The organism is Ruegeria sp. TASC047 (genome assembly GCF_059612445.1).
Map to the genome: position 1 here is coordinate 1 of NZ_JBXWQP010000053.1, position 112,349 is coordinate 112,349.

110 protein-coding genes and 4 pseudogenes (1 of these 114 running past the window's edge) are annotated in these 112,349 nt (G+C 56.2%); 63 read left to right on the forward strand and 51 right to left on the reverse strand.

Annotation, left to right across the window (positions count from 1 at the left end; genetic code table 11):
• Nucleotides 1-81: 81 nt before the first annotated feature.
• The 3 genes from AC2FLO_RS18285 to AC2FLO_RS18295 are packed head-to-tail and all read right to left on the reverse strand — an operon-like array spanning nt 82 to nt 2,654.
• The gene (locus AC2FLO_RS18285) at nt 82-1,464 is read right to left on the reverse strand and encodes an MATE family efflux transporter (RefSeq protein ID WP_480587998.1); all 1,383 of its coding nucleotides are present in this window, start codon (nt 1,462-1,464) and stop codon (nt 82-84) included.
• Between the two features lie 12 nt (nt 1,465-1,476).
• Nucleotides 1,477-2,064, reverse strand: coding sequence for a helix-turn-helix domain-containing protein (locus AC2FLO_RS18290; RefSeq protein WP_496753379.1), 588 nt, complete (start codon nt 2,062-2,064; stop codon nt 1,477-1,479).
• 11 nt (nt 2,065-2,075) lie between these two features.
• Nucleotides 2,076-2,654: a carboxymuconolactone decarboxylase family protein gene (locus AC2FLO_RS18295; protein ID WP_496753378.1), complete on the reverse strand. Its 579-nt coding sequence runs from the start codon at nt 2,652-2,654 to the stop codon at nt 2,076-2,078.
• A gap of 300 nt (nt 2,655-2,954) precedes the next feature.
• On the opposite strand from AC2FLO_RS18295, the gene AC2FLO_RS18300 reads away from it, so the two are divergent.
• The 6 genes from AC2FLO_RS18300 (at nt 2,955) to AC2FLO_RS18325 (ending at nt 6,974) form a co-directional block, all read left to right on the forward strand.
• Nucleotides 2,955-3,701: an amino acid ABC transporter ATP-binding protein gene (locus tag AC2FLO_RS18300; RefSeq protein ID WP_480588004.1), complete on the forward strand. Its 747-nt coding sequence runs from the start codon at nt 2,955-2,957 to the stop codon at nt 3,699-3,701.
• A gap of 2 nt (nt 3,702-3,703) precedes the next feature.
• Nucleotides 3,704-4,546: an amino acid ABC transporter permease gene (locus tag AC2FLO_RS18305; RefSeq protein WP_496811738.1), complete on the forward strand. Its 843-nt coding sequence runs from the start codon at nt 3,704-3,706 to the stop codon at nt 4,544-4,546.
• A gap of 36 nt (nt 4,547-4,582) precedes the next feature.
• A complete protein-coding gene (locus tag AC2FLO_RS18310) occupies nt 4,583-5,416 on the forward strand; it encodes a transporter substrate-binding domain-containing protein (protein ID WP_480478031.1) in 834 nt (277 codons plus the stop codon).
• Between the two features lie 55 nt (nt 5,417-5,471).
• A complete protein-coding gene (locus tag AC2FLO_RS18315; protein WP_480588008.1) occupies nt 5,472-6,353 on the forward strand; it encodes an amino acid ABC transporter permease in 882 nt (293 codons plus the stop codon).
• Nucleotides 6,354-6,366: 13 nt separating this feature from the next.
• Entirely contained in the window at nt 6,367-6,654 is a 288-nt protein-coding gene (locus AC2FLO_RS18320; RefSeq protein WP_496753376.1) for a glutathione S-transferase family protein, read from the forward strand.
• A gap of 119 nt (nt 6,655-6,773) precedes the next feature.
• A complete protein-coding gene (locus AC2FLO_RS18325; protein WP_496753375.1) occupies nt 6,774-6,974 on the forward strand; it encodes a glutathione binding-like protein in 201 nt (66 codons plus the stop codon).
• A 12-nt stretch (nt 6,975-6,986) separates the two neighbouring features.
• Here AC2FLO_RS18325 and AC2FLO_RS18330 read toward each other — a convergent pair whose 3' ends face one another.
• The 3 genes from AC2FLO_RS18330 to AC2FLO_RS18340 all read right to left on the reverse strand — a co-directional run bounded on the left by AC2FLO_RS18330 (nt 6,987) and on the right by AC2FLO_RS18340 (nt 9,488).
• The gene (locus tag AC2FLO_RS18330) at nt 6,987-7,304 is read right to left on the reverse strand and encodes a non-heme iron oxygenase ferredoxin subunit (protein WP_480588014.1); all 318 of its coding nucleotides are present in this window, start codon (nt 7,302-7,304) and stop codon (nt 6,987-6,989) included.
• A 3-nt stretch (nt 7,305-7,307) separates the two neighbouring features.
• Complete coding sequence (locus AC2FLO_RS18335) at nt 7,308-8,249, reverse strand: fatty acid desaturase family protein (protein ID WP_496753374.1); 942 nt, start codon at nt 8,247-8,249, stop codon at nt 7,308-7,310.
• Between the two features lie 153 nt (nt 8,250-8,402).
• The gene (locus tag AC2FLO_RS18340) at nt 8,403-9,488 is read right to left on the reverse strand and encodes a hypothetical protein (protein ID WP_496753373.1); all 1,086 of its coding nucleotides are present in this window, start codon (nt 9,486-9,488) and stop codon (nt 8,403-8,405) included.
• A 96-nt stretch (nt 9,489-9,584) separates the two neighbouring features.
• Between AC2FLO_RS18340 and AC2FLO_RS18345 the strand changes: the two genes are divergently transcribed.
• Both AC2FLO_RS18345 and AC2FLO_RS18350 read left to right on the forward strand, forming a co-directional pair.
• Nucleotides 9,585-10,508 carry a LysR substrate-binding domain-containing protein gene (locus tag AC2FLO_RS18345; RefSeq protein ID WP_480588020.1) on the forward strand — a complete coding sequence of 308 codons (924 nt, stop codon included), beginning with the start codon at nt 9,585-9,587 and terminating at the stop codon, nt 10,506-10,508.
• Between the two features lie 102 nt (nt 10,509-10,610).
• On the forward strand, nt 10,611-11,657 hold the full coding sequence (locus AC2FLO_RS18350; RefSeq protein ID WP_496753372.1) for an aromatic ring-hydroxylating dioxygenase subunit alpha: 1,047 nt from the start codon (nt 10,611-10,613) through the stop codon (nt 11,655-11,657).
• Nucleotides 11,658-11,683: 26 nt separating this feature from the next.
• Here the strand turns inward: AC2FLO_RS18350 and AC2FLO_RS18355 are convergent, their stop codons facing one another.
• The 3 genes from AC2FLO_RS18355 to AC2FLO_RS18365 all read right to left on the reverse strand — a co-directional run bounded on the left by AC2FLO_RS18355 (nt 11,684) and on the right by AC2FLO_RS18365 (nt 13,268).
• A complete protein-coding gene (locus tag AC2FLO_RS18355; protein ID WP_496753371.1) occupies nt 11,684-12,160 on the reverse strand; it encodes a GNAT family N-acetyltransferase in 477 nt (158 codons plus the stop codon).
• Nucleotides 12,161-12,357: 197 nt separating this feature from the next.
• Nucleotides 12,358-13,146: a phytanoyl-CoA dioxygenase family protein gene (locus AC2FLO_RS18360; protein WP_496753370.1), complete on the reverse strand. Its 789-nt coding sequence runs from the start codon at nt 13,144-13,146 to the stop codon at nt 12,358-12,360.
• A complete protein-coding gene (locus AC2FLO_RS18365; protein WP_496753369.1) occupies nt 13,143-13,268 on the reverse strand; it encodes a hypothetical protein in 126 nt (41 codons plus the stop codon). The genes AC2FLO_RS18360 and AC2FLO_RS18365 overlap by 4 nt, the downstream gene beginning before the upstream one ends.
• 159 nt (nt 13,269-13,427) lie before the next feature.
• Between AC2FLO_RS18365 and AC2FLO_RS18370 the strand changes: the two genes are divergently transcribed.
• Genes AC2FLO_RS18370 through AC2FLO_RS18390 form a run of 5 tightly spaced genes read left to right on the forward strand, consistent with a single transcriptional unit; the run spans nt 13,428 to nt 19,319 of the window.
• Nucleotides 13,428-14,699, forward strand: coding sequence for an FAD-dependent oxidoreductase (locus tag AC2FLO_RS18370; RefSeq protein WP_496806641.1), 1,272 nt, complete (start codon nt 13,428-13,430; stop codon nt 14,697-14,699).
• A 13-nt stretch (nt 14,700-14,712) separates the two neighbouring features.
• Nucleotides 14,713-14,970, forward strand: coding sequence for a sarcosine oxidase subunit delta (locus AC2FLO_RS18375; protein WP_480588032.1), 258 nt, complete (start codon nt 14,713-14,715; stop codon nt 14,968-14,970).
• Nucleotides 14,957-17,827, forward strand: coding sequence for a 2Fe-2S iron-sulfur cluster-binding protein (locus AC2FLO_RS18380; protein ID WP_496753367.1), 2,871 nt, complete (start codon nt 14,957-14,959; stop codon nt 17,825-17,827). The genes AC2FLO_RS18375 and AC2FLO_RS18380 overlap by 14 nt, the downstream gene beginning before the upstream one ends.
• Nucleotide 17,828: 1 nt before the next feature.
• The gene (locus AC2FLO_RS18385; protein WP_496753366.1) at nt 17,829-18,326 is read left to right on the forward strand and encodes a sarcosine oxidase subunit gamma; all 498 of its coding nucleotides are present in this window, start codon (nt 17,829-17,831) and stop codon (nt 18,324-18,326) included.
• Nucleotides 18,327-18,386: 60 nt separating this feature from the next.
• The gene (locus tag AC2FLO_RS18390; protein ID WP_480588038.1) at nt 18,387-19,319 is read left to right on the forward strand and encodes an AEC family transporter; all 933 of its coding nucleotides are present in this window, start codon (nt 18,387-18,389) and stop codon (nt 19,317-19,319) included.
• Between the two features lie 4 nt (nt 19,320-19,323).
• Here the strand turns inward: AC2FLO_RS18390 and AC2FLO_RS18395 are convergent, their stop codons facing one another.
• The 7 genes and pseudogenes from AC2FLO_RS18395 to AC2FLO_RS18425 all read right to left on the reverse strand — a co-directional run bounded on the left by AC2FLO_RS18395 (nt 19,324) and on the right by AC2FLO_RS18425 (nt 26,926).
• Nucleotides 19,324-20,607, reverse strand: a complete 1,284-nt coding sequence (locus tag AC2FLO_RS18395; RefSeq protein WP_496753365.1) for an amidase — start codon at nt 20,605-20,607, stop codon at nt 19,324-19,326.
• Nucleotides 20,604-21,821: pseudogene (locus AC2FLO_RS18400) on the reverse strand (YlbE family protein). Before AC2FLO_RS18400 ends, AC2FLO_RS18395 begins: the two are co-directional and overlap by 4 nt.
• A complete protein-coding gene (locus AC2FLO_RS18405) occupies nt 21,794-22,420 on the reverse strand; it encodes a hypothetical protein (RefSeq protein ID WP_496753364.1) in 627 nt (208 codons plus the stop codon). Before AC2FLO_RS18405 ends, AC2FLO_RS18400 begins: the two are co-directional and overlap by 28 nt.
• Entirely contained in the window at nt 22,420-23,052 is a 633-nt protein-coding gene (locus tag AC2FLO_RS18410; RefSeq protein ID WP_496753363.1) for a hypothetical protein, read from the reverse strand. Before AC2FLO_RS18410 ends, AC2FLO_RS18405 begins: the two co-directional genes overlap by 1 nt.
• Nucleotides 23,049-24,419 carry a Rieske 2Fe-2S domain-containing protein gene (locus tag AC2FLO_RS18415; RefSeq protein ID WP_496753362.1) on the reverse strand — a complete coding sequence of 457 codons (1,371 nt, stop codon included), beginning with the start codon at nt 24,417-24,419 and terminating at the stop codon, nt 23,049-23,051. The genes AC2FLO_RS18410 and AC2FLO_RS18415 overlap by 4 nt, the downstream gene beginning before the upstream one ends.
• A 24-nt stretch (nt 24,420-24,443) precedes the next feature.
• The gene (locus tag AC2FLO_RS18420; RefSeq protein ID WP_496753361.1) at nt 24,444-25,904 is read right to left on the reverse strand and encodes an aldehyde dehydrogenase family protein; all 1,461 of its coding nucleotides are present in this window, start codon (nt 25,902-25,904) and stop codon (nt 24,444-24,446) included.
• Nucleotides 25,901-26,926 (reverse strand): succinylglutamate desuccinylase/aspartoacylase family protein, encoded by a 1,026-nt coding sequence (locus tag AC2FLO_RS18425; RefSeq protein WP_496753360.1) that lies wholly within the window; start codon nt 26,924-26,926, stop codon nt 25,901-25,903. The genes AC2FLO_RS18420 and AC2FLO_RS18425 overlap by 4 nt, the downstream gene beginning before the upstream one ends.
• Nucleotides 26,927-27,055: 129 nt before the next feature.
• Here AC2FLO_RS18425 and AC2FLO_RS18430 point away from each other — a divergent pair, with 129 nt between their 5' ends.
• The 3 genes from AC2FLO_RS18430 to AC2FLO_RS18440 are packed head-to-tail and all read left to right on the forward strand — an operon-like array spanning nt 27,056 to nt 29,267.
• Nucleotides 27,056-28,150, forward strand: a complete 1,095-nt coding sequence (locus AC2FLO_RS18430; RefSeq protein WP_496753359.1) for a pyridoxal phosphate-dependent aminotransferase — start codon at nt 27,056-27,058, stop codon at nt 28,148-28,150.
• The gene (locus AC2FLO_RS18435; protein WP_480588056.1) at nt 28,150-28,698 is read left to right on the forward strand and encodes a decarboxylase; all 549 of its coding nucleotides are present in this window, start codon (nt 28,150-28,152) and stop codon (nt 28,696-28,698) included. The genes AC2FLO_RS18430 and AC2FLO_RS18435 overlap by 1 nt, the downstream gene beginning before the upstream one ends.
• Nucleotides 28,695-29,267: a thiamine pyrophosphate-dependent enzyme gene (locus AC2FLO_RS18440; RefSeq protein WP_480588058.1), complete on the forward strand. Its 573-nt coding sequence runs from the start codon at nt 28,695-28,697 to the stop codon at nt 29,265-29,267. The genes AC2FLO_RS18435 and AC2FLO_RS18440 overlap by 4 nt, the downstream gene beginning before the upstream one ends.
• Here AC2FLO_RS18440 and AC2FLO_RS18445 read toward each other — a convergent pair.
• The 8 genes from AC2FLO_RS18445 to AC2FLO_RS18480 form a co-directional block, all read right to left on the reverse strand.
• Complete coding sequence (locus AC2FLO_RS18445; protein WP_480588060.1) at nt 29,254-30,144, reverse strand: LysR substrate-binding domain-containing protein; 891 nt, start codon at nt 30,142-30,144, stop codon at nt 29,254-29,256. The genes AC2FLO_RS18440 and AC2FLO_RS18445 overlap by 14 nt on opposite strands.
• Nucleotides 30,145-30,262: 118 nt before the next feature.
• Entirely contained in the window at nt 30,263-30,850 is a 588-nt protein-coding gene (locus tag AC2FLO_RS18450) for a helix-turn-helix domain-containing protein (RefSeq protein WP_480588062.1), read from the reverse strand.
• A 265-nt stretch (nt 30,851-31,115) separates the two neighbouring features.
• Nucleotides 31,116-31,739, reverse strand: coding sequence for a class I SAM-dependent methyltransferase (locus AC2FLO_RS18455; protein WP_496753358.1), 624 nt, complete (start codon nt 31,737-31,739; stop codon nt 31,116-31,118).
• 9 nt (nt 31,740-31,748) lie between these two features.
• Nucleotides 31,749-32,495 carry a CDP-diacylglycerol--serine O-phosphatidyltransferase gene (gene pssA / locus AC2FLO_RS18460; RefSeq protein WP_480588066.1) on the reverse strand — a complete coding sequence of 249 codons (747 nt, stop codon included), beginning with the start codon at nt 32,493-32,495 and terminating at the stop codon, nt 31,749-31,751.
• 12 nt (nt 32,496-32,507) lie between these two features.
• On the reverse strand, nt 32,508-33,182 hold the full coding sequence (locus AC2FLO_RS18465; protein WP_480588068.1) for a phosphatidylserine decarboxylase: 675 nt from the start codon (nt 33,180-33,182) through the stop codon (nt 32,508-32,510).
• 250 nt (nt 33,183-33,432) lie between these two features.
• Complete coding sequence (locus tag AC2FLO_RS18470; protein WP_496753357.1) at nt 33,433-34,143, reverse strand: IS6 family transposase; 711 nt, start codon at nt 34,141-34,143, stop codon at nt 33,433-33,435.
• A gap of 129 nt (nt 34,144-34,272) precedes the next feature.
• A complete protein-coding gene (locus AC2FLO_RS18475; RefSeq protein ID WP_496753356.1) occupies nt 34,273-35,604 on the reverse strand; it encodes a GH1 family beta-glucosidase in 1,332 nt (443 codons plus the stop codon).
• Nucleotides 35,605-35,606: 2 nt separating this feature from the next.
• Entirely contained in the window at nt 35,607-36,638 is a 1,032-nt protein-coding gene (locus tag AC2FLO_RS18480; protein WP_496753355.1) for a LacI family DNA-binding transcriptional regulator, read from the reverse strand.
• 209 nt (nt 36,639-36,847) lie between these two features.
• Here AC2FLO_RS18480 and AC2FLO_RS18485 point away from each other — a divergent pair, with 209 nt between their 5' ends.
• The 6 genes and pseudogenes from AC2FLO_RS18485 to AC2FLO_RS18510 all read left to right on the forward strand — a co-directional run.
• Entirely contained in the window at nt 36,848-38,116 is a 1,269-nt protein-coding gene (locus tag AC2FLO_RS18485) for an ABC transporter substrate-binding protein (RefSeq protein ID WP_496753354.1), read from the forward strand.
• A gap of 66 nt (nt 38,117-38,182) precedes the next feature.
• Entirely contained in the window at nt 38,183-39,190 is a 1,008-nt protein-coding gene (locus tag AC2FLO_RS18490) for a carbohydrate ABC transporter permease (protein WP_496753353.1), read from the forward strand.
• A gap of 3 nt (nt 39,191-39,193) precedes the next feature.
• Complete coding sequence (locus AC2FLO_RS18495) at nt 39,194-40,342, forward strand: carbohydrate ABC transporter permease (RefSeq protein ID WP_496753352.1); 1,149 nt, start codon at nt 39,194-39,196, stop codon at nt 40,340-40,342.
• Between the two features lie 9 nt (nt 40,343-40,351).
• Nucleotides 40,352-42,007, forward strand: a complete 1,656-nt coding sequence (locus AC2FLO_RS18500) for an alpha-amylase family glycosyl hydrolase (protein WP_496753351.1) — start codon at nt 40,352-40,354, stop codon at nt 42,005-42,007.
• A 3-nt stretch (nt 42,008-42,010) separates the two neighbouring features.
• Complete coding sequence (locus AC2FLO_RS18505; RefSeq protein ID WP_480588082.1) at nt 42,011-43,093, forward strand: ABC transporter ATP-binding protein; 1,083 nt, start codon at nt 42,011-42,013, stop codon at nt 43,091-43,093.
• 136 nt (nt 43,094-43,229) lie between these two features.
• Nucleotides 43,230-43,616 (forward strand): annotated as a pseudogene (locus AC2FLO_RS18510) (IS6 family transposase); the annotation flags it as partial.
• Between the two features lie 35 nt (nt 43,617-43,651).
• Here the strand turns inward: AC2FLO_RS18510 and AC2FLO_RS18515 are convergent.
• The 3 genes from AC2FLO_RS18515 to AC2FLO_RS18525 all read right to left on the reverse strand — a co-directional run bounded on the left by AC2FLO_RS18515 (nt 43,652) and on the right by AC2FLO_RS18525 (nt 48,007).
• Complete coding sequence (locus AC2FLO_RS18515) at nt 43,652-45,679, reverse strand: oxidoreductase (RefSeq protein WP_496753350.1); 2,028 nt, start codon at nt 45,677-45,679, stop codon at nt 43,652-43,654.
• A gap of 266 nt (nt 45,680-45,945) precedes the next feature.
• On the reverse strand, nt 45,946-46,893 hold the full coding sequence (locus AC2FLO_RS18520; RefSeq protein ID WP_480588086.1) for a DMT family transporter: 948 nt from the start codon (nt 46,891-46,893) through the stop codon (nt 45,946-45,948).
• A gap of 163 nt (nt 46,894-47,056) precedes the next feature.
• A complete protein-coding gene (locus AC2FLO_RS18525) occupies nt 47,057-48,007 on the reverse strand; it encodes a LysR family transcriptional regulator (protein WP_496753349.1) in 951 nt (316 codons plus the stop codon).
• A 90-nt stretch (nt 48,008-48,097) separates the two neighbouring features.
• On the opposite strand from AC2FLO_RS18525, the gene AC2FLO_RS18530 reads away from it, so the two are divergent.
• The 4 genes from AC2FLO_RS18530 to AC2FLO_RS18545 all read left to right on the forward strand — a co-directional run bounded on the left by AC2FLO_RS18530 (nt 48,098) and on the right by AC2FLO_RS18545 (nt 52,015).
• Nucleotides 48,098-48,934, forward strand: coding sequence for a TauD/TfdA dioxygenase family protein (locus AC2FLO_RS18530; RefSeq protein WP_496753348.1), 837 nt, complete (start codon nt 48,098-48,100; stop codon nt 48,932-48,934).
• Nucleotides 48,935-48,953: 19 nt separating this feature from the next.
• Entirely contained in the window at nt 48,954-50,528 is a 1,575-nt protein-coding gene (locus tag AC2FLO_RS18535; RefSeq protein ID WP_496811739.1) for an arylsulfatase, read from the forward strand.
• A gap of 306 nt (nt 50,529-50,834) precedes the next feature.
• On the forward strand, nt 50,835-51,167 hold the full coding sequence (locus tag AC2FLO_RS18540) for a YegP family protein (protein ID WP_496753346.1): 333 nt from the start codon (nt 50,835-50,837) through the stop codon (nt 51,165-51,167).
• Between the two features lie 614 nt (nt 51,168-51,781).
• Nucleotides 51,782-52,015 (forward strand): hypothetical protein, encoded by a 234-nt coding sequence (locus AC2FLO_RS18545; protein ID WP_496753345.1) that lies wholly within the window; start codon nt 51,782-51,784, stop codon nt 52,013-52,015.
• Nucleotides 52,016-52,070: 55 nt separating this feature from the next.
• On the opposite strand, the gene AC2FLO_RS18550 is transcribed toward AC2FLO_RS18545, so the two are convergent.
• The 4 genes from AC2FLO_RS18550 to AC2FLO_RS18565 form a co-directional block, all read right to left on the reverse strand.
• The gene (locus AC2FLO_RS18550) at nt 52,071-52,817 is read right to left on the reverse strand and encodes an anti-sigma factor family protein (RefSeq protein ID WP_480588098.1); all 747 of its coding nucleotides are present in this window, start codon (nt 52,815-52,817) and stop codon (nt 52,071-52,073) included.
• Nucleotides 52,814-53,359, reverse strand: a complete 546-nt coding sequence (locus AC2FLO_RS18555; RefSeq protein ID WP_496753380.1) for an RNA polymerase sigma factor — start codon at nt 53,357-53,359, stop codon at nt 52,814-52,816. Before AC2FLO_RS18555 ends, AC2FLO_RS18550 begins: the two co-directional genes overlap by 4 nt.
• Nucleotides 53,360-53,365: 6 nt before the next feature.
• Nucleotides 53,366-53,911: a COG4315 family predicted lipoprotein gene (locus AC2FLO_RS18560; protein ID WP_496753344.1), complete on the reverse strand. Its 546-nt coding sequence runs from the start codon at nt 53,909-53,911 to the stop codon at nt 53,366-53,368.
• 254 nt (nt 53,912-54,165) lie between these two features.
• Entirely contained in the window at nt 54,166-54,804 is a 639-nt protein-coding gene (locus AC2FLO_RS18565; protein ID WP_496753343.1) for a TetR family transcriptional regulator C-terminal domain-containing protein, read from the reverse strand.
• Between the two features lie 130 nt (nt 54,805-54,934).
• Here AC2FLO_RS18565 and AC2FLO_RS18570 point away from each other — a divergent pair, with 130 nt between their 5' ends.
• From AC2FLO_RS18570 to AC2FLO_RS18600, 7 genes are read left to right on the forward strand one after another with little or no spacing between them, the layout of a single operon-like run.
• Nucleotides 54,935-55,792 carry an ABC transporter permease gene (locus tag AC2FLO_RS18570; RefSeq protein ID WP_496753342.1) on the forward strand — a complete coding sequence of 286 codons (858 nt, stop codon included), beginning with the start codon at nt 54,935-54,937 and terminating at the stop codon, nt 55,790-55,792.
• Nucleotides 55,789-56,577 carry an ABC transporter permease gene (locus tag AC2FLO_RS18575; RefSeq protein WP_480588105.1) on the forward strand — a complete coding sequence of 263 codons (789 nt, stop codon included), beginning with the start codon at nt 55,789-55,791 and terminating at the stop codon, nt 56,575-56,577. Before AC2FLO_RS18570 ends, AC2FLO_RS18575 begins: the two co-directional genes overlap by 4 nt.
• Nucleotides 56,574-57,671, forward strand: coding sequence for an ABC transporter ATP-binding protein (locus AC2FLO_RS18580; RefSeq protein ID WP_496753341.1), 1,098 nt, complete (start codon nt 56,574-56,576; stop codon nt 57,669-57,671). The genes AC2FLO_RS18575 and AC2FLO_RS18580 overlap by 4 nt, the downstream gene beginning before the upstream one ends.
• Nucleotides 57,672-57,688: 17 nt before the next feature.
• The gene (locus tag AC2FLO_RS18585; RefSeq protein WP_267366085.1) at nt 57,689-58,750 is read left to right on the forward strand and encodes an extracellular solute-binding protein; all 1,062 of its coding nucleotides are present in this window, start codon (nt 57,689-57,691) and stop codon (nt 58,748-58,750) included.
• A gap of 60 nt (nt 58,751-58,810) precedes the next feature.
• Entirely contained in the window at nt 58,811-60,877 is a 2,067-nt protein-coding gene (locus AC2FLO_RS18590; RefSeq protein ID WP_496753340.1) for an FAD-dependent oxidoreductase, read from the forward strand.
• Nucleotides 60,874-62,448: a trimethylamine methyltransferase family protein gene (locus AC2FLO_RS18595; RefSeq protein ID WP_496753339.1), complete on the forward strand. Its 1,575-nt coding sequence runs from the start codon at nt 60,874-60,876 to the stop codon at nt 62,446-62,448. The genes AC2FLO_RS18590 and AC2FLO_RS18595 overlap by 4 nt, the downstream gene beginning before the upstream one ends.
• The gene (locus tag AC2FLO_RS18600) at nt 62,441-63,805 is read left to right on the forward strand and encodes an aminotransferase (protein WP_496753338.1); all 1,365 of its coding nucleotides are present in this window, start codon (nt 62,441-62,443) and stop codon (nt 63,803-63,805) included. Before AC2FLO_RS18595 ends, AC2FLO_RS18600 begins: the two co-directional genes overlap by 8 nt.
• A gap of 292 nt (nt 63,806-64,097) precedes the next feature.
• Here the strand turns inward: AC2FLO_RS18600 and AC2FLO_RS18605 are convergent, their stop codons facing one another.
• From AC2FLO_RS18605 to AC2FLO_RS18620, 4 genes and pseudogenes are all read right to left on the reverse strand, one after another.
• The gene (locus AC2FLO_RS18605; protein ID WP_480588114.1) at nt 64,098-64,967 is read right to left on the reverse strand and encodes an EamA family transporter; all 870 of its coding nucleotides are present in this window, start codon (nt 64,965-64,967) and stop codon (nt 64,098-64,100) included.
• 3 nt (nt 64,968-64,970) lie between these two features.
• On the reverse strand, nt 64,971-65,756 hold the full coding sequence (locus tag AC2FLO_RS18610) for a phosphodiesterase (RefSeq protein ID WP_496753337.1): 786 nt from the start codon (nt 65,754-65,756) through the stop codon (nt 64,971-64,973).
• A gap of 315 nt (nt 65,757-66,071) precedes the next feature.
• The gene (locus AC2FLO_RS18615; protein ID WP_480588118.1) at nt 66,072-66,623 is read right to left on the reverse strand and encodes a redoxin domain-containing protein; all 552 of its coding nucleotides are present in this window, start codon (nt 66,621-66,623) and stop codon (nt 66,072-66,074) included.
• Between the two features lie 56 nt (nt 66,624-66,679).
• Nucleotides 66,680-67,429, reverse strand: a pseudogene (locus AC2FLO_RS18620) (hypothetical protein).
• Between AC2FLO_RS18620 and AC2FLO_RS18625 the strand changes: the two are divergent.
• Together AC2FLO_RS18625 and AC2FLO_RS18630 are read left to right on the forward strand one after the other, a co-directional pair.
• Nucleotides 67,423-68,058 carry a MarR family winged helix-turn-helix transcriptional regulator gene (locus AC2FLO_RS18625; protein WP_496806637.1) on the forward strand — a complete coding sequence of 212 codons (636 nt, stop codon included), beginning with the start codon at nt 67,423-67,425 and terminating at the stop codon, nt 68,056-68,058. The pseudogene AC2FLO_RS18620 and the gene AC2FLO_RS18625 overlap by 7 nt on opposite strands.
• A complete protein-coding gene (locus tag AC2FLO_RS18630; RefSeq protein ID WP_496753335.1) occupies nt 68,059-68,769 on the forward strand; it encodes an MOSC domain-containing protein in 711 nt (236 codons plus the stop codon). It abuts the gene before it with no gap.
• 261 nt (nt 68,770-69,030) lie between these two features.
• Here the strand turns inward: AC2FLO_RS18630 and AC2FLO_RS18635 are convergent, their stop codons facing one another.
• Together AC2FLO_RS18635 and AC2FLO_RS18640 are read right to left on the reverse strand one after the other, a co-directional pair.
• A complete protein-coding gene (locus tag AC2FLO_RS18635) occupies nt 69,031-69,786 on the reverse strand; it encodes a LysR substrate-binding domain-containing protein (RefSeq protein ID WP_496753334.1) in 756 nt (251 codons plus the stop codon).
• Nucleotides 69,787-69,792: 6 nt separating this feature from the next.
• Nucleotides 69,793-69,840 (reverse strand): annotated as a pseudogene (locus tag AC2FLO_RS18640) (hypothetical protein); the annotation flags it as partial.
• Between AC2FLO_RS18640 and AC2FLO_RS18645 the strand changes: the two are divergent.
• Nucleotides 69,830-70,114 carry a VOC family protein gene (locus AC2FLO_RS18645; RefSeq protein WP_496753333.1) on the forward strand — a complete coding sequence of 95 codons (285 nt, stop codon included), beginning with the start codon at nt 69,830-69,832 and terminating at the stop codon, nt 70,112-70,114. The pseudogene AC2FLO_RS18640 and the gene AC2FLO_RS18645 sit on opposite strands and share 11 nt — an antisense overlap.
• 66 nt (nt 70,115-70,180) lie before the next feature.
• Nucleotides 70,181-70,735, forward strand: coding sequence for a VOC family protein (locus AC2FLO_RS18650; RefSeq protein WP_496804077.1), 555 nt, complete (start codon nt 70,181-70,183; stop codon nt 70,733-70,735).
• A gap of 135 nt (nt 70,736-70,870) precedes the next feature.
• On the opposite strand, the gene AC2FLO_RS18655 is transcribed toward AC2FLO_RS18650, so the two are convergent.
• Complete coding sequence (locus AC2FLO_RS18655) at nt 70,871-72,232, reverse strand: diaminopropionate ammonia-lyase (protein WP_496804078.1); 1,362 nt, start codon at nt 72,230-72,232, stop codon at nt 70,871-70,873.
• Between the two features lie 4 nt (nt 72,233-72,236).
• Between AC2FLO_RS18655 and AC2FLO_RS18660 the strand changes: the two genes are divergently transcribed.
• Nucleotides 72,237-72,638, forward strand: a complete 402-nt coding sequence (locus AC2FLO_RS18660; protein WP_496804079.1) for an Lrp/AsnC family transcriptional regulator — start codon at nt 72,237-72,239, stop codon at nt 72,636-72,638.
• 225 nt (nt 72,639-72,863) lie between these two features.
• Here AC2FLO_RS18660 and AC2FLO_RS18665 read toward each other — a convergent pair whose 3' ends face one another.
• The 5 genes from AC2FLO_RS18665 to AC2FLO_RS18685 form a co-directional block, all read right to left on the reverse strand.
• A complete protein-coding gene (locus AC2FLO_RS18665; RefSeq protein ID WP_496753329.1) occupies nt 72,864-75,308 on the reverse strand; it encodes a GcvT family protein in 2,445 nt (814 codons plus the stop codon).
• 8 nt (nt 75,309-75,316) lie between these two features.
• Entirely contained in the window at nt 75,317-76,198 is an 882-nt protein-coding gene (locus tag AC2FLO_RS18670) for a phosphotransferase (protein WP_496753328.1), read from the reverse strand.
• Between the two features lies 1 nt (nt 76,199).
• Complete coding sequence (locus tag AC2FLO_RS18675) at nt 76,200-78,191, reverse strand: ABC transporter permease (protein WP_496753327.1); 1,992 nt, start codon at nt 78,189-78,191, stop codon at nt 76,200-76,202.
• Nucleotides 78,188-79,210 (reverse strand): quaternary amine ABC transporter ATP-binding protein, encoded by a 1,023-nt coding sequence (locus AC2FLO_RS18680; RefSeq protein ID WP_480546022.1) that lies wholly within the window; start codon nt 79,208-79,210, stop codon nt 78,188-78,190. Before AC2FLO_RS18680 ends, AC2FLO_RS18675 begins: the two co-directional genes overlap by 4 nt.
• Before the next feature lie 76 nt (nt 79,211-79,286).
• Nucleotides 79,287-80,234, reverse strand: coding sequence for an ABC transporter substrate-binding protein (locus AC2FLO_RS18685; protein WP_496753326.1), 948 nt, complete (start codon nt 80,232-80,234; stop codon nt 79,287-79,289).
• Between the two features lie 203 nt (nt 80,235-80,437).
• On the opposite strand from AC2FLO_RS18685, the gene AC2FLO_RS18690 reads away from it, so the two are divergent.
• On the forward strand, nt 80,438-81,223 hold the full coding sequence (locus AC2FLO_RS18690; protein ID WP_480588139.1) for a DeoR/GlpR family DNA-binding transcription regulator: 786 nt from the start codon (nt 80,438-80,440) through the stop codon (nt 81,221-81,223).
• A gap of 303 nt (nt 81,224-81,526) precedes the next feature.
• On the opposite strand, the gene AC2FLO_RS18695 is transcribed toward AC2FLO_RS18690, so the two are convergent.
• The gene (locus tag AC2FLO_RS18695; protein WP_480588141.1) at nt 81,527-82,555 is read right to left on the reverse strand and encodes a LacI family DNA-binding transcriptional regulator; all 1,029 of its coding nucleotides are present in this window, start codon (nt 82,553-82,555) and stop codon (nt 81,527-81,529) included.
• 112 nt (nt 82,556-82,667) lie between these two features.
• Between AC2FLO_RS18695 and AC2FLO_RS18700 the strand changes: the two genes are divergently transcribed.
• From AC2FLO_RS18700 to AC2FLO_RS18720, 5 genes are read left to right on the forward strand one after another with little or no spacing between them, the layout of a single operon-like run.
• Nucleotides 82,668-84,179, forward strand: coding sequence for a tripartite tricarboxylate transporter permease (locus tag AC2FLO_RS18700; RefSeq protein WP_480488014.1), 1,512 nt, complete (start codon nt 82,668-82,670; stop codon nt 84,177-84,179).
• Complete coding sequence (locus tag AC2FLO_RS18705) at nt 84,176-84,631, forward strand: tripartite tricarboxylate transporter TctB family protein (protein WP_496753325.1); 456 nt, start codon at nt 84,176-84,178, stop codon at nt 84,629-84,631. Before AC2FLO_RS18700 ends, AC2FLO_RS18705 begins: the two co-directional genes overlap by 4 nt.
• 42 nt (nt 84,632-84,673) lie before the next feature.
• Nucleotides 84,674-85,633, forward strand: a complete 960-nt coding sequence (locus tag AC2FLO_RS18710) for a Bug family tripartite tricarboxylate transporter substrate binding protein (RefSeq protein ID WP_496753324.1) — start codon at nt 84,674-84,676, stop codon at nt 85,631-85,633.
• Nucleotides 85,634-85,692: 59 nt separating this feature from the next.
• Complete coding sequence (gene sauS, locus AC2FLO_RS18715; RefSeq protein ID WP_496753323.1) at nt 85,693-87,114, forward strand: acylating sulfoacetaldehyde dehydrogenase; 1,422 nt, start codon at nt 85,693-85,695, stop codon at nt 87,112-87,114.
• Nucleotides 87,111-88,622: a class I adenylate-forming enzyme family protein gene (locus AC2FLO_RS18720; RefSeq protein WP_496753322.1), complete on the forward strand. Its 1,512-nt coding sequence runs from the start codon at nt 87,111-87,113 to the stop codon at nt 88,620-88,622. Before sauS ends, AC2FLO_RS18720 begins: the two co-directional genes overlap by 4 nt.
• A 195-nt stretch (nt 88,623-88,817) precedes the next feature.
• Here the strand turns inward: AC2FLO_RS18720 and AC2FLO_RS18725 are convergent, their stop codons facing one another.
• On the reverse strand, nt 88,818-88,982 hold the full coding sequence (locus AC2FLO_RS18725) for a hypothetical protein (protein ID WP_496806636.1): 165 nt from the start codon (nt 88,980-88,982) through the stop codon (nt 88,818-88,820).
• A 343-nt stretch (nt 88,983-89,325) separates the two neighbouring features.
• On the opposite strand from AC2FLO_RS18725, the gene AC2FLO_RS18730 reads away from it, so the two are divergent.
• From AC2FLO_RS18730 to AC2FLO_RS18750, 5 genes are all read left to right on the forward strand, one after another.
• Nucleotides 89,326-89,628, forward strand: coding sequence for a hypothetical protein (locus AC2FLO_RS18730; protein ID WP_496753321.1), 303 nt, complete (start codon nt 89,326-89,328; stop codon nt 89,626-89,628).
• 239 nt (nt 89,629-89,867) lie between these two features.
• Nucleotides 89,868-91,496, forward strand: a complete 1,629-nt coding sequence (locus tag AC2FLO_RS18735) for a peptide ABC transporter substrate-binding protein (protein ID WP_496753320.1) — start codon at nt 89,868-89,870, stop codon at nt 91,494-91,496.
• Nucleotides 91,497-91,562: 66 nt separating this feature from the next.
• A complete protein-coding gene (gene oppB, locus AC2FLO_RS18740; RefSeq protein ID WP_209507493.1) occupies nt 91,563-92,486 on the forward strand; it encodes an oligopeptide ABC transporter permease OppB in 924 nt (307 codons plus the stop codon).
• 10 nt (nt 92,487-92,496) lie between these two features.
• A complete protein-coding gene (locus tag AC2FLO_RS18745; RefSeq protein WP_209507494.1) occupies nt 92,497-93,426 on the forward strand; it encodes an ABC transporter permease subunit in 930 nt (309 codons plus the stop codon).
• Between the two features lies 1 nt (nt 93,427).
• Complete coding sequence (locus AC2FLO_RS18750; RefSeq protein WP_496753319.1) at nt 93,428-95,233, forward strand: ABC transporter ATP-binding protein; 1,806 nt, start codon at nt 93,428-93,430, stop codon at nt 95,231-95,233.
• 92 nt (nt 95,234-95,325) lie between these two features.
• On the opposite strand, the gene AC2FLO_RS18755 is transcribed toward AC2FLO_RS18750, so the two are convergent.
• The 3 genes from AC2FLO_RS18755 to AC2FLO_RS18765 form a co-directional block, all read right to left on the reverse strand.
• Entirely contained in the window at nt 95,326-96,387 is a 1,062-nt protein-coding gene (locus tag AC2FLO_RS18755; RefSeq protein ID WP_496753318.1) for a YeeE/YedE family protein, read from the reverse strand.
• A gap of 42 nt (nt 96,388-96,429) precedes the next feature.
• A complete protein-coding gene (locus AC2FLO_RS18760) occupies nt 96,430-96,738 on the reverse strand; it encodes a metalloregulator ArsR/SmtB family transcription factor (protein WP_480514552.1) in 309 nt (102 codons plus the stop codon).
• A gap of 100 nt (nt 96,739-96,838) precedes the next feature.
• Nucleotides 96,839-97,213 (reverse strand): hypothetical protein, encoded by a 375-nt coding sequence (locus AC2FLO_RS18765; RefSeq protein WP_496753317.1) that lies wholly within the window; start codon nt 97,211-97,213, stop codon nt 96,839-96,841.
• An 80-nt stretch (nt 97,214-97,293) separates the two neighbouring features.
• On the opposite strand from AC2FLO_RS18765, the gene AC2FLO_RS18770 reads away from it, so the two are divergent.
• The 14 genes from AC2FLO_RS18770 to AC2FLO_RS18835 all read left to right on the forward strand — a co-directional run bounded on the left by AC2FLO_RS18770 (nt 97,294) and on the right by AC2FLO_RS18835 (nt 109,971).
• Nucleotides 97,294-98,034: a cytochrome c biogenesis CcdA family protein gene (locus tag AC2FLO_RS18770; protein WP_496753316.1), complete on the forward strand. Its 741-nt coding sequence runs from the start codon at nt 97,294-97,296 to the stop codon at nt 98,032-98,034.
• A gap of 14 nt (nt 98,035-98,048) precedes the next feature.
• The gene (locus tag AC2FLO_RS18775; RefSeq protein WP_496753315.1) at nt 98,049-98,627 is read left to right on the forward strand and encodes a thioredoxin family protein; all 579 of its coding nucleotides are present in this window, start codon (nt 98,049-98,051) and stop codon (nt 98,625-98,627) included.
• Nucleotides 98,628-98,758: 131 nt separating this feature from the next.
• The gene (soxX, locus tag AC2FLO_RS18780; RefSeq protein ID WP_480555208.1) at nt 98,759-99,235 is read left to right on the forward strand and encodes a sulfur oxidation c-type cytochrome SoxX; all 477 of its coding nucleotides are present in this window, start codon (nt 98,759-98,761) and stop codon (nt 99,233-99,235) included.
• Between the two features lie 46 nt (nt 99,236-99,281).
• Nucleotides 99,282-99,698 (forward strand): thiosulfate oxidation carrier protein SoxY, encoded by a 417-nt coding sequence (gene soxY, locus AC2FLO_RS18785; protein ID WP_496753314.1) that lies wholly within the window; start codon nt 99,282-99,284, stop codon nt 99,696-99,698.
• 34 nt (nt 99,699-99,732) lie between these two features.
• Nucleotides 99,733-100,062: a thiosulfate oxidation carrier complex protein SoxZ gene (gene soxZ / locus AC2FLO_RS18790; protein WP_496753313.1), complete on the forward strand. Its 330-nt coding sequence runs from the start codon at nt 99,733-99,735 to the stop codon at nt 100,060-100,062.
• A 70-nt stretch (nt 100,063-100,132) separates the two neighbouring features.
• On the forward strand, nt 100,133-100,978 hold the full coding sequence (gene soxA, locus AC2FLO_RS18795; RefSeq protein WP_496753312.1) for a sulfur oxidation c-type cytochrome SoxA: 846 nt from the start codon (nt 100,133-100,135) through the stop codon (nt 100,976-100,978).
• Between the two features lie 86 nt (nt 100,979-101,064).
• Nucleotides 101,065-102,762: a thiosulfohydrolase SoxB gene (soxB, locus tag AC2FLO_RS18800; RefSeq protein WP_496753311.1), complete on the forward strand. Its 1,698-nt coding sequence runs from the start codon at nt 101,065-101,067 to the stop codon at nt 102,760-102,762.
• 65 nt (nt 102,763-102,827) lie between these two features.
• Nucleotides 102,828-104,099, forward strand: a complete 1,272-nt coding sequence (soxC, locus tag AC2FLO_RS18805) for a sulfite dehydrogenase (protein WP_480588166.1) — start codon at nt 102,828-102,830, stop codon at nt 104,097-104,099.
• A complete protein-coding gene (locus AC2FLO_RS18810; protein ID WP_496753310.1) occupies nt 104,083-105,123 on the forward strand; it encodes a c-type cytochrome in 1,041 nt (346 codons plus the stop codon). Before soxC ends, AC2FLO_RS18810 begins: the two co-directional genes overlap by 17 nt.
• A 29-nt stretch (nt 105,124-105,152) precedes the next feature.
• A complete protein-coding gene (locus tag AC2FLO_RS18815; protein WP_496806635.1) occupies nt 105,153-105,833 on the forward strand; it encodes a c-type cytochrome in 681 nt (226 codons plus the stop codon).
• Nucleotides 105,834-105,857: 24 nt separating this feature from the next.
• Nucleotides 105,858-107,120, forward strand: coding sequence for an FCSD flavin-binding domain-containing protein (locus AC2FLO_RS18820; RefSeq protein WP_480773811.1), 1,263 nt, complete (start codon nt 105,858-105,860; stop codon nt 107,118-107,120).
• Between the two features lie 80 nt (nt 107,121-107,200).
• A complete protein-coding gene (locus AC2FLO_RS18825) occupies nt 107,201-107,635 on the forward strand; it encodes a DUF302 domain-containing protein (RefSeq protein WP_496753308.1) in 435 nt (144 codons plus the stop codon).
• Nucleotide 107,636: 1 nt separating this feature from the next.
• Nucleotides 107,637-108,860, forward strand: a complete 1,224-nt coding sequence (hemA, locus tag AC2FLO_RS18830) for a 5-aminolevulinate synthase (RefSeq protein ID WP_496753307.1) — start codon at nt 107,637-107,639, stop codon at nt 108,858-108,860.
• Nucleotides 108,861-108,912: 52 nt separating this feature from the next.
• Nucleotides 108,913-109,971, forward strand: a complete 1,059-nt coding sequence (locus AC2FLO_RS18835) for a YeeE/YedE family protein (protein WP_496753306.1) — start codon at nt 108,913-108,915, stop codon at nt 109,969-109,971.
• A gap of 1 nt (nt 109,972) precedes the next feature.
• Here AC2FLO_RS18835 and AC2FLO_RS18840 read toward each other — a convergent pair whose 3' ends face one another.
• The 3 genes from AC2FLO_RS18840 to AC2FLO_RS18850 all read right to left on the reverse strand — a co-directional run.
• Nucleotides 109,973-110,917 (reverse strand): MBL fold metallo-hydrolase, encoded by a 945-nt coding sequence (locus tag AC2FLO_RS18840; protein ID WP_496753305.1) that lies wholly within the window; start codon nt 110,915-110,917, stop codon nt 109,973-109,975.
• Nucleotides 110,914-111,843, reverse strand: a complete 930-nt coding sequence (locus AC2FLO_RS18845) for an MBL fold metallo-hydrolase (RefSeq protein ID WP_496753304.1) — start codon at nt 111,841-111,843, stop codon at nt 110,914-110,916. The genes AC2FLO_RS18840 and AC2FLO_RS18845 overlap by 4 nt, the downstream gene beginning before the upstream one ends.
• Before the next feature lie 300 nt (nt 111,844-112,143).
• Nucleotides 112,144-112,349 carry the 3' end of a LysR family transcriptional regulator gene (locus AC2FLO_RS18850; RefSeq protein WP_496753303.1) on the reverse strand. 640 nt of this gene lie beyond the right edge of the window, so only the last 206 of its 846 coding nucleotides appear in the window; its start codon lies beyond the right edge, outside the window — the gene reads right to left on this strand; its stop codon occupies nt 112,144-112,146.

Consider the following 112,349-nt stretch of genomic DNA (forward strand, 5'->3'; position numbering starts at 1 on the left):
TGACGAACTTGTCCCATAATGCTTCCTTCCATTCCTGAGAAAGGATCGCACCATCAAACCATGGGATCAAACACCTAATATTCATGAACAAGAGGTGGGTATCCACAATCCATTGATCTCAGTCCGCGCGATGCGTGCGGTCAAGACCATTGCGATGCCCCAGCCGGTCAGAACAGCAACTGCAGTTCCCAACCACACTCCTATTTCATTGAACCCCAGAAGGCCAATGAACACCCAGACAAAAAATGCGACTCCAAAGCCCTGACGATAAAGGCTGATCCAAACTGTCCAGATTGGTTTTTTAAAGGCTTGCAGCAGCGAATTGATCGAAAACAGCATCATGTAGAAGGGCAGTATCAAGCTGTCGACGCGCAGGTAGCTGACGCCGACGCGAGTTACTTCGGGATCGTCCGTGAACAGGCGCATGAGCAGAGGGCCTCCGAACCAAAGGATTGGGATCGCGATCAGGGACATGACACAGCCCACACGCCAGCAATAAAACAGCGAGACCCGCACTCTCTGACTGTCACGTGCGCCAAAATTCTGGGACGCAATCGGCAGCAGCGCCCCAGTGACGCCCAAGATGGGCAGCAACAAGACCTGTTCAAGGCGGATGGCGATTGCATAGCCTGCAATGGCATGCTCCCCAAACAGCTTCAGCGCAAACTGAATTACAAAGACCGAAATGAGCATCACCGAAAAAGATACAGCCGTGGGTAGAACCTGCAGAGAAATCTCGGCAAACCGTTTGAGACGTGGTTTGAAATAGGCGGCGCGCATGCGTTTCATCCGCCGTCGCCGCAGAACCTGCCGAACTAGAAAAACCATCACACCGGTCTGGCTGATCACGGTGGAGAGCGCCAGACCGTCAAAGCCGATGCCTGGGATCACGCCGGGGATACCATAGATCAGAAGCGGATTCAGAATGATGTTGGCCGCAAAAGCCACAACAAGTGCCCGCTGCATGGAAACTGCATCGCCATGGGCCTGAAGGATACCGTTACAGCCATGGGCCAGTAGGAAACCGGGCATTGCTAGAAGCAACCAGTAGAAATAGCGCAATCCGGCATCCCGATACACGCCAGGTTCAGAGACCAGCCTTACGAGCCAAGGACCGAACCACAACCCGGCCAAGGCCAGCAGGCAAGACGCAACGAGCCCGTATGCTATTCCCTGTGCCGCAAGACGCCGCGCCGTTCGGTTGTCGCCTGCGCCCAAGGCGTTGCCGACCAGCGCGCTCATCGCGGCTCCCAATCCGACGCCGACTGAAACCGAAATAAAGAAGGCCTGAAACCCAAGGGCAAGCCCGGCCTGCGCGCTGGTAGACAGTAGCCCGGCGAAAAAGATGTCGACAATGTTGTAGAGCGTGCTGAACAGCATTCCGAACGCGCCGGGGATTGCCAATGTTCGAAAGTGCCCCGCAATGGAACCTTTTGTCAGGTCAAGGTCGATCGCCTGCGCCATGTCACCAGAATTTCATGGGCGCTCGGCCTGAACCGTCAGGAACACAAATTTGGGAGTAAGAACTTCTTCGAACCCGTGGTTGAGCTCGGCATCTACGCTGATGGAGTCACCTGCCAACAGCGTAAAGCGTGCCTCGCCATATCGATATACGGCCTCACCTTCGATGGCCTGCACAAAGACCACACCGTGGCCGACATATGTGGGCGGCGGACCTCCTTCGCGCAGCAATGTGACGCGCCGCGCCTGGAACCGCAGGTCTTTGCGGGAATGCAGCGCCAGATTGACATATTCGTGGCTGTGCCCTGCCGAGATGCGGGTTGATTTAAGCCCTTCGCCATGACGCACAAGGGTATAGTCGGTGTGGTCGGTGCGCGCCTCGCGAAACAAGGAAACGATCGGAACTTCAAGCGCCTCGGCCAGCGCGGCGAGTGTGTCGATTGACGGGGAAACCAATCCATTTTCGATACGGCTGACCATGGCGGCTGAGATGCCGGATTGCTCGGCAAGTCGACGTGCAGATTGTTTGCGGCTTTGGCGCAATTCTTTCAGCGAAGCGCCAATGGCGCGGTCGATCTGTCTGCCCGGAGGGTCCCCTTGCATGATCCGTCCTTTCACTCGCTACCGTAATACCCCACCACGTCGCCATCAGTTGTGACACCAAGGCCATTCAGCAATCGGTTGGCATAGTTGAAATAGCCGACGATTTGGTTGATTTCGAGAATTTCTCCATCCGTCCATCCCGCCTCTTTGAGGGCGGCAACATCCGATTCGACCATCTTGCCTGGCGAGAATGTCAGCTTCTCGGCATATTTTAGCGCTTCCAGATGCGCGCCTTCGAATGCGTCCTGCGGGCGGAGAGACGTGAGAGCGGCCTCGATCTTGTCAGCGCGCGCGTCGTCGGCGATCAGGTGACGCGCGTTGGCCCAGTGATTGGCATAAGAGTAGGGACAGGTGTTGAGCGTGGAGACATAAGAGCTGATCACTTCCTGAAACCACATCGGAACCGTGTTGACCTCGTCGTGCAGACAGGCCCGGTACAAAATCACATGCCCTTTCATGGTGTTGGGCCGCAAAGAGTGAACGCGCATCACGTTGTCTACCGTTCCATGCGGCGTTCGCGCCAAGTCCAGAGTGGCTTGCAGCGGTGCGTCGGCATCTTCGTCGGAGATCATCCTGATCCAGGCAGACATTCTCAGTTCCTCCTTTGATCGTCGGCACAAATATTGGGCGGTCTAAACTAGGGCCCTGAGTTTTTTATTGACGAGTATTGCATATTAAGCAACCATATTAATCAGAGTGCAACGACATTGGGATGTTTCTGGCCTTGGAAGGCTGCCCCATTCAATCGCAGCGTCAGTCCCGTTACATCGGTCCACTGCCCTGCGCGGGACAATCGGCCCAGGCATCCAGACGTATCTTCAAAGGGACCGATGCGCGCGAAACCGTAAAAGGCAACCGGGCACGGCGTCCCGAACCCAGATAGGCACAACATGAACCAAGCCACTCCGATGATCGAAGTGACCAATCTGGACAAATTCTATGGTTCGTTCCATGCGCTTAAGAATATCGATCTGACGGTGCATCAGGGCGAGAAGGTCGTGATTTGTGGTCCGTCCGGTTCCGGTAAGTCGACGTTGATCCGCTGCTTCAATGGGTTGGAATGGCACAATTCCGGTCGCCTCGTCATCGACGGGATCGAAGTCTATGACGGCGCCAAAGAGATCCGCGAACTGCGCCAGGAAGTTGGCATGGTGTTCCAGCAGTTCAACCTGTTTCCGCACCTGACGGTTCTTGAAAACCTCATGATTGGCCCGATGAAAGTGCGCAAGATCTCCAAGGCCCAGGCCGAAGAAACGGCGCGCAAATATCTGGATCGTGTGCATATCCCGGAACAGGCAGAAAAATACCCGGCGCAACTATCGGGTGGGCAACAACAGCGCGTGGCGATTGCGCGTTCTTTGTGCATGGAAACCCGGATCATGCTGTTTGACGAGCCGACCTCGGCGCTCGATCCGGAAATGATCAACGAAGTTTTGGACGTGATGGTCGAGTTGGCCAAAACCGGCATGACCATGGTTGTGGTTACCCACGAAATGGGGTTTGCCCGCAAGGTCGCAGACACGATGGTCTTTATGGAGGCGGGTCGGATCGTCGAGATATCGCCTCCTGAACAGTTCTTTACCAACCCTTCCAGCGAACGGTGCCGCTTGTTCCTGGATCAGATTCTGGCGCATTGAACGTGAGCGATCTGGGCATATCCGGGCCAAAGGGCCAGCCGTTGCCAAAGCCACCGTTTCACAAGCGGTTTTTCGACTCGGTCCTGATATCCGTTGTCATTTATTCCATTATTGTTGGTCTAATCGCCTATGGCGCTTACGCCGGGGCGAAGAGTATGGGTTATAACTGGCAATGGTATCGTGTGCCGCAATTCCTGTACCGCAATACCGAGGTCGGGTTTGAATGGGGTGAAATCCCAATTGGGCTTGTAGCCACTATCCAACTGTCGGTGACCGCCTTTTTTCTGGCAACGGCGATAGGCCTTTTGGTGGCTCTGTTGCGGCTATCGGGGTTGGTCATCGGGTCAGCGGTTGCCGTGGGGTACCTAGAACTGATCCGCAATATTCCGCTGCTGGTTCTGCTTTATCTTTTTTATTATGTGCTCGGGCCGATCTTTGGGTTTGGCCGGTACACGGCAAGTATCCTGACGCTTGCCGTTTTTCATTCGGCCCTGATTTCCGAGATTTTCCGCGCTGGTATCAACGCAATTCCCACGGGTCAGTGGGAGGCGGCAAATTCGATCGGGATGACACCGTATCAGACCTATCGCTATATCATTCTGCCGCAATCAGTACGGTTCATGCTGCCACCGATGACCGGTGAGATAGTTCACCTGATCAAATCCTCAGCGATTGTAAGCGTGATCGCGGTGGCTGAACTGACCACGTTTGGACGCAACATCATATCCGATACCTACATGAGTTTCGAAATCTGGTTCACCATTGCACTGGTCTATCTGGTGGTGACCCTGATCCTGTCGATCGGCGTAACCCATCTGGAGAAGAAATATGCCGTCGACCAATAAAACTGAAAACTATGTCGGACAACAAGGAGAACCAAGATGAAGCTTTCTCGCAGAATGTTGGGGGCGGCGCTGAGCGCGGTCGTTGCAACAGGCGTCGCCACATCAGGTTGGGCGCAAAGCACAACGCAGAACCTGTCCAGCGAAAGTGTGATTGAAACCATCAAGCAGGATGGAGTGATCCGCATTGGGCTGTCGCTATTCGTACCGTGGTCGATGCGCGACAAGAACGGTGACCTGATCGGTTTCGAACTGGATGTCGGTCGCAAGCTGGCCGAAGACATGGGGGTCGAAGTTGAATTTGTTCCCACCGCATGGGACGGTATCATTCCGGCGCTGGTTTCGGGCAATTTCGACGTGATCATCTCGGGCATGTCTGTGACGCCGCAGCGGAACCTGACTGTCAACTTTACCGATCCATATGCTTTTTCCGGTCTGGCCATCTTGGTAAATAAGGAACTGACAGATGGAATGACTCAGGCTGATCTGAATTCTGCAGACGTGACATTCGCGGCCCGTCGCGGTGCAACGCCCGCTGTTGTGATCGCGGAAAACTTCCCCGAGGCAAACTTGTTGCTATTTGATGAAGATGGTGCGTCGACGCAAGAAGTTCTTAACGGAAATGCACACGCAACAATGGCTTCACAGCCTACCCCCAACCGGGAAGCAGGGCGTAATCCTGAAACTCTGCGCGTGATGGAAGGTGATCTGTTTGATCCGCGCGGCGAAGCCTTTGCTATGCGCAAAGGTGATCCGGATGCATTGAACTTCTTCAACAATTGGATTGCTCAGCAATGGCGTTCGGGTTGGTTGGAAGAGCGTCACAACTATTGGTTCGCAACAGAAGAGTGGGCCGATCAGGTTGCTCAGTGACTAAAACAAAGGGCGGCGGCATTGCCGCCCCCGACCCTGAGGCGGAGCAATCCCGGTGCAAGATTTCCTGAAGAAACTGAGATGGCCAGATTATCTGATCGTGGTGGCTCTGATCGCTTTTTTCGGGTATATCTGGCTGTCGATCGAAGGCACGCTGAACTACAAATGGCGGTGGGAACTGATCCCGGGCTATGTTGTCGGCTGGCATTCGGGGCGCGAGGAATACTTCGCCAACCTGCTGTTGCAGGGCCTTGTGGCGACGATCCGTATAAGCTTTTATTCCGGTATTCTTGCCCTGATCCTGGGCACCATTCTGGGCGTGGCGCGGTGTTCCGGAAATCTTACGATCCGAATGCTGGCCCGCACGTATCTTGAGTTTTTACGCAACGTCCCCCCAGTCGTTGTTGTCTTCATCTTCTTTTTCTTCCTTTCGCAACAGCTGATCGATGCGCTGAGCCTAGATCGCTGGTCCCGTGCGATTGCGCGGCAGGACGACAATCAAATCTGGGAGTTCTTCTTCGGCGACATGCGCCGCTTCCCCTCACTGGTGTCGGGCGTAATTGTTCTGGCTCTGTTCGAAAGCGCCTTTGTTGGTGAAATCGTCCGCGCCGGTATCCAGTCGATCCCCAAAGGTCAGCGTGAGGCGGCGCGGTCTATCGGCATGAGCCGCATTCAAGAATTGCGTTATGTGGTTCTGCCACAGGCGATGAAGAAAGTGGTGCCGCCGTTGGCGAACCAGTTTATCTCGCTGATCAAAGACAGTTCGATCCTGTCGCTGATCTCGGTACAGGAACTGACCTACAAAACGGTTGAGCTTGTGGCCTCGTCCCGCATGATCTTTGAGGCTTGGATCACCACGGCCGCCTTCTACTTTGTTGTCTGTTTTGGGCTCAGTCGATTGTTCGCGCGGTTGGAGAAACGCTCGGACAAGCGCTAAGGCAACCGCCCTGATGATAAAGCTTTATGACTTTCGGCTGTCGGGGAGCTGCCACAAGATACGCATGCTTCTGTCCATGCTTAGAATAGAGTACCAGATCGTCGATGTGGATTTGCTGAAAGGGGATCAAAGACAAGTTGAGTTCCTGCAGATCAATCCACTGAACAAGGTGCCTGTTCTGGATGATGATGGTTTTGTCCTACGCGACAGCACCGCGATCATGGTGTACCTGGCGCAAAAATATGGCTCACCCGATTGGACGCCCGCATCCGCCGAGAAAAACGGCGAGAATCAACAGTGATTGTTTTTCTCGGTGAATGAGATTTTTCACGGGCTCGCAACGGCCCGGGCAATCGTGTTGTTCGAGCGCGACATCGACTTGAGGGGCCACAGGCACTGGGCCGTATATCTCTGGAAACTATGGAACACACCTTGTCCGGGCAAAACTGGCTGGTCGGTGATCGGCTGACACTGGCGGATCTGGCTTGTTATCCCTATACGGCGCTGTCCTATCAGGGTGGGCTTTCACTGACAGAATACGCTGCGATACGCACATGGATAGCACGGATCGAGGCTTTGCCGGGTTATGTGCCGATGCCGGGGTTACCGGCACCGGTCTAACGCTGGCCAAGTCTATACCTTGATTTGCACCATGCCGTTTTCAACCCGCGTTTCGAACACCTTCATCCGCCGCGTGGCAGGAGCCGACACGGGGTGGCCGTCCCGTACATCAAACGCGCCCTGATGCAAGGGGCACTCGATGACATGTCCATCAAAATACCCGTCACATAGATCAGCGCCGCCGTGATTGCACAGAGCCAGTGAAGCAAAAACTCCGGTGGGTGTGTCGTAAACCGCAATCAAACGCGTGCCCACTTCGACCCGCGTGACCCAGTTTTTCTCCAACCGATCTGTTTCGATAACATCTTTCCAGGGTTTTTCATCCGCCATGGATCACGCCCCTGCCTTTTGCCGGATCTGCCGCAGGATTTCGTGATGTGCGGCCAGATACCCTCCGGGCTCAACATGAATGTGGTCTTTCAGCTTTTCATGCAGGCGGGGTAAGGCGTGGAAAGGAACCGAGGCCACATAGTGGTGCTCGGCATGGTAGTTCATGTTCCAGCACAGAAACGACCATGGCGCGGAAACCAGATTTGTACGTGTGTTTTCGGACATTTGAGCCACGGTCGGGCGACCGACATGTTCCGTCATTCGGATAAAGCGCATCACCGGCTCACCCAGAAACAGTGGAATGACCCAGTACCAGATCAGGCCCCACCAGCCGGTGATAGCCATGCCCAGAAAGACGGCCGCATAGATGATCAGCATGCGGCGGGCATCACGATACACAGCCTGATGTTCGACCTTCGGGATGAACCGCAGCTCAGTTTCGCTGAGGCGTCCGGCGGCGTGGCGGAACAACTCGGTGAACTTACCGCGCCAATAGGGCAGGGCGGACAGGTACAGAAGGTATTGGCCAATGGTTTTGGGTAGCGGGATAAGCTCGGGGTCCTCGCCGGTCAGTTGCGTATAGGTGTGGTGATCGCAATGCTCGTAGCGAAAAAACCGATGTGGCAGTACGATAATCAGCCCGCAAATCTGGCCGACCAGATCATTCAGCCACCGCGTACGAAAGACAGTGTAGTGCACACATTCATGCTGTAGCGAAAAGTGGTGCACTAGTACGATGCCTTGCAGGAACATGGCGGGCCAGACCAGCCAACTGTTCCAAGCCAAAGTGACAAGAGTGGTTGTGCAGGCCAGCACCAGTATCCAAAGCGCTAGATGGCGCAGGCCGGGGCCGTTTGATCGCTGCATAAATCCCTTTAGTTCTTCGCGCGTTAGCTTGCCTTCAGCCAAAGCCTGAGTCAGAGGCGTTACGATTGCTTGTGACATGTGAGTTCCACAATTTTTGCCGGAGCAGGGGCTTCGCCCTCATCGTGTGATCCGGCACCGGAGACGGGAGTGCTCCGCACCATAGGGCCCTTTCTGCCGGGTCCTATTGCTAAAAGCCTATCGCGAGGCGGGACGATCAATCAAGCCTGAAAGTCAACCTTCATCGCGCAAACCGATATCCGTTTCGGGACGGGCAAACAGCCCGGCGGCGCAAGGATAGTGGCTAAGAATCTGCGCCCCGCCGGGCAACCGGTCGGCGTGGAAAACACCGTGTTCCCAAAAGGTCACGCCGTCTATCACGATGGTCGGGTCGAACACGTTCCAACTAATCTCACCCGGCGCGTAAGCTCCGCAGGTGTGGAAATGCAGGATGCGCGGGTTGCCAAAGGCTGCGCCCCCCCATCGTTCGTAATTGTCGCGCATGTCCCAGGGATAGCCGCAGCCGGGATGAATACCTGCGTGCCATGAGTGCACGAAATTGCGGTCGATATCGAACTGCCCGGCGACCCGGTCATAATGTGCTTCGGCCCGGGCGGCATCATTGGGGTTGCCGTCGAACCCTGTCAGGCGGCCCTTGTCAAGTTTGGCAAACACCGGTCGGTCGAATTCGATTGTATATTCATCATAGTATTTCGACCCCGTGCCGGTCAGGAACATCAGTGCCACCCGGCCGGAAAAGCTGTGGGCCGGAACCGGAGTGAAGACGGACATAGGGAAACGCAGGATTGAGGTGTCGCCGGACGGATCCAGGTTCATCTCTGGCCGCCCCCTTACATCCGTGCCAAGTGGGCAGGTAAAGCGCACATCCTGCGCTATGTTCAGCACTGAATTGACCGCGGTTTTAAGCTCCATGAACGCGTCGTGATGGCCGTTGGAAAAGCCTGATCCAAACAGCTCTCGGCTGAGGGCAAAGCTGACGATGATCTTCTTTCCCTGCGGCATGTCCGAAAACCGCAGCTGATCCCCAAGGCGCGCCAGAAACAGGATAATATCGGCTGCTTGGAATCGGGCCAGAAGATCTGAGGTCAGATGTGGATTGCCTGGGTTGAACCCCACATCCACAGCATCTACCGACAGGCCCATCGCGCGGGCGGCGCCCGACACGATCTCAACACTGTCGGCATCGAAATATCCGAACTCGGGAGACTCGTAGGCGATCAGCAGCCGGTCTCCTGCCGCTGCACGAGCACAGTTCGACAACAGATTGCGCGCGCCACGCTCGGGGGTGATGTCCGACATAGCCGTCTCCTGCGGGTTCCGGTCACCATAGGTTAGGCCGGATTGGTTCGCCTAATCCATTTGAATGTAATAATGGTTGGCATTAGAGTAGCTAATATGATCCTGAACCTGCCCTATTCCGCTCTGCGCGCCTTCGAGGCGGTGGTGCGGCATTCGGGTTTTTCCTCTGCCGCGGCAGAGTTAGGCGTCAGCCAAAGCGCCGTCAGTCAGCATGTCCGCTCGTTGGAAGAATGGCTGGGGCGCGACCTGTTGGTGCGCGGCGCACGCCAGTCACGCCCGACCCGCGAAGGTGAGCAACTGGCACATGCGATCTCAGAGGGGCTGGGGCGTATCTCGGATGTGTGTATGCAGCTTCGGGACAAAACGCGCAGCGACCGGACCATCGTGATTTCCTGCCTTCCGGGCTTTGCCTTCAATTGGCTGTTTCCGCGGCTTTTGCGCTTCGACCTGGCGCATCCTGACCTGTCGATTTCCATTGCGACAGATACTGGGCAATACCCGTTTTCCGGTGCAGATGCGGATGTGGGGATTCGCTATGGCTTGGGCGATTACCCCGGTTTTCAAGTAGATTTGCTGATGACCGAGCGTTTGTTCCCGGTCTGCGCGCCCTCACTGCGGCCTGAATTGCACCGGGTTGAGGATCTGGCGCGGCACACGATGCTGGTGGATGAAAACCTGCATCACGGAGCGGCCAGCCCGACATGGGAATTTTGGGCGCGACAATGCGGCCTGAACCTGCCAGCCGCGATGCGCACCCGGCGGCTGGGGCAGTCGAACATGGTCGTTCAGGCGGCTATCGAAGCCTTGGGCGTGGCCTTGGGACGCGAGCCGTTGGTCATTGATATGCTGGCGGATGGCCGCCTGATCCGTCCCTTTGCCGAGATGACGCAATCGCCCCTGTCCTATTGGCTGGTGCGCTCGCAAGAGGCCAAGGACAGTTCGAAAGTGGCCGAATTCCTGAATTGGATTCACGCTGAGGTCGCAGAGCAGCCGGCAATCCCCGCCCCGGCGGATGTTTGAAATTAGCCAGACTTATATAAGCCATTACCATTCCGGCATGGCACGAGGAGGGGCATCCGCCCATACTGGCGCAAGCAATCTGACCAACAGGAGAGCCCGTCCATGTTTCTGAGAAACTGCTGGTATGTCGCCGCCTGGAGCAAGGATATCGGGCGCGACCTGAAGGCCGAGACCTTTCTGGGCGAAAACATTGTGTTCTATCGACAGAAGGACGGCACCCCCGTCGCGCTTGAGGATGCCTGCCCGCATCGCAAGTTGCCGCTGTCCAATGGCAACCTGATCGGCGATGTTGTGGAATGCGGCTATCACGGTTTGAAATTCGACTGCTCGGGTAAATGCACTGATAGCCCGACCCAGCGTGGCATGACCCCGCGTCGGGCGGTTGTGAGATCCTACCCGGTGGTGGATCGCTATCGGTTTCTATGGATCTGGATGGGCGACCCGGAGCTGGCCGATCCTGACAAAATATTCCCGATTGATAATTTCGATGATCCAAGCTGGGGAAAAACCGATGGCGGGGTGATGGACATTGATTGCCATTACCTGTGGGTCTGCGACAACCTGTTGGACCCCAGCCATGTGGCCTGGGTTCATGTGTCGTCCTTTGCAGGTGCAGGCACGGATGAAGAGCCGTTGGATGTGAATAGAACAGATCGAGGCGTAATCGTTTCGCGCTGGATCGAGAACAAGCCGCCATCGCCTTACTACGCGAAACTGGTGGCCTTTGACGGGGATTGCGACCGGCTGCAACATTATGAGATGTGCATGCCCGCGATCGGGCTGAACAAATCCATCTACACGCCTGTCGGGACTGGCGGCTATGACAAACCGCCCGTTGCCGAGACCTTCATCAACATCTCTTACAACTTCATGACCCCGATAAATGAGGATCGGACCCGGTATTTTTGGTTCCAGCACCGCAATTCCGATCCCGATAACGCCGAGGTGTCCGAATTTATGAATGATGGCGCGCGGATGGCGTTTCTTGAGGATAAGGAGGTTTTGGAGAAGGTTCACTTGGGCATGAAAAACGCCAAGACGCCACACATTGATCTTGGATTGGACGCAGGGGCCAAACTGTTCCGCAAAGCTCTGGACCGCGCGATTGAGGCTGAGGCTATCCCGATCAACATAGTTGATCGGGTGTAAGATTTGGTGGCCGGTTCTGAAGCCCACTAGGTATCGAGGGGGAAGTGAAACCGGGGATGCACTGCGTCCCGTCGCTCGAACCCGCAGGTCAGGTAGGCGGCTTGGGCTTCTGAATTTTCGGGGTGGGTGCCGACCGTCATGTAAGAGCAGGACAACGCACGCGCCTTTTGTTTTGCGCTTTCGATAAGTTGCCGCCCGACACCCATACCGCGATACGGTCGTCCAACAAATAGGTGGTGCATGTCGACGCCGCGACGGCCTAGCTGCAACTGTGTGAGCGGGCTCAGGGCGACATATCCGATGACCTCGCCTTTCGTTTCGGCAACCAGTATATAGACCCATGGCGGATTGCCGAACACATCCCGCTCCAACACTGCGGCGTTGATGTTTGGGACATCATCGTGATGTGCGGCCAGAGCGCGGATCATTGACAGCAGAAAAGGCATGTCATCGGGCTCCACACCCCGGATATGTACCTTTGGGTTGAGATTGGTGGGTTTCATCTTTGCCTCCTGTTTCTCTGCCACAGAAGCGAGATGAAAAAAAGCCGCGCTGTGGCGGCACCTTCTGACTGAACATCACGGACCGCGCCATCTATGTGGCGTTGTAATAGCATCCAAAAGGTTGGGTCATGATGGTCATGGCCCAACCCTGCGACGTCAACGGCACAACGTCAAGTTATCGACGGCACGACCAGAGGCTATGCAGCCCTGTAGATCACGGGAAACCGATCACCCGCGAAGGGCGCGCCGGGGCGCAGGTTGTCATCATGCAGCCATTCGGTGACGGCATCACGCGGCTGATAGGTCGCGCCGTCCACCGCGCAGCGGATGGCATAACCACGCCTACGCCGGGTTGAGGTTCGGTTTCCCATCGCCGAATGCACGATCATGCCGTCAAAGGCCAGCGCGTCGCCGGGCTCCATCTTTGGATAGTGAAAGATGTCGTAGGCGGCGCGGTTGGCCTCGAAATCAGGCATGTCGATATAGTCGGGGTTGTCTTCCTCAAGATAGTGCAGGAACGCCCCAAGCTGGTCGGTTTTGAAAGGCCGGTACTTGGCACCCCAAGCGTGTGATCCACGAACGAACTCCAGCGCGCCATTGTCCGGGTCGACCGGATCAAGAGCTATCCACATGGTCATGATTGGTCCGGCCACCGGCCAATAGGGTTGATCGGTGTGCCAGCCCGTCTGGGTTTTTGTCCCCGGATCTTTGGCAAATATCTGGTCGTAGATTAGCGAGGTCCAGGGGCTGCCCGCCACCTCGGCCACGCGTTGGCCAACGTCCGAGGTCAGGCAGTAGTCTTGAAACACACCCGGATGCTCACGCATGTTCTTATAGGCAAAATAGCGGTCGCCCTTGGCGGTTTCATCGTCAACAGCCCGGCGCAATCTGTTTAGCCAGTCCTGCGACAATACCTGTTTCAACAGCACAACTCCGTCGCGCGCATAGGCCTGTTGAAGGGTATTAAGGTCTGATTTCTGTGTCATGTAACGTCCATATCCTGCGCCTCTTTTTCTGAGGCGGTTGCAAACAGCAGGCGCATTGCACCCGGTTTATCTGACATTACAGGGTTGGTGAGCTGCGGCAGTTGATGATGAAACAGGGCCATAACGAGCGCGCCGACCATTTACCGGCAAGGCGTTGATGGAACTGCGCTACGCGAAAACTCATGACATTAGCTTAATCGAAAAATTCGGAACCGCATAGGGCGGAGCTTGTCGAGCTCTTGGAAGCAGGCGGGCAAAAAAGCATTGACGAAAAATGCTTAATGATAAACATTATTACCGTCATGCAAAATTACTCCGTGTTCTCACTTGCTCGAAATGCGCTGTCAGGTCACCGCAACTGGCCTCGGGCATGGCGCAGCCCGCCATTGAAAAACAGCTACGATGTGGTCGTGATCGGGGCTGGCGGCCACGGGCTGGCAACTGCCTATTATCTGGCCAAGGAATTTGGCATCACAAATGTAGCTGTGCTTGAACGCGGCTGGCTGGGTGGCGGAAATATTGCCCGAAACACCGTCACGATCCGCTCGAATTATATGCGGGACGAGTCGATCCCGTTTTACGTCAAATCCGTCGCCATGTACGAAGGGCTTACGGATGAGCTGAACTTCAACATGATGCATTCGAAACGCACCATGGTGGACGTGGTGCAGACTTGGCCTAAACTGCGTGAGTTGCGCAGGCGGCAATTGACGATGGACATATATGGCTCGACCTACGAACAGATCACGACCGAGGAGTTGAGGCGTCGTATTCCTGCGCTGACAGGAGGCGGGCCGGGTGCGCGCCTGCCGGTCATCTGCGGCATGGTGCATACGGACGCGGGCGTGAACCGGCATGATGCCGTGGCTTGGGGCTATGCCCGCGCGGCTGACGCGCGCGGGGTCGAAATTCATCAGCAGACGGCGGTTCAGTCCCTAATACGCGGAGCAGACGGATCGATAGAAGGCGTCGAAACCAATCGCGGGGTCGTGAAGGCAAAGAAGGTGGTGGTTGCCGTTTCGGGCCATACGACAACTCTGACCGAAACCGCAGGGTTGAAACTGCCGCTGCGCACGATGAACCTGACGGCTTTTGTGTCCGAACCGGTGAAACCTCTGGTTGATGTCATCGTGAACTGCCCCGACAGCGGGTTCTATTTCAGCCAGTCCGACAAGGGTGAGATGGTGATCGGCGGTGCACCCGATCTGGGGCAAAGCTTCCGTCGGGACATCAAGCAGCATGTTTTCGAGGACACAGTGACTGCAATGCTGTCTTTGTTTCCCAGTTTCAAGAAACTCAAGCTGATGCGGCAATGGGGTGGGCATCTGGATATTACCCATGATGCCTCGCCTATCATGGACCAGACCGAGGTTCCGGGCCTTTTTGTCACCGCAGGTTGGTGGGGCGGATACAAGGCGATTCCTGCGGGCGGGCTGACACTAGCGCATCTGGTGGCAAAGGGCGCGCCGCATCCGCTGATGGCGCCCTTCACGCTCGACCGGTTCCGGCATCTAGACTTCGTGATGGAAGCCGGAACCACAACTGCGCGATAGGAAAGGACAGGACATGTTGCTGATAACCTGCCCGTTCTGTGGCAAGCGCAACGAAAGCGAATTTATCCATGGCGGCCCGGTTGGGGCCGACCGCCCGGACCCCAACGCCGCCACCGATGAGGAATGGGTCGAATACCTGACCGTGACACCAAACCCCTTGGGTCCGGTTCAGGAAAAGTGGTGGCACGCGCGCGGATGTGGTGAATGGTTCACGATCTGGCGTGACACCCGGACCCATGACATTGTGGAGGCGCCCGATGGCACAGAATAATCGCCGCGCCTCGGGCGGGCGTATCGATCGAAACCGCCCCGTGCGATTCACGTTCAACGGCAAATCTTTTGAGGGGTTCGAAGGCGATACATTGGCCTCAGCCTTGCTGGCAAGTGGCGTGCGCGTCACGGCCCGCAGTTTCAAATATCACCGCCCGCGAGGGATCATGGGCCACGGCCCGGAAGAACCGTCAACGTTGGTGGAGCTGGAGGGCGAAGATGCCTCGGGCAACCGCCCTGCGACCACCGTCCCTTTACGCGATGGCCTGAGCGCACGGTCGGTCAATTGCTGGCCCTCGCCCGAGTTCGATTTGGGCGGTATCAACCAGTTGTTCACGCGCTTCATCCCTGCCGGATTTTATTACAAGACATTCAAATGGCCCAACTGGCACTTGTTTGAACCGTCGATCCGCAAGGCCGCAGGTCTGGCCGCCGCTCCGTCCAACCCTCCGTCAACGGGTCACTTCGAAGCACGTCATGCCCATGCTGACGTGCTGATAGCCGGGACGGGTCCTGCCGGATTGCAGGCCGCGCTTGAAACAGGCCGTGCGGGCAAGCGCGTGTTTCTGGCCGATGAAGGAACCGAAGCGGGCGGCAGCCTGCTCAATCGGAATCTGAGAATTGGCGGTCGTCCGGCAATGAACTGGGTGGCCGATGCGGTGATCGAGCTGGCCGGAATGGAGAACGTAACCCATCTGCAAAACGCAACCGTCTGGGCTTATCGCGAGCACAATCTGATGATTGTCAATGAGCGCAGCCCCAAGCAGGATTCGATCCTTGAACGCAGCTGGCGCGTTCGTGCGGGGGAAGTTGTGATCGCAACCGGCGCTACGGAACGTGCGTTGGTGTTCAGCGACAATGACCGCCCCGGCGTAATGCTGGCCTCTTCGGTGCAGGCATATGTGAACCGCTGGGGTGTGACGCCCGGACAGTGCGCGGTTCTGTTTACCAACAACAACAGCGCCTATGCAGTGGCCGCTGATTTATCTGCGGCAGGCGCTATAGTTACTGCCATCCTAGACAGTCGCAACACGGTGCCGCAGGCGGCGCTGGATCTGGTCTCCGGGATAACGGTGCATGCTAGAACTGTCGTTTGCGCGGTTCGAGGGCACAAGAGTGTCCGCGCTGTAAAGGCTGTGCCGAAATCCGGCGGTTCAGGGATATGGATCGACTGCGACTTGCTGGCTTGCTCTGGGGGGTGGAACCCAACGGTGCACCTGTGGTCTCAGTCCCGCAGCACGTTGCGATTTGACGAGGATCTTGCCGCATTTTGCCCCGATCAAGCCGTGCAAGCGTGCCGGGCCGTGGGCGCGGCGGCAGGTGATTTGACGCTAGACCGGATTGTTGAGGGTGGTGAAGATCTGCCCTACGCGATTGAACCGCTCTGGCGGGTTGATGTTCCGGGGCAGCGCGGCAAAGCCTTTTTGGATGTTCAGAACGATGTGGCCGTCAGTGATGTGCATCTGGCCTTGCGTGAAGGCTATGACAATGTCGAGCATGTCAAACGTTACACCACCGGTGGCATGGGCATTGATCAAGGCAAGACCGGTAACATCAATATTATCGGCACTGTCGCGATGGAAAAGGGTCTGCCTCTGCAAGAGGTTGGCACAACCACCTTCCGATCGCCATACACGCCGGTCTCTTTCGGTTCCATTGGCGGATTGCGCGAAGGGTGGGGGCTGTTCCCCTATCGCCATACTCCTGTGACCCAGTGGAACAAGGACAATGGCGCAGTGATGTATGAGGCCGGTGCCCGCTGGCGGCGTCCAGGATACTTCCCGAAACCAGGTGAAGGCCTGCAAGAGGCCGTGAACCGCGAATGTCGCGCGGTGCGGGAAGGCGTCGGGGTCTATGATGGCTCTCCGCTTGGGACGTTCGAGCTGAAAGGGAGCGACGTTCCAAAGTTTCTCGATTTCATCTATTCCAACACCATGTCCAGCCTGAAGCCGGGTGATGGGCGGTACGGTTTGATGCTGTCCGAAGATGGGCTGATACTTGACGATGGCGTCGTCTTCCGGCTGGATGAACACCGCTGGCTGGTCTCAACATCGACTGGCCATGCGGATGCGGTGAACCGGCATATGAAAAAGCTGCTGCAGACCGAGTTTCCCGACTGGCAGGTGATGATCACCACGGTCACAAGCCAGTGGAACAACGCCACCATCTGCGGCCCCAAAGCGCGTGAGGTGATGCAGGCGCTTGGCACCGACATCGACCTCTCGCCCGAGGCGTTCCCGTTCATGTCCTTCCGCGATGGCACTGTCGCCGGTCTGCCAGCGCGGGTCGTGCGTGTCAGCTTTACCGGAGAACTGTCCTATGAAGTCAACGTCGCCCCCCGCCATATGGCCGAGCTGTGGAACAAGGTGATGGAGGCTGGCGCACCATTTGGTATCCTGCCAGTCGGTTCCGAATCCAGCCACGTGCTACGGGTTGAAAAAGGGTTCCTGTCATTAGGGCACGAGGTTGACGGAACCGTCGACGCCTTTGATCTGGGCATGGGCTGGGCGATGTCGAAGAAAAAGCCCGATTACCTGGGCAAGCGGTCGATCGCGCTTCGCCGGTCGCGCGAGGCTTCTCGGCGCGAGCTGGTGGGTATCCTGCCTGAAGATCCCAACCGGCAAATCCCCGAAGGTGCGCCCCTGACGCCCGGAGGCCGGAAAGAGGCGACCGATGGGCTGGTCACCGCCTGTGTCTGGAGCGTGGTGAGCAATCGCTGGGTCGGACTGGCCTTGTTGGAAAACGGCCATGCGCGTCAGGGTGAAACCGCCTATGTCCGGCTGAAGGATGATGTGATCCCGGTTACGGTGACAAAACCAGTGTTCCATGATCCTGAAGGCAAGCTGCTGAGGTCCTGAGATGAGCTATGATGTCACGGTTCAACGCTGCGGGCTGACCGCGTTGTTCGACCTTAAAGGGGATGCCGAGGTAGTTGGGGCTTGGGTTGGCGAAGCCTTGCCAGGTTTTCCAGACCGCCCCAATCATCGCACCGAAAAGGACGGCACGGAATTGTTCTTCATCGGTCGCGATCATTGGATAGCTCGCGCACCGCTGGTGCGGGAAGAGGCGCTGGATGAGCAACTGAAACCCACAGATTGTCCTGCGGATATCAGTATCGTACGGTTTTCAGACACGATGACTTTCTTCCGTGTGACCGGCCCAGATGCTGCTGAAATCATGGCGATTGCCTGCCCGCTGGATTTGCATGACAGCGTGTTCGGGCCAGCCGCGGTGACCTATACCGAGGTCTTTGGCCTCAAGGCGTTGGTGATGCGGTATCAGGACGGGTTCGAGTTTGGCGTTGAACAGAGTTTTGGAGACATGATCGACGACTATCTGGCGCGGGCCATGGCTTGACCCGACACACGCGCCACGGCACAGCAGATCGGCAACCATCGGGGCGAAAGAGATGCTGCAATGCTAATGACGTTGACGTCTATCCTGCCGATCTTCCTGATCATCGCGCTGGGTCTGGCCCTGCGCAAAGGTGGCATTCCCAGCACTGATTTCTGGAACCTGAACGACAAGCTTGTCTATTGGGTCCTGATGCCGTGCCTTTTGTTCAGCAAGATTTCCTTGTCTCCTTTGGACAAGTCGGCGTTGGGTCTTTACTCACTGGCAATTCTTGGCGGGTTTGTCGCCGCACTTTTGTTTGCAATTGTTACCGCCCGCCTGCTGGGATTTGCGTCGCCGCAGGCGACCTCAATCCTGCAGGGGAGCGCGCGGCACAATTCTTTCATCGGTCTTGCGCTCGCGGCAAACTTGTACGGGCCAGCGGCGCTGGACATTGCTATTCTTGCGACTGCGATATTGGTGCCCACCACCAATATCGTGATGGTCGTCTTGATGGTCGGCGCGCTAAAAAGCGACCGCGCCAACAGCCTGCCCATCGCTATCCTGCGGGAACTGGCGCGCAATCCTTACGTAATCTCGATTTTTCTGGCGATTTGCGCGAACCAGTTGATCGGGAACAGGATCGCTGTTGTTCATGATGTGACAGATGTTCTGGGGGCAGGGGCTTTGCCGATTACACTGCTGGCGGTTGGGGCCAACCTGAGGGTCCGCGCCATGGCGGCCAGTACGTTGCCTTTGGTCTTAGCCTTTGCGGGCAAGATGGTGGTATTCCCTGTGGTGGTGCTCGTGATTGGCTTGCTGGCCGGTTTGCCACGCGATGTTTTGCAAATCGCCGTTGTCTATTCCGTCGTGCCGACAGGTGCGTCGTCCTACACGCTGGCCAAGCAATTGGGGGGTGATGCGCCGCTGATGGCCGCCATTGTCACGTTGCAGACGCTAATTGCTGCGGCCAGTATTCCGGTATCGCTTGCTTTGCTGTTACCGCTGATACCGTGAAGGGTCACTGCGATAGGTGTTGATGAACCCAGGCCGCTATGTCCAACAGGCGGGCATCGTCGCGTTTTCGTCCGATCAGCTGAATACCAAGCGGCAACCCATTCTGGTCGATCCCGAAGGGCAGGGCTACCGACGGCACCTGCAACAGGTTCCACATACGGGAATACAGGGGATCTCCGGTCGCATCCAACCCCGCCGGAGCCGGCCCCGGCGCGGAAGGAACCAAAAGCGCGTCAATGTCGCGAAACATCTGATCCAGCATCGCGCCCGCGCGGTCCCGCAGGTCCAGCGCGGCGCGGTACTTAGTGTCGCTAACCGCCTGCCCTGCAGTGACAAGCTCATGGAACTGTTGGCTGATTGTGGGGACGCCCAGAGCGTTTTCCCACGCTCTCAGCCGTGCGGCCTCGTACCCCATAACGGCAATTTGCGCCTGTGTGAGGTCACAGAAAAAGGGTGGATGGGCGATTTCTCCGATGTCAGCGCCTGTGGCGGCAAGGACGGCGAGCGCGCGGGTGCAGGTATCCCGCATCTCGACTGAGCCGTCCTGCCAGTACGGCCCGCGCATCAGGCTGATCCGTGGCAGGGTCTCGTCGAACGTGGGAGGCGGGGGCAGATCGACACCGCGTAACACCGCGTCAGACAGGGCCAGATCGCGGGGGTCGCGGGCCAGAATGCCAAGCGTATCAAGGCTTTGGGACAATCCCATAACCCCTTTCAGATCATAGCGACCGGTGGTCGGTTTAAACCCGCAAACACCGCAATAAGCAGCGGGGCGGATCAGCGATGCTGCGGTCTGTGACCCGAAGGCAAGCGGAGCCATGCAATCGGCCACCGCCGCGGCGGATCCCGATGATGATCCCCCGGGCGTGTGCGCAGGATTGGCCGGATTGGCGGTTTTGCCCGGTTTGAAATAGGCAAATTCGGTGGTGACGGTTTTGCCGATCGGGATAGCGCCTGCGTCCAGAAAGGCCTGAACACAGGCCGCGTTGCGATCCGGTTGTCGACCGGCATACAGGTTAGTCCCCCATCCGGTTGGCATGTCATCCGTGTCGATGATGTCCTTGATGACAAAAGGCACGCCATGGAGCGGCCCGCCAACGGGGAGAGCATCGGCGGCATACGCCCGCTCCATGGCGCGCGCTGCATCCAGGGTCTGGAAAGCCCCGATGACAGGTTCACGATCTTGAATCCGGGCCAGATGTGCGGCCATCACTTCGGACGGCTTGACTTCGCTGTTCCGGATCATTGCAGCAAGCGCATGGGCAGAGTGTTGGTTCAGCCCGATCATGCCTCCAACGCTTTCAAGGCTGCGGCAAAAGGTGTGACGGGCATGTCGTAGATGCCGCCACCCAATCGCCCGGCCTCGCCTAGTCGGTCAAGAATGCCTAAGCCGATTACGGGCCCTGAACCCTGCGTGGCGGCACCGCGTGCCGTGCTGCCGAGTTTTACATCCAACGCCCGAAAATAGGGGTGTGTCCCAACCGACATGCCTGACATGCGCGCCTGCGCGTCTTCGGGCAAAAAAGCCCCCAGGCCTTTCTTTTGTTCAGGGCTTAGCTCGATTGCCATCGCGCCGAGGCCAAATGCTTCGACCACGGCGCTGTCGCCAATGGCGCCCAAGGCCCGGTCCTCGGGCAAATCCACGTCAAACGCGCCTTTCGGCGGGCTGGCCGGAACCGTGAACCACTGGTTTGGAAGGCCGGACACCTGAATGCCAACGTCGCAACCATTGCCCCCGGCAGCGGTAATGAAGCTGGACCCGTCAATCCCTTCGGCCAGCTTCATCATGCACTTCGTGGCGGCCATCCACAGGTTCAGAAAAAGAGAGGGCGAGCTGTCCATGAAGGCCAGTGCATTGTCATCCGTGATCCCTCTGGGTGTTCGGTCCTTGAGTTCCGCAATCAATGCCTTCGCTGCCACCGGCGTGCGCCCGTGGCAATCATCCCCGCCCATCAGGCCGATCACGGCCAGCGGGACCAGAGCGATCCCTTCAGCGACCCCTTTCTCCAGCACATCCAGAAACCGCGTGTTGAGCCATCGGATATGCTACAGTACTGCCTCGGACCTCAGGCCCAGCCGCATCGCGGGGCGACTGCCCGCGTTGATCGGCGCATATACCCGCTGCTGCCCCCGCCATGCGTCATAAACCGTATGCAAAGGCATATCCGCCGAAACCACGGCGGCCAGAGGCGTCACGACGTCATGGTCTTGCGCGGGCTTCAGCACAATCTCACCGGTGCTGATCATCGCCTCGGACTGATCAAAATCCTTCGCCAAACCCTGCCAGACAGCGGCGACGCAGGCGGAATTCATGATTGGGATAGTGATCTGATCCGGGCTGCCAAAGGCAGGACCGGCATGCAAAAGAACGTTTTCGTCCAGCCCCAACGCCTCGGATGCCGTGTTGAAGCGGTTCCAGACCGGCTGTGTCACCATGGCCCGGTCAAAGGCTAGTTGATCGGCCGGATGCAGCATCACGCACCCTCCGGTGGGATGATCCATGTTTCCGAGAAATATAGGAATGCCGTCGTCGTCTCGTACCCGGCCTGCACACGTGTACCCAGCTTGCCCGGCAACGCATGACCGTTGACGATGATCTGCGCCGAATGCGCAGACACCAGAAGCGAGAACATGTTCTGCTCGCCGGACGCGACTTCATGCGGGGACAACTCCAGCGCGCGGGGTGGTTCGAACCCTTCCCAGACCAACTCGACGGTCAGGTTCTCGCCCACGATAGTCTCGGTATAGCGATGGCTCATCGGATCACCGGTCGAGCGCACGACCTGCGCGCCAATCTCAGGCAGGGTGGCGAAGGCAGGCGCATTGGCGAAGGCAGCCAGCTTGCTGATGAAATTGTTTTTCAGGAACTCCGTTAGCTCGGGATTGTCGCTGAGGATAACATTCGGTGCCTCGGCCGATCCCTCAACCAGACCTGGCGTACCGTAGAGCAGCAATAACTGACCTTGACCTACCGGCGACCAGGCCACACGAAAGAACAGCGCCATGGCCGAGAAATTGTTGTCATCGTCTTTTAGCAGTATGCCCGGGTTTTCACCGGTCCAGTCAACGGTGCCTGGGGTGATCGGTTCATTCAAAGGCATCACAGATCCTCCTGCGGGGTCACCCAGGTCTCGGAAAAGGCCAAAAAGGCCGTCGACATGGTGCGGCCAAAGAATTGGCGGCTGGCGACCTGACCGGGCAGCGGCGTTCCGTTGATAACGACCTGCGCCGTTTTTGCTTCCAGGAATACCGAATACATCTCGTGCGCCTTGGTGGCCGAGTTTTCCTTGGTTACTTCAACAGGCAAAGGCGGACCCATATCCTGCCAGATCATCTCGACCGTCACGCCTGAGCCGCGCAGAGTTTCAGAGTACCGGGATTTCAGATCACCGGGGCGCTTTTCCACACTGTCGCAATCCAACCATGTCATCGCGCCCAGCCCGGCTTTGCTGATGAAGGTCGGCATTTTCGTGACCCAGCCATCGACGATCCAGCGCATCATGCGCTGGTTGTCAGTCATGATCAGATTTGGTACGTGCGGCCAGCCCTGCGCCTGATCCGGCGCGCCCAGGATCAGCGCCGCATGACCACGCCCAAAGGGTGACAGAGCCACCCGGAAAAACAGCGCCAGCGTATCGTAGTGATCCTGTGCGGGGTTCTGTTTCAGGTAGATGCCGGGGTTTTCGCCGGACCAATCAACCCGGCCGGGATTGTGGGGAATACGTGTGGTCATGACCAGCTCGACTCATAATCTTTAAGCGCGTTGACGATGAACGCCTTACGGGGCTCGCCCTTAAGATGGTCGCCGGATTTGTAGATCTCGGCCACCTGATGCGAAATCTCTTTCAGCACCGCCCCATCATCGCGACCCTCCTGCACCGGAATGCGCAACATGGTATCCCCAGCATAGGTCGGGATCACTTTGCCCGCGAAATTGTCCGAGGCTTGCGGCGGGCGCTGGCCGTTTTGAAGGGCGCGAATGGCGTTACGCAACAGGCGGCGCGCTTTGGCGACACCCCGGTCGGTGAAGCTGAGGTTTTCGCGGGCGTGGATGTTCTTTGGACCCTGACTGACCCAGGCATCGTAATCGCCGGGATCGCGCTGGCGCATCTCATAGGGACGGTCGGGGTCTTGGCCGTAGAAATCGGTCATCCCGAAGCCGACCTTGCTTTTGTCCGTCAGCCCCTTGGGATCATCATTCGCCGCCGCGTCTCGGAAATGCCGCCAGGCGATAACCATTGTATTGGTGTCATCAATCGGCGTGATCCAGCGCGACAGCCCGCATCGGCCAAAATAGCGCGACCCGTCCGGAACCGGGAAATGCCCCCCGTTTTGCGTGAATGAGGGCAGCATGTGGTCGTGGATGCGAACCCAGACGATGTCTTCGACGCGCCGGACATTGGTGTAGAAATCGCCTGTCTGACTTTCGTGAAACTCGATCATCGGCATCTCGGCAAAGGCGTCGATGAACTGGCTGCGCACCGCCAGAGTGTGCAGATAGACCACATGGAACGGGTCCCATGCGTTCTCCATAACTTGTAGCCAGTTGCAGGGCGATTTGATCAGATAGGGGACCAGCTCGTCCCCCTCTTCATCAAACGTATCCATCACAGGGAAGGGCGGTTGTTCGTCGGCGGGACCCATATAGGCAAAGGCGAGCCCCTTGTATTCGATCACTGGATAGGCCCCCAAACACGCCTTTTTCTTTACCTGAGAGGCAGGCGGTTCGCAGGGGGTTTCCAGAATGGTGCCATCCAGCCCGTATTTCCAGCCGTGATAGGAGCAGCGAATGCCGCCTTCCTCAACAATACCAAATTCAAGGCTCATGTTGCGGTGACAGCAATGCAGGTGGGTAAGGCCCAACTTGCCCTCTTTCTTTTCTCGAAACAGAACCAAGTCCTCGCCCAGTATGCGGAGGCGATAGGGCAGGTCGCCGATTTGATCGGTCATCGCAACCGGCATCCAGAACCGACGCAGGTATTCACCGCAGGGTGTGCCCGGGCCAACTTCGGTCAGTTCTGGGTCGGGGCTTTCATGCCAGACGTTCTGCTGGTCGTGGCCGCGGAAATTGCCCTGAGGGGCTGAGAAGTGATCGTTCATTGCATTCTCCGTGCGCGCCGTTGGTCAGGGGAAGGGATCAGGCACCGGCGCAGTGCCGGTCCAGATCGATTTGGTTTGGCAAAAATCCTTGATGGCGTTGGGCCCAAGCTCGCGCCCGTAGCCCGAAAGTTTAATCCCGCCGATGGGGCTGCCGGGATCGACGCTGCGATAGTGGTTGATATAGACGGTGCCTGCCGCGATGGCCTCGGCAACGCGCGCGCCTTTGCCGGTGTCCGTCGTCCAGACCCCGGCAGCAAGGCCATAATCGTTGTCATTGGCCAGCGCGATGGCTTCGTCTTCGATTTCAAAGCTGGCGACCGCCAACACGGGTCCGAAGACCTCTTGCCGCCAAAGTTGCATCTGAGGCGTCACACCGTCGAAAACAGTTGGTCCAACATAGAAGCCATTGCGTCCTGCGGCGGTTTGCAATCCGTCCAACAAACAGACGGCCCCCTCGGCCTTGGCTTGCTCGATCATCGTGGTCACTTTGCGCAGGTGCGGTTCATTGGCCAATGGTGCGATCTGTGTTTGGGGCTCCATCGGATCGCCAATCGTCAGCGCGCGTGCCCGGTCGATCAGGCGCGAGACCAGTGTGTCTTTCAGACCGGCCTCAACGATCAGTCGCGAACCGGCGACGCAGGTCTGGCCGTTGGACATGACGATGCCCGACAGTATTCCGTTGATCGTGTTTTCGATGTCGCAATCAGCAAACACGATCTGGGGCGACTTACCGCCCAGTTCCAGTACGGCCGGGACCACACCCGCTGCGGCGGCCTCGGCCACTTTGCGTCCACCCAGATCAGATCCGGTAAAGGTTACCTTGCGAGTCAAAGGGTGCCGTACCAGCGCCTCGCCGACCTCGTGCCCCAGCCCGGTCACGACGTTCAGGACACCGGGCGGCAGGCCAGCGTCATGGGCCAGCCGTGCGAATTCCAACGTCGAGGCGGACGCCAATTCAGACGGTTTGACGACCACGGTGTTTCCCGCCGCCAGGGCCGGGGCCAGCTTCCACGCAAGGATCATCAAGGGCGAATTCCACGGCGTAATGGCTACAACGACGCCATATGGAATGTGATGCCCGACGCTGCGAACACCGGGGACAGAGTTCGCTTGAGCTTCGGGTCCAAGTTTACGCGCTTGGGCGGCGAAATAGCGAAACCAGCTGTGCAGGCCAGAAAACTGCCCCCGCACTTCGGTGATCCGTTTGCCATTGTCGCGGATTTCGGGCGTGACAAGTTCTTCCCACCGATGTTCCAGCACTTCCGACAGCCGGTCGAGCATATCCGCCCGGTCTTTCGGGCCCATCTCTGCCCAAGGTCCGTTGCGAAAGGCGTGATCGGCATCGCAGATTGCCTGATCGGCGGTTTGTGCGTTGCCGCGGGCAATAGTGCACCAACCCTGACCGTTGGAAGGGTCGATGCTGGTCAGGGTCTCACCACTCCAATCCAAAAACGCGCCTGAGATAAAGGGAGTGTATGCCTTCATCCAACGTCTCCGGACACAGGTTGCGCCACCAGCGCCAATAAGTCACCGCGCCGTACCATGCCCCGATTGCCATGGGCCAGAACATATCCCGAGGCGGCGAAGTTCAGATCGATTGACTTGCGCTCTGGTTCGGCTGGGAAATACAACCTTCCTGCACGTTCGCCCCGATCAACGGACTGGCCAGCCGCGCAACGCCGATCAAACAGACCGTCCGCAGGCGCGTGAATCGAATGCGACGGATCAGCGATTTCCACGCATTGCGGTGACACGGGCGTGGGGGGGCCGCCGGGCAGGATGCCCAGATGCCTGAGGCACCGTATCAGACCAGCTTCGGCCAAATCGGTGATCCCAGGATCAACGCCACCGCCACCGCCCAGCTCAGTTGCGATCATCGGCGTGTTGGTCCGTGCCGCTGCTGAATTTACAGACCGATTATCATTATGCGCCCCCAGAACCCAGATCAGAGGCAACCCAAAGGCGCGGGCGAGTTCCATATTGGCCGTTGTCAGATCGTCGTCTTGAGCGCGTGCAGCCAATGCGCAAGGCTCAAAGACCGATGCCTTGCCTCCAGAATGCAGGTCAATTGCGGCATCTACGTGTGGTAGAAGAACCGTCTCGACAAAATGCGCCAGCATCGCGGTTGGTCCGCCATCAGCGTCTCCGGGAAAGGCTCGGTTCAGGTTCTGACCGTCCAGCGGCGACACGCGGGACGATGCAGCCAGTGCTAGCGCATTCAACCCGGGGATCAGGATTACCTGCCCTGTCAACTCGGTGGGGTCGATGCGCGCCGCGAGCCGCATAATAGCGGCAGGCCCTTCGAATTCATCGCCATGCGTTCCACCTAGGATTAGGACGCTTGGCCCCAGTCCGCCCTTCAGGCTGATCACCGGAACGGGGTGATAGCCCAGAGGTACTGAATTGTCCGACCATTTCAACATCAAATCACCCACCTGTCGGCCCGGCACATCAAAATTGATGGTCAGGTGCAGCCTGCTGGAGCGGGGTGAATCGGTTCGGGTCATCCGGTCTTTTACTTTTGGGTACTTGCTTCATATCATAATTTTTTTGAAAGTGAATTGATAAAATCTGATCAATATGTGATATGAAGGCCAGTGCCGCAAAGACATGCTTGGCCATGCCGGAGGAAATCTATGGCCCTCACTCGCGCAAAAGCGGGAATCGAAAAGATCAAACCCCACATGGTGGTAGGGGCGTCTGAAGACGTGCCGCCACCGACGACTCTTCTGAATTCAAACGAAAACGTGTTTGGGCCCAGCTCTAACGCGCGGGTGGCGGCCTGTTCCGCTATCAGCACCGTCGAGCGGTATCTTGAGAACCCGGATCATATTCTGGCCCCGGTTATTGCCAAAAATTTCGGCTTGGATGCAGCGCGGATCACAACCGGGCAGGGGTCGGATGACCTTTTGGCCCGGTTGGCCCGTGCCTATTTGGGACCCGGCACAGAGCTGATCCGCAGCGCCAATGGCTATTTGAAGGTGCCCAACTACGCCTATGCCAATGATGCCGAGGTTGTGTCTGTGGCGGATGACAGCTTCAAACCTTCGGTCGACCGAATGATCTCGGCGGTGAACGACCGCACGCGCGTGGTGTACCTCGCTAATCCCGAAAATCCGGCTGGAACGTACCTGAACGGGGCCGAGCTAAGGCGGCTGCATGCGGCCTTGCCCGCTCATGTCCTGGTGATCATTGATGCCGCGTATGAGGAGTATGTTGAGGGCCCGGATTACGAGCCTGCGCACAAGCTGGTCGAAGAGGCCAACAATGTGGTCATGTGCAGGACGTTCTCAAAAATATACGGTCTTGCCGGGGCGCGTGTGGGATGGATGTACGGACCTCCAGACGTTGTAGACACTGTACGAAGAATAGCTCTGACCTTCCCTGTTGCGGCTTCGTCAGTCGCCGCTGCCGTGGCAGCGCTGGAGGACAAGGCGCATACGCGGTCTGTGTTTCGATCCAATGCTAAGGGGCGGCGTTGGATTGAGGCCGAATTGCAGGCGCTGGGGCTGGAGGTGGTTCCAAGTCAGGCCAATTTTGTGCTGGTTCATTTTCCGCACGAAGACAAGTCAGCTGAAGCTGTGGATCGTTTCCTGCGACAGCGCGGCATCGCCGTGCGCCGGTTCGCGTCGCCCGCCTACAGCGACTACATCCGTATTACCATCGGCTATCCCCACGAACTGCAGGCGGCGCGCGACGGGATCGCAGCATTTCTGAACGGAGAGGCATGATGGTCGCATCTCCTATACCCAGCGATGACGCGCCAGTGGTAGCGCATCCCTCGGGGGCAGCTATCATTGCGGCGATTAAAGCATCCGGAATTCGCGAAGTTGTGGCCTTGCCTGACATCGTGACCAGCGACGGTTTGCTATGGCCAATCTCACGCGATCCGGAATTTCGCCTGACCCGGATTTGTAAGGAAGACGAGGGCGTCAGTATCTGCGGGGCCATGTCTTACAATGGTACGCGCGCGATCCTGATGATGCAGCAGACCGGCCTGATGGATTCCCTGAATGCGATCCGGGCGATTGGCGTCGACTACGAGTTGCCGATCATCATGATGGTGGGCCTGCAAGGGAAGGAAGCGCATCTGCTGCCGGACCAGTCGGCCTCTTACGGGGTACGGATCATTCAGCCCATTCTGGACGCGATGAATCTGACACATTCGCTGATCGAACAACCGGGAGATGAGGTTCATATACCGACCAATGTGGACGCGGCCTATAAGGTCTCAAGGCCGCATGTCTTCCTGATCGGACGTGCGCCGAAGGCCTCATGACCATGTACCGAGACGCAGCTTTGAAAGCCATAGTCCCGCATGTTCGCGATGACGACATCGTGGTCGCCGTGTATCAGAGTTGTTTCGACTGGCTGGCTCTTAACCCGCGCGATCTGAACTATGTGGCTGTTGGGGCCATGGGGCAGGCATCCTCGCACGGTCTGGGATTGGCGCTGGCCAACCCCAACCGACGGGTGATCGTGTTGGATGGGGATGGCAGCCTGCTGATGAATCTCGGCTCACTTGTGACAATTGCAAATGCCAGGGTCAGCAATCTGTACCACTTTCTGTCCGCAAACCGGGTGTATGAGGTGAACGGATCACATCCTCTGCCCGGTGCCGAACGGGTGGATTTTGCCGCTATGGCGTGGGCCGCAGGTTATGCCGGGGTGCAACGCTTTGCGGCGTTGGATCAACTCGCGGACGCCTTGCCACATGTCTTGTCATCCAGCGGCCCGCAATTCATTTCGATGGAGATTGAGGCTGGCGCCACCTATCCAAGGGACTATGCCTACATCCACAGCGCGCAGGCCCGCGCGACGTTCCGCGAAGCGCTCAATCGCGCGTGATCTGCGCCTCGACGATCTCCAGAAAAGACTGTCCTACAGCCGAAAGAGGCTTGTTCTTGGACCAGAACAGCACCGCGCGAAAGGTCAACGGCGCGGCGAAGGGCAGGGCAACGCAGTCCGGCAATGTTTTCAGGTAATCAAGGCTGGCTCCGACCACAGAAACACCCAGCCCGCGTGCGACCAGACGGCAAACGGCATCCGTGGTCCGGGTTTCATACTGCATATGCCGCGCGATGCCTTTTGCTTCAAAAAACTGGTCGATCTCGAACCGGAACCGCGAGGAGGGCATGTATGAAATGAAGTTCTCGCTCTCCAGATCCCGCGCCTGAATCAGAGTTTTGTCGGTCAGAGGATGACCAACCGGCAGCACGCAGCATACGTCACTGTCTCGGATCACGAGACTGTCAAAGGATGGGTTGGCGGGTTCTGTCGTGGTGATCCCGAAATCATAATTCTGCGACACCATCCACTCGACCGCATCGTCGCTGGGGGCAATTTCCATCCGGGCCATGGCTTGCGGCCAACTGGCGGCGAATTCTCCGATCAAATCCGGGGCGAGCTGTGACGAAACCCCGGGCGTGATCACCAGATTCAGGCGCGCGTGGCCAAATTTTCCAATTGCGGCGGCCGAGTCCTTGATGTGCTCCATCCCGCTGACGGCCTGTCGCACCTCACTGACCAGCAGTCGGGCTTCGTCGGTGGGCACCAGAATCCGCCCGGACCGCTGGAACAGCTGAAAGCCTACCTCGGCCTCGAAATCCGAAATCAGACGGCTGACCGCTGGCTGCGAGATCCCAAGCATTGCCGCCGCCTCGGTTACAGTTCCGGTCGATACCACGGTGCGAAAGGCGTCAACTTGTTTGAACGTGATCTTCATTTAGGGAAGTGTCGTCGTTGTGTGCGGACAGGTAGTTCATAGTAAAATATTCTAAAACCGCCAGCAACAGCCTGACCAGGTTATATCTTCAAGAGTGCAAAAAAACGATAGACCGCCGTTATTGCGGCTGGGTGGCGACGGTGATGAATTCGATGCTGTCCGAAACGATCTCGGAAAAGCCGTGAGGCAGTTTGGCATCAAAACTCAGGGTGTCGCCGGTTGTCATGGCAAAGTCTTCTGTACCGCATCGGTATACTGCGTCACCACGGATCATATACAAAAAGACATAGCCTTCATGCTGATAGCTGGGCAGATTTTCCGACTGTTCTTTTGAAATACTGATCCGTGCGGACTGAAACATGCCACCGGGACCGCCGTGCTTGCCGAGCAACAGATAGTCATGCGCGTGCCCTTTGGTGATCCGCCGGGACGCCAAGCCTTCGCAGGCTTTGACGTGATGCACGTCTGCCGAGTCTTCGGTATGCGCGAACAATGCCATCAGAGGCACATCCATCGCGTCGGCCAAAGCCTGGAGCGTTCCAAGTGAGGGGGAAACACTGCCGTTTTCAATCCGGCTGATCATCGAGGTTGATATCTGCGCAGTGGCGGCCAGTTCCGAGAGGATCAGATTGCGCTCTTGTCGAAGTCTTTGCAAAGTCTGCCCGACATCGCTTTCAATATCCCGTTGTTTCCCCACAGATTTCATTACCCGCATAGCACAGATTGTTTACAAAACGTCAACCTAGTAGTGACGACTTCCGGTATGCAGTCAATGGTTTGTGGTTCAAGCAATTGAGAATAATGGAATTGATTGGTTGGTTTGAGCGGTAGTTTAGGCGCGACTCCCTTTGGTTGTCAGGAAAGACACTTACTTGGAATTGTTGATGGGCTTAGTTGCAAGCTCCTGAACGCACACAGTTGTTCTTGCGATCACACCTAAACTACGCGGCGCTAGTTTTTTTATTCGACCACTATGCAACTACTGACTTTCTCAAAACCAGAAAGGTCATCATCCCGAGCGGTGGTAGGGCTCTTTGCTCTTCGACAGTTAGCGCTTGCCCTTGTAATACTGTGTCGATTTCGAAGTCAGAATGCCAACCGATTGTGTTAGCGACTGGCGCAAACGCGCGTTCCAAGGTTGCCAGCAGACCTCGCTCTCGTTTGAAATGGTTAGTAATCACCACACTGCCGCCGGGTTTACAGACCCTCACAATTTCCGCCATTACCTTTTCCGGTTCTGGAACGACGGACAGCACATGCATCGCTGCAACCGTATCGAAATGGTTGTCTGGGAAATCAAGCGCGCGGGCATCCATTTGCCTTAGCTCCGCAACGTGGCTTAGCGATAGATTGCTCACTTTGTCGCGTGCCTTTTGCAGCATGTCCTCGCTGAAGTCGATTCCGGTCACCTGAGTCTTGGGTCCGTAATGTTCCAGTGACAGCCCGGTGCCCACGCCAACCTCCAGAACCTTGCCAGAACGTCTGTTGTTATAGTCAACCGCATGCTGCCGCCCGACATTGGTGACGGCCCCAAACGTCTTGTCATAGACGGGTGCCCAGCGAGCGTAAGAGGTTTGAACGGCTTTGATGTCCATATCGTATCCTTAACGGTTAGAAGGTGCTTCCCTGTCAATCCACGCCCAGGCGACCATTCCCACATATCCGACACAAAGCGCGATCAGCGTGGCCCAGGCAAAGGTTAGCAGCGCGGCGCCAACAACAGCGACACCGATGAGAAAAAACTTCGCGTTCTCGCGTGAAATCCGCGTGGTTTTAAAAGACCAGGTCGGTATGCGACTGATAAGCAAAAGACCAATGATCACGATGAAGAGGCAAATCAATATACTGGGCAGCGCGGGCGCATCCGCGAAAGCGAAGGACAGATACATTGGCAACATGACCAGCAGCGCCCCTGCAGGGGCCGGAACCCCCTCAAAAAAAGCGCTGTCATGTTCGCAGGTCTCGGACTTGCTGCCCACATTGAACCGAGCAAGGCGCATAACGCAGCACACCGCAAAAAACAGCACGGCGAGCCATGCAGCACTGCGTACATCCTGCAAGGCCCAGAAATAGAGAACAAGCGGCGGGGCAACGCCGAAGTTCAAGAAATCCGCGAGCGAATCCAGTTCTGCCCCGATTTTGCTGTCACTGCTGAGCAAGCGCGCAATGCGCCCATCCAACCCATCCAGCACACAAGCGGCTATAATCAACTGCACCGCAAGCTCGTAGTTGCCCTGAACGCCAAATCTGATTGCCGACAGGCCCGCGCAAATGGCTGTTATTGTCAGTGCATTGGGCAGCAAATGGATCAGAGCAAACCCGGTCTCTTCCTGTTCGGATGGTTCTGTCAATGATCCAGCCACCTACTTTTCATTGGATGTGTGCAAACTGGCAAGGATGGTTTCGCCGGCAATCATCGTTTGCCCGACACGCACCTGCGGCTCCACGCCATCTGGAAGATAAACATCCAGCCGGGATCCGAAACGGATCAATCCAAATCGCTCTCCGGTTTGAAGCGCGTTGCCAGATTTCACGAAGCAGACGATCCGTCTGGCCACTAGGCCGGCAATCTGGACCACAGCCAGGTCCTGACCATTCCTCATTTGAATACGCAGGCTGTTACGCTCGTTATCAGCACTGGCCTTGTCCAGGGAAGCGTTGAAAAACTTGCCGGGGCGGTAGGCAACGGCGGTGATTTCACCTTCAATGGGCGTTCGGTTTACATGGCAGTTGAAGACGCTCATGAATACACTGACACGAGTGAGGGGCGTGTTTGGCATCCCAAGTTCACTCGGCGGCACTGCCGCTTCGATTAGCGATACCACCCCATCCGCCGGGCTGACAATCAGGCCTTCCCCTGTCGGTGATACGCGTTCGGGGTCGCGAAAAAAATAGTAGCACCAGATCGTAAGGCCGACGCCAATCCAGCCCAGAATGTCGGACAGGAAAAACAGACCGACCGTGATGGCGGCAAAGATCGCGACAAACCGAATGCCTTCAGGGTGCATCGGTTTGATGAACGTATCGCGCATGCGCATCGCAAGCTTTCCTTAGGTCAATTGATGGCACTTTCATAAGTGGATTGCTGGGGAACGCAAGTGTAGCGGGTGCAGACGATTCATTATTTCAGATATCTGATCCAAAGGGCTTGATCGTCTGAATCTCCGCGCACTTCGGTAACTTCAGCTGGGTTGAGGCCAAATTCCACCACCAGATCTTCGACCTGAACCGATTGGAGGGATTGTCAGGTTGATTTTTGAGCGTCGAGAATTGAGATTACGCGGCTGGTTATGCGGCCAAGCAGTTGGCGCAATCGTTCCAATGGTCGAAGGCGGCGGCTCTTGTCTTGAGGTATGATGAAGCCGTCAGTTTGTGGCGGCAGGGACGGAACAGATTTGCGGTTTCGTCGTGGACGGCCAGAAATCTCTTTGTCTGGCGGGCTGACTTGAACCGACCCTGTATTCGCTCTCGTTTCCGGGTCGGCCTATGCGATCCTTCGATCCGATTGTTCAACCCCTTATGCGCTCGGTGATCCACGTCCAGCGCAAGCTTTCGCAGCGCCGCACCATAGCTGCGCAGCTTGTCCGTCACGATGACCCGAGGCTTACCCCAGCGAGCCGTCAACCTTGCAATGAATCGCCTTGCAGCCCGCGCATTTCGACGTGTCTGTACCAGGATGTCGAGAATTTCGCCGCTACTGTCCACGGCGCGCCAAAGCCAGTGCTTCATACCGCGGATCATGATCACGACTTCATCCAAATGCCATTTATCCGTGGGCTGTGGACCTGTTGCTCTGACACGCTTCGCAACTTGGGTACCGAATTTTCTGATCCATGCTCGGATCGTCTCGTAACTCACCTTGATACCTTGCTCGGCGAGCAGATCCTCAACGTCGCGCAGGCTGAGCGCAAAGCAATGGTAAGCCCAGACTACGTAGGAAATGATTGAACGCGGGAAGCGGTAGCCCTTTAGGCGTGGCTGGGAAACACAGCTGATCATGGAAGCGCACTACGCAGTTGATGGTGCAAGGTCAATAACTTGACGATGCCGTTTGTCCAACTGGTGGGATATTCAACTCTCCAGCTTCGTCCATACAACTCTAAAAGGAATTTGCGACAGATCCCTCTGTCACGGTAGATTGACGTTGGTGTTGTGTGCAGCAAGCATGTCCTTCCATGCGAAGTAGGACGCTTTCGGGGTTCGCTTCATTGAACTGAAATCCACGTCAACCAGGCCAAAGCGTTTTTCATATCCCAAGGCCCATTCGTAATTGTCCAATAGAGACCAGACAAAGTACCCCTTAACCGGAACCCCTTCGCCCAAGGCGACCTGGACTGCCGACAAGTGTTGACCCAGATAGTCAATACGGTCATCGTCCTGTTGACGCTCGGGGCTGGCCATACCGTTTTCGGTCACGAAGATCGGCAGGTCGCCGGTGTATTCACGTGTTGCTCGGATCAGGAATCTGCTCAGTGCGGTGGGGTCGATTTCCCATCCCATTTGGGTCTTCGGCAGAGGGCCCGGAACGTCAGCGAGACTTGGCCACGCGGTTTCTGCGGGCGCGATAAGTTTGCGGGTGTAGTAGTTCAGTCCGCACCAGTCTACGGGTGCTCCGATGGTATCGAAATCATCTTGCCAGCCCGACGGAAGGTGGGGCTCCAGCCCCTCCAGAACATTCTCGGGATAGGCTTTGTTGAACACGCCGCCCAGAAAGAACCGGTTGTATATTCCGTCATACAGAGCGGCGGCCCGTTGTGCCTCAGCGCTGTCATCGGCGGGTTCGGCCCATTCCAGATTGAATACGCCGCCCAGGTTAGACATGCCCAACCCACGCATCGTCTGAATGGCCTGACCATGGGCCAGCAGAACGTGATGCATAGCGCGCGCCGTGGCTCGAATATCACGCAGCCCGGGAGCGTGGTGCCCTTCGAAATGGCTCAACCAACTGACACACCACGGTTCATTGATGGGGGCGACGCTGTACATGCGGTCGCCAATCCGTCCCATGATGACCTCGGTGAAATCGGAAAACCAACCGGCAATATCCCGGTTGCGCCAACCGCCCAAGTCCGCCAGGGGCGACGGCAGTTCCCAGTGATACAGCGTCGCGCACGGACGGATGCCACGCTCCAAAAGCGCGTCGGTCAGGCGATCATAAAAATCCAACCCCGCCTGATTAACAGGTCCGCGCCCCTCGGGCATCACGCGCGCCCAGCTGGTTGAGAAGCGATAGCAATCGAATCCCGCGTCGCGCACAAGATCAAGATCGTGTTCAAACCGGTTCAGGTGATCACAGGCCAGATCGCCGTTTTCTCCCCGTACTACATTTCCAGGTGTTGCTGCAAACGTATCCCAATGTGTCGAACCGGCGCCGCCTTGGGCATGACCTTCGATCTGGTAAGCAGAGGTGGCGACTCCGAAATGGAAGTCTTTGGGGAAATCGCTGCGCGTATGTTTCATTGTCAGATCCTGTTGGGTGCTGGGCCGGTTGATTTGCCAACAACCAGTTCCGCCTCAAGCAATCTGGTTTTGACCGGATCGTCAGGCGATTTGATCCTCTCAATCAACATCTCGGCGGCCAGCTCTCCTGCATGCCGCACTGAGGACCGCGTTGCTGTAAAGATGGGCACATCCTGTCCGTTTTTGAGATAAGAGAGATCATCGTCATGGGCGATGACCGAGACATCCCGACCTATCCGCAGCCCCGCCTCGTCTAACGCCCGCCGCACACCAATGGCTGAAATCATCGAGGATGCCAAAATAGCGGTTGGCGGATCGTCCAGTTGCAGCATGTCGCGGGTTTCATGATGGCCGTAGACCTCGGTCATCTCGGCGCTGCGCATCAATTGTGGGTCCGGGATCAAGTCGGCCCGTTCCAGCGCTTGAAGGTACCCGGCGCGACGGCGTTGTGCGAAATCCATGTCCTCAAGCCCGTTGATCAGGGCAATTCGGCGATGACCCAGGTCGATCAGGAACTGTGTTGCGCGCCGAAAGGAGCTTTTGTTGTTCACATCGATCCAGTCATACTCTGCATCGATCCCTGTCGAACGACCGTGTACGATAAACGGTACCGCCATCCGGTTTAGCAGATCGATACGGCGTTCGTTGACTTTGGGGCCCTGCAAAACGACGCCATCCACTGCCCCACGTTGAAACAAGCTACGATAGGCCCCTTCGATCGAAGTGTCGTCTGCGGTGGTGAACATCATGTCGTAACCGTTCGCTGAGTATGTTCGCGCAGCGCCGGCAACGAAGTCGCCGAAGATCGGATTCACCATCTCGTGCTGGGACGAACTGGGGATAACGTGCCCGATCACCATAGACTTGCCAGTCGCCAGGCCTTTGGCGCGGCTGTTTGGCCGATAGCCGTGTTTGTTTGCAGCTGCCTGTACACGCACCCTAGTCCCCTCGTTCACCTCTGGATAGCCGTTCAGCGCGCGGCTGACCGTTGTCTGCGAAAGACCGAGAATCTCAGAGAGCTGCTTTAGGTTCATTGCGTTCAAAGCGCCTTCAAATAGATGCGTACTTGTTTTGTTGTGATTTTTTGTTTCCGTCAACCCGTTTTGATTAAGAGGTTAAAAACGGTAAAATTAAGGGGCAGAAAACCATATGTTGACAGAATCTGATTGCCAGCAGATAAAGTGAGGCATCCAAAGCGCTTTGAAAAATTGCAATGCGCAGATATTATTGGGAGGAGAATTTCATGAAACACGAGCTTTATGCAGGTGTGGCCACATTCGCCTTGGTGGCGGGAGCGGCTCAGGCTGATAAAGTTACCGTGTTCGGGCCATGGTTGGGCCCGGACCAGGAAAACGTCGAAGTGGTTCTGGATGGTTTCGCGGCCGCGACTGGCCACGAATACGCGTATGTTGGTTCAGATAGTTTCGAGCAGCAGATCAGGATTGATGCAGAGGCAGGCTCGGCGCCGAATATAGCTGTTTTTCCGCAGCCTGGTCTGGCGGCGGATATGGCCAAGTCGGGTTTTCTGACGCCGCTGGGTGATGGCACCGCTGATTGGGTTCGTGACAATTACGCAGCTGGTCAATCCTGGGTCGATCTGGGAACATTTCCGGGGCCTGAAGGGCGGGATCAACTTTATGGGCTTTTTTACAAGGTAGATGTGAAATCCCTTGTATGGTACGTGCCTGAGAATTTCGAGGATGCCGGTTACGAAGTTCCGACCACGATGGAGGAGCTGAAAGTATTGACCGATCAGATCGTTGCAGACGGAGAGACGCCGTGGTGCATCGGTCTGGGTTCAGGTGGTGCGACCGGTTGGCCAGCGACCGATTGGGTCGAAGACATGATGCTGCGCACTCAATCACCCGAGGACTATGACGCCTGGGTGTCCAATGAAATAAAGTTTAATGACCCTAAAGTGGTCGCTGCAATTGAAGAATTCGGCGCGTTTGCACGCAATAACGACTATGTTGCGGGTGGGGCAGGTACGGTCGCAACGACCGATTTCCGTGACAGCCCAAAAGGCATGTTCAGTTCGCCACCACAGTGTTACATGCACCGTCAGGCGTCGTTCATCCCGGCATTCTTTCCTGAGGGCACGGTTGTCGGTGAAGATGCTGATTTCTTCTACTTCCCCGCATATGAAGGCAAGGATCTGGGTAGCCCGGTTCTTGGTGCCGGCACGCTATGGGCAATCACCAATGACAGCCCGGCTGCACATGATCTGATCGCCTATCTGCAGACCCCCGAAGCTCATGAGACATGGATGGCCCTGACCGGCTTCCTGACGCCGCACAAAGGCGTTGATACCTCCGTGTTCTCGGATCCGACGCTCAAGAAGATGAACGACATTCTTCTGGGCGCGACCACCTTCCGGTTTGATGGTTCGGACCTGATGCCGGGCGGCGTAGGGGCCGGCACATTTTGGACCGGTATGGTTGACTATGCTGGTGGAAAGCCCGCTCATGAAGTTGCTGACGAGATCCAATCTTCCTGGGATGCGCTGGATTAAGCGCGTTAAAACCCGGGCGGTCTGCGCGTCAGGCCGCCCCTTTTCCCCTTCGCAACGGAGAGCGTGATGCATCCGGCAATTCAGGGCCTGCTGACCATCGCCATAGGCGTGTCGGGCTGTGTGGGCTATTTCTTTCTGTCCAATCAGTTTCTGGACAAGGTTCTGTTCCCTGCGCGCGGGCCGAATGCCGGCCGCAACATCAACCGCGCGAACATGATCCGGCCTTGGCTGTTTTTGCTTCCGGCGCTTGTAGCGATTGGCCTGTATCTGGCCTATCCGGTAGTTGAGACGTTGCGCCTGTCGCTCACAGATCGCATCGCCGGTGGTGGGTATAAGTGGGTTGGTCTCGATAACTACGTCCAGATGGTGGCAGAACCGAAATTCTGGGAAGCCATGCGCAACAATTTGTCCTGGCTGATCGTGGTCCCGGCAATGTCAACTGTATTTGGTCTGTTGGCAGCTCAGCTTACTGATCGGATCCGCTGGGGTAACATCGCAAAAGCCCTGATTTTCATGCCGATGGCAATCTCTTTCGTCGGGGCTTCGGTCATCTGGAAACTGATCTACGATGCGCGTCCGGCCGAGCAAGACCAGATCGGGATTCTGAATGCGCTTTATCTGTTCTTTGGCGGGGCCGAGCCGCAAACTTGGCTAACCATTCCGTTCTGGAACAATTTCTTCCTTATGGGGATTCTGATCTGGATTCAGACAGGCTTTGCCATGGTGATACTGTCCGCCGCTTTGCGCGGCATCCCCGAAGAAACCGTCGAGGCGGCGGTTTTGGATGGGGCGAATCCCTTCCAGATATTCTTTAAAATCAAGGTGCCTCAAATCTGGAACACAATTTTGGTTGTTTGGACAACCATCACCATTCTGGTCCTGAAGGTCTTCGACATCGTTTTCGCGATGACCAATGGCCAGTGGGAGACACAGGTTCTGGCCAACTACATGTACGACAAGATGTTCCGCGCCAATGATTGGGGCGTGGGTTCGGCATCGGCCATGGTGATCATGTTGCTGGTGACGCCGATCTTGGTCTGGAACATCCGCAACGCACGCCGGGAAATGGAGTAGGGGATGAGCGATATTGCAGGAACCAAACCCGTCCTTAGATGGGTTGTCCAGGCCTCAGTCCTCTTTCTCGTGGTGCTTTGGGTAATACCGACACTGGGATTGTTGATCTCATCCTTTCGCACTGCTGACCAGATCGCGACCAGCGGTTGGTGGAAATCCCTGTTCCCGTCCGAACAAAACCTCACACTACGCACGGCCGCGCCCGATACGCAAATTCTGGAAAACGGGATGTATGTGATTGAAGGGAACCTGTTCGACGAAGGGCAGAAGGCTAGGATCTCAAGGTGGGGTGTCAGCTCCCGCGCGGTGGATGCGTTTGAACCCAGTCAGACAGCGGAATTGCGTCGTGGCGGGACTATCACCGTCGATGCAAACGGGAACTACAAAGCGGAAAATGAAGAGGAGTTTACTGGCAGCCGCGGCGCGCGTGTTTTCGTAAGTGCAGAACTTCCACCCGAGTTCACGTTGGACAATTACCACAAGGTTCTCTTGGCCGAGGACAGCACCGACAGTATGGGTCGGGCGTTCTTTAATACTCTCACAGTGACCATTCCTGCCACGATCATCCCAATCCTGGTTGCGGCGTTCGCCGCTTATGCGTTGGCGTGGATGGAGTTCCCGGGCCGCGCGTTGCTGATAGCAGCTATTGTCGGGCTTTTGGTTGTTCCGCTTCAGCTCGCACTGATCCCCTTGCTGAAATTCCATCTTAATATTGGGATCGGCAAAGGGTATCTGGGTGTCTGGATGGCCCACACTGGCTTTGGAATGCCGCTGGCGATTTACCTTCTTCGCAGCTACATGGCCGGACTGCCACGTGATTTGATCGAGAACGCGCGGGTCGACGGGGCGTCTGAGTTCCAGATCTTTACGAAACTGATCCTTCCGCTCAGCTTCCCTGCGCTGGCGTCTTTCGCGATCCTGCAATTCCTGTGGACCTGGAACGACCTTCTGGTGGCCAAAGTCTTCCTGATTGATGCATCAGGTCAAACCACCGTCATGACCAATCGAATTGTCGAACTGCTGGGTACAAGAGGGGGCAACTGGGAAATCCTCGCTACCGCTGCGTTTGTTTCGATCATCGTTCCACTAGTTGTTTTCTTTGCAATGCAAAAATACCTGGTCCGTGGTCTGTTGGCCGGATCCGTCAAATAGAGGCGTCTGATGAACGTGCAGAACACTGTAGAACTTTCCAAATCAACCAAAGCAAAATCAGAGTGGTGGCGCGGTGGCGTGATCTATCAGATCTATCCGCGCAGCTTTCAGGACAGCAATGGTGATGGGATCGGTGACCTGAAAGGGATCACCCAACGTCTGGATTACATTGCGGATCTGGGGGTCGATGCGATCTGGATCTCACCCTTCTTCAAATCTCCGATGAAGGATTTCGGCTACGACGTCAGCGACTACCGCGACGTGGATCCTATGTTCGGCTCGTTGGAAGATTTCCGCGAGTTACTTGATCAGGCCCATGACAAGGGTCTGAAAGTGATGATCGATTTGGTGCTGTCACACACATCTGATCAGCACCCTTGGTTCGGTGAGAGCCGCGCCAATCGGGACAACCCGAAATCCGACTGGTATGTTTGGGCCGACCCTAAACCGGACGGCACACCGCCCAATAACTGGTTGTCTATCTTTGGCGGTTCAGCGTGGCAGTGGGAGCCTCGTCGCCTGCAATATTTTCTGCATAACTTTCTGAGTTCGCAGCCAGACCTAAACTTTCACTGTAACGAAGTGCAAAACGCACTGCTGGATGTGGCTCGGTTCTGGCTGGACATGGGCGTGGATGGTTTTCGCCTGGACACGATCAACTTCTATTTCCATGACAAACATCTGCGGGACAATCCGGCCCTTCCGGTCGAAGAGCGTAATGCATCAATTGCGCCTGCGGTGAACCCCTATAACCACCAGGATCACCTTTATTCCAAAAGTCAGCCCGAGAATATCGCCTTCCTCGAAAGGTTGCGCGCGCTGACCGACGAATATGAAGGCCGTGCCTGTTTGGGTGAAGTCGGTGATGCACAGCGCGGGCTGGAAATCATTGGTCAGTACACCTCGGGCGATCAACGAATGCATATGTGCTATGCCTTCGAGTTTCTGGAAAAGCGTGCGTTGACCGCGCCTTATGCAAAGCAGGTCTTTGATCAGCTCGAAGAAAAGGCAGGCGACGCATGGCCATGCTGGGCGTTCTCGAACCATGATGTTGAACGTCATGCCTCGCGCTGGGACCTAAACGATGCGGCCATTCGCCAGCACGCGGTTCTGATGATGTGTCTGCGCGGCTCTGCCTGTTTGTATCAGGGAGAGGAACTGGGCTTGCGCGAGGCAGATGTTCCGTTCGAGAAACTGCAAGACCCCTATGGCATCGAGTTCTGGCCCGAGTTCAAGGGTCGCGACGGATGTCGCACGCCAATGGTTTGGGCGACGCAGGACGAACATTCAGGCTTTAGCACCGGTGAGCCGTGGTTGCCGGTTAGTACGGCCCAAACGGAAAGAGCCGTTGACCGGCTCGAGGCGAACGACCAATCGATGCTGCACCATTATCGCCGCGCAATCGCCTTGCGCCGCGTCCACCCAGCACTAACTTCGGGTGCGCAGTCCAACATGAAACAGATTGGACCTGTGCTGACATTCCAGCGTGAGGATGCGTCTGAAGCGGTGTTTTGTGCTTTCAACCTTGGAACGGAAGCTCAGCGGGTCGACTTGCCCTTGGGCGATTGGCGGGTCATCGGGCAGGAACTCAGCGGTAGCGACGGTGCAGGAAGCGTTACGCTGCACCCCGCACAGTTTTGTCTGATGGCTAAGGTCAAGGGGTAAACCATGTCAGAACTCAAACTTACGGATGTCGCGAAATCCTATGGTCCAATCGATGTTCTGAAGCATATCGATCTGGATATCGAAAAGGGCGAGTTAATCGTCTTTGTCGGTCCATCGGGTTGCGGAAAATCAACCTTGTTGCGAATGATTGCCGGGCTGGAAAAGATCACCGGCGGCACCTTGGAGATCGAAGGGCAGGTCATGAATGATGTGCCGCCCGCCCAAAGGGGCATTGCCATGGTGTTTCAGTCCTACGCGCTCTACCCACATTTGACCGTGCGCGAGAACATGGCATTTGCACTGAAGATCGCCAAGATGCCTGCTGCCGAGATCGATGCCGCCGTTGAACGCGCGGCCCAGACCCTTCAACTGGATCCGCTCTTGGATCGCCTGCCCAAGGCTCTGTCAGGAGGGCAACGCCAGCGTGTCGCTATCGGGCGCGCCATCGTGAGAGACCCCAAGGTCTATTTGTTCGACGAACCGCTTTCGAACCTCGATGCTGCGCTGCGCGTTGCAACCCGGATCGAGATTGCGCGCCTGAAAGAGGCGATGCCCGAAAGCACAATGATCTACGTGACCCACGATCAGGTTGAGGCGATGACGCTGGCCAGCCGGATCGTCGTTCTCGCCAACAAAGGCATCGCGCAGGTTGGTACGCCACTGGAGCTGTACGAAACGCCGGACAACGAGTTTGTGGCGCAGTTCATCGGATCACCCTCTATGAATCTGCTGTCTGGCGAAATTTCCAAAACCGGAGATCTGACCGAAGTCACACTCGATGCGGGCGGAAAAGCCGTTTCATCCATTTCGACCACGCCCGAACAAATGGGTTTGAAGGTCAATATCGGGGTACGGCCTGAGGATTTTGTTGCCGACGACGCCGCTGGGTTTCTGGACGGCACTGTCGATTTTGTCGAAGCCCTGGGTGAAGTGACCTTGCTGTATTTTGCCAGCAGGCCGGGGGCTGAGAATATCGTCGCCAAGTTTCCTGGCGTTGAACGAAACCGACGTGGGAAAGCTGTCAAATTGAATGCGGACCCGAGCAAAGTGCATCTGTTTCTCAATGGTTTGTCGATGCGGAAATGATGAGTGTTCTATCCCATCTGAGTTGAGGATATCTGTCAAAAATTCCTTTTAGAGTTGTATGGACGAAGCTGGAGGGTGTTGTCACGTTAACCCTAGATCGGTTGCTCATGTCTGGATTTAGACATAGATCGCATAGATGAACTCATCATCCATAAGCTACAAGCGTCATCGACTTCCTCCTCAGATCATTGCCCACTCTGTGTGGCTGTATTTCCGCTTCAATTTGAGCCTTCGCGAAGTCGAAGAGATGCTGCTAGCGCGCGGGATCGGCGTTTCTTACGAGACTGTCCGGCGTTGGGTGATCAAGTTCGGACCGATGATGGCTCGAAACTTGCGACCAAGTCAGGACCGTCCTGGTGATGTCTGGCATCTCGATGAAGTTGTCGTGAAAATCGCTGGTCGCAGGTATTGGCTTTGGCGCGCGGTCGATCTGCATGGCATCGTGCTGGACGAAATACTCCAACCGAAGCGGGACAAACGGGCCGCAAAACGGTTGTTGCGCCGCCTGATAAAGCGTCTTGGCTTCCTCCATTGGTCAGCAAAGAAGTGAAATTTCTTTCAGACAGTTACACATATCCGCAATGCATCGAGAATTGCGGCGTGTATATTTCGGCTTGTAACTGCGTCGCCAATTCGGGCCAAATGGAAATGGCCGCTTAGATTGGTGTCAACGAATGGAAATGTCCCACCAATAAGCGCCTTGTGTTCAACCTGCCCGTGGTTCCGCGAGCTTGGTTTGAGATCGTGAAAAAGTCCGTCCATCGGGGACAGGCCATGTTCTACGACTACGTGATCAACAAGACGTTCAGTGACATTCCCCGTTAACACATGACGAAAGCTGGCGCGAACTCGATCACCTTCGTGTACCAGGGAGGTGAGCTCCTGCAGGCAGGTGAAGGTAACTCCATTGGCAGCCAGATCGCGTAAGGCGACGGCAGAGGTCGTTGGGCCAAGGTCATGCAGAAGTGCCCGGTCCGGGGTTACAAGATTTACACTGCAACCATTGCCTGCCAGCGCGTCGGCAGTTACAGCCGCAGGGTGGTCGCCGACTTCATCGAACAACAGCACCTCGCCCGAGACACGTGCCTCTCCCGACAACACGTCCCAACTGGAAATCGCCAGATCGCCGCCGGGGATAACTGTGGTTTCGGGCCAGCCGCCTGTTGCAACGATCACCAAATCGGGGGCTTCGGATATCACGTCATCGGCTTCGGCATAGGTGTTCAAGCGGATATCGATTCCAAGCAAAGTCACTTCGGAAATCAACCAGTCAGCTACGCCCCAGACCTGTCTGCGCGTTTTCCCTTTAGAGGCCAGAACCAACTGCCCGCCCAGCCGATCCGACGCCTCGAACAGCACGACTTCGTGACCGCGCAGGGCGCAGACCCGTGCGGCCTCCAGTCCGCCGGGTCCGCCGCCGCCGACAACAACTTTCTTTCGGGTGTCGCTGTAGGCGATGATATGAGGCAAGGTCTGCTCACGCCCCGTGGCGGCATTGTGTCCGCAAACGGCAGGTTTGCCCTGATTGACCCGGTCCACGCAGTAGCCCAAGCCGACACAGGGGCGGATGCGTTCTTCTTCCCCCCGCGCGAGTTTTTCTACCAGATAGGGATCTGCCATCTGTGCGCGGGTCATGCCCACCAGATCGACATGGCCGCCGGAGACCGCGTGGCGGGCCGTGGCAATATCCGCAATCCCTCCTGCGTGCAGGATAGGCAAATCGACGGCATCACGGATGCGCCCGGCCACGGTGATATGCGGTGCCGCCGGCAGGCCCATAGGGCGCACCCATTCGGCCAAGCCAAGATCATCGTAAGGCGCGCCGGCAAGGATGTTGAGCAGGTCGACATCGCCGGATTTTTCCAGCATCCTGGCTGCGGCAATGCATTCTTCGGCGTTCAGCCCTCCTTCGGTCAGTTCATCGCCGGTGATGCGCATCGACAGGATGAAATCAGCGCCGACTTCGGCGCGCACGGCGTCGAGCACCTGCAAGGTCAGGCGCATGCGGTTCTCCAGCGTTCCACCATAGTCATCGTCGCGCTTGTTTGTCAGCGGGGACAGGAATTGCCCCAGAAGGTGTGAGTGGGACAGGAGCTCGATCCCGTCGAATCCTCCCTGCTGACAGCGACGCGCAGCGGCTGCGAAATCGTCAATCACGCGGTTGATGTCTTCTTGTTCCATGGCCTTGGGAAAGGCACGATGTGCACGTTCGCGGATACTGGACGGAGCTATGACAGGCAGCCAATGGCCATCATCCCATGCAGTGCGGCGCCCCATATGAGTGATCTGACACATGATCGCGGCACCATGTTCGTGAACGCCATCCGTTAGTTTCCGAAACCATGGAATGACGCTGTCATCACCGGCATAAAGCTGGCCGAACACCGATGGGCTATCAGGGGCGATATTGGTCGACCCACCGACCATGGTCAGGGCAACCCCGCCCTTTGCCTTTTCCTCGTGATACAACCTGTAGCGGTCCCGGGGATGGCCATCTTCGACAAAATTCGGCGCATGGGACGTGCTGACGATGCGGTTGCGCAAAGTCAGGTGTTTCAATTGAAACGGATCGAGTAGGTGCGCCACTTTCGTGCCCCTTCGGCCAAGTCTGCTGTTTGAAAACTGTCCAGGGTCGGCTCCGCTGGTCAGTTTCAACACCTGATGAGTTTGGTTGTCGAAAGCACTTTACTTGGGAAGCTATGCGTAAGAATTCACTGCTTCCGACATTGCTGTATGAAAAGGCGACCCGACCAGGAAATCCAATGGTGGAACACCCTTTGAGCAGAGAAGGGAACCTGGCAGGGGCCGCTCGATCCATCAAGGTCTGCACAAGGTTGCAATCACGTGCAATCTTAGATTGGAGGTGCTGCGCGCGCTGTGATCAACTGTCTGGCAGTAACTCTTTCGCGATGTATCATGTACAGACCTGCACCGATGATGATGGCAATGCCAAGCAGGCTAAGCCTGTTCGGAAAGTCATTGAAGACAAGGTAGCCAAACAAGGTTGCTACCGGCAGCTCAAAATACTGCAAAGGAGCCAATGTGGCAGACGGGGCAAACGAAAGCGCATAAGTCATCATCATGTGGCTTACCGTCGCAAAAAAACCGGTCCCAAGAAGCCACAACAGCGCAATGTCTTTCGGCCAAACGGGATCGAAAAGTTCGGAGCCAGAACCTTGCGCAACCAATAAGATTGGAATGCAAAACAGACTGGCAACCAGGCCAGTGTGAAATTGCAGAGCCACCGGGTGCATCCGTCGCGACAAGCCCCGCGTCACAAGAATGTAGAAAGCGAAAGCAACAGCCGTACCGAGAGGAATAATTGCCACTGCGCCGAAAGCCGCGAAACTGGGTTGGATGACGAACAATACGCCGACAAACCCCACAAGAGCTGCCCCGACGCGACGAGGACCGACATCTTCACCAAGGTAAAACTTGCCGACCAGCAAGACAATGAACGGTGCCACAAACACGATGGCGAGGGCATCAGCAAGCGGCATCACTCGGATAGCCGTAATGAAACAAAAAGTCGCGAACAGCAAAAGTATTGAGCGGAATACAAGTACCATCAATTCACCGCTCGCGACACGCAATGACAGTCCCATTTTCCAGACAAACGGTCCCATCAACGCACATTGCAATAAAAAGCGAGCGGCCGTTATCTGCCCAACTGGCACACTGGCCGATGCGAGCTTGGCAGCTACATCTAGCAAGGGAGCAGTCAGGCAAAATCCAAGCATCAGTGCAACGCCCGCAAGGGTGCGATCCGTGGATTGAGGTGTGGAATCAGCTGAGGTCATTCCATCATGAAGAACTGTCGCCAAATGCGTGTCTGTTCTCAATGCGACGCCAGGCAAAAGTCCCGATATTCCCGAGCTCGGGCAGAGTCGGAGTTTGCTCATGCAGCGAACCGCAGGTTCCATGACCCGCACGGCAGCATCAACTGCCTTGTTTCAGGATTCGCTAACGAGATGTACTGGCTTTTTCATTCAACGGTTTACCTGCAAGGCTAGGCACAGAGATCGGCGACCTGCAAACCTCTAGAAACCGGTCAATCAACGCTGTCTGCACTGCTTGGCGAGAGCGGGCAATCACCACCCTGTAGTGTCCGATGCTTTCCTCGAGCGGTCGCGCAACGATGGGGTCGCCTTCAATCGTGCGATCCTGCTTGGGCGGGAAGCCTGCCAGGGTGAAGCCGAACCCCTTGCCGACGTAGGCCTGAACAAGCTCGCGTGATTGGGATTGGAATGGCACTTCGGGGTGAACGCCTGCGGCCTGCAGCAGTTGAAGATAGCTAGGGCCGGGCCCGGCTGGTGATACAGCGATATAGGGCAGTCCGATCAGGTCGGACAGGCTGATCCGGGCTTTTGCTGCCAAAGGGTGTTCGCCTGACAGCAGAACCAGGGGCGGCAGCTCCAGCAGCACTTCTGCCTCATGCCGCTTGAGATCGAACCCCTGGTCAAAGACCACCAGCGCATCCACTTCGCCACTGTCCAGTGCGTCCACCAAGGTCGGATAATCCGCTTCCTTCACCTCGACACGAACGTCTGGGTAGCTTTCGCGGAAGGCAAGCACCGCAGGCAGGACGATCCGCTGTGCCAGTGCGTGATGAGTGCCGATGTGGATCCTGCCAGTGCGTCCTGACGCCAGGTTCTCGGCCTGCCTGTCCAGCGCCGCGGCCTGCGCCAGCAGCGCCTCAGCCTGGGCAAAAAATTCCTTTCCCGCAGGCGTCAGCCGCATGCCTTGCGCCGGAAAGCGGTCGAACAGGGTCAGGCCGGTGGTCGCCTCCAGTTTGTCCACCGCTGAGGCAATCGCGGCGGGAGAAACATTCAGTTGCCGGGCGGCCTGGGCAATACCGCCCCGCCGGGCGGTTTCTGACAGGTAGGCGAGTTGGCGAAGGGTAAAATTAATCATCAAAAAAACAGACGTTTGAGGTGTATTAAATCAGTTTTACCGACCTTTTGGCAAGCCCTATGCTGCTTTTTGGACAAACAGGAGACTCACATGGAGATTCTTCCACTGACGGGGGGGCTGGGTGCCGAAATTCTGGGTGCGGATGTCCGCAGCGATGCAGATTTTGACGCCATTGAGTGCGCTTTTGCCAAATACTCGGTGATTGTGCTGAGGGGGCAGGATGTGGGTCCGGAAGATCACCTGGCCTTTGCCCGCCGTTTCGGGCCGGTCAACGTGAACCGGTTCTTCAAGCCGGTCAAAGGGCACCCCGAGATCGCCATGGTGCTGAAAGAGAAGGACCAGAAAGAAGCCGTTGGAGAAGGTTGGCATACCGATCATTCTTATGATCAGGAACCGGCGATGGGCTCAATTTTGCATGCGATCGAAATGCCGCCTTACGGCGGCGATACGCTGTTTGTCTCAATGGGGGCCGCCTACGAGGCGCTCTCGGCCCCGATGCGCCGGTTTCTCGGCGAGCTGACGGCCGTGCATTCCTCGCGGCATGTGTTCGGCGCTGCCGTAATGGATAGCGAGGCAGTAAAGTCAGGACGTCTGGGCAATGCAGAGGCCGCAACCCAGGACGCCCGGCATCCGGTTGTTATCACGCATCCCCTGAGCCGACGGCGTAGCCTTTTTGTGAACCCAGTCTTCACCACCCGTATCGAGGGTTTGGCCCCGGCTGAGTCCGAGGCGCTTCTGGCCATGCTCTATGCCCATTGCCAGCAACCCGTATTTCAATGCCGTGTGCGCTGGCAGGCCGGTGACATCACCATGTGGGACAACCGCGCCACCTGGCATAAGGCGATCAATGATTATCACGGCTTCCGCCGCCTGATGCATCGTGTCACTGTTGAGGGCGTGCCCCTCGCGCCCGCTGCTGCGGCCTGACCTTAGCGAAAGTATCGCAATGACCCACCTCAACTCACAGGCAGCAACCAGCCGGCCCAATGTCATCCTGATCCTTGCGGACGACATGGGATTTGCCGATCTCGGCTGCGCCGGTTCTGAAATCCAGACCCCCAACATCGACGCCCTTGCGCGGGGCGGCGTTATGCTGTCGGCGATGTACAACTGCGCCCGCTGCTGCCCCACCCGTGCTTCGCTTCTGACCGGGCTTTATCCGCATAATGCAGGCGTTGGCCACATGGGCGCCAATCTGGGCACCCCTGCCTATCAGGGCTTCCTGCGCAATGACAGTGCCACGATTGCCGAGCATCTGCGCGCCAGCGGTTATGCCACGCTGATGTCGGGGAAATGGCATGTGGCGGGCGATTTTGAAGCCCGCAAGGTGGACAGTTGGCGGGTTGGCGACGTCGAACACCCAACCCCGCGCCAACGCGGCTTTGACCGGTTTTACGGGATCATGGACGGGGCCACACATTTCTTTTCGCCGCATTACATGCTGGAGGATGACAGTCGGGTCGAAACCTTCCCCGATGACTTCTACTTCACCGACGCCATCACCCAAAAGGCTATTGGTATGATCGAAGGCGCTGTGGCGGAAGAAAAACCCTTCCTCCTTTACCTAGCCCACACAGCGCCGCACTGGCCGTTGCACGCCCACTCCGAGGACATCGCAAAATACGATGGGGTCTATTCAAAAGGCTGGGACCATATTCGCACCGCGCGCCATGAAACCATGAACGGTCAGGGTGTGTTCCAGCGCGGCTGGGACATCTCGCCCCGCGACAGCACTTTACATGGTTGGGAGCAGGAACAGAACCGGGACTGGGAGGCCAGCAAGATGGCCACCTACGCGGCGATGGTTGACCGCATGGATCAGTCGATCGGCACGCTGGTTGCGGCCCTGAAACGGCTCGGTCAGTTCGACAACACGCTGATCCTGTTCCTGTCAGACAACGGCGGCTGCGCCGAGTTCATGGCCGAGGACGGCTGGGCCAAGTTCTATCCCGACCGCACCCATGACGGCAGACAGATCACCATGGGCAATGTGACCGGTCTGCGCCCCGGCGATGCCCAAACCTTCCAGAGCTATGACAAACCGTGGGCCAATGTCTCCAATGCGCCGTTCCGGCTTTACAAGCATTATGTCCACGAGGGCGGTATCTCCACCCCACTGGTGGCCCATTGGCCAAATGGGTTCGAACCGCGCGGCACGGCTCATGCAGCCTGCCATGTGGTCGATATTCTGCCGACCATCCTGGAAGCCACCGGAGGCGCCTATCAGACAGAGGTGGGCGGTCATGATACCCAACCGTTGCAAGGGGAATCTCTGCTAGGTCTAATGAAGGGCAAGGACTGGCAGCGCGAGCAGCCTATCTTCTGGGAGCACGAGGGCAATGCCGCCATCCGGTTGGGCCAGTTCAAGCTGGTTCGACTGCACGATCGCCCCTGGGAGCTTTACGACATCGAGGCCGACCGTACCGAGCTGACCGACCTAGCGGATCGCAACGCCGCCCTTGAGAAAGACATGATCCATCAATACCAGGCTTGGGCGGAAACCGTCGGTGTGATGGACTGAAACGAAGCGTTGCCGAAACTGCTGGCGGCGTGGGGGATGGAGAACGCGGATGGCTGAAGCTGATCGCTAGGTGGCTGCTGAGGTCCCTTGGTAAAGGACGGGTTTGCTCGCATCCTGCCAGTTCAGGCGAGGTGTAACGAATGGAACCGAAGCCAGCATCAGATTATCCATTTCGATCTTACCTGTGACTTTGGGGGTATCTTGCTCTGGGTAGATTGCTCGCCTCATCTTTTTTCTTGAGACGAATGTGTAATTATAGGAATGTATTTGAAAAAATCGAAAGTAGAACAGAGGAGTAGGCGTCAAATGGCCGGGAAGTTCGAGATATATAAAGACAAGGCTGGTGAATTTCGGTTTCGTCTGAAAGCCGGGAATGGTGAAGTCATTCTGGCCAGTGAAGGATATGTTCAAAAGGCGAATGCCACGAACGGGATCGAGTCAGTCAAAAAGAACGCGCCGGATGACGGCCGGTACGAGCGCAAGGAAACCAAGTCCGGCGGTCATATGTTCAACTTGAAGGCCAGCAACGGTCAGGTGATCGGCACCAGCGAGAGCTATACCAGCACTTCAGGGCGGGATAACGGGATCGAATCCGTCAAACGGAACGCACCTAACGCACGTGTCGACGATCTAACGTGACCTGACACGGTAACTCTTACCACTTCCATTTGTGTAAACTGCGAAGGCAAGATGCATGGAGGCATCTCGCACAAAGGCTTGAACAACCAAGCCGAAAGCACTCATCAATCAACCCGTAGGCGCGAGCGCGTTGTGAAGCGTTTCGTCTCGATTCTGTTTCAAATCCGTGCCTAACGAACAAAACTGGCGTTTTAGCGACAGAGGAATCAGACCCATGCTGGCAATCAAATCCTTTGCTTCAACCGCATTTGCCCTGACGACCATTAAACTGGAAAACATGATCCACTAAGGGCAGATCTCCCCTGGACTCCGTCCATTTCAGCAGTTCGCCCAACTGGCAGGCCAATCGAGTCGCCATCTCCACTGATGCCGTCGCTATTTAGACCGTAGTAGAATCGTCAACTTTGGTTCCGCGCGGGTGGGTTTGTCACAGGCAAATTGGGTTTGCTCGCTAGGTCCCCAAGGCTAAAAATCCGGGAGGGAGTGCGAGACGGAGGTAAAGCGGTGACCCAACAGAACTGGAGCCAGCCATTCTCGACCGGCTCAAGTCCGCAGGAAGTAATCTGACTATACTAGACGGATTCCAACTGTTTTCACCGGGCGCTTACGGTGAGATGTTTTTGATCGTCCGTTCGGGCATCGTCCGGGTGGAACAAACCAGCCCGTCGAGACGCACCGTTGCTCTTTATCGGGTTTCAGAGCAGCGAACCATCGTCAACGGGCTATATGACAAGATCGAACGGTACCGGCGGTACAACGAGTCAACCGATCAATCGGTTGATTACCTCGGGGCCGGGCCGCAGGCAGGAAACTTGCTGTACCCGATGTTGCTGGATGATCTGCCATAACCCCAAAGGTGTTGTCGCAAATCTTCTGCGCGAGCCAAGCCGTCGAAAGCGGTTTCTAGATCATTTGACCATGCGCCAAGCGGGCGATGTGTTCCATCGGGTCGCGCTGCTGGTCCCCGACCAAGGTATACTGCCAGGGTCCGTCCTGCCAGAAGACGACAAGATACCCGTCCTCTTGTCGAAACCGGAATGATTGGGTTTGAGTTGTGTCGCCATGCGTGGCCATCAAACTCAACCGATCACCCTCTGCATTCTCATACATAAATAAAGCTGAGGCATGGTCGCCTGCAGGCAGAAGGCGTCCTCCAATCAGGGTAAACCCGGTTTCCCCAAGTTGTGGCGCGATAATGGCAGAGCCCAGACGATTGGAGAGCCAGGTTTGCAAGTGATCTTTTTCCGTAGCGGCGACTTCCACAGGGTGAAGAACTTCAACGGCGAACAAAGAATGCGCCGCTTTTGCGTGTTGCGAAAACAATGCCAGATCGTCGGTTGCTCGGCTCTCCCAAGGTTGCAAATAAGACCCCAAACCAAAACCAACGGCAAAAACCGCGACCGAAGCAACCAGCCTCAAAGAGACTGGCGAGGGCGGCTTGGCCTGTTTCCGCAGACTTCGAAGATGTGCCGCAGAAGGAACAGGGACCGCCTTGTTTATCAGGTCTGATTGACGCTGAAACGCACGGATGCGCGCTGCATCGTCCGGGTGATGTTCAAGGTGACGGTCAAGGCGTTCGCTTTCTTCCGGTGACAATTCACCGTCTATGCTACGCTGAACCAGGTCTTCTATGGATGGGGTGTGCGTCATTTCACGCTCCTGATCTTCACGGCGGCTGAAGCGTCCATTTCAGATTTGATTTTAGTGCGGGCGCGCGAGATCCGCGACATCAGCGTACCCTTTGGAATAGACAAAGTTGTGGCCGCTTCGTCATAGCTTAACCCACCAATCACAACAGAAAGAAGGGCTTCTCGCTGATCTTGAGGAACAGAATCCAGCGCTTTCCAGACGGCCTTGAGTTCCAACCATTCTTCGACCGTGCTTGTCGTTGCTGCCAGCGTCGAAATGTTGTCTAGATCGACAGTGTTGAATCTGGCCTCTCGACGCCACCTGTCCCGGTAGAGGTTCAACAATATTTTAGTGAGCCATGGTTTCAACGGCCGCCCCGGAAGCCAAAGCAATCGTTTGCGCAGGGCGCGTTCAACACAATCCTGCACCAGATCATCCGCCGCATCCCGATCACGGGTTAGCGACCAGGCATAACGCCAAAGATCGGGGAGGCAGTTTTCAAGCTGGTTTTCAAATGACTGAAGCATGTACGCAAGCCGGGAGAGGAAACCTTCCCCCGGCACCAAGGTTCAGGGGCGTGCGATATGCCAAACACCTTTTACACCGTCCCCTGTCATGTCCCCAGGGTTTTCGTCTTTGAACCATAGATAAAGCGGCTTTCCTTTGTAGGCGATCTGAACGCTGCCATCCTTGCGTTCGATCAGGCTGTAGCCTTTTTTCAGTTCCATGTTGGCATCACCCATCAGCGGCGGCCATTTGGTGGCACAGTCATCGTAGCAACTCGAAACGCCTGATTCGTCCTTGTCAAAGGTATAGAGAGTCATCTTGTGCGCATCCATCAGGAAGGTTTCTCCGTTGAGCTTGCCAGTTACGGCTGGCGCACCGGTGTGACCATCCGCAAAAGAAACGGTTGTAGTCGCAGCTAGCGCGATGCCAGCAAAAATGAGGGATTTGAGGGACATTGGATTCTCCGACTGTTTCAAGTCTGCCGGATGGCAGACAATACAACTACGAAGGCGCCTGGAAAAAATTCCCCAAAGTGAAACATTTTTTCGGCGGCGTGTGGGCATTGTTTTGATGGTAAAGCCGAATTCCGAGCCTACGGGAAAGGTCACTCAAATCCAGTTTGGGTACGAAGAACCTGTATCTGTTAGACAAGTGGGACAAGCGCGTTTGCGCCCGAGGGGCAGGGCGCTTCGTCACCTATCAGTATCTGAAGTAAGGACATTTAAGTGTTGGTACGGCTATCGCAAATCTTGCAAAACGAAAGCACAGGCGAGCTGATTGCATGCGCCCGGAACAATTATCTCTCAGAAACTTCTGTCTCCGAGCTATCCAATTTGAATTGGAACGTCGCATAGGCTTAGACCTAGAATTTTCCGGGGAAAAGTCCGCATAAAAACCTTCGAACAAGGTTGACAGAGCGGCGGCGTGAAAATCCCTGCATATCGGTTAGGTAGTTCACCCACATCCCCTCCAGCAAGGCCAGCGTTCCGCTGGTTGCGTCATCTACCAGGTTCGGGTCGCCCCTGTTTTCCGAGGCTATCTTTGTAAACGCGGACCGCAAGGTTTCGACAAGTTTGTCATCCTGAGTGCTGCTGTAACGGGCGATACCTGGATGAGAGCTTGCGATACCCCGAAACGCATGCCAGATTTTAGTACTGCGGGGATTGAGCAGTGCTTCTGACAGGTCGGCCTCAATCACTGCCATAACACGGTCTTCGGGTCTTGCGCTCGCGCCCAGATCTGTCCTTCTGTCCATCTCGGCATAATACTCGGTGCTGAAATGCTGGGCGGCTGCGGTCAGTAAATTGTCCTTACCCCCGAAATGCAAATGGATCATTCCGCGTGACAGACCGGAGCGCTCGCAGATTCGGCTGACCGAGGTATCGGTCACCCCAATATCGGCAATCGTGTCCAGAGTCGCGTCGATCAGTAGCTGTTTATTGGCTTCCGGATCCCGCTTTGAACCGCGTTTTTGTTCCTTGACGCTTTGCGCTTTATTCAATGTTACCAACCGTTTGTGAATGTCTCATAGAGGTAGCTCACAGGAATATTGACACGAAAGGCCATTCTGGCGCAACATTTAATGGACGATCGTCCATTAGTGACTCGTGAATTGCGGGAAGGGAGGTTGGGTGATCTTTCGCAGCGAAGCGTCCCGGGGATATACCCTTAGCGCGCCAGCCACGGCTTACGTGGGCTTTCTGGTCGCGGCGCCATTGGTGATCCTGATTGCCTATTCATTCTGGACCCAAACCTATGTGACGCTCGACAAGACACCGACGCTGAAGAATTACAGCGATGCGTTTGCGGATCCGCTGGTCCGGCACCTGATGCTCAGATCAATCTGGATTGCCGGAGCGGTGACCGTAGTCACCGTCGCACTGGCCTATCCCATCGCGTATTTTATCGCGATGAAGGCCCAGAAAAAGACCATCTGGCTTCTGCTCATCACCATTCCGTTTTGGTCCAGCTATCTGCTGCGCGTATTTGCCTGGAAGCTCATTCTGGGGTTCAACGGCGTGATGAACTCTGCGCTTCTGGCGCTGGGTTTGATCAGCGAACCTCTCGACTTCCTGCTCTACAACGAATTTGCAGTCGTGCTGACGCTCGCTCATGCCTGGGCACCATTTGCGATCCTGCCGATCTATGTCTCACTGCAAAAGATCGATCCGAGCCTTCTTGAGGCTGCAACAGATCTTGGGAACAGCCCCTTTCAACGTTTCATGCGGGTGACCCTGCCACTGACGATCCCAGGTATCATTGCTGCTTGCCTGATCATCTTCATCCCTACCGTCGGTGATTATGTGACCCCGGCTTTGGTTGGTGGTTCAGACGGGAAGATGATCGCCAATCTTATTCAGGTGCAGTTCGGGGCCGCCAACAACTGGCCCCTTGGGGCCACGCTGTCGCTGATCGCAATGCTTTCGGTGGGTTTTGTGGCCATCGTGTTTGTCATGTCCGCGACGCGGCTGGGGAGGCGGATCAGATGAGACGTCCTTCGACCCTGACAGCCTATGCGTTCCTGTATCTGCTGTTTCTGTACCTGCCGGTTCTGTTCCTGCCCCTGTTCTCTTTCAATAGCGGCACAATCGTTGCGTTCCCGATTAAGGGCTGGACACTGGACTGGTATCGTAAGCTAGGCGAGCAGGACACGTTGATCCAGGCGCTTTGGAACTCGCTTGCCGTCGGCACTGTTGTTGCGCTTCTGTCGACCGCCATGGGGCTGTTCGCCGCCCGTGCCTTCGTTCGGTACCGTTTTCGGGGTCAACGCGCGGCAGAAGGTCTGGTGATGCTGCCTTTGGTGATCCCAGGTATTATCGTCGCCTCTTCAATGCTGGTCCTGTTTCTGTTTCTTGGTCTCAAGCCGTCATTGCTGACCGTCATTCTGGGCCACACGTTTCTCGCGCTGCCGTTCTCTGTCTCGATCTTGAAATCCGCCTTTGATGACTTCGACGCATCACTGGAGGAAGCATCTTACGATCTGGGCGTCGGTGTGTTCGAAACCTTCCGCCGCGTGACGCTGCCGGTCGTCGCCCCCGGTATCGTAGCAAGTGTTTTGGTCACATTCACCGTCAGTTTCGATGAATTCGTCCTTGCCTTTTTCCTGTCCGGCAACCAGCCAACCCTGCCGGTTTACATCTGGAGCCAGATCCGTTTCCCCGCCAAGCTTCCAAATGTGTTGGCGCTGGGGTCGATCCTGCTGCTGACTTCGGTTCTGCTTCTGGTTCTGGCCGAATACTTCCGCCGCCGTTCATCCGCATCAGAGGTCCGATGACAAACAGAAACATCATAGAGCTCAGGGACGTCGAAAAGCGCTACGGAACATTTGTGGCCGCGAGCGGAATAAACCTTGACCTCAGAGAGGGCGAGTTCTTTTCGCTCCTCGGTCCTTCGGGATGTGGCAAGACCACGGTTTTACGCATGATCGCGGGCTTTCAGGAACCCACCAGGGGGAAGGTGCTGATTGACGGTCAGAATATGGAAGGAGTGCCCGCCAACAACCGCCCGACGAACATGGTCTTCCAAAGCTACGCAATCTTCCCACACCTCAATGTCGGGAACAACGTAGCCTACGGGTTGCGGGGCAAAGCACCCAAGGCCGAGATCGACCAGCGCGTCGCCGAAGCTTTGGAGATGGTTGAACTGGGTGGTCTTCAGGATCGCGGCGCAAGCGAGTTGTCGGGCGGGCAGCGTCAAAGGGTGGCGCTTGCCCGCGCGCTGATCATGCGGCCAAAGGTGTTGCTTTTGGATGAACCCTTGTCAGCGCTTGACAAGAAGCTGCGCGAACAGATGCAGTTTGAAATGCGCAATCTGCAACAGTCGCTTGGCATTACCTTTGTGATGGTCACGCATGACCAGTACGAGGCTATGACCATGTCCGACCGTATCGGCGTGATGTTCAACGGACAACTCAAACAAGTTGACACGCCAACGACGCTTTATGCCCGTCCCTGTGATCAACAAGTGGCCAGCTTCATCGGTGAGATGAACATATTGCCGGCCCGGTTACTGAGCGAAAGCGGTGACATGTTGTCAATCGATGCGGCTGCCTTCGGGCGGATGGAAATCGAGAGAAACCCCAATGTGGCGACCAGCGCCAGAAACATGAACATCGGTATTCGACCGGAACAGTTGGAGATTGCTGCGGACCGTCCTGAAGACTACCCATCAACGGTTCAGGGCACTGTCAGCAACGTCGCCTTCTACGGTGAGAATATTCACTACCACATTCAAGTGGCTGGGGCCGAGAAACCAATCTCGGTCTCGGTTCCGAACTATTTCCACACGGTCGACTTTAAACGCGGCGATGTCGTTTGGCTGGGGCTTCAGGCGGCTAGCGTGATCGATCTTGGTACGATCTCGGAATAAAACAGAGGGAGGATAGAATGAAACTTCAGGGAATTGCGGCCTTCGCATGTGCGACGGCAATAACGACAGGCATTGCCAGTGCAGGTGGCGCAGATCTGACGGTTTTTGACTGGTCGGGATATGAAGATCCCGGATTCTTTGCCAGCTACATGGAAAAATACGGGGATGAAGCGCCAAGCTATTCCTATTTCGGAAGCCAGGAAGAAGCCTTTACCAAGCTGAGTTCCGGTTTTACCGCTGATCTGGCACATCCTTGTTCTGACGCGGTCAGAAAATGGGTCGCAGCTGATCTGATTCAGCCTTTGGATGAAAGCAAGCTGACCAATTGGGCGGATGTGCTGCCCGAGATCAAAGAGGTCGACGCCATCGTTCTGGACGGCCAGCTTTACATGCTGCCGTTCGAATGGGGGAACACAGGTCTTATCTATCGCACCGACAAGATATCAGGGGATGACATCTCACTGCAATTGATGGCGGACCCGGCCTATGCAGGCAAAATCGCCATCCCGGATGCCGCATCGTCTGCTTATGCCCTGGCCGCGCTGGCCACCGGAAACGCGGATGACTACACCAACCTGAGCGATGAGCAATTCAAGGAAGCATCGGATTTCCTGCGCTCGATCCACCCGAATATGCGTTTTTACTGGTCCGATGCGGGTCAGTTTGACCAGGCCATGACCAGTGGCGAGATCGAAATGGGGTGGGCCTGGAACCAGTCCGAACTAAACCTGATCTGGAACGAAGTGCCCGCGGCCATGATGCGCAACGTGGACAAGGGCATCGCGACCTGGGCGTGTGGCTATGTGCATCTGAAATCGTCCACGACACCGGTCGATCAGGTCTATGACCTTTTGAACGCGCTTACGGACCCTGCCAGTGGTCAGTACATCATCGACAACTGGGGTTACCCGCATTCCAACGCAAAAGCTTTCGAAATCGCCGATCAGGGCAGCATAGAAGCCTATGGTTTTTCCGATCCCAAAAGCTTTTTCGAGGGCAGTTTGTTCTTTGATGCTGTGAACCCCGAGCTTGAGGCGAAGATGCTGGCCGAATTCGAGCGGATCAAAGCCGGCTTCTAACATAACCCACTATCCGGAGCCTTAAGGCTCCGGAACTCAAATACAGGAAAACGCGTGATTATGTCGAACGCGAACCCATATGCTCTGCTTTTCGAACCGGTCCAGATCGGGCCCGTCACAGCCAGAAACCGCTTTTATCAGGTGCCGCATTGCACCGGGATGGGGCATCTCAGGCCGCGGGCGGACGCTGCCGTACGGGGCATGAAAGCAGAAGGTGGCTGGGCGGTGGTGTCCAATCAGGAGACCGAGATTCATCCGACCTCGGACTTGTCCCCGTTCCCCGAAGGGCGATTGTGGGACGCACGCGATGTGCCTGCGCTGCGGCTGATGACGGATGCAGTGCATGCACATGGCGCGTTGGCGGCCATACAGCTGGTTCATAACGGCAACCACGCGCAAAACCTGCTAACCCGCGCTCCGGTTCTTGCACCGTCCGAGATGTCTGTGGATACGACGCAACCAAAGCACGCGCAGGCCATGGACAAGGCCGATATCCGGGAACTCCGCCGCTGGCACCGCGACGCGGCCCTGCGCGCGAAAGAGGCCGGGTTTGACATCGTTTATGTCTATGCCGGGCACAACATGACATTGGCGCAACATTTCATGCTGGCCCATATGAACCAACGCAGCGATGAATATGGGGGGTCGCTTGAAAACCGCGTGCGGCTGACCCGTGAGTTGCTGGAAGACACCCACGATGCCATAGGCGACAGCTGTGCCGTTGCGTTCCGCTTTGCCATTGACGAGATGATGGGCGCCGACGGTATGCAGGCAGCAGAAGAAGGCCGCGCGGTTGTTGAGCTATTGGCCGATCTTCCCGACCTGTGGGACGTGAATGTCGCGGATTGGTCCAATGACAGCGCAACGACCCGTTTTCAGCCCGAAGATGGCTATCAGAACGCGTTTCTGTCCCACGTCAAACAGATCACCCGAAAACCTGTTGTTGGCGTGGGCCGACTGACGTCCCCGGACATGATGCTGTCGATGGTCAAAAAGGGAATTGTCGACCTCATCGGTGCCGCGCGGCCATCCATTGCGGACCCTTTCATACCAAAAAAGATCGAGGAAGGCAGGATCGACGAAATCCGCGAATGCATCGGCTGCAATATCTGCGTGTCGTCGGACAATCTGGGTATTCCGATCCGCTGCACGCAAAACCCAACGATGGGCGAGGAATGGCGCCGCGGCTGGCACCCCGAGATCATCGCGCCGAAAAAAAGCGACGCAGAAGTGCTGGTCATCGGTGGTGGACCTGCGGGATTGGAATGCACCATGCAATTGGCACGGCGCGGGTATCAGGTGACACTGGCCGAGGCCTCGGCCGAACTTGGTGGACGGGTAGGTAGGGAAAGCAGACTTCCAGGCCTCGCCGCCTGGTCGCGGGTGGTTGACTATCGCCTGAACGATCTGAAACAGCGGGCCAACGTTCAGTTATTCACTGACAGCAAGCTCGAAGCCGGACAAGTCGCCGAGCTTGGCATCGAGCATGTCTTTGTTGCAACCGGCAGCCATTGGCGCGCAGACGGCGTGGGTCGCAACACGCAGCGCCGTCTGCCCACGATCACGCCGGATGCCAAGGTGTTGACGCCTGGTGACATTATGAATGGGGTTCTGCCCCCGGACGGTCCGGTGATGATCTATGATGATGATCATATCTATCTGGCGGGAGTGATTGCCGAAAAACTTGCGGCAGCCGGATATCAGGTCATTTTTGCCACGCCAGAGAGTTTGGTTTCGGCCTACGCCGTTCATACTTTGGAACAGTCCCGCATCCAGGCCCGCATGATCGAACTGGGGGTCGATATCCTCTGCAATCAAGTGCTTACGGCGGTTCAGAGCGACGCGGTGCGGATCGGCTGTGTCTTTACAGGCCGCGAAACTGAAATCCCGTGCGCCTCAACGGTTCTTGTGACCGAGCGTCAGCGTGAAACCGCCCTTTTCGACAGCCTGAAGAGAGCCGGTTTGAAAACCCTTGACCTCATTGGTGATGCCGCGTCGCCGGGGCTGATCGCAGACGCGGTTTTTGCAGGCCATCGCGCCGCCCGCGATTTCGAACGCCCAAAGGCCGATGCAGACAAAGACTGGTTTCGCCGTGAGATTATTGATTTGGCAGAGGATGCAACATGAACAGCACCAATGAAGCACCCCGTTCACGTCGTCGCGGGGGCGGGGGGCGCGCAGCGCGTCTGAAGGTACAACAGACGACCACGGGTAACGAAGCCGTACGCGGGGGTCTGAGCGGCGGGCGCTATAGACCGCTGACTCAGACCGATATGGAGAACATCCATCATGCGGCCTTGACCGTCCTGGAACAAACCGGAATTACCGACCATTTCCCGGAGTTGCTTGAGCTGGTGCTTCCCAAAGGTGCAGTGCTGAGTGACCTCAACCGGCTGTGCTTCCCACGCGCCCTGATGGAGGACATCCTGGCAGGTGCCGCCAAGGAGTTTTACGTCTATGCCCGAGGGGAGCGCGAAGGTAAGGACGACATGCATTGCACGGCAGAAAGCGTCTATTTCGCCAATTCCGGCACCGCCGTGACAACATTCGATTCCAAAACCAAAACCTATCGTCCGTCGGTTCTGCGTGATGTTTATGATTTCACCCGCCTGGTCGACCGGTTGGAAAACATACACATGCTGGGCGACACGGTTCTGGCGACGGATGTGACCGATGACTTCACCCATGACATGAACACCATTTATGCCATGCTTGCGGGCAGCCAAAAACCCGCCTGCCTGACTTTCCGTGACCGCAGCCACATTCCACATGCCATCCGCATGTTTGATCTGGCCCAAGGGGGCGAGGGGGCTTTCCTGAATAAGCCAAGCGTCATATTCGGCGGCTGCCCCATTGTTTCCCCCTTACGGATCGGCAAGGAAAATATGGAGATCCTGATTGATACCGCCAAACTTGGCCTGACTGTCGATCTGGCCGTGCCACCTCAAGCCGGGGCCACGGCACCTGCGACGCTTGCGGGAACGCTGGTTCAGACCGTGGCCGAAACACTTGCCTGCGTTGCCATCGTCAACCTGATCACGCCGGGTTGCCCCATCTGCTTTGCGGCCTGGCCCTTCATTACGGACCTGCGCAGCGGGTCTTTCACCGGTGGCAGTGGCGAACAGGCGCTGATCGGTGCCGCAGCAATTCAGATGGGCAACTTTTACGGCCTTCCCACTTCGGTGGGCGCAGGTATGACCGATGCAAAATTACCTGATGCGCAATACGGGTTGGAAAAGGCGCTGACCTTTACCCTTGCGGCGCATGCCGGTGCCAATCGCCTGTGCGAGTTTGGTGGCATGATCGGTAGCCTGATGGGATGCAGCTTTGAAAGCATGGTCATCGATGACGAAGCGGGCGGCATGATCCTGCGATCGTTGCGTGGGATAGAGGTTACTGATGAAACCATGGCGGTGGATGTGATCCACCAATGTGCCATAGATCCGGGTCATTTCCTCGGCAATCCGCACACGCTGAGCTATATGAACAGCGAATTTGTCTACCCTCAGCTGATGGACCGCGAGCGTACGGACACTTGGGAGAATGAGGGGAAAATGGATCTGTTGGACCGCGCCCGCAACAAGGCGAATTCCATCCTCGACAGCCATTTTCCTAATTATTTTGGTGCTTTGGACGCTCGGGTGCGCGAAGAATTCCCTATTGTACTAAGCGCGGAAAGCATGGCCCGCCATGGATAACTCCAACGCCAAGCAATGGGACAACGACCACTTCCTGCACCCGTGGGAAGGGATGGAGGCTTTGGGCGAAAACGACCGCACCTTTATCGAAGGCGCCAGCGGCATCCATCTGATAAACGAAAAGGGTGCTTGCCTGATCGACGGACCGGGGGGAATGTGGTGCACCCAGATTGGGTATGGGCGCGCGGAAATGGCCGAAGCAATGGCCGAGCAAGCCCGGAATCTTGCCTATTTCTCACCCTTCAACAACACCAACTCGACTGCGGCACAGTTCGCCCGCGAAATCGCCAAACGTGCGCCCGGCGATCTGAATAATGTCTTCTTTACAACCGGCGGTTCCACCGCGGTTGATACAGCCATCCGGTTTGTCCATTTCCGCAACAACCTTATGGGTCGGCCAGAGAAAAAGAAAATCATTTCAAGGCAAAAAGCCTATCACGGAAGCACTTATCTGGCAGCCAGCGTCAGTGGAAAAGAACGTGACAGGCTTTGGCTCGACAAGGCCGACGACCTGGCGCATTTCCTGCCGGACGTGAACCCGCTTTACCGCGCGCCCGGTCAAAGCGATGAGAGCTTTCTGAACGAGAAAGCTGCCGATCTCGAAAACGCCATTGTGGCACTTGGCCCGGAAAATGTTGCCGCTTTTATCGCTGAACCAGTTTTGGCCTCGGGCGGTGTCATCGTGCCACCAATCGGATATCACGCACGCTGCCTGAACATCTGCAGGAAGTATGATGTCCTGTATATATCAGACGAGGTTGTCACGGCTTTCGGCCGATTGGGTCATTGGTTCGCCTCCGAGGCTGTCTTTGGCATTCAGCCCGACATAATCACCTGCGCCAAGGGGATGACATCCGGGTATGCGCCGATGGGGGCCGCGATTATCTCAGATCGGCTGATAGCGGATGTTGCGGGAAAAGATGCCACCTTTTCGAATGGCTACACCTATTCGGGCCATCCGGTCAGCGCGGCTGCCGGGTTGAAAAACATCGAGATTTTCGAGCGGGAAAAGATACTCGAACACGTTCGAAATGTCGGCCCGATTTTTCAGGATCAATTGCAGCAGTTGCGCCAGATTGACATTGTGGCCGATGCGCGTGGGATGGGATTGATGGGGTGTGTTCAGTGCTCAGTCGATGGCGATCCCCAGAGCGAGCTTGGGCGCGACTATGAGATTGGCAGTCGTATCGATATGGAATGCCAGAAACGCGGTCTGCTTGTAAGACCCGTGATCAACATGTGTGTTCTTTCACCGCCCCTCATCATTACAAAAAGCGAAATCGAGCATATGTTTGCTATTCTGCGACAAGGGCTAGAAGCGACATCCGAGTGGCTCGGCAGGATCAGTGGCCGGTGACTGTTGCAGGCTGTCGCTGCGAAAACCTGGAGATCGGCTACCGTAGCGGCATTTACATCTTAAGGATTGCCAAGTTCGTTTTCGTCAAGGAGTTGGCGTATTTGCACTGCCCGAGCGACTATGGCATCTACACGTTGGTTCCAGAGATGGAGTGTTTCGGATCATCAGTGTAGCCGTTTGATTCTGTCGTGCACGGCCATTACAGGACCGATTATTTACGTCCAGAGAGATCCCAAACAAGGCCAGTAAAGGAATGACGAATTCGTAGCGCGTCAAGACAGTGACTACAGTTTCAACCTCGGGACAGCGTAATCAAAAGGATTCCCAATGCGATCAGGCTTGCCCAGCCGATACGGTGCAGAAAACGGGATTCCTTCAATATGATCGCCGCGAGGGTCACTGAAACCGGGATCGATGCTTGCCGTACCGCGCTGACTGTGGCGGCTTCGGCCCCAAGCTGGAACGCGGTCAGGATGAACAGGTAAGACAGATAGGACGCAATCCCGGCAAAAGCGATCCGCACCGGTGCCTGCGCCCAGCCACGCACGACCCCCAGAAACGGGGCTGACAAGTGGCGATCTTCCCAGGCTCTGATGCCAGCAAGCAGCGGTGTCACCAGAATATAGGTGAAAAACAGGAAAGGTGCCGGATTGGTCAGCTTCATCGCTTGGGCATCGCTTAGCGAATAAGCGGCAGATCCCAGCATCGCCATACTTGCCATCGCGAACGCTTTGTGATCATGCAGCAGCCCGCCAGGCGACTTCTGAATCATCAGGCTGCCTAGCAGGACCAATGCGATCCCCAGCAGGGTGAACCACGAGTAATGCTGATCAAGGGCCAGCCAGCTGAAGGCGACAATGGCAATCGGCGACGAACGGATAATCGGATAATAAACCGACAGGTTCCCACGTCTCAGGGCCGACAATGTGCCGTAGTAGTAGAAGGTCAACCCAAGGGCTGAGATTGCGACAAAGGGCCAGGTCTCAAGCGGCAGGCTCAATTCCTGACCCATGACCAGCGTATGAACCGCCGCCAGGATCACCCAGGTCAGAGACACTCCGACATAGCACGACACCGGATGCGCAACCCCTTTCAGCGTAAGGTCGCGCAATGGGTGGGTTGCCGCCGAAACCAGAACCAATGCGATCCAATAGGCTTCCATACCTCAGGTCTGATGCAATGGGTTGCGTTGCAGGAAAGTGTTGAAATGCACCGTCAGCTGATCCTCGGCGATCTGTACGACACCGTAGGCCGGAGGTTCGTCGCAGAACTCGCCATCGACACTGGCCGCATTCAACGGAATCTGATGGTTGAGACTGGGCAGGCTGGTAAATGGAATGCCGCGCCAGTTCACATAGGTCATGCGGTGCACATGGCCGTAAAACACATGCCGAATGTTGCGCCCGTGTTTGAGTGCGTCAGCAAAGGCGTCCGCCTCGACCAGCCTGATCTCGTCCACAAGGGGAATGCCAAGGTCAAAGGGCGGGTGGTGCAGGAACACATAGGTTGGCTTGTCCTCGGCCTGGGTCAGTTGCTGCCTGAGCCAGTCCAGCCGGGCAGGGCAAAGCTGCCCTTCATGCACATCGCGCCCGTCTTTGGTTGAATCGACAAACAAGAAAACCCCCTCATCCGTGTCGAACCGATGCTGGACAAACCCGTTGGCATCCTTTGGATGATCCGGGAAGACCGATTGGAAAACAGTTCGGTCGTCGTGATTTCCAATCAGCAGAAAAGAGCGGAGCGGAAATGCGGTCAGTTTCGCTTTGAGCGCCCGATAGGCCTCATCCTCGGCAAATTCAGCCAAGTCGCCAGAGATGACACAGAACGCCGCATCGGAATGCCACCGAAGGATATCGTCCAAACAGGCGTCCAGCCGCTGGGATGGAAAGCCGCCGTTTAGCGGGCCAGAGTCGCGGACGAGGTGTATGTCAGTGATGTGAATGAATTTCATCAGCCATTTTCCCCGAGTATTGCAAGAAACAAGGTATCGACGAAGCTTGCCGATCGCACGGATTTAGTAAGAAATTCACTGGGTTCACTCGCTCATACGCGACAAGGTTTGCAGTCGAACACGACAGAGTTCGCGAACCTTCCCCCAAATGATGTGAAGCCGTGGTCCAGATGATCCGGCCATATTGCTGTCGCGGGTACGCAAGTCTGAAACGGGCGTGGTGCCGGGCCTAAACGAACATGTGGAACCTGGACAGTCTTGCTCAGCTGAGAAAATGGAGAACCAATGTCGCGCACGCCGAGGAGGTAGATACGCTTAGGTTTGCCCTCTGTATGCCGCCGTTTCACACAGCGCAGCCAGTGTCATCACACCGCCTGGCCTGGCTGGTTGCCGACTTGCGTCCACAGCGGCAGCCTCGCTGGCAAGTAGGCTTCCAATCTCTGCACCCAGCTGCAGCTTAGAGACCTGGCCAAAGTGATGTGCCGCAATCCGGCCTGACTGATCCAATAGAACAAGGCTGGGCGTGCCGCGCATTCCGTATGCTGCCATGGTTTCCGGCAAAGGCCCGGTGCCCTGTTTGTCGACCGCCACAGGAAACCTGATGCGGTATTCGTGAAGAAAGGCTTTCAGTGATACCGGCGTCATTGCGTCGTGATGTTCGAAAACGGTGTGCAACCCGATTACGGCGACGTGTTCGTTGGAAAATTGCTCCCGCACAGCTTGTGCCAGAGGGATGCCATGGATGACGCAGCCTGAGCATAGCATCTGGAAAGCCTCAATGACGACAACCTTACCCTGGAAATCCGAAAGCATTAAGTTCTTGTCAGTGTTGAACCATTCACTGACCTGCAGTTCAGGCGCTTGCATATTGATCTCTCCTGTTCAGAGGTCGGCCGCCTGCCTGAGACGACCGGCTGACATCGTTACTGAAGCTTGCCCGGTAGGCTCAGGTCGCCCGAGGCAATGTCGAAAACATCCGTGACGCACAATAGCGGAGCGTGAATGTTGGCGTTTACCTGCAGAGCGGAGGTTACGCCATCATAAGCGATGCCTTCCAACTGAACGTCGTTGGAAAATCCGGCTTTGACTTGAATTTCCGGACCATCGAACAGCGGTGTGAACCCTGGGCTGTCCAGGAAGATTGGGAATCCAGGCCAGGTTGCAGGAAGCTTAGGCGTCGTCCCTTCAGGGATATCGCGCACTGCAAGGGCGCCCGGGCCGCAAGTTTCGGTCGGGGCGAGAACAACCCAGTGGCTGTGCCATTCGATACCGTCGTTGGCTGGGTCGCCATCGCCGTTTTCATCAAACAGCGGGGTGTCGTCAAAATCCGGGTGGCTGGTTGCTGCCATTGCCAAGATGCCGGCGCCGCCTTCGAAACCTACTGCAGACGGATCCAGGGATGTAGGCCACACATAGGACCAGACGTCTGACCCTCCTACTGCCCCGGTTTCTGACGGCACCGATGCCCCGGCAGTACCATTGGTGGTCATGTGGAACGTAATGGTATTGCCGTTGCGATGCGCATGCGCTGCAAGGATGTCAAAGTCGGCCACCTTGGCGACATCAGCGGGAGAGACAACAGCCCCCTCCTGATGTACCGCGTGATCGCCTTATGCGACGGCGGACGAAGCTCCGATCACAACTGCAGCAAGTGATTTCCAGGTGAGTGTCATTTCTTATCTCCGGTAAAGTGATATCGACTCGCCACCAAACGGAGAAACATATTGCAACTTTAATTTCGACTCGCTACTTGTTAGGCATGAGAACCGCCCACAGTATTCGTATCCTTATCAACCGTCTTGCCCGGATAGATTCCGCTGCGGGCTGGACGGGCGACCTGAACCCGACGCAAAGGGCGGCGCTGGAGTACCTTTCCGAGGCAAATCAGTTTTCCCGTTCACCGTCACATGTCGCTGAGTACCTTGGGACAACCCGCGGAACGATGTCCCAGACACTGAAAGCGCTTGTGCGCAAGGGATACGCTGCCGAGCACCGACAAAAATCTGACCAGCGGTCGATCTCGTACGAACTGTCCAAAGCGGGCGCCTCTGTTTTGACAGAGGCCAATCCGATTGCTGACGCCATCGGCAATCTGCCCTCCAGCGTTCAGGTGTCTCTCAAGGATGGTCTGCTTCAGAGCTTGATGTTGGCATTGGCAGCGAACGGCGGTCACTCGTTCGGGAAATGCATGACCTGCGCCTATCATAAGAAAGGTCAGGAAATTGGCTTCTGCAGCTTGCTGGAAGTGAGCCTCGAGCGTGGCGAAGAAGAAAAGATATGTATTGAACACAAAGAGGCCTGAATGACCCTTCCTGAACTATCGACAGTATTAGGTGGCATTTTCCTGGGTTGTGTCACGAACCGCTGGGAGGCAAAGCCGCCCTCTGCCATTCAGAAGGATCGGGTGTCTGGCCGTCAGGTCATTTCGCTTACTGGATTTTCAGATGATGCACAGGCGGACCTGACCGTGCATGGCGGTGCAGAAAAAGCCATTCACCATTATGCGCAGGATCACTATGCGGATTGGCAGAGAGAGGGGCAGTTGCCCCCAGGCGCAGAGCCCGCAGCATTTGGTGAAAACATCTCAACAACCGGTTTGACCGAGGAAAATCTGTGCATTGGCGACATCCTGAGGCTGGGCACGGCAATCGTTCAAATCAGCCAGGGCCGTCAGCCCTGCTGGAAACTGGGACTGCACACCGGAAATGAAAGGATGCCCTACCTGTTTCAGAAAACGGGTCGCACTGGGTGGTACTACCGTGTTCTGGAAACCGGCGAGGTCGAAGCAGGAGATCGAATAACGTTGATTGAAAGGCGCAATCCGGACTGGAGCGTGCAGCACGTGACCCGCGCCCGACTGACACGACGAGTTTCCCGCAAGGATGCCGAAGCCCTCGCAAATCTGACAGACCTAACCCCTGGCTGGCGGCAAGCCTTTGCGCGCATGGCGATGGGCGACGTAAATGAAGATACGCGCGCGAGATTGGGGAGCATGTCGAACACATCGCCTTAAAGCCCCACTGCGAGACTTCAGCATGTTTGTTAAAAGACATGGGCAGGTGGTCAGATAGCCTAGGTCGCCAGCGCGGTGCACATCGGCACGTCAAGGGGCTATATGAATTTCTGGCGGTTGATCAGCCAGGAAGTTTCCAGTGAACGTTCCGCTTTCGCAGTTAGGATATCGGTTCCGGTTGTCGGAAGGAGGGTCCGCATGCGGCGGACCACGTCTTTTGCGCGCCATCTCAGAGATGGCAATCAAAGTTCCTTTGCCCGTTCATCGGGCGGTCGCTATCTCCGAGATGAGCGCGCGGAGCCATTGGTGGCGAGGTGACGCTGCCTGGCGCACGTGCCAGATCTGCGCAATTCTATCGGGTGGCAGGTCGACGGGTGGGCTGCAATGAGCAAAGCCGGCAAAGATATTGTCCTTTAATCGAGCAGGCATAGTCGCAATAGTATTGGTCCCGCGAATAAGAGAGGCGATTGCCGAGAAACCAGGCAGCGTCACTGAGATGCGACGGTGCCTTTCCAGGTGGCTGAGCGCCAAATCGATAGCGGTAAGTTCATGTTGCCCAGGCATCATGACCGCGTGGGGCAATGCGCAATAAGCCGCGATTGTATCAGGAGCAGTCACGTGGTCAGGGTCGAAATAGCAAAGATCATTGTCGGCAAGGATCAGTTTCTGCATCAAGTCGGCTTCGGTTCCGGTAAGCTCGGGCGCCAGCACCAGATCGACCTGCCCGTTGCGTAATAGTTCGGCCCAGTCTTGTTGCGACTGCGCGCGCCAGATGCGCAGTTGTACCCTCGGTTCGCGGTGTCGCAACGCGTGAAATAAAGGTTTCAGCACGATTTCGGTCTCATAATCATTGGCGGCGATCACAAACTGGCGGCTGTCATCACGAGGCTCGTATTGCGCGGGTTCTGTAAATGCGTCCACTGCCTCCAGAATATGTTGCGCCTGTGCAAACAACTGGGCTGTGCGCGGCGTAGGAGAGATACCGCGCCCCATCGGGGCAAACAGCTCATCTTTCACAATTCCGCGTAGCCGGTTTAATCCATGGCTGACAGTGGATTGTGTGACCTCCAGACGTCTGGCCGCCGCCGGTACAGCGATGATCGCTGATATGCTGGGAACGCGGGCCTACGCCAGCGTGGTTGATGGGAAGGGGGTTTCGAAACTCAGAAAAGGAGCCTATGGCATGAGAAGCAGCGAAGCCCCCGTGTCAATCGGCCATGTGGCACTGATTGTGAACAATCTGGACACTGTTGGGACCTTTTACCAACAAGTGCTTGGCTTTGAGGAATTGGCGCGGGATGGCGGAACCCTGAAACTGGGCGCAGGAAACAACGTTCTGCTCTAGTTGCGCCAAGACCGTGCTGCGCGGCGCTATCCGCATGCGGCGGGTCTTTTCCATACAGCTTTTCTGATGCCGGACCGCGATTACCTGGGACGCTGGCTGATCTATGCTGCACAAAACCGCATCCCTTTGACCAAGGCGGCGGATCACGACGTCAGCGAGGCGCTGTATCTAAACGATCCAGAAGGCAATGGGATCGAAATCTACGCCGACCGGCCAGTTGAAACATGGCAGATGGATGGAGAGTATATCCGCATGGGCTCGCATCATCTGGACCCGGAGGCCATTGCAGGTGCGGCCCGTCAAGACTGGTCCGGGGCTCCGGAAAATGTGGTGGTCGGACATGTTCACCTACAGGTCGGGGATATCAATGCGGTCGACGAATTCATGACACGACATCTAGCGCAGGATCGCATGCTGCACGAAGGTTCAGCAGGGTTCTACAGTTCGGGTGGGTACCACCATCACTTTGCAGGCAACGTCTGGAACAGCAATGGTGCAAAAGCTCGTCCAACTGACAGCAGCGGCTTGGATGAGATCGTGCTGTTGACGGATGGGACTGTATTGCAACCGCAAGAGCTGACAGACCCTTGGGGAACGCGGTTCACTGTCAAAAGGAAGTGAACCTGCATGATTGGCCAACAACAAAGGCGTATCTTGTAGGCCGGACAGCGGTAAACTCCGGCGGCGTGGCCGGAAGGTGGAAGCCGGGCGCGGCTTCCACCAAGGGGGAATACCACGCCGGGTCATTTCCGCAAGTCAGTTGCTATCATTCATGATCCGGTCGAAAATATGTGGGTCTGTAACGCCCTCTGAACCGATCAACATCACTCGGGATCGCGGCGTAATTTGAAATTGTCTTCGCAAGTCGGTGCGCAATGACGCGCATATCAAGCCAATCAGACCGGCCACGGCGCTTTCTCCGGCTTCGATTGGCTCATCTCCGAAAGCGCCGCTTGCCAATAGGCGGACGGCCGGTGCCACAAGCTGGTCCGGGATTTTCATGAAACCGCTGGCGGCCTCTTCCAAAACGTTCCATGCCAATTCGGACGGCGCGCCGCAGGACAGCCCAGCCATTATGGTTTCTTCGCCTACTTCGACGGCTGTAGGCCGATTTGCCTGGGCGCTTGCAAAAAGGCAGGGGGCCAATTCAGGTTCGACCACGATGACGCGCGGCGCATTCTGCTCCCATTCCTGGAGGAATACCGCGGTGACGGCAGCCGCTAAGCCTCCAACGCCGCCTTGAAGGAAGACATGAGTGGGTGGCAAAGCCAAATCCTGCACGATCTCGCGCGCCATGACCCCGTAACCAGCCATGACATCAAGAGGTGCCTGAGTGTAACCGGGCCAGGAAGTATCTGAAACAATCAACCAACCGTGTGCCGCTGCATCGGTCCGGGTCTGTGCCACGGAAGCGTCGTAATCTCCATCAACCCGGATCACTTCGGCCCCCAGCTGGCGCATTGCGTCGGCGCGGAATGCGCTTACTTCTTTGTGAATGTAAATTCGGCATGGCGCGCCGAAGCGCTGGGCACCCCAAGCCACTGAACGACCGTGATTGCCATCTGTCGCCGAAATGACGGTTATGTCTGCAATTCCGGCAGTATGGGTGCCGTTTCGGATCTCATCGGCAGTGACTTCACGGCCTGTCTTTTTGGTTAATTCGCGCTGTAATACTCGCAGAACCGCATAAGCGCCGCCAAGTGCTTTGAAACTGCCCAAGCCAAATCTTAACCCTTCATGCTTGTAATAGACTGCGCCCAGATTCAGTGCTTCGGCTAGACCTTGAAGAGACGGCATTGGCGCTCTTTCGTACCCACTCCAGCTTTGAATTTCCCTCTGTGCGAGGTCAAATCCCTCGCGGGGTAAGGTGGCTGTGGCGGCATGGCCAAAGCCTGGCTTGGCTGTATGGCTTTCAATTCCGACTGTCTCAAAGTTTGCGAGCATTTTGTGGTCCTTCCATTGTTGGTGCAAATATAATTCAATGTCAGTGATGATTTCGCTCTGAGGTGTTGGTAATTTTGAAGCAAACTTGCATGAGGTCGCCGTGAAACAAAAATATTCATCAGGAAGTCTGGATAGCTTCGATCTCGCGGTTCTTAGGGTGTTGCAGCAGGACAATACGGTGCCGCACCGTCAAATCGGTGAAAGCGTGAATCTGTCCGCACCCAGCGTGCAGCGGAGGATCAAACGCATGGAGGCGGAGGGGGTCATTGCCGCGCAGTCAGCGCATATTGATCCGGCAGCCGTGGGATTGCCGCTGACCATTTTCGTCGAAGTCGAACTAAAAACCGAGACTGGCGGAAAAATCGATGAAATCAAGAAAAGCTTCTATGATGCCCCTGAGGTTCAGCAATGCTACTATGTTACTGGTGAAGTGGATTTTGTTCTGATCGTTATCGTTCGAGATATGTCCGAATATGAAAAGCTTACCCAACGGTTGTTCTTTTCGAACAAGAACATCCGAAAGTTCAGAACATTCGTTGCAATGGACCGAACAAAGTCATCCATGCAGTTGAACATCTGACTTGTGCCTCTCCAGAGCATGTAGTCTGGCGGGGTATTTGACTTTTGCGCGGCGAGAACTGGAAACAAAGTGCTTGTGCATTCCAAATCTGCCAGAAACCTGGTGATCTGGGCTGTAAATCCTGCCGAGACACCTCTCGGTTTACCTGGAAAATAACCACGTTTCCTGAGGTATTGAGGTTGGGACACATTTGCCCCAACCTCATCTAGGTAACAGGGGTTTATGTTACGATTTGATACGGTCCATTTTGGGATCGTAAAGCGGTTGAAGTGTCACGTCGCAGGAGACACGTTGGGTCGCAACCTCCAACTCATACGTGCCGGACGTAACAAAATCTGCATCAACGCCGTCCTGATTTCGGACATAGCCGTAACCGATGGATTTGCCGGTTGTATAGCCATAGCCTCCCGACGTTAGCCAACCCACCCGTTCTCCATCCCGGTATATCGTTTCGCGGCCCAACAGCACCACATTGGGGTCGACGGTGAAGCAGGCCAGCATCTTTTTGACGCCCTCGGCCTTTTGCTTCTCGCTTGCCGCGCGACCCTTGAAGTTTATGTTTTTGCGCAGTTTCACAGCCCATCCCAGACCGCTTTCAAACGGCGTGTGATCAGGCCCGATATCAGACCCCCAAGCGCGGTAACCCTTTTCTAACCGAAGAGATTCAATTGCGCGGTAGCCCGCATTAACCAGCCCTTGCGGTTGCCCTGCTTCCATCAGCGCAGAATAGACTGTTTGCGCGTATTCGACAGGCAAGTGCAGTTCCCAGCCAAGCTCGCCCACATATGTCACCCGCAGCGCCCTGACCGGGCAACCGGCGATGCCGATTGTCCGGATCGTGCCAAACTTGAACCCGTCATTCGAGACATCATCGCGGGCAACTGCCGCCAGAATATCTCGTGCTTTCGGCCCCATCAGCGACAACACTGCGTTCGAGGAGGTGATATCGAACAGCTGGCAGTTCAGCCCGTCCGGAATATTGCGGCTGATCCAGTCAAAATCGTGGGTGGCATAGCCCGTACCAGTGACAATGTAGAATTCATCATGCGCTACACGGCCCACGGTCAGGTCGCATTCAATTCCGCCCTTGTCATTGAGCATCTGGGTATAGACCAGCGCTCCCACCGGTTTGTCCACATCATTGGCACAAATCCAGTTCATCGCCGCCAAGGCGTCCGGGCCTTTCAGCGCGAATTTGGCAAATGATGTTTGATCGAACAGCACTGCCGCTTCTCGGGCCGCTTTGTGTTCACGGCCAACGGCAGCAAACCAGTTCTGGCGACCAAAGCTGTATTCGTCCTTGGGCGTTTCACCCAGCGATGTGTCGGCAAACCAATTCGGGCGTTCCCAACCCAGTTTTTCACCAAAACACGCGCCCTGATCCATAAGCGTATCGTACAGCGGTGACTTGCGGCAGGGGCGGCCGGACTCGTGTTCTTCATGAGGCCAGGCCATAGTGTAGTGTTTGCCATATGCTTCGACTGTTCGGGTGCGAACCCAATCGGTGTCGAAATGCGGGCGGCCAAAACGGCGAATGTCGGCGGACCACAGGTCAAAGGGCGGCTCGCCCTTGGCGGCCCATTCTGCCAGCACCATTCCGGCGCCACCGCCAGAGGCAATGCCAAAGGCGTTGAAACCAGCACCAACAAAGAAATTCTTCAGCTCTGGTGCTTCACCTACAATGAAGTTGCCATCCGGAGTGAAGCTTTCGGGGCCATTGGTCAGGGTCTTGATCCCCGCGGTCTCCAACGCTGGCACCCGGCCCAGCGACAGCTCCATGATCTGTTCGAAATGGTCGAAGTTACTGTCGAGCAAGGTGTAGTGGAAATCTTTAGGTATGCCATTCACCGCCCATGGGATTGGGTTCGGCTCATAACCGCCCATGACGAGCCCACCAACTTCTTCCTTGTAATAGGTCAGCCGATCGGGATCCCGCAGGGTGGGCAGATCGCCGGGTACACCAAATGGTTCTGTGACCATGTATTGGTGTTCCATTGGCACCAGCGGCACATTAACGCCGAACTTGGCGGCAAAGTCGCGCGTCCACTGACCGGCACACACGATCACCTTTTCACATTCGATACGGCCATGTTCAGTGATTACGGCGCGGATCTTGCCGTTCTCGATTTCAAGATCGGTGGCCTTGGTATCCTCGAATATCTTCGCGCCTGCCATGCGCGCTCCCTTGGCCAGCGCCTGGGTAATGTCCGAGGGGTTTGCTTGCCCATCGGTGGGCAGGAACGCCGCGCCGATGACGTCACCGATATCCATCAGCGGCCAAAGTTCCTGCGCTTCCTTCGGGGTTAGCAGCTGCATGTCCAGACCAAAGGAATGGGCTGTGGTGGCCTGCCGTTTGACCTCGGTCCAGCGTTCCTCGTTGCAGGCAAGGCGCAAACCACCATTCATTTTCCAACCCGTTCCCAGACCGGTTTCTTCTTCAATCTTGTTGTACAGATCGACTGAATATCCCAGCAGCTGAGTGATATTGGCGTTCGAACGCAGCTGCCCCACCAGACCCGCAGCATGGAATGTGGTGCCCGAAGTCAGCTTTTTGCGCTCCAGCAGCACCGTGTCGGTCCAACCGAGCTTGGCAAGGTGATAGGCGGTCGAGCAGCCGATGATGCCGCCGCCGATGATGACGGCTTTGGCTGTATTTGGAAGGTCGGTCATATCTGTCCTCAGGTGTTTTTGTAATCGGTCAGGGCCGTGCGAAACCGTGCGAGATTTTCGCTTGTGTAGGCTGCGTAGTCGAAGTCGATATCCGAGGTGATCTCGGACACCATGCTCCACATGGTTTCACGAAGCAGCGAGGCGCATTTCATCGCCGTATAGCGATGACGCAATTGGTTGGTGACGGGTGCCTGAAAGTAGGTTTCCAGAACCCAGTCCTCTTGTTCATTGGAAAGAGAGTTGTTCGAGGCCAGCCCACCCAAATCAAACAATGGCGAGTTGAAGCCCGCGTAGTCGAAATCGATCAGCCACAGGCGGGTGCCATCGTCCAGAAAGTTGCCGCAAAGCAGGTCGTTATGGCCAAACACGATGTCGTACGGCCCGGCCTCGGCTTCCAGATCATTTCCAATTCGCACAAGTTCAGGGATCAGGCCTTTATGCGAACTTCCACGATCGGTGAGGGTGGCGGCATAGTCGCGGATGACATGAAAGACCCAGAACACCAGCGACGGGCCGCGCAGGTGCTTGGGCACCTCAAGGTGGCAAGCTTTCACGAGCTCCAGCACCCGCGGCAGCATACTGGGGTCGCGTACGTGTTCTTCGGTCAGAGTGCGGCTTTCGACGAATTCCAGCACTGTTAATTCGTTGGACGAAAACACTACAGCGGGTGACAGACCTGCAGCATGGGCGGCCTTACTGGCAGCCAGTTCGTTGAAGCGCATCACCTGGTGCAAAGGGATGTCGTCACCGACACGCACCACATAGGATCCACTGCTGTCAGTGACCTTGTAGTTCACATTTGTAATCCCACCCGTCAACGGGGTGGCTTTGATCTCGCCCTGCCAGATCGGTAGCTTCCGAATGCGGGTCATCAGGTCGGATTGGGTCATATCAACTCTCCATTCCAAAGCGGATGCGTGCCTGACGAGCGCTTGCGTTGATCAGCCTATCAGCGATGATGGCAATGAATGCGATAGACAGCCCTGCCACCAGACCTCGACCAGTGTCAGCCTTTGTCAGGGCAATGTAGACTTCCTGCCCCAGATCGCGGGTGCCAACGAGGGCGGTGATAACCAGCATGGACAGCGCTAGCATGATGGTCTGGTTAATACCCAAAAGGATTTCGGGCAGGGCCATGGGCAGGCGAATATGGCGCAGGAGTTGCGTGCGTGTGCACCCGGAGACCAATCCGGCCTCGATCAATTCCTCACTGACCGAGCGCACGCCATGGGCCGCATAACGTACGGCCGGGGCCAGTGCGTAAAGGACTATGGCAATCAGAGCAGTGAAATCGCCGACGCGAAACAGCATCACAACCGGGATCAGATAAACAAAGCTGGGCAAAGTCTGCAACGTATCAATCAACAGGTTGATCACCGTCCCGGCGCGTTTGTTCAGTGCAGCCACAACACCCAGCGGAACACCGATCAGGGTAGCAAGAAACACAGAGGCTCCGCAGAGATAAACTGTCACCATTGCCTTGGCCCACAGTCCTGAAATGAGGATCAGCGACGCCAGTCCTCCGCACAGCAGCGCCAGCCGCCAGCCCCCTGCGTGCCAACCCAGCAAGGTCAGCATGGCAATGGCCCAAGGCCATGGAATTCCCAGCAAGACCGTTTTGATCGGGATCATGAACCACGTCAGGAAGAAGATCTTGATCGCCTCGAACGTGTCGAAATAGTTGATGTTCAGGTATTTGACCGTGTCATCCCAGAACCCGCCAGTGGTGATCGTCTGGCTTTCAGGATATTCCAGCAACAGGGGCGAAAACTGCCCCAGAACCCAAGTCAAAATCAGTAGGATCAATACCAGAATCGTCCGGCGATGGCGGGTGACCCACGAGCCGGGGAGCTCGTGATGGACCTGCCCCATACGCTCGGCGAAAGCCTGACTTAGGCGATCAACCGCAATGGCCAGAACCACAATGGCAATACCGGCCTCGAACCCTGCACCGATATCCAGTCTGCGCAGCGCGGCAAGGACGTCGAACCCCAATCCTCCGGCCCCAATCATCGAGGCAATGATGACCATGTTCAGCGTCAGCATGATCACCTGATTGACACCCACCATCAGACTGTGGCTGGCGGAAGGAACCAAAACGCGCCACATCAACTGCTTTTGCGTCGTGCCTGCCATGCGCCCGAAGTCCAAAATCTCGGGGTCGACGGCTCTTAAGGCAAGCGTGGTGATCCGCACCATGGGTGGTGTCGCATAGATGATAGTTGCAACAAGCGCCGCAATCGGTCCAAAGCCGAACATGAACAGAATTGGTACCAGATAGGCAAAGATCGGGATTGTCTGCATCAGGTCCAGAATGGGCGAGATGATGCGATCGAAAGTCAGGTGGCGATAGGCCAATATCCCCAACAACAGCCCGCCGCCCGCGCCAATCGGCACCGCAATCAGGACCGAGGCAAGCGTTACCATCGCGCTGTCCCACTGGCCAAAGACGGCCAGATAGGTAAAGCAGCCGCCGACCAACGCCGCCAACCCCCAGTCCCGGCAATACTGTCCCAAAGCTATTACGGCGGTGATAACCACAATCCAGCTGATTGCAGGTAGGATGACTTGCGCATCGTTGCCTTGCCCGGTGACAAAACCCTCGGCCAGCAGGGACAAGACAAGGTCATAGGGCTGTTCTATCAACCAAGCAGCAGCGCGGGTAACGTCGGTGAACGAAACTGGGCCGATTGCAGCATCCTCGATCAGCCAGGACATTGCAGATGAGATATAAGTTTTGAACGGGACGACCCAAGCCGATGGGAATTTGGTGATCCAGCGCGCATCGAGCGCTTTTCCCAGGTTGCTGCCGAAATACCCCAGCAGGATCGTGAGTCCGACAAGCAGCAGAATGACTAGCTGACTGCGGGACAGGCGGCTCATACCGCGTCCCCTTCACCGAATAGCACATGGGCCACAGCCTTGCGATCAATGGCGCCAATAACCAGACCATTGCTGTCTGTCACGGGAATTGGCGCATCTGCGGCGATGATCCGTTCCGCCACGGTCGAGACGCGGGTCGATTGCACAATGGGCTCACCTTCACCTGCAGCGCCGACGGTCATTACACCACCAACCGTCAAAACCTTGGAGCGCGGAATATGGCGCGTGAATTCAGCCACATATTCTGTCGCTGGATTCATCACCAGTTCTTCCGGGGTGGCGATCTGGATGACTTCACCATCTTTCATAATGGCGATGCGGTCGGCCAAGCGAACGGCTTCTTCAAAGTCGTGTGTGATAAAGACAATAGTCTTATGCAACCGTTCCTGGAGTCGCAGAAATTCATCCTGCATTTCGCGCCGGATCAGCGGATCGAGGGCCGAAAAAGGCTCGTCCAGAAACCAGAGATCGGGCTCTGTCACCAACGATCGAGCAATGCCCACACGCTGTTGCTGACCACCCGAGAGCTCTCGTGGATAGTAGTCCTCGCGCCCTTTCAGGCCGACCAGTTCCACCACGTCTCTCGCCTTTGCGTCGGCTTCGTGTTTGGGCGTAGCCTGAATAGTCAGGGGGAACATCACATTCTGCAATACGGTCAGGTGCGGCAGCAGGGCAAAATGCTGAAACACCATGCCCATCTTGTGCCGACGGATTTCAATCATTTCTTTCTCGCTGGCGCGCAGCAGGTCGGCGTCGTCGAACAGAACCTCTCCGCTCGTGGGTTCGATCAACCTGGATAGACAACGAACCAGGGTTGATTTGCCTGAACCGGACAGGCCCATAATGATGAAGATTTCACCTTCAACGATTTCAATATTGGCGTTGCGTACCGCTCCGATCACACCCGCATTTCGAATGTCATCTGCCGATGGGTTCGGATTTTGCGCCAGAAGGGTCTCGGCGTTTGGACCGTAAAGCTTCCAAACGTTTCGGCAGGACAGTTTTGTTGTGGGGGTCATCAGTGGTGTCCGGGACTAAGACGGAAAAAGACCGAAGCGGTAGAGGAGAGCGGGGTAACCGCTTCGGCCAAGCAGATTATTTAGAGATCCAGCCAGACCAACGGTCCTTGTTCGTCTCCATCCAATCCGCGACAACTGCATCAATATCCACACCGTCCAGATCGGCTTTGCCGACCATGGCGCTCATCTCGTCGTTATTGATGTTATAGGCTTCGATGATGTCATACGCGCCCGGCCACTTTTCTTGCAAGCCAGACCAAGCAGCCTTCCAGATCGGACCGCGCGGTTTTCCGCAGTCATAGGCCAAATCCGGGTTCACACCGACTGACGGGTCGCTGTAGCATTCGGCCGAAAATGGCGGAAACTCCACGAATTCGCCGTCATATTTGGCCGGGGCCCAGTGCGGAACATAGACCCACAACATGATCGGGTCTTCGCGCTGATATGCAGATTCCAGCTCTGCAAAAAGCGCAGCATCCGTGCCTGCGTGGACAACTTCAAACTCCAGCTCTAACGCTTCGACGCGTTCTTCGTCGAAACCGCCCCAGGTCACGGGTCCGCCGACATAGCGCCCATTTGGCGAGGTTTCAGCCGTGGCAAATTCCCCTGCGCAGTCTTTCAGAGCTTCCCAGTTTGGCAGGCCGGGGCAGCGGTCTTTCATGTAAGTCGGGTACCACCATTCTTCGATCGCCATCAGACCGGTTTCACCAACGTTCACCACATTGCCAGAGGCGGTGGCTTCGTCCAGCGCTTCACGCCCGGTGGTTTCCCAGATTTCCATTGCCAGATGTAGATCACCTGTCTTCAGGCCCGCAAACTGAGCGATATAGTCTGCCTGTACATATTCAACGTTGTATCCGGCCTCTTGCAGGATTGATCCCATTATCTTGGTGTTGATCAGCTGCCCTGACCAATCATGCAACGTCAGTTTGATAGGGTCCGTCGATTCGGCGGCCCAAGAAGCCGAAGCAGTTACGCCAGCGACTAATGCCATTGCGTGTAGTGCATTGAATTTCCTGATCATGTTGTGCTCCCTGAATGTGGCTTTTTGAGTGTTTTTCGTTTATTACACTTCCATGCTGCGCCAACCTGACAACTACGTCAATAAAAACCACACTTCGCCACGAATATTCGCTATAATTCACACAAAAAGCCCCGAGCGTCACAGTATTGGGAGTAATATTGTTTTATTGGGATGACTGCCGTATCCCCCATTCAGGAGGTCGCATGTTAAAGCCACGAAAAACCACAAATCAGCGCGAAGAAGAAATCCTTCGCGAGCTGCAAAATGCGGGCGGGTCGTGCAGGGTCAGCCTCCTGGCTCAAAAACTGAATGTTTCCAATGAAACGATCCGGCGCAACGTCAAGGCGCTGGAAGAGCGCAAGATCGTGCGGAAGGTGCATGGCGGCGTACATCTTAGCGAAGACGCCATAGAGCCACCCTTTGAAAACCGCTTGGGAACGCAAGCACATGCGAAAGAAGCAATAGCCCGGGCAGTCGCAAATACAATTAGCGACGGGGATTCCCTATTTCTGGATATCGGTTCGACGACCGCCTACGTCGCGCTTGCGCTACGGAAACACAAAGACCTGTTTGTAGTTACAAATTCGGTTTTCGTCGCTTACACGTTGTCAAAGCACAACAACAACCGGGTGTTTCTGGCGGGTGGAGAACTGCGCGCCCATGATGGGGGCGCTTTCGGTGCAGAGGCATTGGATCTTGTGAAGCGTTTCAACGTACAGCTGGCAGTGTTCTCAGTTGGAGCCGTGAATGGCGATTTGGGCTTCATGCTTCATGATCTTGAAGAGGCCAATATCGCGCGTGCTGCGGCTGAAAATGCGCAGGTGCGCATCGTCGTAGCCGACAGCGGAAAATTCAACAAGCGGGCTCCGATATCTCTCCATAACATGGCCGGAATTGATGTTTTGTATACGGACCGCGTTCCTCCTGCCAACATCCTGGCCATGCTCGACAAAAATGAAATCGAAGTCGTTATCGCAGGGTCGGACTAGTGTCAGGGCTCATAGCCAATAAATGGGCTCTGAAGGTGTAGACGCCCCCGCTAGCCTCGATGTGCCATTGTGGGTTTGCAAACAATTTGAATGGAGGCGTCTACACCTTCAGAACTGATAGATGTACCCAGCGTACAAAACTGCATCCTTGAGGAGATGGCAGCCTTTTAATGAGATCATGTTGAAACCTGTTAACGAACTATTCGATGGGAAAAACGTCAAATCGCGCATGTTCGTCAACCGGGCCTCATAGTTTGCGACACATCCGTTCAGAATGTGCAAACAAGTTGGCAATGCCGACTATTATACTGACACTGGACCTGTTGTTCCTCTAACAACATGCTCCAGCTCGCAGCAAATTTTAAAATGTTCCGACTCATCTGACGTAATGTAATCGGTGAACTTGTCCCCTGCGAGTTTACCGATGGCTTCGGCGGGGATTCGAATGGTGGTGAGCCCCGGCTCAACATCAGCCGATCCCTTGAAATCTCCGATGCCCATTATTGAAAGATCGCCGGGAACGTTCAACCCCAGTTTCTGGGCCGCAAACAAAGCGCCCTGCGCTATGACGTCATTTCCACATAACAAAGCCGTAAGTCGAGATGTTTCCGCCAAAAGGTTCAGCGCAGCCTGCTTGGCCTGCGAAACGCTGTAAGGAGCTTCAGATTCGTGCTCGCCCGGAACGGAGACACCCATATTTTGTAGCGCTTCGTGCACGGCGGAAAGTCGATGTTGCGCGCGGTCATTACCACTGGTCTTTGGAAAGATCAGCCCAATGTCACGATGCCCTAGGGCCAGCAGATGCTCTGTTGCGAGACGGCCGGCCAACTGGTTGTCGGCCCCGACACAAGGAAGATCCGAATCCTTTGAGTAGTTCCAAATCGCAAGTGCAGGTATTTTCTGCTGCGTGATCAACCGATTGGTGGCATCGGAATGCTCCAAGCCAACCAATGCCACGCCGTCCACACGATGTTCAAGAAACTTGCGGACCATCGCGTATTCCCGATCTAGATCATACCCGTGCGACGCCAGTAGAAGGCTGAATCCTGCCTTGTCGATAGAGTCGGAAAAAGCCTGAATGACCTCGGCGAAGATGGCATGGTTGATAGTTGGTACGACCAGGCCAATCGTTCCTGACCGTTTGCCATGCATTGTTTGAGCGGCACGATTGCGGATATACCCAAGCCGCTGCACTGCCCTGTTGATCTTTTTGCGAGTCGCAGGGCTGACCAGATCAGGGTGATTGAAGGTACGAGAAACCGTAGACGGCGAAACCTTCGCGGCCTTTGCGACTGCCACGATATCGACTTTACCATGCTGAAAATTAGACATAATTTCGTCCTGTCCGGTCGATTGTATGAAAACATTTGCAATACTATTTTCATCCCCTAACCTGATTTGTCAACAAACCAAAAGTGCAGACAAACGGGTTGGGAGGCACTGGATGGAATTCATTTACTACTTCGGGGATGTGTTCACACCGATGTCCTTCTTGCTGCTTTTGGGCGGCACGATCGGAGGGCTGATCCTGGGCGCGACACCAGGCTTGTCACCAACGATGGCGGTTGCCCTTTTGATTCCGTTCACCTTCCAGCTTGAGGCCGCACAGGGGCTGATCTTGCTGGGAGCCGCCTATACCTCGACCGTTGCTGGTGGCGCGGTGAGTGCAATTCTACTGAAAATCCCAGGCGCTCCAGCCAATATTGCCACCACTCTGGACGGCCACACCATGGCCAAGCAGGGACAAGGGGCGCGGGCGCTGCAACTGTCGTTTCTGGCCTCGGCGGTTGGCGGCATCTTCGGTGTGCTCCTATTGATCTTTCTGACACCGGTTTTGGCCAAATGGGCGCTGGCGTTTGGCCCCTCACACCTGTTCTGGCTGGCCATTTTGGGGGTGACTGTGATCGGCACGCTAGATTCTGCATCCGTGGTCAAAGGTTTGCTATCGGGTTGTATCGGATTGTGGCTGGCGACAGTCGGTTTCGACGACATTATGGGCGCGCAACGCTTTATCTTTCACCCTGCACTGGGCGGCGGCATCAACATTATCGCGGCGCTGATCGGTCTGTTCGCGATCCCTCAGGTGCTGACGATGTTTGCAAAGGGACGCCACGACACGGGTGCTGAAGTCATCGAAGTACAGCGCCATTCGATCATGGCCGCATTGCGAGAACTGTTCAGCCGTACCCGAGCACTTAGCATCGGCACACTGACAGGTTCCATCATTGGCCTGATCCCGGGCGTTGGCGGGCAGATTGCCGGGCTGGTTGCCTATGATCAGAGTAAGAAGTTTTCAGCCGAGAAGGACAAGTTCGGCACGGGTCATTCCGAGGGCGTAATTGCCGCGGAGTCCGCCAACAATGCGATGGTGGGCCCATCTCTGGTACCGTTGTTGACCTTGTCGATCCCGGGTAGCCCAACCGCAGCCGTTTTGCTGGGCGGGCTGCTGATTCACGGAATTTTCCCGGGCTCGGATCTGTTCGACAACCACCCGGACGTGGCGTGGACGTTCATAAACTCCATGCTGATCGGCCAGGTCCTGATGTGCGTCTTCGGCCTATACATTGCTGGTCTGGCCGCGCGTGTCGCGCAGGTGCCGCAATCGGTCATGGCGGCCGTTGTTCTGGCCCTTTCGGTCTTCGGCGCCTACTCGGTTCAGAGTTCGATGGGGGATGTCTATGTCATGGCGTGCCTTGGCATCGGGATGTTTTTTCTGGAACGATTTGGATTCTCGGCTGCTCCGTTGGTTCTGGGATTGATCCTTGGTCCGATTGCCGAAGCCAACTTCATTCAGGGCGGAATGATCGCAGACGCGACCGTCGGCAAAGCCTCTTACTTCCTGACGGGCGGATTGAATCTTCTGCTGATCGCCGTTGTACTGGCCTCAATTGCCTACTCGGTTTGGATGGAACTTCGCCACCGACGCTATACCACCAAAGAGGAGGCACAGGCATGAACCGCACACAACACATAATCGGGTCGGGTTTGGTTTTTGCCGTAGGACTTTGGGTAACCTGGGTCAGCTTTACTCAGCAACCGGTCGAGGCATTTCTGTTTCCGCGTCTTGTCGCTTCGGTCTTTGTGGTTTTGGCAGGGTGGACCTTCGGCAAAGCGCTGATGGGATTGTCCAAGGTAGGCAACGGCGTGACCCGCATGATGTTCATCAATATGCTGCCGGGCTTGTTCGTCACCCTTATCTATGTCTTCTGGGCGTCCAAATCGCTGGGGTTCTACACAGCAACGGCAATTGCGTTTTTCATTCTGCTGTCGATTTACGATCCAGACCCACATTCCGAAGCCAAAACCTGGGTCAAGCGCGGTGTCATCACAGCGATCTTTGTGGCGGTGATGTACGGGCTCTTTGCCATGCTTCTGCAAGTCTACACACCAAGGGAATTTCTGTTCTGACCGCAAGGGATGCGGATGAACCAAAATAGGGAGGAAACGCAAATGAAACGGTTGATTACAGGGGCAGCACTGGCCCTCACGAGCCTGACGGGCGCGGCGGTTGCCGAGGAGTATCCCGAACGCCCAATCATGATGATGGTCAGTTACGGCGCTGGTGGCGCAACCGACTTTCAGGCGCGGATTGTCACCATGACATCCGGGAATGAAGACGCGCTGGGAATGCCAATCGCCATCATGAACAAACCCGGCGCCGGAGGGCGTGTGGGTTGGAACTGGTTCGCAACCCAGGCCGACGCCGATGGCTACACGCTTGCTGCCTACAATGTTCCACATTTCATCGCCCAATCGATCAAGGGTGGGGTCGAGTATTCGGTCGACAGCTTTGAGCCCATTGCCAACTGGGGCGCCGACCCGGCTGTCTTCGTGGTTGGTGCGGACAGCCCGTTCAACTCGATGGAAGGTGTTGTCGCATATGCCAAGGAGAACCCCGGCAAGCTGACCGTGTCCGGGGCTGGGCTTTTTGTTGGTCACCACATTGCGGCTCTTCAAATCGACAAGGCTGCAGGAACAACGATGGCCTATATCCCGACCAAAGGTGGCGGCGCAGCGGCCATGAAAGCGGTAATTGCTGGCGAAGTCATGGGTGGTATAAACAACCTGTCGGATGCGTTCCGCGCAAAAGAGGCGGGCAACGTCAAAATCCTGGGTGTCGCAGATCTTGAGCGAAACGCGTTCCTGCCCGACGTGCCGACCATGATGGAACAGGGGCTCGATGTCGACAACTCGTCGGTCAATTTCCGGGGCGTGATGGTGCCCAAGGGAACGCCGCCTGAGGTGATCGAGAAACTTGCGGAAACGGTTCCCGAGATGTTCGCCAACGATCGTGTGATGAAAAAGATGGAAGCCGGCGGATCGCCCATGCACATCATGACACGCGATGAAGTGGTCAAGATGTGGGAGAAACGTCAGCAAACACTGAACGAATTGTTGGCTGGGCTCTGAACCAGTCAACTCCCTACGGGGCGGCGTGGGTCCGCCCCGATCAACAATCGAGGACCGAGATGAACGCTCAGGAAGGGGTTTCCCCCGAGATCGACGAAGTTGATCGCATAGTAGCGCATGCGCGCAAGGCCCAAGCGACCTTTGAAGAAAGCGGCAGTCAGGCGCTGTACGACAAGGCGGCGCTGGCGGCGGGATGGGCAATCATGGAGCCAACACGCAATCGGGCACTGGCCGAAATCGCTGTTGCGACCACCGGTCTGGGTAATGTTCCGGACAAGATTACAAAGAACCACCGCAAGACTCTGGGCTTGTTGCGCGATATCGCTGACGTGAAAACCCACGGCATCATTAGCGACAATCCAGCAACCGGCATGACCGAGATTGCACGCCCAATCGGTGTAATCGGTGCTGTGGTTCCATCGACCAACCCCGCTGCGACGCCGGCGAACAATATCATCAATGCGCTCAAAGGAGGCAACTCCATCGTGGTGGCACCATCCCCCAAAGGAGTCGCTTCCTGCGAGATGCTGATCGCTTTTATCCATTCAGAGTTTGACAAACTCGGCCTTGATCGCGATCTGGTCCAGATGATCCCTGCGCCCGGATCCAAGGCCAAGACACAAAGGTTGATGGAAGCCGTAGATCGCGTGATCTGTACCGGCAGTCAGAACAACGTCCAACGCGCACAATCCTGTGGAACGCCAGCAGTGGCGGTTGGTGCGGGCAATGTGACGGTGATTGTGGACGAAACCGCAGATCTGGCCGCAGCTGCTTCCAAGATCACGGCATCGAAATGCTTCGACAACGCGACGTCCTGCTCGTCTGAAAATGCGCTGGTTGTTGTAGATGCGGTCTATGACGCCTTTGTCGCCGCGATCGCCGTTGAAGGCGGTGCCTTGGTGCCATCTTCCGAGGCTGGAAACATCATCGCACGGCTGTGGCCCGATGGACATCTCAACCGATCTGTAATCGCGCAGGACGCTGGCAAGATGCTTGAAGCACTGGATATGGCGGATAAGGTCCCCGAGGGGACCAAGTTCCTAGCTGTGGAAACTGACGGAATTGGCCCGGATCATCCTTTGTCGGGGGAAAAGCTCAGCCGGGTTCTGGCGCTTTATCGAGCGGCAAATTTTGAAGAAGCCAAGGTAATCGCGGCTCGTATTCTGGAACACCAGGGCGCGGGGCATTCTGTCGGAATCCATACCAGCGACGACGCGCGCGCGGTTGGGTTGGGTCGCGACCTGCCCACCTGCCGGGTCATCGTAAATCAGGCGCATACCTTTGCCACTGGTGGCAGCTTTACCAACTGCATGCCATTTTCGCTCTCAATGGGCTGCGGCAGTTGGGGAGGCAATTCCATCGACACCAATCTGCATTGGCGGCATTTCGTACAAACGACAAAGATCATCCGTGAAACGCCTCCTCGCGAACCCGAATTGGAAGTGATATTTGGCGGCTACTGGTCGGAGGCGGGGCAATGATCGAACCACCCAAGGGAACCGTCCGGAACTGGCTTGACCGTCGGGCAAGCCGCGGGGGAACTGGGTTCGTTTTCCCGGACGGGGCGCGGGACCTGACTTGGGGTGAATTGCGTGACTCAGCTCGCCGTATCGCAAGCATGTTGACCGAACGGGGTGTGGCGAAGGGAGAAAGCGTCGCCATCCTTTACCCCAATTGCCGGGAAGCGCTTGAGGTCCTTTTTGGCGTTCTCTATGGCGGATTTCGGGCCACGATGATCAATCTTGTCGCGGGTGACAGCGCCGTTGCCTATGCGCTGGAACACAGCGGCGCATGCTATGGATTTGTACATTCCGATCAAACGGACCTGTTCAGGCGAACGGCCAATCCTGCGAAAATCAAACAGTTGAAGGTGGCAGATGCTGTTGAGTCCGGCAGCAACCTGCATAGCCTCTCGCCTCATAGCCACGCGTTGTTGATGTATACATCCGGAACAACCGGTCGCCCCAAGGGGGTGGTCCACACACATTCCAGCCTGTTGGCAGGGGGTTGGACGACCAAAATTGCCCATGAATTGTCCGAGGCTGATCGCGGGTTTTGCGTCTTGCCGATCTATCATATTAACGGGCTCTGCGTGACGGTGATGGGAACACTGGTCTCAGGCGGATCGTTGGCCATGTGCGAACGATTTTCTTCCAGCAAATTCTGGGACAATCTTGGAAAGGCCGAGGCAACGTGGTTCTCGGTCGTTCCGACCATTATCTCGCACCTGCTGCACTCTGAGACTAGCCCGGATGCGCAAACCCGGCAACGCGTGCGTTTCGGGCGCTCTGCGTCGTCAGCCTTGGCGCCGGACGTGCAGCGTGGCTTTGAGGATCGTTTCGAAATCCCAATCGTGGAAACCATGGGCTTGACGGAAACTGCCGCTCAGATTCTGTCAAACCCGCTGCCCCCCGGCGTTCGGAAGATTGGTTCACCCGGCATTGCATATGGAAATGAGGTTGCAATTCTGGACGCGGAATTTCGGCCTGTACCTACCGGAACAGAAGGTGAGTTGGTCATACGCGGTCCGAATGTGATGCTGGAGTACCTCAATGACCCGGATGCTACTGCGGGCACATTTACTTCGGATGGCTGGTTGCTGACCGGAGATCTCGCCCGCATGGATCAGGACGGGTATGTTTATGTGACCGGTCGATTGAAAGAACTGATCATTAAGGGAGGGGAGAATATAGCCCCTCGTGAGATTGACGAGGCACTTTATTCACACCCCGACGTTGTTGAAGCTGCGGCCTTCGCCCGCCCTTGCAAAAGCTACGGTGAAACCGTCGAGGCAGCGGTCAAAATTCGAGAAGGTTCTGAATTGACGCCGCAAGCTTTGTCAAAGATCTGTGAGTCCCAGCTAGGCCGTTTCAAGTCTCCTGACAAAGTTCACATTCTGATTGATCTTCCAAAGGGCCCTTCGGGGAAGATCCAGAGAAACAGGATCCTACAAATCGTTAGCGAGGAGGCGAGCGACTTGAAAATGTAGATGGCAATGCCGGTCCGACTCTACCTGAAAAATAAATGCCAAAACAACAGCGGGAATAGCCACAAAAGCAACTCACATCGCCAGCTTCAGCAGTGCCGAAAGCCTTTCAATCGTCATGATAAGCGTGTTTACATCAACGGTTCCAGGCACCCGTTGTGGCAGATGCCTGAACGCCTCTCCTCTTTCGGAGCGATCTTACTCAACCGCCACCGTCACCGAGATTACCTTGCAGGTAAAACGCAAAGCTGCTTCGGCGCCGTTCGCTTTGGCCACCGGTGTGGAAAGGTCGAAGCCAACGTCTGCTGTTTCGTCCGCCGAAAAGATGATGGCCAGTGTCTGGTCGGTCCTGCCCTGTGCCACCTGCATCCCGTCAACAAAGAGGGTGCCGTCCCACCTTTGCCAGGGCTTCCACCGTCATAATCGAAATCGAGGACGATTTCATGAGTACCTTCGGTCACAGGTTCGGACGCCGAAACAGTAAATATCTCGATCCCCAACCAGTTTTAGGCATAGGCTGGAACGCCATTTTCAACATAAATCGACCAGCCGCCAAAGCGGCCCGCTTGGGCGATAATGGTTCCGCGGTCACCGTTCGAAGGTTCTTCGATATGTTCTGAAATGCGTTAGGAGAGGTTCTGGATATTCGGGGTCATGCCAGTCATGCCACTGCAATCGCCGAAGCTGCGTGTCGACGGAAAGGCCCATGCGATCACCTGAACTACTCGGCGCGCTCGACTCTGTGCAACAGAGCCTGGCAAAGCTCAGTGATCTGACCCGTGGTATTCTGAACCGTGTGATACATGTAATGGACCACAGGCTTGCTGAAATGACGTCACTGATTCGCGTGTTTTTTGGTTTGCCCGAGGCCAGAATGCTGTCGCCATTCGGGCTCGAAGGATCGTTCGGAATTCGCGTGGCTTCACGAAAATGTCACGAAGACCGAGCTGATCCTCAGAAAATTGCCAGCGATAGGTCGTTGGAGATATTTCTGCTTGTGGTTGCCTAAGATTTCATCAAGGCTTTATCCCAGAGCCAAAAGATGTCACGGTTCAACGCAGTGAAAGACAACTTTCGCAACTTCTTTACCGACAGAAACCAAGAAAGCTGCGACGCAGTGTTCCTTGCGAATTGGCGAAACCAAAATCGAAATGGACGAAGTCCCAGCGGGCGTCGGTCTAACCCGGCTGCTGCGTGCGACCCCGATCAAGTGGGGCCGCGCGGCGACGAAAATATGGGAGAGAAATCATGAACAGATACATTCGGAACTCAGTGGCGGGGCTTTTGTCGTCGACCATGATCACAGGTGCCGCGTTTGCCGCTGGCATGCATCCTGAAACCGGCGAAGCGCTGGCGGACGATCAGACCTTTACCTACCGCATTCTGGACGAGCACAGCTCGGTCGATCCGCAGGTTGTCGAAGACGTTTCCGGTGCTGAAATTGTACGCGACCTGTTTGAAGGGCTGATGAACCAGGATGAGGATGGCAATCTGGTTCCGGGCGTTGCCACAGGTTACACCGTCGATGACAGCAAGAAAGTCTATACCTTCACACTGCGCGGCGATGCTAAATGGTCGAATGGCGACCCGGTAACCGCCGGAGATTTCGTTTTCGCCTGGAAACGGGCGGTTGATCCGGCACTGTCCTCTCCCTACGCGTGGTTCATGGAACTGATGTCGATCGAAAACGCATCAGCGATCATCGCAGGCGAAAAACCGATTGATGATCTGGGCGTTAAAGCCATCGATGACACAACCCTGGAAGTTACGCTGAGCGCGCCGCTGCCGTATTTCCCGCAGATGACAACGCATTCGACAACCTTCCCGGCACCTCAGAAAGTGATCGCGGAATTTGGTGATGAATGGACCAAACCCGGAAACATCGTGTCCAATGGCGCGTATGTTCTGACCGAGCACTTGCCACAGGAACGTTCCGTCCGTGAGCGCAACGAGATGTACTGGGACAATGACAACACCATCATCGACAAGGTTGTGGCACTGGTCATCAATGATGAAAACGTAGCCCTGACCCGCTATCTGGCCGGTGAACTGGACCGGACCGAAGTTCCCGCCGGTCAATTCCCGCGTCTGCAGGAAGAGCATCCGGGCGAGGCTATCAGCTTCCCGCGCCTGTGCAACTACTACTACACGTTTAACGTGTCGGACAGCGGCCCTGAAGAATTCAAGGATCCCAAAGTTCGTCAGGCCCTGTCGCTAGCCGTCGACCGGGACATCATCACCAAGAATATCAAGGCCGGTGGAGAGCCGCCCGCGTATACATTCGTGCCAGAAGCAACCGCAGGCTTTACTGTCCCGGTCGTGGAAATGGCATCGATGAGCCAGGCCGAGCGCGATGAGCTGGCCAAGGAATTGCTGGCCGAGGCTGGCTTTGGCGCGGATAACCCTTTGACTTTCTCGATGGTCTACAACACTTCGGAAGCCCACAAGAAAGTTGCCGTCGCGCTGAGCCAGATGTGGAAGCAAAAACTGGGCGCCAATGTTGAACTGGCCAACATGGAATGGAAAGTCTTCCTGGAAGAGCGGGGCAACCAGAACTTTGATCTGGCCCGCGGCGCGTGGTGTGGTGACTATAACGAAGCCTCAACCTTCCTTGACCTGTTGCAGTCGGATTCGGGCTACAACGACGGCAAGTATAACAATGCCCGCGTGGACGAGTTGCTGGCCGAAGCCAAAACTTCGGACGATCCGGCTCCGCTGTACACCGAGGTCGAGCGTATTATCGCTCAGGAAACCCCCGTTATCCCGATCTATCACTATGCTGGTGTCTACATGATGGACAGCGATGTCGGAAACTGGCCGGTCAAAAACGTAGAGCAAAACTGGTACTCAAAGAACCTCTACAAAATCGCCGAGTAATCATCTTCTGACCATGACCTGCCCCGAAGTTTTCTTCGGGGCAGCGCCATCTATTGGGGGCATTGAATGCTTGCCTATGTCATTCGGCGGGTCCTGACCGCCATACCGACGATTCTGCTGCTGATCGTCGCCTGTTTCTTCTTGATGCACTATGCGCCCGGTGGGCCCTTTACCTCGGAACGGACATTGCCGCCGCAGGTTCTGGCCAATATCGAGGCGCGGTACGGCCTGGACCAGCCGTTGTGGAAGCAACTCTGGGATTATCTGTACAATATCGTTGTGCATTTCGACTTTGGCCCGTCTTTCAAGTTCAAGGACCGCGATGTGAACGACATCATCGCGCAGGGCTTTCCGATCTCGCTGACCTATGGGTCGCTGTCCTTTCTGGTCGCTACTGTGGTGGGCATAGGACTGGGGATTGCCGCCGCAATCCGGCACAACAGCTGGATCGACTACTTTGCGGTTGGGCTGGGGATTGCAGCGCAGGCGCTGCCCAACTTCATCATGGGTCCGATCCTGATCCTGACATTCACCCTGTGGCTGGGATGGTTGCCCGGCGGCGGGTGGAATGGTGGTCAGTGGCCCTATCTGATCATGCCGGTTATCGCCCTTGCGACATCTTACATGGGATCGATTGCACGGATCACCCGGTCTTCAATGCTGGAGGTTCTGAATTCGAACTTCATCAGAACCGCCCGTGCCAAGGGCCTGCCGACAAGAACCGTAATCTGGCGTCATGCGATGAAGCCGACCTTGCTGCCGGTCGTATCTTATCTGGGACCGGTGTTTGTCTATGTGCTGACCGGATCCGTCTTTGTTGACATCTATTTCTCGACCGGAGGTCTGGGGCAGGCTTATGTCGGCTCGGCCTTATCACGCGACTATGCCGTGCTGCTTGGGGTTACGATCCTCTATGGCGTTCTGACCGTTCTGGTAAACCTGCTGACCGATCTGGCCTATGCCTGGTTCGATCCGAAGATCCGCTACTGAGGGGCTGGATATGCTAGGAAAATCACAAAAAGCCGCGCATCTGGCCGAAGAAATCACCGATTATACAGCCGTTCAGGGGCGTTCGCTCTGGCAGGATGCGCGAATGCGTTTTGTACGAAACAAAGCGGCAATGGCCAGCGTGTTCATTTTGCTGCTTATCGTGCTGTTCACGATCATTGGCCCGTATTTTGCTGTCTGGAGCAATGAAGAGATCGACTGGAATGTCATGGGCGATGTCCGGGGCATGGGAATGCCGTCGATGGAAACGGGTCACTATTTCGGTGTTGATGATCTGGGGCGCGATTTGTACAGCCGCGTCATTCAGGCAACCACGACGTCCCTGCTTGTGGGGTTGATCGGGGCAGCAACCGCTCTGATCGTTGGAACGTGTTACGGCATTACTGCCGGGTATTTTGGCGGGCGGACGGATGGCGCGATGATGCGTTTTGTCGACATCCTTTTGGCTATCCCGACAACTCTGATCATCATTCTTCTGCTGGTTGTTGCCGGGCGATCCTTCTTCACGCTTTTCATCGCATTGGGCGCGGTTGGTTGGCTGACCATGTCACGTATCGTGCGCGGGCAGACGCTTGCCCTGAAGAACCGCGAATTCATCGAGGCCGCCCGAGCGGCGGGCGTCAGTGAATTTACGATCATGTATCGCCATATTTTGCCCAATCTGCTGGGTGTCGTGATCGTCTATGCCTCGCTTCTGGTTCCCGAGATGATCCTGACCGAAAGCTTCATCTCATTCCTGGGTCTGGGGATTTCCGAACCCTACACGTCACTGGGAAGACTGATCGCAGAAGGGGCGGGAACCATGGGCTATGGAACGCTGTGGCAATTGATGTTCCCGCTGACATTCTATGTCGCCATTATCATCACGATGTTCTTCATCGGCGATGGTCTACGTGACGCTTTGGACCCGAAGGACCGCTGATATGAGTCTGTTTTCCGTAAAGAACCTGAGCGTCCGATTTGACACCCCCGATGGTGTCGTCGAGGCGGTCAAGGATATCAGTTTTGATATTAATCCGGGCGAATGCCTTGGTATCGTCGGTGAAAGTGGATCCGGCAAAAGCCAGACCTTCATGGCGGCAATGGGTTTGCTGCCCCCTGCCGGACACGCCAGCGGGTCAGCCAAGCTGAACGGTCAGGAGATTTTGAACCTGCCGGTGAACAAGCTGAACCAGATCCGCGGCGACGATGTCGGCATGATCTTTCAGGATCCTCTGACTGCATTAACGCCACATCTGAAGATTGGGCAACAGATGCGTGAAGTGCTGCAGGTCCACGAGGGCCTGAAGGGGTCAGCCGCGCGCGCGCGCTGTCTGGAGTGGTTGAACAGGGTGCGCATTCCCGAAGCGGGCCGCCGTCTGGACCAGTTCCCGCACGAATTATCCGGTGGAATGCGACAGCGTGTGATGGTTGCGATGTCGATGCTGTGCAGTCCCAAACTGCTTATTGCGGACGAGCCGACGACGGCGCTGGATGTCACTGTTCAGGCAGACATCCTTGATCTGATGGTTCATCTGCAGAAGGATGAGGGAACCGCGATTGCACTGATCACGCATGACATGGGCGTTGTTGCGCGCATGTGCGACCGGGTTCAGGTCATGCGCATGGGCGAATTCGTCGAAGCCGGCGAAACACGCGCGCTGTTCCGAAATCCGCAACACGAATACACGCGGGCCTTGCTGGAGGCGATGCCCCGGATTGATGCCGGCGACGCGCCGCGCGCTTTGGAAAAGGCCGAAGAACCCCTTCTCAAGGTCGATGACGTCAAAGTTCATTTCCCCATTCATGTCTCTGGCGGGTTGTTCGGGCGCAAGGTTCCGCTGAAGGCTGTCGATGGTGTCAGCTTTGATATTCGCAAGGGCGAAACTCTGGGTGTCGTGGGCGAATCCGGTTGCGGAAAATCGACACTGGCGCGCGCGGTTTTGCAACTGATCGAACCCAGCGCGGGGGGCGTCAGCTGGTTGGGCCATCCGATCGTCGGCTTGAAGCGATCCGAGCTGAACAAGTACCGCAAGGACCTGCAGATCGTGTTCCAAGACCCTTTGGCCAGTCTTGATCCACGCATGACCATTTCAGCGTCGATTGCTGAGCCGCTGAAAACCTACCGCCCCGATCTGACGGACCGGGAACGCAAGCAGATGGTCGCCGCGATGATGGAACGGGTTGGTCTGCAGGCCAACATGATCAACCGTTACCCGCATGAGCTGTCCGGAGGGCAGAACCAGCGCGTCGGCATTGCGCGGGCGATGATCAACAAGCCCAGGCTGATTATCTGCGACGAGGCCGTTTCAGCGCTGGACGTTTCCATTCAGGCGCAGATTGTCGCGCTGCTAAAGGAACTTCAGCAGGAATTTGGCCTGTCAATGATTTTCATCAGCCATGACTTGTCCGTGGTGCGCGCGGTATCGAACCGGATCATGGTTCTGTATCTCGGGCGAATTGTGGAAATGGGTGATGGTGAGGTGATCTGCTCGGAACCGATCCACCCTTATACTAAATCGCTGATTTCGGCCGTGCCGATACCGGACCCGGATGTAGAGCGGACGCGGCAGCGCCTCAAACTGCCGGGTGAGCTGCCATCGCCGCTGGATCCCAAAGCCGCGTTGCGTTTCTTGCCCAGTCGGCTGGTCAACGGTCGCAGTGATTATGTTCCAAAGCTGCAGGAGGTCGCACCAGACCATTTTGTAGCGGAACACGACACACTGGATTCCATCATGGCCAATGGCTGAGAGAAGGGTCTGCTGCAGGTTTTCGGTGCTTGAAGCATGCGCCGAAAACCTGCGCAGGGACTGTACGAAGAAACCGTAGCGTGTGGTGGGGCTTAACGCTCGGGAATGAAAGACAATCCTGACACAAGCTGTCGCAGGCCAAGAGCTGCTCCGGCAAAGATCGCCGCAAAGGTTATAGGCGCGCTATAGGCCAGCAGAGAAAAAGCGGAGATGCCTTGTCCGACACTGCATCCAACCGCAATTATTGCTCCGGGCCCCATTATTGCCGCCCCCAGCATCTGCCGCTTAAGCTCACGTGGATCTTCGCAGGCTTCCCAGCGGAAATGACCTTTTGACCATGACCCGAGGAAAGCACCAATCAAAACCCCTGAAACCGAACCGACCGCAAACGAGAGCGTGTTGCCTGAGGCGGTCATGAGATAGAACACGGTATCACCCAAAGGTGCAGCAAACGTGTGTGTCTGCAAGGTCTCACCGTCAAACCCGTGTGTGACCACCCAATTGGTGCCAAGCCAGCCTGAAACGATTGCCAATCCGACCGCCGCGCCCCAGAAAATCTGCTTGGGTGATTTACGAAAACGATCATTTGTCAGGGCAAACACTACCAAGGCAGAGCCGACAAGCGTTCCTGTAACCCATGCCGGTATCGACGTCAGCCGTTCGGCCAGAAAGCTCATGCTTTGCGGATTACCGAGATCCATGGCTTCGGGAAAAAGCCAGATCCTGAAATAGGCCAGAGGGCCGGACATGACCACATATGCGGAAAGGCCCACGATCAGGACAATGACGAAGGACCGAAGGTCACCGCCGCCAAGTCGCGCGAGCGCGCCATAGCCGCAGTTTCCGCTGATGGCCATGCCATATCCGAACATCAATCCGCCAATGACCGATCCGATCGGATTCCACGTCTGTGCAATATAGGTCGTGCTGTACGGATCAATCCACCCCAATGCTATTCCCAAATGGCTGCCGACAATCGCAACACCAATCGCAACGGCCCACATACGCAGGCGCCGGTCGTCATTTGCATAAAGATAATCTTCAATCGCACCCAAGGTGCAGAACCGCCCAATGCGCGCGGCAAGACCAAGTACAACGCCGCCGACCAGACCGACCAGCGCAACTGTACTGGCGTCTCCCAGAAGTTCGAACATGGCCAGTCTCCTCCCAAAGCTGGCGGTGTTTCTCTCGGGCTTCTACTTGTCCCGACAGAAAAGATTGTAGACGACTTCCAGGATCTGAGTCGACCGGTCGTCCGCCAATCTGTAGTAAATCGTTTTGCCTTCGCGTCGTGTCTTGACCAGCCCTTCAAAGCGCAAGCGGGACAATTGTTGAGAAACGGCAGCCTGTCTGGCGGACAGCATTTCCTCCATCTGCGTGACGGATTTTTCCCCTGATGACAAATAGCACAGAATCATCAGCCGCCCCTCATGGCTGATTGCCTTGAGGAAATTAGACGCCGTCTGGGCGTTATCCATCATCCTGTCCAAGTCCTCGTTGCACATGTCCTTGGTGAACACGGGCAGTTTCGACGGTTTGTCCGACAAGATCCTCTCGCTTTCGTGGCTTCACGTATTCAAAACAGTATATGTAAATCCCGCGGATTTAACCAGAGCTCTCGATCATTACTCCGGCGTCACGTAGTAAAACACCCAATAGCCCCCAGAAAAAGTCTTCGCCAGGATAACCTTCGATCCGGCCGATTTCCTGACCGTCTTCCAGCAATACAAAGGTCGGCGTATAGAATAGAGGCCGGTCCAGGGTAATCCCTTCTGGCGTAGCTGCGTGGATGTCCGTTCGTTGCAATGGAGCAGCTTTACCTTCCGCTGTCAGCGGGTAGATCTCGGAAATTTCGGCGTCCCAACGGGCGCACCACACACACCCGTCTTCTTCGGCCATCAGCAACACCATTTCGGCCCGAGACGCAGCAGGCCAGATCAGCAATGTGATGACAACCAATGTTTGAATTACGTGACGCATCAAAAGCTCCGATTGACCGAGGCGCTATATCTTTACTATTTTGAATGTATGAATAATAGCCTGTCAGGACGGATTTGACCATGCTCGACATCACGTTTGCAGGGGCTTTGATCGCGGGGCTTTTGTCCTTCCTGTCCCCCTGCATTCTGCCCATTGTCCCGTTCTATCTCAGCTATCTTGCAGGCGTCGGGATGGAGCAGATTTCGGCCGGTTCGACGATCACCTCGGATGTCCGCCGCCGGGCGACCCTGTCAGCGATTGCTTTTGCAGCAGGGATCATCACGGTCTTCATGGCACTTGGGGCCACGGCGTCGATCTTTGGTCAGCTGGTTCGCGCGTATTTCGACATTCTGCGATGGATCGCCGCGCTCATCATCATCGCGATGGGCCTGCATTTTCTGGGTCTTTTCCGTATCGGGTTCCTGTATCGACAGTTTCGCGCAGATATCGGTGAGATGACAAATGTAAGCGTGATCGGGGCATATGTTTTGGGGCTGGCTTTTGCCTTTGGCTGGACGCCTTGCGTCGGGCCGGTTCTGGCGGCGATCCTGTTCACGGCGGCCGGAACCGAGACCGCCTGGCGTGGTGCCGTGCTTTTGTTCGTCTATGGGGTTGGCATGACAGCGCCGTTTGTTCTGGCAGCCTTTCTGGTTCGGCCCTTCATGCAATGGATGGCACGTTTCCGGAAACATCTGGGAATGATTGAAAAGGCGATGGGTGTCTTACTGATTCTTTTTGGCATCCTGATCGCGACCAATTCCATAAATCTAATCGCACAATGGATGCTGGATCACATGCCTTGGCTGGCGGCCATCGGCTAATTCGGGAGAACACCATGAAACGGATAGTATTGTTCTTGATTGCAGGGCTGTTTGCTGGGGCGGTTTCCGCAGCTGAACTGGGGGATGACGGTCTGCATAAAACGCCGTGGATGCGAGACACGTTCAAAGACCTTCGTGAAGACCTTGAAGAGGCGAAGGGGGAAGGCAAGCGGCTGGTTCTGTTCATTGAACAACGGGGCTGCATCTACTGCAAAAAGATGCATGAAGAGGTTTTCCCCCAGCCCGACCTGTCTGCGTATATCGAAGAAAACTTTTTTGTCGTTCAGCTGGACTTACACGGAAGTACGATGGCCACCGATTTTGACGGAGAAGAAGCCGAGCAAAGATCACTGATGCGCAAATGGGGGATTCTGTTCACCCCTACATTGGTTTTCCTGCCGGGGGACGTATCAGAGGATGCCACAGCAATCGAAGCGGCCGTTGCGGTCATGCCCGGGGCGTTCTCGAAGGGAACGACCCTCGATCTTTTTACCTGGGTCAATGAGAAACGGTACGAGCTTGATAATGGGGAAGATTTTCAACGGTATCATGCGCGCCGCATTCAAGAGCGAAACAATGTTTCGCAAGATTGACGCGGTGCAATATAAATAAAAAAATTCATTAAGATGAATTTAATGTTGCGATGAACCCTACCCGTCGACTACGGTACACAGAGGCTTTGGGTCGCAAAGCGCCATCGGCGCGGTAGCAAATGGGAGGGATCATGAAGCTGAGACACTTGACTTTGGCTTGTATCATAACAGGCAGTGCCGCCATCGCGGCAGAAACAGGACCAAAAGACGTACAGTTCGACGATTATGGCGCGGTGGAGGCTTCATTGACCGGCGTCGCTGGTGATGCAGCAAATGGTGCGGTCATCGTGGGCGAGAAATCCAAGGGCAACTGTGTGGCCTGTCATCAGGTCACGGCCTTGGCCGATATTCCGTTCCATGGCGAAGTCGGTCCGCTGCTGGATGGGGCCGGGGATCGGTGGTCCGAAGCGGAGCTTCGAGGATTGGTCGCAAATGCCAAGATGACGTTTGACGGAACGGTCATGCCGGCTTTCTACAAGGATGACGGCTATATCCGCCCGGGCGACGCCTACACGGGCAAGGCCCCATCAGGGCCTTTGACGTCAATCCTGACTGCACAGGAAATCGAGGACGTCGTCGCGTTCCTCGCAACCCTTAAAGAACAGTAATCACGCTTTCAGGCGTGAATTCGTGAGGATCCAAAGGAGATTGAAAATGGAATTTTCTCGTCGCGAGACTCTGGCTCTCGGTCTGGGCGCTGCGGTCCTGACCCTGATGCCGTTCCGCGCAAATGCGGCTGCGGAAGACGCGATAGCCGCGTTTACTGGCGGTGCAGACATGGCTGAAGGCGGTGTGACACTGACTGCGCCGGAAATTGCCGAGAACGGAAATACCGTTCCGATCGAAGTCAGCGCGCCGGGTGCGGCTGCAATCCTGATCGTAGCAGCCGGAAACCCCGAGCCCGGTGTTGCCACGTTCAACTTTGGCCCGCTGGCTGCTGCGCAGGCGGCTTCGACCCGCATTCGTCTTGCCGGAACGCAAGATGTCATTGCTGTGGCCAAAATGGCTGATGGCAGCTTTGCCAAGGCCTCGGCAACCGTAAAAGTGACAATTGGCGGCTGCGGCGGCTGATCGCCACGCGCCCTGAAGAACAGGAGAACAACCAATGGCATCCGGTGTTAAACCCCGCGTCAAGGTTCCAAAAACAGCCGCTGCTGGCGAAGCAGTCACGATCAAAACGCTGATCAGCCACAATATGGAAAGCGGTCAGCGAAAGGATAAGGAAGGCAACGTTATCCCGCGGTCGATCATCAACCGATTCACCTGCGAGTTTAACGGCCAGCTTGTGATTGACGTGGCCATGGAACCAGCGATTTCGACAAACCCGTACTTTCAGTTCGATGCAACCGTGCCTGAAGCCGGGGAATTCGTTTTCACCTGGTATGACGATGACGGGTCCGTTTACGACACAAAAAAACCGATCGAGATCGCCTGACGGCTCGACCGTAACGGCAGATCAGCGCCGGTGGTGAAAACCTGCGCTGATCACCCAAGGGAGGAACGCAATGAATAAAAAAGCACTCACGGCGATCGCGGCAGTTCTGGCATTCCCAGTATCAGTGGCCGCCGGACCTGACGAAGACAAGTTGGTGATCAACGATGAGCTGGAACTGATTTCAGTAACCAAGGCCCCGGCCCATGTCGAGAATTTCGATACGATCTACTCGGGGTGGCATTTCCGGACCGACGAAACCCAGGCTTTGCAGATTGACGATTTCGACAATCCGGCGATGGTATTTGTCGATCAGGCCTCGGACCTGTACCAGACTGTCGATGGTGCGGCTGGCAAAAGCTGCGCGTCCTGCCACGGTGACGTGGAAAGCTTTGAAGGGCTGCAGGCATCTATGCCCAAGGTCGATGCGGAAACCGGCAAGCTGGTGGTAATGGAAGACCTGATCAACAAGTGCCGTACGGAACGCATGGAAGCGGATGCGTGGAAGTGGTCGGGTGCGGATATGCAGGGTGTAGTAGCATTGATCGCTCTGCAATCGCGCGGATTGCCCATGAATGTCGCCATTGATGGCGATGCTGCCCCATATTGGGAGCAAGGCAAGGAAATGTACTACACCCGATATGGTCAGCTGGAGCTGAGCTGCGCCAACTGTCACGAAGACAACTGGGGCAACATGATCCGGGCCGACCATCTGAGCCAAGGGATGGTCAACGGTTTCCCGACCTATCGTCTGAAACAAGCCAAGCTGATCTCGCGCCACAATCGCTTCCGCGGCTGTATTCGCGATACACGCGCTGAAACCTTTGCGGAAGGCTCGGACGAGTTCCGCGCACTGGAGCTTTATGTAGCATCGCGCGGCAATGGGCTTTCGGTCGAAACGCCGTCAGTACGCCAATAACTAAGAACCCGCGCCGGGATTGTCGGCGCGGGTTTTTCATTTCTACTACATTCACACATTTATATGTGAAACAGGAAAGCCGACAGATGATATCGCGACGTGATTTTCTACAGGTCTCCATGGCGGCCTCAGCGCTGTATGGGGCATCAGGTTTCGGGAACTGGGCAAGGCTGGCGGCCCAGCAAAGCCTGACCCAGGACCAGTTGCTGGAATTTGAGACCTTCGGAAATATCAGCCTGATTCATATCACCGATATCCACGCGCAACTCAAACCGATCTACTTCCGGGAGCCCGAGGTCAATCTTGGCATCGGAGACGCGCGCGGGCAAATGCCGCATGTGACGGGGGCCGCGTTTCGCAAGGCTTACGGGATCGAAGATGGCAGCCCGTCCGCCTATGCACTGACCTACAATGACTTTGCTGCATTGGCGAAGACTTATGGTCGCGTCGGAGGACTTGACCGGGTTTCTACCGTTATCAACGCCATCCGTGGCGACCGGCCAGATGCGCTGTTGCTGGATGGGGGCGACACCTGGCATGGCTCGTATACCTGCTATCAGACGGCGGGTCAGGACATGGTCAACGTGATGAATGCACTCAAGCCCGATGCGATGACATTCCATTGGGAGTTCACGTTGGGCAGCGAGCGGGTCAACGAGATCGTTGAAGGTTTGCCTTTTGCGGCGCTGGGTCAGAATATCTTTGACGCGGAATGGGATGAACCTGCGGAGCTTTTCAAGCCCTACAAGTTCTTCGAACGCGGCGGGGCCAAGGTTGCCGTCATCGGACAGGCTTTCCCGTATATGCCAATTGCCAACCCCAGTTGGATGTTCCCGGAATATTCGTTCGGGATCCGGGATGAGAACATGCAGGCCATGGTGGACGAGGTGCGCGACGCAGGTGCCGATGTTGTCGTCGTCCTCAGCCATAACGGCTTTGACGTGGACAAAAAGATGGCGAGCCGCGTTCAAGGGATTGACGTAATCCTGAGCGGTCACACCCATGACGCTTTGCCTGAACCGGTTCTAGTCGAAAAGACGCATATCATCGCGTCTGGCTCGAACGGCAAATTCGTCAGCCGCGTTGATCTGGACGTGCGGGATGGCCAGATGATGGGGCTGAAGCACAAGCTGATCCCGATCTTTTCAGACGTCATCGCGCCTGATCCGGCAATCACTGCCCTGATCAACGAACAGCGCGCACCATATGATGCGGCGCTAAGCGAAGTGATCGGCAAGACGGACTCGCTGCTGTATCGGCGCGGAAACTTCAATGGCACGTGGGACGATCTGATCTGCGATGCACTGATCAGCGAGCGCGAGGCAGACATTGCCATGTCGCCGGGTGTGCGCTGGGGTCCGTCGATCCTGCCCGGTCAGGAGATCACGCGTGAGGATATCTGGAATGTCTCTTCGATGTCCTATCCGAATGCGTATCGCACGGAAATGACGGGTGAATTCATTCACGTGATCCTCGAGGATGTTGGCGACAACCTGTTCAACCCCGATCCCTATTACCAGCAGGGTGGCGACATGGTGCGTGTCGGCGGCCTTGGATATCGTATCGATGTCACCAAACCGCAAGGGCAGCGGATCAGCGACATGACCCTGCTCAAGACAGGTGAGGCGATTGATCCGGCGAAATCCTATGTTGTGGCCGGTTGGGCCAGCGTCAACGAGGGCACCGAAGGCCCGCCCATCTGGGATGTCGTCGAAAACCACATTCGCAGTCAGGGCACCGTAACCGTCGAGCCGAATACCTCGGTCGAGGTGATCGGAGCCTGACAGCGCGAACCGAATGTCAAACATTGAATACGAGATTTGCTGATCGAATGACGGAGGCAAACAAAATGAGCGAGAACCCAAGGGCAAAAGCCCCATCGCGTCGCCAGTTTCTAAGCGGTGCCGCCGCGGTTGGCGTAGGTGCGGTCGGCGCCTCAGCGGCGCGCGCCGCAGGCCCTGACCCGCTGATCACGCAGGTTCAGGAATGGGCACAGGCAACGGGCGAGGGCGTGGATGCAACCCCCTACGGCCTGCCAATCCAATTCGAGAGTGATGTCGTGCGGCGCAACGTCGAGTGGTTAACCGCAGACACGATCAGTTCGATCAATTTCACGCCGATCCACGCGCTGGATGGCACGATCACCCCGCAGGGTTGCGCGTTCGAGCGGCACCATTCGGGTGCCATCGAGCTGAGCAAGGCGGACTACCGTCTGATGATCAACGGTCTGGTCGAAACTCCGCTGATCTTCACATATGAAGATCTGGAACGTTTCCCGCGTGAAAACCGTATCTATTTCTGCGAATGCGCTGCCAATACCGGTATGGAATGGGCCGGTGCGCAGCTCAACGGCGCGCAGTTCACGCACGGAATGATCCACAACATGGAATATTCCGGTGTTCCGCTGCGCACCCTGCTGGAAGAGGCGGGGGTAAAGACCGAAGGCAAATGGGTTTACGTCGAAGGCGCGGATGCATCCTCGAATGGTCGCTCGATCCCGCTGGAAAAGGCGATGGACGACGTACTTGTAGCATTCAAAGCCAATGGTGAGGCTTTGCGCAAAGAACACGGTTATCCCGTTCGTCTTGTCGTTCCCGGCTGGGAAGGCAACATGTGGGTCAAGTGGCTGCGCCGGGTCGAGGTCACCGAGATGGCTATCGAAAGCCGCGAAGAGACATCCAAGTATACGGATACTCTCGAAGACGGAACATCACGCAAGTGGACATGGGTCATGGACGCCAAATCGGTCGTCACGTCGCCCAGCCCGCAAGCGCCTATCACGCATGGGCCGGGGCCGTTGGTGATCACCGGGTTGGCCTGGTCCGGGCGGGGCTCGATTACCGGCGTCGACGTGTCGGTGGATGGTGGCAAGAACTGGGTTCCGGCACGTCTGGCGGCCCCCGGGACAGACAAGGCGCTGACCCGGTTTTATCTTGACTATAACTGGGACGGTTCAGAGATGCTGTTACAGGCCCGCGCGAAGGATTCGACCGGTTACGTCCAACCCAGCAAAGCTCAGCTGCGGGACGTGCGGGGCGAGAACTCAATCTACCACAACAATTGTATCCAGACCTGGTGGATCAAGGAAAACGGAGAGGCGGAAAATGTCGAAGTATCGTAAGCTATTGGCCGCCTCGGCCCTTGGGTTATGCGTGGCGGTTCCAGCCCATGCAGACAAGCTTGGACTTGGGCGCCCTGCGTTGCCCGAAGAAATCGCGGCATGGAACCACGACGTTGCACCTGACGGAACCGGATTGCCCGAAGGTTCTGGCAACGTGTTCACCGGTGAAGAGGTCTTTGCCGAACGGTGCGCGATCTGTCATGGCGATTTTGCCGAAGGTGTGGACAATTGGCCGAAACTGGCGGGCGGCGAGGGCACGCTTGCAGATAAGGACCCGCTGAAAACAGTGGGCTCTTACTGGCCGCACCTTTCGACGGTATGGGACTATGTGAACCGTTCGATGCCGTTTGGAGACGCACAAACGCTGGAGCCTGACGACGTTTACGCGATTGTCGCCTATATACTGTATTCCAATGACATCGTTGATGATGAGTTCACGCTGTCGCACGAAAATTTCCTTGAAGTGGAAATGCCGAATGCCGGTGGTTTCATCGTGGATGACCGCGAAACCGCCGAGGCGCATTTCTGGACGGATGAGCCATGCATGACGGATTGCAAAGAAGGTGTGGAAATTACCATGCGCGCCGCCGTTCTGGATGTAACTCCTGATGAAGCCGGGGCTGACAGCGCGGACCCGGCACCTGTTTCCGAGGAAGCATCCGTCGAGGTCAAAGAAACCGCTGACGACACAGCGGCACTTGATCCCGAAATGATCGAAAAAGGCGAAAAAGTTTTCAAGAAGTGCAAGTCATGCCATCAGGTCGGGGAAGGGGCCAAGCATCGCACGGGTCCGGCATTGAACGGCGTTGCCGGTGCCAATGCGGCCTCCGTCGAAGGCTTTAAGTACTCCAAGGCCATGAAAGCTGCCGCCGAGGATGGCTTGATCTGGACGGATGAAGAGATGGCCGCGTTTCTGGCCAAGCCTAAAGCCTACATGAAGGGGACACGCATGTCCTTTGCCGGGCTAAAGAAACAGGATGATATCGACGCGGTCATTGTTTACTTGAATTCTTTCGGCAGCTGATCATGCGGCGGCGGTGGGCAACAGGTGTCATGTTTGCTGCGAGTTTCCTGGCAACCGCTGCCAACGCGACTGAGGACCTTGGCGATGCAGAGGCCGGAAAGCTTGTGTTTGCGCAATGCGAAGGATGTCATCAGGTCGGCGCGAGCGCTGAAAACAGGATTGGTCCGCATCTGAATGGTATTTTTGGCCGCCGGGCGGCCGGGCTTGAGGAGTTCACCTATTCCAAAAGCCTGATCCGTGCCGGCACCTCGGGGTTGGAATGGCACGCCGACACATTGTCGGCTTACATTGAAAACCCCCGTGCCTTCGCATCCGGCACCAGAATGAGCTTTCGCGGGCTCGAGAACCCGGAAGATCGGGCCAATGTAATTGCCTATTTGCGTGTGTTTTCCGACAACCCGCAAGACATCCCCGAAGCCGACCCAACGGCAAAGGGAACGGACCATTCCGTCAACCCCGAAATCCTCGCGATACAGGGCGATCCAGAATACGGTGAATATCTGAGCAGCGAATGCACGACATGCCACCAGATAGAAGGAGCTGATGATGGGATTCCTTCGATCGTTTACTGGCCCGACCAAGATTTTGTTGTCGCCATGCACGCCTACAAGGACAAGCAGCGGCCGCATCCTGTCATGCAGATGATCGCGGGCCGCCTGAGCAGCGATGAGATCGCGGCATTGGCCGCTTACTTCAACAACCCACAGTGACAATGCCCAAGGGGAGGAACCGCGATGACACTCAACAGACGGACATTTCTGGGAACCGCAGGGGTACTTGCTGCCGGGCTGTCGGCCCCGATGGTGCTGGCGCAGGGCAAGCCCCGTGTCGTGGTGGTTGGGGGCGGGGCAGGCGGCGCAACCGCGGCGCGCTATATCGCCAAAGACAGCAAAGGCGAGATTGACGTCATTCTGATCGAGCCGTCCAAAACATATTACACCTGTTTTTTCTCGAACCTGTATCTAGGCGGGTTTCAAGAGCTTTCGGACATTGCGCACAGCTATGGCACGCTTGCTGCAAAATACGGCATCAACGTTGTTCACGATTGGGCCGTGGGCGTCGACCGCGACGCCAAAACCGTCTCATTGGCGGGTGGCGGATCTATTCCTTATGACAAATTGATCCTGAGCCCGGGTATCGACTTTGTCGATGGCGCGGTCGAGGGGTGGGATGTAACTGCACAGAACAAGATGCCGCATGCGTATAAGGCGGGCTCTCAAACCGAGCTGTTGAAGGCGCAGGTTATGGCGATGCCCGAGGGTGGAACCTTTGCGATGGTCGCACCTCCGAACCCGTACCGTTGCCCGCCCGGACCTTATGAGCGGGTTTCGATGGTTGCGCATGTGCTGAAGGCAAACAATCCGACAGCGAAAATCATCATTGCTGATCCGAAGGCCAAATTCTCCAAGATGTCTTTGTTCCAGGAAGGTTGGGCCGACCATTACGAAGGCATGATCGACTGGATCGGAGAGGATTTTGGCGGCGGCAATGTCTCGGTCAATCCGGATGCCATGACGGTGACCATCGACGGTGAAGAAACCAAGGTCGACGTGTGCAACGTGATCCCGGCCATGAAAGCCGGGCGCATTGCGGAAATGGCCGGTGTAACCGATGGCAACTGGGCACCGGTGAACGCGGTGAACATGTCATCGAAAGCTGACCCTGACATCTATGTTCTTGGTGATGCCAGCCAGCAAGGTGACATGCCGAAATCCGGTTTTTCGGCCAACAGCCAGGCGAAAGTCTGTGCCAATGCGGTTCGTGGCGCATTGACCGGATCAAAGATCTTCCCGGCCAAGTTTTCGAACACGTGCTGGTCGCTCATTGATACGGATGACGGGGTCAAGGTCGGTGCCACTTATGAAGCGACGCCTGAAAAAATTGCCAAGGTGGACGGCTTTATCAGCCAGACCGGCGAGAATTCCGACCTGAGAAAAGCAACCTACCAAGAGTCGCTGGGTTGGTATGCCGGCATCACATCGGACATGTTCGGCTAAAAAACGCCAAGGCTTTGACCGGTGTCAAAGCCTTGGCGGTGAAATCTGAAGAAATGTGGTTCAGGAGGAGGAACATCATCATGAAACACTTTATCGCATCAGCCGCACTTTCAGTTGCATTGGCAAACCCGGTTATTGCAGAGGAGGTCATTGCCGTTCCCTTTGACGGGAGCTTTGATGATGCAACCTTTGCCGTTGAATCAGCAATTGTTGGGCAGGGGCTGGTTATCGATTATGTGAGCCATGTTGGTGACATGCTGAAGCGGACGGGGGCGGATGTCGGCAGCGACAAGCAAATCTTCACAGCCGCTGAGATATTTATCTTCTGTTCCGCAAAGCTCTCGCGCGAGATGATGGAGGCCGACCCGATGAATATCGGCTATTGCCCCTACGGGATCTTCGTAGCCGAGGACGAAGGCGGTGTCAAAGTGGGCTACCGAAGCTATCCTGACGGACCGATGGAGAAAGTCGAAGCCCTGTTGGCCGGTATCGTAGAAGAAGCTGTTGGAAATTGACATGAACTACCAACAGTATTTTCGCGACCAACTGAGGCAGTTGCAGGACGAAGGAAATTACCGGGTTTTCGCCGAGCTTGAGCGCCATTGCGGAGCATTTCCAACTGCGCACAACCACGCAGAAAACGGACCTGAAAAAGTCACTGTCTGGTGCTCGAACGACTATCTGGGAATGGGTCAGCATCCAAAGGTTCTGGCAGCCATGCACCGGGCGATTGATAGCTGCGGCGCAGGGGCTGGCGGGACCCGGAATATTTCGGGGACCACGCATGAACATGTTCTGCTTGAGCGCGAGCTTGCAGATCTGCATGGCAAGGAAGCAGCGCTGCTATTCACGTCCGGGTATGTTTCAAATTGGGCTGCTTTGGGAACTCTGGCCTCTCGAATTCCCGGTATCACGGTTCTGTCCGACGAATTGAACCACGCGTCGATGATCGAGGGTATCCGCCACAGTCGTTGCGCAAAGCGGGTCTGGAAGCATAACGATTTGAAGGACCTTGAACGACATCTCATGGACCTGCCGTCCAACGCGCCAAAACTGATCGCGTTTGAAAGTGTTTATTCGATGGATGGCGATATAGCACCAATAGCCGAAATCTGCGATCTGGCGGATCGGTACGGCGCGATGACCTATCTGGACGAGGTTCATGCAGTAGGGCTGTATGGGCCGCGCGGTGGCGGCATCGCCGAACGCGAAGGGTTGATGGAACGCCTGACGGTTATCGAAGGCACGTTGGGTAAAGCGTTCGGCGTGGTTGGTGGATACATCGCGGCATCAAAGGAACTTGTCGACTTTGTCCGTTCTTTTGCCAGCGGATTTATCTTTACCACCGCATTGCCCCCGGCCGTCGCCGCTGGTGCCGCAGCGTCCGTACGGCACCTCAAACAAAGCAATGAGGAGAGGTGTCTGCATCAGCAACGCGTATGCGAGGTTCGAGGCAGGCTGGACGCTTTGGGCATACCGCACACACCCAACCCAAGCCACATAATCCCGGTCATGGTCGGCGACCCGGTTAAGTGCCGCTTTATCTCGGATGTCTTGATGCGCGACTATGGGATTTATATCCAGCCGATAAACTATCCCACTGTCCCGAAAGGCACCGAACGTCTTCGGATCACACCGTCACCTGTACATTCGTCAGAAGATGTAACCCTGTTGGTCGAGGCATTGGGTGCGTTGTGGACACAGTGCCAGCTTGCGCGCAAACCGATGGCCGCACAGTGAGAACTTGACGGAAGGCAAAGACGGACACGTAAAGAGGTGAGAGTTTTTGTCTATGGAACGCCTCATCGATCTGCTGGGAGATTCGGGCACATTGGCCGTTGCCGGTTTGCTTGTTGGCATCCTTTTCGGGGTCACCGCTCAGAAATCTCATTTCTGTTTGCGGGCATCCACTGTTGAAGTCGCCGAGGGCGAGCTTGGACCACGTCTGGCCGTCTGGCTGATCGCATTCACTTCGGCGCTGATGCTGGTACAGGGGTTCGTCTCGATTGAATGGCTCGATTTGTCCGGGGCGCGATCGATTGCGTCGACTGGCAGCCTGAGTGGGGCGGTGATCGGCGGTCTGATGTTTGGCGTCGGAATGATTTTGGCGCGCGGATGCGCGTCGCGCCTGTTAGTGTTGGCCTCATGCGGCAATCTGCGGGCAATGGTGACGGGGCTGGTTCTGACATTGGTGGCGCAAGCGGCTTACACGGGTGTGCTCAGCCCCGCGCGCGAGGTGCTGTCCGGTATTTGGACGATCGCAGGTGGCAATGCGCGCGACCTTTCGGCACTACTTGGGTTTTCGCCCATCGCATACACAGTCTTTGCCGCAGGGACCTTTGTTCTGGCTGTCGTGTTTGCAGCGCGCCAGCAGGTGACAGTTACAAAGATTGTCACGGCCGCCGGAGTTGGTGTCGCAGTGGCGCTTGGCTGGTTGATGACATTTGCGATTGCACAAGCCTCCTTCGAAGTCGTGCCGGTGTCTTCGGTCACGTTCACCGGCCCGGCAACGGACACATTGATGGCGCTGGTGGCCGAACGGAACATTGCGCTGTCCTTTGGCATTGGTCTGGTTCCGGGCGTTGCAATTGGCGCCGCTGTTTCTGCAGTTCTGTCCGGCGAGTGGAAGATCGAACAGTTCGGCCCGGATACTCCGATGGAGCGTTACCTTGTCGGGGCCGTCTTGATGGGATTTGGTGCGATGTTGGCAGGTGGCTGCGCCGTTGGTGCCGGATTGTCCGGGGGATCGGCCTTGTCGCTGACTGCGTGGCTTGCCGTCTTCTCGATGTGGGTCGGGGCCGTCGCCACCCATCGGATGATGATGCGAATGCCCGTTCTTCGGCGGTCCTGACTTATTCGAATTCCATCTGTTCGTAGACCCGACCCGCGTTTTTCGTGGCCAATTCTTCGAACGTGTCCAAATGGGCATAAGGGCTTTGGTCGACGTAATAGGCCTCGGCCAGATCCCCGCCTGCATCCATATGTTCCTGGATCTTTGCGCGCAGGTAGACAAGATAGTCGCGTGTATACCGGCGCACCTGATCCATGTTCGTAGGATGACCGTGCCCGGGGATCACATATGTGGCTTCCAGTGCCTCGAACTCATTGTCCCAGGTCTCAAGCCAATCTGCGGTGTAGGTGTCCTGAAAGATTGGCAGCATACGTCCGTGAAATGCCATGTCACCGGCGATGACAAGGCTTTGGTTGGGCAGCCAGATCGAAATGTCACCAGGACTGTGCGCAGGTCCAAGATGTTTGGCTTCGATACGAAAATCGCCGAATTCGACGACGTATTCATCGTCAAACGTTTCTGTCGGACCGGCTAAAAACGTTCCTTCTGCCTTGTCCTTGTTATATGCCTGCATGCCTTCAAGGATTTGTGGCCCATATTCTTCGAATTCAGCCGCCGCATCTGAATGAGCGACGATGGGCACCCCAAGTTCCGACCAGTAGGCGTTCCCTAGCATGGCGTGCCCCTGACCGTTTTCGTTGAAGACAAGCTTCACGGGCTGATCCGTGAGCGCTTGAATCTCCTTATGAAGCGCTTCGGCAAGCACATAGGCCGCGCCACCGTTGATGACGACAACACCCTCTCCGGTCACGACGAAGCTGAGGTTATTGTTGTGGCCCGAATTCTCATAAGTCGGGGGTGCGGTTGCACCGATGGCGGAAAAGACGCCGGGAATAAATTCGACAGGTTTCGAGTAAAGAACGCTCTGCGGGTACTGGTCTGCAATATCCTCACTGGCCCAGGTTTGCGTGGCCAGGGTACAGGCAATCAACAAAGCGCGCATCATGCAGGCTCTCCAATAAATCGATAGGTCGAACCGGCCTTTTCGACACGGCCAATTCCGCCATTTGGCAAATGGAATCCAATAATCTTCATTTGGGTATGAGAAATCTGATCCAGCAGCGATTTCCTGGTATTTGCCGCGGCGTCAGGGTCCTGATCCGTACCGCTCAGCCAGTCTGGACGCTCGAACGCGACGTGTGGATTGCCGAGCGCATCGCCCACGACCATCACCGCGTCACCGCCTTTGCGAATTTCGAAGGCCATGTGTCCGGGCGTGTGCCCGAAACTAGCGCGTGCTGCGATACCGGGAAGGATTTCCTGCCCATCATCAAAGAATGCAACCATGTCTTCGATGGCTTCCATGCGCCGCTTTGCGCCCACCGCGAATGCCGTGCGGTCGGCTCCTATCGTGTCAACGGTTGCAGGGTTCCACCAATAGTCCCATTCCTTGCGGCCAAGATGATATCTGGCATTGGGAAAGAGGGGATCTCCGAAGTCGTCCAGCACACCCCAGATGTGATCCGGATGAGCATGGGTGAAGATCACCTGCGTGACCTCATCCGGAGATAACCCGACGGCGTCCAGAGTTTCCGGAAGTTTGCCAGCGGTTTGCATGAAATCCGGCCCGGCCCCAACGTCGAACAGTACGGTATTCTGGTCATCGCGGTAGAGCACGATGTTGCACTCGGGCTCGTAGCTGGTCAGATCTGCCTGATAGCGGTTCAGAAGTTCTGTCAGCTCTGCCTCGGGCATTGCCCCAAAGACCATTTCGGGCGGCAATGACAGATACCCATCTGACAAAGTTGATATCCTTGCCGATTGGCCAAGTGTCATTTCCGCAACCGCAAAGCTGGGTCGCAGGCAGAGCGCCGCCAGACATGCGCCTTGGGACAGGAAGTTCCGCCGGGAGAAATTTGGGTCTCTGCTCATACAAAATCAATAAGATGAATGTTTATATTTGTAAATGATGAATGGCACGGGCGGCACATTCTCTCTGGGGCTTTTCACCACTTGCGTTGGAACTTTCGCAGCAAGATGTCGCATATCTGGCCCTTCCCAAAGTACCTTTGACACGTCTTGGCGAAACAGATTTAGAAACGACTGCCTGGAGCGGCGATGAAAACCTGAGCATCGCGGCGCAGGACGTCTTGTTGCAGGTGCAGGGCACCCGCCACGACTTGCCGGAGATTTCAACGCCAAATGACCCACCAATTCACTTTAGTTGTGACGTCACACAGCCAGTGCATGCGGCAGGTGTTCAACCAGTGCCCGTTGCACGACCGCAAATCTTGGCGTGTGTGCGATTTCCTCTAGCGTCGCGACCCAAAGTGGAACCTCGATTCCGGGATCAATGTCGTTCAACCTATGAAGCCGGGGATCAGCGTCGCCTATAAACGCAGGTAAAAAAGCTCTCCCCACACCGGATGCAACCATCT

What these genes read in the sequence shown, in the direction of transcription:
- AC2FLO_RS18285 (WP_480587998.1), bottom strand. Translation starts at nt 1,464, where the DNA reads ATGGCGCAGGCGATCGACCTTGACCTGACAAAAGGTTCCATTGCGGGG.
- AC2FLO_RS18290 (WP_496753379.1), bottom strand. Translation starts at nt 2,064, where the DNA reads ATGCAAGGGGACCCTCCGGGCAGACAGATCGACCGCGCCATTGGCGCT.
- AC2FLO_RS18295 (WP_496753378.1), bottom strand. Translation starts at nt 2,654, where the DNA reads ATGTCTGCCTGGATCAGGATGATCTCCGACGAAGATGCCGACGCACCG.
- AC2FLO_RS18300 (WP_480588004.1), top strand. Translation starts at nt 2,955, where the DNA reads ATGAACCAAGCCACTCCGATGATCGAAGTGACCAATCTGGACAAATTC.
- AC2FLO_RS18310 (WP_480478031.1), top strand. Translation starts at nt 4,583, where the DNA reads ATGAAGCTTTCTCGCAGAATGTTGGGGGCGGCGCTGAGCGCGGTCGTT.
- AC2FLO_RS18320 (WP_496753376.1), top strand. Translation starts at nt 6,367, where the DNA reads ATGATAAAGCTTTATGACTTTCGGCTGTCGGGGAGCTGCCACAAGATA.
- AC2FLO_RS18325 (WP_496753375.1), top strand. Translation starts at nt 6,774, where the DNA reads ATGGAACACACCTTGTCCGGGCAAAACTGGCTGGTCGGTGATCGGCTG.
- AC2FLO_RS18330 (WP_480588014.1), bottom strand. Translation starts at nt 7,304, where the DNA reads ATGGCGGATGAAAAACCCTGGAAAGATGTTATCGAAACAGATCGGTTG.
- AC2FLO_RS18335 (WP_496753374.1), bottom strand. Translation starts at nt 8,249, where the DNA reads ATGTCACAAGCAATCGTAACGCCTCTGACTCAGGCTTTGGCTGAAGGC.
- AC2FLO_RS18340 (WP_496753373.1), bottom strand. Translation starts at nt 9,488, where the DNA reads ATGTCGGACATCACCCCCGAGCGTGGCGCGCGCAATCTGTTGTCGAAC.
- AC2FLO_RS18345 (WP_480588020.1), top strand. Translation starts at nt 9,585, where the DNA reads ATGATCCTGAACCTGCCCTATTCCGCTCTGCGCGCCTTCGAGGCGGTG.
- AC2FLO_RS18350 (WP_496753372.1), top strand. Translation starts at nt 10,611, where the DNA reads ATGTTTCTGAGAAACTGCTGGTATGTCGCCGCCTGGAGCAAGGATATC.
- AC2FLO_RS18355 (WP_496753371.1), bottom strand. Translation starts at nt 12,160, where the DNA reads ATGAAACCCACCAATCTCAACCCAAAGGTACATATCCGGGGTGTGGAG.
- AC2FLO_RS18360 (WP_496753370.1), bottom strand. Translation starts at nt 13,146, where the DNA reads ATGACACAGAAATCAGACCTTAATACCCTTCAACAGGCCTATGCGCGC.
- AC2FLO_RS18365 (WP_496753369.1), bottom strand. Translation starts at nt 13,268, where the DNA reads ATGGCCCTGTTTCATCATCAACTGCCGCAGCTCACCAACCCTGTAATG.
- AC2FLO_RS18370 (WP_496806641.1), top strand. Translation starts at nt 13,428, where the DNA reads ATGATAAACATTATTACCGTCATGCAAAATTACTCCGTGTTCTCACTT.
- AC2FLO_RS18375 (WP_480588032.1), top strand. Translation starts at nt 14,713, where the DNA reads ATGTTGCTGATAACCTGCCCGTTCTGTGGCAAGCGCAACGAAAGCGAA.
- AC2FLO_RS18380 (WP_496753367.1), top strand. Translation starts at nt 14,957, where the DNA reads ATGGCACAGAATAATCGCCGCGCCTCGGGCGGGCGTATCGATCGAAAC.
- AC2FLO_RS18385 (WP_496753366.1), top strand. Translation starts at nt 17,829, where the DNA reads ATGAGCTATGATGTCACGGTTCAACGCTGCGGGCTGACCGCGTTGTTC.
- AC2FLO_RS18390 (WP_480588038.1), top strand. Translation starts at nt 18,387, where the DNA reads ATGCTAATGACGTTGACGTCTATCCTGCCGATCTTCCTGATCATCGCG.
- AC2FLO_RS18395 (WP_496753365.1), bottom strand. Translation starts at nt 20,607, where the DNA reads ATGATCGGGCTGAACCAACACTCTGCCCATGCGCTTGCTGCAATGATC.
- AC2FLO_RS18405 (WP_496753364.1), bottom strand. Translation starts at nt 22,420, where the DNA reads ATGCCTTTGAATGAACCGATCACCCCAGGCACCGTTGACTGGACCGGT.
- AC2FLO_RS18410 (WP_496753363.1), bottom strand. Translation starts at nt 23,052, where the DNA reads ATGACCACACGTATTCCCCACAATCCCGGCCGGGTTGATTGGTCCGGC.
- AC2FLO_RS18415 (WP_496753362.1), bottom strand. Translation starts at nt 24,419, where the DNA reads ATGAACGATCACTTCTCAGCCCCTCAGGGCAATTTCCGCGGCCACGAC.
- AC2FLO_RS18420 (WP_496753361.1), bottom strand. Translation starts at nt 25,904, where the DNA reads ATGAAGGCATACACTCCCTTTATCTCAGGCGCGTTTTTGGATTGGAGT.
- AC2FLO_RS18425 (WP_496753360.1), bottom strand. Translation starts at nt 26,926, where the DNA reads ATGACCCGAACCGATTCACCCCGCTCCAGCAGGCTGCACCTGACCATC.
- AC2FLO_RS18430 (WP_496753359.1), top strand. Translation starts at nt 27,056, where the DNA reads ATGGCCCTCACTCGCGCAAAAGCGGGAATCGAAAAGATCAAACCCCAC.
- AC2FLO_RS18435 (WP_480588056.1), top strand. Translation starts at nt 28,150, where the DNA reads ATGGTCGCATCTCCTATACCCAGCGATGACGCGCCAGTGGTAGCGCAT.
- AC2FLO_RS18440 (WP_480588058.1), top strand. Translation starts at nt 28,695, where the DNA reads ATGACCATGTACCGAGACGCAGCTTTGAAAGCCATAGTCCCGCATGTT.
- AC2FLO_RS18445 (WP_480588060.1), bottom strand. Translation starts at nt 30,144, where the DNA reads ATGAAGATCACGTTCAAACAAGTTGACGCCTTTCGCACCGTGGTATCG.
- AC2FLO_RS18450 (WP_480588062.1), bottom strand. Translation starts at nt 30,850, where the DNA reads ATGAAATCTGTGGGGAAACAACGGGATATTGAAAGCGATGTCGGGCAG.
- AC2FLO_RS18455 (WP_496753358.1), bottom strand. Translation starts at nt 31,739, where the DNA reads ATGGACATCAAAGCCGTTCAAACCTCTTACGCTCGCTGGGCACCCGTC.
- AC2FLO_RS18465 (WP_480588068.1), bottom strand. Translation starts at nt 33,182, where the DNA reads ATGCGCATGCGCGATACGTTCATCAAACCGATGCACCCTGAAGGCATT.
- AC2FLO_RS18470 (WP_496753357.1), bottom strand. Translation starts at nt 34,143, where the DNA reads ATGATCAGCTGTGTTTCCCAGCCACGCCTAAAGGGCTACCGCTTCCCG.
- AC2FLO_RS18475 (WP_496753356.1), bottom strand. Translation starts at nt 35,604, where the DNA reads ATGAAACATACGCGCAGCGATTTCCCCAAAGACTTCCATTTCGGAGTC.
- AC2FLO_RS18480 (WP_496753355.1), bottom strand. Translation starts at nt 36,638, where the DNA reads ATGAACCTAAAGCAGCTCTCTGAGATTCTCGGTCTTTCGCAGACAACG.
- AC2FLO_RS18485 (WP_496753354.1), top strand. Translation starts at nt 36,848, where the DNA reads ATGAAACACGAGCTTTATGCAGGTGTGGCCACATTCGCCTTGGTGGCG.
- AC2FLO_RS18490 (WP_496753353.1), top strand. Translation starts at nt 38,183, where the DNA reads ATGCATCCGGCAATTCAGGGCCTGCTGACCATCGCCATAGGCGTGTCG.
- AC2FLO_RS18495 (WP_496753352.1), top strand. Translation starts at nt 39,194, where the DNA reads ATGAGCGATATTGCAGGAACCAAACCCGTCCTTAGATGGGTTGTCCAG.
- AC2FLO_RS18500 (WP_496753351.1), top strand. Translation starts at nt 40,352, where the DNA reads ATGAACGTGCAGAACACTGTAGAACTTTCCAAATCAACCAAAGCAAAA.
- AC2FLO_RS18505 (WP_480588082.1), top strand. Translation starts at nt 42,011, where the DNA reads ATGTCAGAACTCAAACTTACGGATGTCGCGAAATCCTATGGTCCAATC.
- AC2FLO_RS18520 (WP_480588086.1), bottom strand. Translation starts at nt 46,893, where the DNA reads ATGACCTCAGCTGATTCCACACCTCAATCCACGGATCGCACCCTTGCG.
- AC2FLO_RS18525 (WP_496753349.1), bottom strand. Translation starts at nt 48,007, where the DNA reads ATGATTAATTTTACCCTTCGCCAACTCGCCTACCTGTCAGAAACCGCC.
- AC2FLO_RS18530 (WP_496753348.1), top strand. Translation starts at nt 48,098, where the DNA reads ATGGAGATTCTTCCACTGACGGGGGGGCTGGGTGCCGAAATTCTGGGT.
- AC2FLO_RS18535 (WP_496811739.1), top strand. Translation starts at nt 48,954, where the DNA reads ATGACCCACCTCAACTCACAGGCAGCAACCAGCCGGCCCAATGTCATC.
- AC2FLO_RS18540 (WP_496753346.1), top strand. Translation starts at nt 50,835, where the DNA reads ATGGCCGGGAAGTTCGAGATATATAAAGACAAGGCTGGTGAATTTCGG.
- AC2FLO_RS18545 (WP_496753345.1), top strand. Translation starts at nt 51,782, where the DNA reads ATGTTTTTGATCGTCCGTTCGGGCATCGTCCGGGTGGAACAAACCAGC.
- AC2FLO_RS18550 (WP_480588098.1), bottom strand. Translation starts at nt 52,817, where the DNA reads ATGACGCACACCCCATCCATAGAAGACCTGGTTCAGCGTAGCATAGAC.
- AC2FLO_RS18575 (WP_480588105.1), top strand. Translation starts at nt 55,789, where the DNA reads ATGAGACGTCCTTCGACCCTGACAGCCTATGCGTTCCTGTATCTGCTG.
- AC2FLO_RS18580 (WP_496753341.1), top strand. Translation starts at nt 56,574, where the DNA reads ATGACAAACAGAAACATCATAGAGCTCAGGGACGTCGAAAAGCGCTAC.
- AC2FLO_RS18585 (WP_267366085.1), top strand. Translation starts at nt 57,689, where the DNA reads ATGAAACTTCAGGGAATTGCGGCCTTCGCATGTGCGACGGCAATAACG.
- AC2FLO_RS18590 (WP_496753340.1), top strand. Translation starts at nt 58,811, where the DNA reads ATGTCGAACGCGAACCCATATGCTCTGCTTTTCGAACCGGTCCAGATC.
- AC2FLO_RS18595 (WP_496753339.1), top strand. Translation starts at nt 60,874, where the DNA reads ATGAACAGCACCAATGAAGCACCCCGTTCACGTCGTCGCGGGGGCGGG.
- AC2FLO_RS18600 (WP_496753338.1), top strand. Translation starts at nt 62,441, where the DNA reads ATGGATAACTCCAACGCCAAGCAATGGGACAACGACCACTTCCTGCAC.
- AC2FLO_RS18605 (WP_480588114.1), bottom strand. Translation starts at nt 64,967, where the DNA reads ATGGAAGCCTATTGGATCGCATTGGTTCTGGTTTCGGCGGCAACCCAC.
- AC2FLO_RS18610 (WP_496753337.1), bottom strand. Translation starts at nt 65,756, where the DNA reads ATGAAATTCATTCACATCACTGACATACACCTCGTCCGCGACTCTGGC.
- AC2FLO_RS18615 (WP_480588118.1), bottom strand. Translation starts at nt 66,623, where the DNA reads ATGCAAGCGCCTGAACTGCAGGTCAGTGAATGGTTCAACACTGACAAG.
- AC2FLO_RS18630 (WP_496753335.1), top strand. Translation starts at nt 68,059, where the DNA reads ATGACCCTTCCTGAACTATCGACAGTATTAGGTGGCATTTTCCTGGGT.
- AC2FLO_RS18650 (WP_496804077.1), top strand. Translation starts at nt 70,181, where the DNA reads ATGCCGGACCGCGATTACCTGGGACGCTGGCTGATCTATGCTGCACAA.
- AC2FLO_RS18665 (WP_496753329.1), bottom strand. Translation starts at nt 75,308, where the DNA reads ATGACCGACCTTCCAAATACAGCCAAAGCCGTCATCATCGGCGGCGGC.
- AC2FLO_RS18670 (WP_496753328.1), bottom strand. Translation starts at nt 76,198, where the DNA reads ATGACCCAATCCGACCTGATGACCCGCATTCGGAAGCTACCGATCTGG.
- AC2FLO_RS18675 (WP_496753327.1), bottom strand. Translation starts at nt 78,191, where the DNA reads ATGAGCCGCCTGTCCCGCAGTCAGCTAGTCATTCTGCTGCTTGTCGGA.
- AC2FLO_RS18680 (WP_480546022.1), bottom strand. Translation starts at nt 79,210, where the DNA reads ATGACCCCCACAACAAAACTGTCCTGCCGAAACGTTTGGAAGCTTTAC.
- AC2FLO_RS18685 (WP_496753326.1), bottom strand. Translation starts at nt 80,234, where the DNA reads ATGATCAGGAAATTCAATGCACTACACGCAATGGCATTAGTCGCTGGC.
- AC2FLO_RS18690 (WP_480588139.1), top strand. Translation starts at nt 80,438, where the DNA reads ATGTTAAAGCCACGAAAAACCACAAATCAGCGCGAAGAAGAAATCCTT.
- AC2FLO_RS18695 (WP_480588141.1), bottom strand. Translation starts at nt 82,555, where the DNA reads ATGTCTAATTTTCAGCATGGTAAAGTCGATATCGTGGCAGTCGCAAAG.
- AC2FLO_RS18700 (WP_480488014.1), top strand. Translation starts at nt 82,668, where the DNA reads ATGGAATTCATTTACTACTTCGGGGATGTGTTCACACCGATGTCCTTC.
- AC2FLO_RS18705 (WP_496753325.1), top strand. Translation starts at nt 84,176, where the DNA reads ATGAACCGCACACAACACATAATCGGGTCGGGTTTGGTTTTTGCCGTA.
- AC2FLO_RS18710 (WP_496753324.1), top strand. Translation starts at nt 84,674, where the DNA reads ATGAAACGGTTGATTACAGGGGCAGCACTGGCCCTCACGAGCCTGACG.
- sauS (WP_496753323.1), top strand. Translation starts at nt 85,693, where the DNA reads ATGAACGCTCAGGAAGGGGTTTCCCCCGAGATCGACGAAGTTGATCGC.
- AC2FLO_RS18720 (WP_496753322.1), top strand. Translation starts at nt 87,111, where the DNA reads ATGATCGAACCACCCAAGGGAACCGTCCGGAACTGGCTTGACCGTCGG.
- AC2FLO_RS18730 (WP_496753321.1), top strand. Translation starts at nt 89,326, where the DNA reads ATGCGATCACCTGAACTACTCGGCGCGCTCGACTCTGTGCAACAGAGC.
- AC2FLO_RS18735 (WP_496753320.1), top strand. Translation starts at nt 89,868, where the DNA reads ATGAACAGATACATTCGGAACTCAGTGGCGGGGCTTTTGTCGTCGACC.
- oppB (WP_209507493.1), top strand. Translation starts at nt 91,563, where the DNA reads ATGCTTGCCTATGTCATTCGGCGGGTCCTGACCGCCATACCGACGATT.
- AC2FLO_RS18745 (WP_209507494.1), top strand. Translation starts at nt 92,497, where the DNA reads ATGCTAGGAAAATCACAAAAAGCCGCGCATCTGGCCGAAGAAATCACC.
- AC2FLO_RS18750 (WP_496753319.1), top strand. Translation starts at nt 93,428, where the DNA reads ATGAGTCTGTTTTCCGTAAAGAACCTGAGCGTCCGATTTGACACCCCC.
- AC2FLO_RS18755 (WP_496753318.1), bottom strand. Translation starts at nt 96,387, where the DNA reads ATGTTCGAACTTCTGGGAGACGCCAGTACAGTTGCGCTGGTCGGTCTG.
- AC2FLO_RS18760 (WP_480514552.1), bottom strand. Translation starts at nt 96,738, where the DNA reads ATGTGCAACGAGGACTTGGACAGGATGATGGATAACGCCCAGACGGCG.
- AC2FLO_RS18765 (WP_496753317.1), bottom strand. Translation starts at nt 97,213, where the DNA reads ATGCGTCACGTAATTCAAACATTGGTTGTCATCACATTGCTGATCTGG.
- AC2FLO_RS18770 (WP_496753316.1), top strand. Translation starts at nt 97,294, where the DNA reads ATGCTCGACATCACGTTTGCAGGGGCTTTGATCGCGGGGCTTTTGTCC.
- AC2FLO_RS18775 (WP_496753315.1), top strand. Translation starts at nt 98,049, where the DNA reads ATGAAACGGATAGTATTGTTCTTGATTGCAGGGCTGTTTGCTGGGGCG.
- soxX (WP_480555208.1), top strand. Translation starts at nt 98,759, where the DNA reads ATGAAGCTGAGACACTTGACTTTGGCTTGTATCATAACAGGCAGTGCC.
- soxY (WP_496753314.1), top strand. Translation starts at nt 99,282, where the DNA reads ATGGAATTTTCTCGTCGCGAGACTCTGGCTCTCGGTCTGGGCGCTGCG.
- soxZ (WP_496753313.1), top strand. Translation starts at nt 99,733, where the DNA reads ATGGCATCCGGTGTTAAACCCCGCGTCAAGGTTCCAAAAACAGCCGCT.
- soxA (WP_496753312.1), top strand. Translation starts at nt 100,133, where the DNA reads ATGAATAAAAAAGCACTCACGGCGATCGCGGCAGTTCTGGCATTCCCA.
- soxB (WP_496753311.1), top strand. Translation starts at nt 101,065, where the DNA reads ATGATATCGCGACGTGATTTTCTACAGGTCTCCATGGCGGCCTCAGCG.
- soxC (WP_480588166.1), top strand. Translation starts at nt 102,828, where the DNA reads ATGAGCGAGAACCCAAGGGCAAAAGCCCCATCGCGTCGCCAGTTTCTA.
- AC2FLO_RS18810 (WP_496753310.1), top strand. Translation starts at nt 104,083, where the DNA reads ATGTCGAAGTATCGTAAGCTATTGGCCGCCTCGGCCCTTGGGTTATGC.
- AC2FLO_RS18815 (WP_496806635.1), top strand. Translation starts at nt 105,153, where the DNA reads ATGTTTGCTGCGAGTTTCCTGGCAACCGCTGCCAACGCGACTGAGGAC.
- AC2FLO_RS18820 (WP_480773811.1), top strand. Translation starts at nt 105,858, where the DNA reads ATGACACTCAACAGACGGACATTTCTGGGAACCGCAGGGGTACTTGCT.
- AC2FLO_RS18825 (WP_496753308.1), top strand. Translation starts at nt 107,201, where the DNA reads ATGAAACACTTTATCGCATCAGCCGCACTTTCAGTTGCATTGGCAAAC.
- hemA (WP_496753307.1), top strand. Translation starts at nt 107,637, where the DNA reads ATGAACTACCAACAGTATTTTCGCGACCAACTGAGGCAGTTGCAGGAC.
- AC2FLO_RS18835 (WP_496753306.1), top strand. Translation starts at nt 108,913, where the DNA reads ATGGAACGCCTCATCGATCTGCTGGGAGATTCGGGCACATTGGCCGTT.
- AC2FLO_RS18840 (WP_496753305.1), bottom strand. Translation starts at nt 110,917, where the DNA reads ATGATGCGCGCTTTGTTGATTGCCTGTACCCTGGCCACGCAAACCTGG.
- AC2FLO_RS18845 (WP_496753304.1), bottom strand. Translation starts at nt 111,843, where the DNA reads ATGAGCAGAGACCCAAATTTCTCCCGGCGGAACTTCCTGTCCCAAGGC.